General features: G+C 43.5%; 105 protein-coding genes, 2 pseudogenes, 1 riboswitch and 1 other annotated feature (1 of these 109 running past the window's edge). Of the genes and pseudogenes, 14 read left to right on the top strand and 93 right to left on the bottom strand.

Features of this window, described 5'->3' with window-relative positions:
- The 12 genes from ACOMA8_RS05945 to ACOMA8_RS05890 form a co-directional block, all read right to left on the bottom strand.
- Positions 1-814: the 5' portion of an NAD(P)-dependent oxidoreductase gene (locus tag ACOMA8_RS05945; RefSeq protein WP_161900730.1), read on the bottom strand. Its footprint begins 50 nt before the window's first position; the window shows 814 of its 864 coding nt (coding positions 1-814); its start codon is at positions 812-814; its stop codon lies beyond the left edge, outside the window.
- A gap of 172 nt (positions 815-986) precedes the next feature.
- Complete coding sequence (locus tag ACOMA8_RS05940; RefSeq protein WP_161900731.1) at positions 987-2246, bottom strand: glycosyltransferase family 4 protein; 1260 nt, start codon at positions 2244-2246, stop codon at positions 987-989.
- A gap of 281 nt (positions 2247-2527) precedes the next feature.
- Complete coding sequence (locus tag ACOMA8_RS05935) at positions 2528-3520, bottom strand: DUF916 domain-containing protein (RefSeq protein WP_421369306.1); 993 nt, start codon at positions 3518-3520, stop codon at positions 2528-2530.
- 58 nt (positions 3521-3578) lie between these two features.
- Positions 3579-4175, bottom strand: a complete 597-nt coding sequence (locus ACOMA8_RS05930) for a WxL domain-containing protein (protein ID WP_161900733.1) — start codon at positions 4173-4175, stop codon at positions 3579-3581.
- A complete protein-coding gene (locus ACOMA8_RS05925) occupies positions 4172-4438 on the bottom strand; it encodes a hypothetical protein (protein WP_421369304.1) in 267 nt (88 codons plus the stop codon). Before ACOMA8_RS05925 ends, ACOMA8_RS05930 begins: the two co-directional genes overlap by 4 nt.
- Before the next feature lie 13 nt (positions 4439-4451).
- Positions 4452-5798: an adhesive domain-containing protein gene (locus ACOMA8_RS05920; RefSeq protein ID WP_421369302.1), complete on the bottom strand. Its 1347-nt coding sequence runs from the start codon at positions 5796-5798 to the stop codon at positions 4452-4454.
- A gap of 55 nt (positions 5799-5853) precedes the next feature.
- On the bottom strand, positions 5854-6099 hold the full coding sequence (locus ACOMA8_RS05915; protein ID WP_161900736.1) for a hypothetical protein: 246 nt from the start codon (positions 6097-6099) through the stop codon (positions 5854-5856).
- Position 6100: 1 nt separating this feature from the next.
- Positions 6101-7771, bottom strand: coding sequence for a hypothetical protein (locus ACOMA8_RS05910; RefSeq protein ID WP_421369300.1), 1671 nt, complete (start codon positions 7769-7771; stop codon positions 6101-6103).
- A 128-nt stretch (positions 7772-7899) separates the two neighbouring features.
- The gene (locus tag ACOMA8_RS05905) at positions 7900-11622 is read right to left on the bottom strand and encodes an adhesive domain-containing protein (protein ID WP_421369298.1); all 3723 of its coding nucleotides are present in this window, start codon (positions 11620-11622) and stop codon (positions 7900-7902) included.
- A 156-nt stretch (positions 11623-11778) separates the two neighbouring features.
- The gene (locus tag ACOMA8_RS05900) at positions 11779-12495 is read right to left on the bottom strand and encodes a class A sortase (RefSeq protein ID WP_421369297.1); all 717 of its coding nucleotides are present in this window, start codon (positions 12493-12495) and stop codon (positions 11779-11781) included.
- A gap of 681 nt (positions 12496-13176) precedes the next feature.
- On the bottom strand, positions 13177-14910 hold the full coding sequence (gene ptsP, locus ACOMA8_RS05895) for a phosphoenolpyruvate--protein phosphotransferase (protein WP_161900556.1): 1734 nt from the start codon (positions 14908-14910) through the stop codon (positions 13177-13179).
- A gap of 1 nt (position 14911) precedes the next feature.
- Positions 14912-15178 (bottom strand): phosphocarrier protein HPr, encoded by a 267-nt coding sequence (locus ACOMA8_RS05890; RefSeq protein ID WP_161900555.1) that lies wholly within the window; start codon positions 15176-15178, stop codon positions 14912-14914.
- Between the two features lie 426 nt (positions 15179-15604).
- On the opposite strand from ACOMA8_RS05890, the gene ACOMA8_RS05885 reads away from it, so the two are divergent.
- Positions 15605-17872 (top strand): ATP-dependent Clp protease ATP-binding subunit, encoded by a 2268-nt coding sequence (locus ACOMA8_RS05885; protein WP_421369512.1) that lies wholly within the window; start codon positions 15605-15607, stop codon positions 17870-17872.
- A 215-nt stretch (positions 17873-18087) separates the two neighbouring features.
- A complete protein-coding gene (locus ACOMA8_RS05880; RefSeq protein WP_161900554.1) occupies positions 18088-18405 on the top strand; it encodes a DUF1827 family protein in 318 nt (105 codons plus the stop codon).
- A gap of 124 nt (positions 18406-18529) precedes the next feature.
- On the opposite strand, the gene ACOMA8_RS05875 is transcribed toward ACOMA8_RS05880, so the two are convergent.
- The 16 genes and pseudogenes from ACOMA8_RS05875 to ACOMA8_RS05800 all read right to left on the bottom strand — a co-directional run bounded on the left by ACOMA8_RS05875 (position 18530) and on the right by ACOMA8_RS05800 (position 39922).
- The gene (locus ACOMA8_RS05875; protein WP_421369294.1) at positions 18530-19960 is read right to left on the bottom strand and encodes a helix-turn-helix domain-containing protein; all 1431 of its coding nucleotides are present in this window, start codon (positions 19958-19960) and stop codon (positions 18530-18532) included.
- A 427-nt stretch (positions 19961-20387) separates the two neighbouring features.
- A pseudogene (locus ACOMA8_RS05870) lies at positions 20388-20687 on the bottom strand (peptide chain release factor 3); the annotation flags it as partial.
- 122 nt (positions 20688-20809) lie between these two features.
- Entirely contained in the window at positions 20810-21052 is a 243-nt protein-coding gene (locus ACOMA8_RS05865; protein WP_421369292.1) for an LPXTG cell wall anchor domain-containing protein, read from the bottom strand.
- A gap of 20 nt (positions 21053-21072) precedes the next feature.
- A complete protein-coding gene (locus tag ACOMA8_RS05860) occupies positions 21073-21687 on the bottom strand; it encodes a hypothetical protein (RefSeq protein WP_421369290.1) in 615 nt (204 codons plus the stop codon).
- Between the two features lie 21 nt (positions 21688-21708).
- Complete coding sequence (locus ACOMA8_RS05855; protein WP_421369288.1) at positions 21709-22239, bottom strand: hypothetical protein; 531 nt, start codon at positions 22237-22239, stop codon at positions 21709-21711.
- Positions 22240-22242: 3 nt separating this feature from the next.
- A complete protein-coding gene (locus ACOMA8_RS05850; RefSeq protein WP_421369286.1) occupies positions 22243-24495 on the bottom strand; it encodes a hypothetical protein in 2253 nt (750 codons plus the stop codon).
- A 453-nt stretch (positions 24496-24948) separates the two neighbouring features.
- Positions 24949-26529, bottom strand: a complete 1581-nt coding sequence (locus tag ACOMA8_RS05845) for a peptide chain release factor 3 (RefSeq protein ID WP_421369284.1) — start codon at positions 26527-26529, stop codon at positions 24949-24951.
- Between the two features lie 258 nt (positions 26530-26787).
- Complete coding sequence (gene lacD / locus ACOMA8_RS05840; protein ID WP_421369282.1) at positions 26788-27750, bottom strand: tagatose-bisphosphate aldolase; 963 nt, start codon at positions 27748-27750, stop codon at positions 26788-26790.
- A 577-nt stretch (positions 27751-28327) separates the two neighbouring features.
- Positions 28328-32677: a PolC-type DNA polymerase III gene (locus tag ACOMA8_RS05835; protein ID WP_421369280.1), complete on the bottom strand. Its 4350-nt coding sequence runs from the start codon at positions 32675-32677 to the stop codon at positions 28328-28330.
- Between the two features lie 159 nt (positions 32678-32836).
- Positions 32837-34552, bottom strand: a complete 1716-nt coding sequence (locus tag ACOMA8_RS05830; RefSeq protein ID WP_421369278.1) for a proline--tRNA ligase — start codon at positions 34550-34552, stop codon at positions 32837-32839.
- A gap of 43 nt (positions 34553-34595) precedes the next feature.
- Positions 34596-35867 carry an RIP metalloprotease RseP gene (rseP, locus tag ACOMA8_RS05825; protein ID WP_161900548.1) on the bottom strand — a complete coding sequence of 424 codons (1272 nt, stop codon included), beginning with the start codon at positions 35865-35867 and terminating at the stop codon, positions 34596-34598.
- A 334-nt stretch (positions 35868-36201) separates the two neighbouring features.
- Positions 36202-37002, bottom strand: a complete 801-nt coding sequence (locus ACOMA8_RS05820) for a phosphatidate cytidylyltransferase (protein ID WP_161900547.1) — start codon at positions 37000-37002, stop codon at positions 36202-36204.
- 83 nt (positions 37003-37085) lie between these two features.
- Positions 37086-37910: an isoprenyl transferase gene (locus tag ACOMA8_RS05815; protein WP_161900546.1), complete on the bottom strand. Its 825-nt coding sequence runs from the start codon at positions 37908-37910 to the stop codon at positions 37086-37088.
- Positions 37911-38132: 222 nt separating this feature from the next.
- A complete protein-coding gene (locus tag ACOMA8_RS05810) occupies positions 38133-38519 on the bottom strand; it encodes an MmcQ/YjbR family DNA-binding protein (protein WP_421369275.1) in 387 nt (128 codons plus the stop codon).
- A gap of 243 nt (positions 38520-38762) precedes the next feature.
- Complete coding sequence (yqeK, locus tag ACOMA8_RS05805) at positions 38763-39380, bottom strand: bis(5'-nucleosyl)-tetraphosphatase (symmetrical) YqeK (RefSeq protein ID WP_421369273.1); 618 nt, start codon at positions 39378-39380, stop codon at positions 38763-38765.
- A gap of 14 nt (positions 39381-39394) precedes the next feature.
- A complete protein-coding gene (locus ACOMA8_RS05800) occupies positions 39395-39922 on the bottom strand; it encodes a GNAT family N-acetyltransferase (RefSeq protein ID WP_161900543.1) in 528 nt (175 codons plus the stop codon).
- 257 nt (positions 39923-40179) lie between these two features.
- Here ACOMA8_RS05800 and ACOMA8_RS05795 point away from each other — a divergent pair, with 257 nt between their 5' ends.
- Entirely contained in the window at positions 40180-40866 is a 687-nt protein-coding gene (locus ACOMA8_RS05795) for a phosphoribosylaminoimidazolesuccinocarboxamide synthase (RefSeq protein WP_421369270.1), read from the top strand.
- A 203-nt stretch (positions 40867-41069) separates the two neighbouring features.
- On the opposite strand, the gene frr is transcribed toward ACOMA8_RS05795, so the two are convergent.
- The 6 genes from frr to ACOMA8_RS05765 all read right to left on the bottom strand — a co-directional run bounded on the left by frr (position 41070) and on the right by ACOMA8_RS05765 (position 45448).
- Entirely contained in the window at positions 41070-41627 is a 558-nt protein-coding gene (gene frr / locus ACOMA8_RS05790) for a ribosome recycling factor (protein ID WP_161900541.1), read from the bottom strand.
- 1 nt (position 41628) lies between these two features.
- Positions 41629-42351, bottom strand: a complete 723-nt coding sequence (gene pyrH / locus ACOMA8_RS05785) for a UMP kinase (protein WP_161900540.1) — start codon at positions 42349-42351, stop codon at positions 41629-41631.
- A 151-nt stretch (positions 42352-42502) separates the two neighbouring features.
- Entirely contained in the window at positions 42503-43387 is an 885-nt protein-coding gene (gene tsf / locus ACOMA8_RS05780) for a translation elongation factor Ts (protein WP_161900539.1), read from the bottom strand.
- A 180-nt stretch (positions 43388-43567) separates the two neighbouring features.
- Positions 43568-44365: a 30S ribosomal protein S2 gene (rpsB, locus tag ACOMA8_RS05775; protein WP_161900538.1), complete on the bottom strand. Its 798-nt coding sequence runs from the start codon at positions 44363-44365 to the stop codon at positions 43568-43570.
- Between the two features lie 373 nt (positions 44366-44738).
- Positions 44739-45170 (bottom strand): SgcJ/EcaC family oxidoreductase, encoded by a 432-nt coding sequence (locus tag ACOMA8_RS05770; RefSeq protein ID WP_161900537.1) that lies wholly within the window; start codon positions 45168-45170, stop codon positions 44739-44741.
- Between the two features lie 47 nt (positions 45171-45217).
- The gene (locus ACOMA8_RS05765) at positions 45218-45448 is read right to left on the bottom strand and encodes a hypothetical protein (protein ID WP_421369267.1); all 231 of its coding nucleotides are present in this window, start codon (positions 45446-45448) and stop codon (positions 45218-45220) included.
- 203 nt (positions 45449-45651) lie between these two features.
- On the opposite strand from ACOMA8_RS05765, the gene argR reads away from it, so the two are divergent.
- Positions 45652-46122: an arginine repressor gene (gene argR, locus ACOMA8_RS05760; RefSeq protein WP_421369265.1), complete on the top strand. Its 471-nt coding sequence runs from the start codon at positions 45652-45654 to the stop codon at positions 46120-46122.
- A gap of 61 nt (positions 46123-46183) precedes the next feature.
- Positions 46184-46465 carry a hypothetical protein gene (locus ACOMA8_RS05755; protein WP_237580470.1) on the top strand — a complete coding sequence of 94 codons (282 nt, stop codon included), beginning with the start codon at positions 46184-46186 and terminating at the stop codon, positions 46463-46465.
- 122 nt (positions 46466-46587) lie between these two features.
- Here ACOMA8_RS05755 and ACOMA8_RS05750 read toward each other — a convergent pair whose 3' ends face one another.
- The 4 genes from ACOMA8_RS05750 to arcA form a co-directional block, all read right to left on the bottom strand.
- Entirely contained in the window at positions 46588-47190 is a 603-nt protein-coding gene (locus ACOMA8_RS05750; RefSeq protein ID WP_161900534.1) for a TetR/AcrR family transcriptional regulator, read from the bottom strand.
- Between the two features lie 192 nt (positions 47191-47382).
- Complete coding sequence (argS, locus tag ACOMA8_RS05745; RefSeq protein WP_421369262.1) at positions 47383-49074, bottom strand: arginine--tRNA ligase; 1692 nt, start codon at positions 49072-49074, stop codon at positions 47383-47385.
- Positions 49075-49178: 104 nt separating this feature from the next.
- Positions 49179-49375, bottom strand: a binding site (T-box leader).
- A 96-nt stretch (positions 49376-49471) separates the two neighbouring features.
- A complete protein-coding gene (gene argF, locus ACOMA8_RS05740) occupies positions 49472-50488 on the bottom strand; it encodes an ornithine carbamoyltransferase (protein WP_421369260.1) in 1017 nt (338 codons plus the stop codon).
- Between the two features lie 65 nt (positions 50489-50553).
- A complete protein-coding gene (gene arcA, locus ACOMA8_RS05735; RefSeq protein ID WP_421369258.1) occupies positions 50554-51777 on the bottom strand; it encodes an arginine deiminase in 1224 nt (407 codons plus the stop codon).
- A gap of 492 nt (positions 51778-52269) precedes the next feature.
- Here arcA and ACOMA8_RS05730 point away from each other — a divergent pair, with 492 nt between their 5' ends.
- The 3 genes from ACOMA8_RS05730 (at position 52270) to ACOMA8_RS05720 (ending at position 54812) form a co-directional block, all read left to right on the top strand.
- Positions 52270-52944 (top strand): C39 family peptidase, encoded by a 675-nt coding sequence (locus ACOMA8_RS05730; RefSeq protein WP_421369256.1) that lies wholly within the window; start codon positions 52270-52272, stop codon positions 52942-52944.
- A gap of 61 nt (positions 52945-53005) precedes the next feature.
- A complete protein-coding gene (gene vanR, locus ACOMA8_RS05725) occupies positions 53006-53707 on the top strand; it encodes a VanR-ABDEGLN family response regulator transcription factor (RefSeq protein ID WP_421369254.1) in 702 nt (233 codons plus the stop codon).
- On the top strand, positions 53697-54812 hold the full coding sequence (locus ACOMA8_RS05720; RefSeq protein ID WP_421369252.1) for a sensor histidine kinase: 1116 nt from the start codon (positions 53697-53699) through the stop codon (positions 54810-54812). Before vanR ends, ACOMA8_RS05720 begins: the two co-directional genes overlap by 11 nt.
- 74 nt (positions 54813-54886) lie before the next feature.
- Here ACOMA8_RS05720 and tsaD read toward each other — a convergent pair whose 3' ends face one another.
- From tsaD to ACOMA8_RS05680, 8 genes are all read right to left on the bottom strand, one after another.
- A complete protein-coding gene (tsaD, locus tag ACOMA8_RS05715; protein ID WP_421369510.1) occupies positions 54887-55909 on the bottom strand; it encodes a tRNA (adenosine(37)-N6)-threonylcarbamoyltransferase complex transferase subunit TsaD in 1023 nt (340 codons plus the stop codon).
- Between the two features lie 14 nt (positions 55910-55923).
- Complete coding sequence (rimI, locus tag ACOMA8_RS05710) at positions 55924-56406, bottom strand: ribosomal protein S18-alanine N-acetyltransferase (protein WP_161900526.1); 483 nt, start codon at positions 56404-56406, stop codon at positions 55924-55926.
- Positions 56399-56941 carry a ribosomal protein S18-alanine N-acetyltransferase gene (gene rimI, locus ACOMA8_RS05705; protein WP_421369250.1) on the bottom strand — a complete coding sequence of 181 codons (543 nt, stop codon included), beginning with the start codon at positions 56939-56941 and terminating at the stop codon, positions 56399-56401. Before rimI (ACOMA8_RS05705) ends, rimI (ACOMA8_RS05710) begins: the two co-directional genes overlap by 8 nt.
- Positions 56925-57644 (bottom strand): tRNA (adenosine(37)-N6)-threonylcarbamoyltransferase complex dimerization subunit type 1 TsaB, encoded by a 720-nt coding sequence (tsaB, locus tag ACOMA8_RS05700; protein ID WP_421369248.1) that lies wholly within the window; start codon positions 57642-57644, stop codon positions 56925-56927. The genes rimI (ACOMA8_RS05705) and tsaB overlap by 17 nt, the downstream gene beginning before the upstream one ends.
- 257 nt (positions 57645-57901) lie before the next feature.
- Positions 57902-58885, bottom strand: coding sequence for a LacI family DNA-binding transcriptional regulator (locus ACOMA8_RS05695; protein ID WP_421369246.1), 984 nt, complete (start codon positions 58883-58885; stop codon positions 57902-57904).
- Positions 58886-58980: 95 nt separating this feature from the next.
- Positions 58981-60468 (bottom strand): UDP-glucose--hexose-1-phosphate uridylyltransferase, encoded by a 1488-nt coding sequence (galT, locus tag ACOMA8_RS05690; protein WP_421369244.1) that lies wholly within the window; start codon positions 60466-60468, stop codon positions 58981-58983.
- 159 nt (positions 60469-60627) lie between these two features.
- On the bottom strand, positions 60628-61623 hold the full coding sequence (galE, locus tag ACOMA8_RS05685) for a UDP-glucose 4-epimerase GalE (protein ID WP_161900521.1): 996 nt from the start codon (positions 61621-61623) through the stop codon (positions 60628-60630).
- A gap of 67 nt (positions 61624-61690) precedes the next feature.
- Positions 61691-62854, bottom strand: a complete 1164-nt coding sequence (locus ACOMA8_RS05680; protein WP_421369242.1) for a galactokinase — start codon at positions 62852-62854, stop codon at positions 61691-61693.
- 208 nt (positions 62855-63062) lie between these two features.
- Between ACOMA8_RS05680 and ACOMA8_RS05675 the strand changes: the two genes are divergently transcribed.
- Complete coding sequence (locus ACOMA8_RS05675) at positions 63063-63230, top strand: DUF3042 family protein (protein WP_161900563.1); 168 nt, start codon at positions 63063-63065, stop codon at positions 63228-63230.
- A 311-nt stretch (positions 63231-63541) separates the two neighbouring features.
- Here ACOMA8_RS05675 and ACOMA8_RS05670 read toward each other — a convergent pair whose 3' ends face one another.
- The 9 genes from ACOMA8_RS05670 to ACOMA8_RS05630 all read right to left on the bottom strand — a co-directional run bounded on the left by ACOMA8_RS05670 (position 63542) and on the right by ACOMA8_RS05630 (position 69835).
- Positions 63542-63892 (bottom strand): DUF488 domain-containing protein, encoded by a 351-nt coding sequence (locus ACOMA8_RS05670; protein ID WP_421369240.1) that lies wholly within the window; start codon positions 63890-63892, stop codon positions 63542-63544.
- A 107-nt stretch (positions 63893-63999) separates the two neighbouring features.
- Complete coding sequence (locus ACOMA8_RS05665; RefSeq protein WP_161900518.1) at positions 64000-64410, bottom strand: rhodanese-like domain-containing protein; 411 nt, start codon at positions 64408-64410, stop codon at positions 64000-64002.
- Positions 64411-64475: 65 nt separating this feature from the next.
- Entirely contained in the window at positions 64476-65441 is a 966-nt protein-coding gene (locus tag ACOMA8_RS05660) for an ROK family glucokinase (RefSeq protein WP_421369508.1), read from the bottom strand.
- A 48-nt stretch (positions 65442-65489) separates the two neighbouring features.
- Positions 65490-65705, bottom strand: a complete 216-nt coding sequence (locus tag ACOMA8_RS05655; RefSeq protein WP_161900517.1) for a YqgQ family protein — start codon at positions 65703-65705, stop codon at positions 65490-65492.
- A gap of 18 nt (positions 65706-65723) precedes the next feature.
- Positions 65724-66422 carry a rhomboid family intramembrane serine protease gene (locus tag ACOMA8_RS05650; protein WP_421369237.1) on the bottom strand — a complete coding sequence of 233 codons (699 nt, stop codon included), beginning with the start codon at positions 66420-66422 and terminating at the stop codon, positions 65724-65726.
- A complete protein-coding gene (locus ACOMA8_RS05645; RefSeq protein ID WP_161900515.1) occupies positions 66412-66981 on the bottom strand; it encodes a 5-formyltetrahydrofolate cyclo-ligase in 570 nt (189 codons plus the stop codon). The genes ACOMA8_RS05650 and ACOMA8_RS05645 overlap by 11 nt, the downstream gene beginning before the upstream one ends.
- 81 nt (positions 66982-67062) lie before the next feature.
- Complete coding sequence (locus ACOMA8_RS05640; protein WP_421369235.1) at positions 67063-68043, bottom strand: FecCD family ABC transporter permease; 981 nt, start codon at positions 68041-68043, stop codon at positions 67063-67065.
- Positions 68043-69032, bottom strand: coding sequence for a FecCD family ABC transporter permease (locus tag ACOMA8_RS05635; protein WP_161900513.1), 990 nt, complete (start codon positions 69030-69032; stop codon positions 68043-68045). Before ACOMA8_RS05635 ends, ACOMA8_RS05640 begins: the two co-directional genes overlap by 1 nt.
- Positions 69029-69835 carry an ABC transporter ATP-binding protein gene (locus ACOMA8_RS05630; RefSeq protein ID WP_421369233.1) on the bottom strand — a complete coding sequence of 269 codons (807 nt, stop codon included), beginning with the start codon at positions 69833-69835 and terminating at the stop codon, positions 69029-69031. The genes ACOMA8_RS05635 and ACOMA8_RS05630 overlap by 4 nt, the downstream gene beginning before the upstream one ends.
- A gap of 167 nt (positions 69836-70002) precedes the next feature.
- On the opposite strand from ACOMA8_RS05630, the gene ACOMA8_RS05625 reads away from it, so the two are divergent.
- Positions 70003-70956 carry an ABC transporter substrate-binding protein gene (locus tag ACOMA8_RS05625; RefSeq protein ID WP_421369231.1) on the top strand — a complete coding sequence of 318 codons (954 nt, stop codon included), beginning with the start codon at positions 70003-70005 and terminating at the stop codon, positions 70954-70956.
- A gap of 440 nt (positions 70957-71396) precedes the next feature.
- On the opposite strand, the gene rpmG is transcribed toward ACOMA8_RS05625, so the two are convergent.
- The 5 genes from rpmG to ACOMA8_RS05600 form a co-directional block, all read right to left on the bottom strand.
- Positions 71397-71546: a 50S ribosomal protein L33 gene (gene rpmG, locus ACOMA8_RS05620; RefSeq protein WP_010753318.1), complete on the bottom strand. Its 150-nt coding sequence runs from the start codon at positions 71544-71546 to the stop codon at positions 71397-71399.
- Between the two features lie 167 nt (positions 71547-71713).
- On the bottom strand, positions 71714-72172 hold the full coding sequence (locus ACOMA8_RS05615) for a hypothetical protein (protein WP_161900510.1): 459 nt from the start codon (positions 72170-72172) through the stop codon (positions 71714-71716).
- Positions 72173-72323: 151 nt separating this feature from the next.
- Entirely contained in the window at positions 72324-72692 is a 369-nt protein-coding gene (locus ACOMA8_RS05610) for a thioesterase family protein (protein ID WP_421369228.1), read from the bottom strand.
- 130 nt (positions 72693-72822) lie between these two features.
- Entirely contained in the window at positions 72823-74037 is a 1215-nt protein-coding gene (locus tag ACOMA8_RS05605) for a CCA tRNA nucleotidyltransferase (protein ID WP_421369226.1), read from the bottom strand.
- Positions 74034-74405: a nucleotide pyrophosphohydrolase gene (locus tag ACOMA8_RS05600; protein WP_421369224.1), complete on the bottom strand. Its 372-nt coding sequence runs from the start codon at positions 74403-74405 to the stop codon at positions 74034-74036. Before ACOMA8_RS05600 ends, ACOMA8_RS05605 begins: the two co-directional genes overlap by 4 nt.
- A gap of 307 nt (positions 74406-74712) precedes the next feature.
- On the opposite strand from ACOMA8_RS05600, the gene ACOMA8_RS05595 reads away from it, so the two are divergent.
- Positions 74713-75597, top strand: a complete 885-nt coding sequence (locus ACOMA8_RS05595) for a YitT family protein (protein WP_161900506.1) — start codon at positions 74713-74715, stop codon at positions 75595-75597.
- A gap of 206 nt (positions 75598-75803) precedes the next feature.
- Here the strand turns inward: ACOMA8_RS05595 and ACOMA8_RS05590 are convergent, their stop codons facing one another.
- The 15 genes from ACOMA8_RS05590 to ACOMA8_RS05520 all read right to left on the bottom strand — a co-directional run bounded on the left by ACOMA8_RS05590 (position 75804) and on the right by ACOMA8_RS05520 (position 93902).
- Positions 75804-76376: a ReoY family proteolytic degradation factor gene (locus ACOMA8_RS05590; RefSeq protein ID WP_161900561.1), complete on the bottom strand. Its 573-nt coding sequence runs from the start codon at positions 76374-76376 to the stop codon at positions 75804-75806.
- A 46-nt stretch (positions 76377-76422) separates the two neighbouring features.
- Positions 76423-77682 (bottom strand): tetratricopeptide repeat protein, encoded by a 1260-nt coding sequence (locus tag ACOMA8_RS05585; protein ID WP_421369222.1) that lies wholly within the window; start codon positions 77680-77682, stop codon positions 76423-76425.
- Positions 77683-77690: 8 nt separating this feature from the next.
- Entirely contained in the window at positions 77691-78731 is a 1041-nt protein-coding gene (locus ACOMA8_RS05580) for a hypothetical protein (RefSeq protein WP_421369220.1), read from the bottom strand.
- A 526-nt stretch (positions 78732-79257) separates the two neighbouring features.
- Entirely contained in the window at positions 79258-80514 is a 1257-nt protein-coding gene (gene ilvA, locus ACOMA8_RS05575) for a threonine ammonia-lyase IlvA (protein ID WP_421369218.1), read from the bottom strand.
- A 25-nt stretch (positions 80515-80539) separates the two neighbouring features.
- On the bottom strand, positions 80540-81535 hold the full coding sequence (ilvC, locus tag ACOMA8_RS05570) for a ketol-acid reductoisomerase (protein WP_161900502.1): 996 nt from the start codon (positions 81533-81535) through the stop codon (positions 80540-80542).
- 63 nt (positions 81536-81598) lie between these two features.
- On the bottom strand, positions 81599-82075 hold the full coding sequence (gene ilvN / locus ACOMA8_RS05565; RefSeq protein ID WP_161900501.1) for an acetolactate synthase small subunit: 477 nt from the start codon (positions 82073-82075) through the stop codon (positions 81599-81601).
- Positions 82076-83782 (bottom strand): biosynthetic-type acetolactate synthase large subunit, encoded by a 1707-nt coding sequence (gene ilvB / locus ACOMA8_RS05560; protein ID WP_421369215.1) that lies wholly within the window; start codon positions 83780-83782, stop codon positions 82076-82078.
- A 157-nt stretch (positions 83783-83939) separates the two neighbouring features.
- Complete coding sequence (gene ilvD / locus ACOMA8_RS05555; protein WP_421369505.1) at positions 83940-85619, bottom strand: dihydroxy-acid dehydratase; 1680 nt, start codon at positions 85617-85619, stop codon at positions 83940-83942.
- 536 nt (positions 85620-86155) lie between these two features.
- The gene (locus tag ACOMA8_RS05550; RefSeq protein ID WP_161900499.1) at positions 86156-86431 is read right to left on the bottom strand and encodes an HU family DNA-binding protein; all 276 of its coding nucleotides are present in this window, start codon (positions 86429-86431) and stop codon (positions 86156-86158) included.
- A 446-nt stretch (positions 86432-86877) separates the two neighbouring features.
- Positions 86878-88188 (bottom strand): ribosome biogenesis GTPase Der, encoded by a 1311-nt coding sequence (gene der / locus ACOMA8_RS05545; protein WP_161900498.1) that lies wholly within the window; start codon positions 88186-88188, stop codon positions 86878-86880.
- A 246-nt stretch (positions 88189-88434) separates the two neighbouring features.
- Positions 88435-89658, bottom strand: a complete 1224-nt coding sequence (gene rpsA, locus ACOMA8_RS05540) for a 30S ribosomal protein S1 (RefSeq protein WP_421369212.1) — start codon at positions 89656-89658, stop codon at positions 88435-88437.
- A 180-nt stretch (positions 89659-89838) separates the two neighbouring features.
- Positions 89839-90516 (bottom strand): (d)CMP kinase, encoded by a 678-nt coding sequence (cmk, locus tag ACOMA8_RS05535; RefSeq protein WP_421369210.1) that lies wholly within the window; start codon positions 90514-90516, stop codon positions 89839-89841.
- 185 nt (positions 90517-90701) lie between these two features.
- Positions 90702-91388 carry an SAG1386/EF1546 family surface-associated protein gene (locus ACOMA8_RS05530; protein WP_421369208.1) on the bottom strand — a complete coding sequence of 229 codons (687 nt, stop codon included), beginning with the start codon at positions 91386-91388 and terminating at the stop codon, positions 90702-90704.
- 67 nt (positions 91389-91455) lie between these two features.
- Positions 91456-92892: a RecQ family ATP-dependent DNA helicase gene (locus ACOMA8_RS05525; RefSeq protein WP_421369206.1), complete on the bottom strand. Its 1437-nt coding sequence runs from the start codon at positions 92890-92892 to the stop codon at positions 91456-91458.
- Positions 92883-93902 carry a helix-turn-helix domain-containing protein gene (locus ACOMA8_RS05520; RefSeq protein WP_421369204.1) on the bottom strand — a complete coding sequence of 340 codons (1020 nt, stop codon included), beginning with the start codon at positions 93900-93902 and terminating at the stop codon, positions 92883-92885. Before ACOMA8_RS05520 ends, ACOMA8_RS05525 begins: the two co-directional genes overlap by 10 nt.
- A 30-nt stretch (positions 93903-93932) precedes the next feature.
- Here ACOMA8_RS05520 and ACOMA8_RS05515 point away from each other — a divergent pair, with 30 nt between their 5' ends.
- The gene (locus ACOMA8_RS05515) at positions 93933-94151 is read left to right on the top strand and encodes a ferredoxin (RefSeq protein WP_161900492.1); all 219 of its coding nucleotides are present in this window, start codon (positions 93933-93935) and stop codon (positions 94149-94151) included.
- Between the two features lie 206 nt (positions 94152-94357).
- Here ACOMA8_RS05515 and ACOMA8_RS05510 read toward each other — a convergent pair whose 3' ends face one another.
- From ACOMA8_RS05510 to ACOMA8_RS05475, 8 genes and pseudogenes are all read right to left on the bottom strand, one after another.
- Complete coding sequence (locus ACOMA8_RS05510; protein ID WP_421369202.1) at positions 94358-95710, bottom strand: M20 family metallopeptidase; 1353 nt, start codon at positions 95708-95710, stop codon at positions 94358-94360.
- Between the two features lie 359 nt (positions 95711-96069).
- A complete protein-coding gene (locus tag ACOMA8_RS05505) occupies positions 96070-96669 on the bottom strand; it encodes an ECF transporter S component (protein WP_161900490.1) in 600 nt (199 codons plus the stop codon).
- A 217-nt stretch (positions 96670-96886) separates the two neighbouring features.
- A riboswitch (FMN riboswitch) is annotated at positions 96887-97009 on the bottom strand.
- A 64-nt stretch (positions 97010-97073) separates the two neighbouring features.
- Positions 97074-97790, bottom strand: coding sequence for a pseudouridine synthase (locus ACOMA8_RS05500; protein ID WP_421369200.1), 717 nt, complete (start codon positions 97788-97790; stop codon positions 97074-97076).
- Between the two features lie 192 nt (positions 97791-97982).
- A pseudogene (scpB, locus tag ACOMA8_RS05495) lies at positions 97983-98546 on the bottom strand (SMC-Scp complex subunit ScpB); the annotation flags it as partial.
- A complete protein-coding gene (locus tag ACOMA8_RS05490; protein WP_161900487.1) occupies positions 98530-99294 on the bottom strand; it encodes a segregation/condensation protein A in 765 nt (254 codons plus the stop codon). The gene ACOMA8_RS05490 and the pseudogene scpB, both read right to left, overlap by 17 nt.
- A gap of 30 nt (positions 99295-99324) precedes the next feature.
- A complete protein-coding gene (xerD, locus tag ACOMA8_RS05485; RefSeq protein ID WP_161900486.1) occupies positions 99325-100215 on the bottom strand; it encodes a site-specific tyrosine recombinase XerD in 891 nt (296 codons plus the stop codon).
- A 420-nt stretch (positions 100216-100635) separates the two neighbouring features.
- Positions 100636-102012, bottom strand: coding sequence for a hemolysin family protein (locus ACOMA8_RS05480; protein WP_161900485.1), 1377 nt, complete (start codon positions 102010-102012; stop codon positions 100636-100638).
- A gap of 107 nt (positions 102013-102119) precedes the next feature.
- Positions 102120-103256, bottom strand: a complete 1137-nt coding sequence (locus ACOMA8_RS05475; RefSeq protein ID WP_161900484.1) for an AI-2E family transporter — start codon at positions 103254-103256, stop codon at positions 102120-102122.
- Positions 103257-103543: 287 nt separating this feature from the next.
- Here ACOMA8_RS05475 and ACOMA8_RS05470 point away from each other — a divergent pair, with 287 nt between their 5' ends.
- Positions 103544-103975 carry a GNAT family N-acetyltransferase gene (locus ACOMA8_RS05470; RefSeq protein ID WP_161900483.1) on the top strand — a complete coding sequence of 144 codons (432 nt, stop codon included), beginning with the start codon at positions 103544-103546 and terminating at the stop codon, positions 103973-103975.
- 477 nt (positions 103976-104452) lie between these two features.
- Here ACOMA8_RS05470 and ACOMA8_RS05465 read toward each other — a convergent pair whose 3' ends face one another.
- The 4 genes from ACOMA8_RS05465 to recX form a co-directional block, all read right to left on the bottom strand.
- Complete coding sequence (locus ACOMA8_RS05465) at positions 104453-105445, bottom strand: N-acetylmuramoyl-L-alanine amidase (RefSeq protein ID WP_421369197.1); 993 nt, start codon at positions 105443-105445, stop codon at positions 104453-104455.
- 166 nt (positions 105446-105611) lie between these two features.
- Positions 105612-106145 carry a nucleoside tri-diphosphate phosphatase gene (gene ntdP / locus ACOMA8_RS05460; RefSeq protein ID WP_161900481.1) on the bottom strand — a complete coding sequence of 178 codons (534 nt, stop codon included), beginning with the start codon at positions 106143-106145 and terminating at the stop codon, positions 105612-105614.
- Positions 106146-106373: 228 nt separating this feature from the next.
- Positions 106374-107549, bottom strand: a complete 1176-nt coding sequence (gene mutY / locus ACOMA8_RS05455; RefSeq protein ID WP_421369194.1) for an A/G-specific adenine glycosylase — start codon at positions 107547-107549, stop codon at positions 106374-106376.
- Positions 107539-108345 (bottom strand): recombination regulator RecX, encoded by an 807-nt coding sequence (gene recX, locus ACOMA8_RS05450; protein ID WP_421369192.1) that lies wholly within the window; start codon positions 108343-108345, stop codon positions 107539-107541. Before recX ends, mutY begins: the two co-directional genes overlap by 11 nt.
- A gap of 118 nt (positions 108346-108463) precedes the next feature.
- Here recX and rlmD point away from each other — a divergent pair, with 118 nt between their 5' ends.
- Positions 108464-109843, top strand: coding sequence for a 23S rRNA (uracil(1939)-C(5))-methyltransferase RlmD (rlmD, locus tag ACOMA8_RS05445; RefSeq protein WP_421369190.1), 1380 nt, complete (start codon positions 108464-108466; stop codon positions 109841-109843).
- 259 nt (positions 109844-110102) lie between these two features.
- Here the strand turns inward: rlmD and fur are convergent, their stop codons facing one another.
- From fur to ACOMA8_RS05415, 6 genes are all read right to left on the bottom strand, one after another.
- Positions 110103-110564, bottom strand: a complete 462-nt coding sequence (gene fur, locus ACOMA8_RS05440) for a ferric iron uptake transcriptional regulator (RefSeq protein ID WP_161900477.1) — start codon at positions 110562-110564, stop codon at positions 110103-110105.
- A 110-nt stretch (positions 110565-110674) separates the two neighbouring features.
- Complete coding sequence (locus ACOMA8_RS05435; protein WP_421369188.1) at positions 110675-111532, bottom strand: CvfB family protein; 858 nt, start codon at positions 111530-111532, stop codon at positions 110675-110677.
- 41 nt (positions 111533-111573) lie between these two features.
- A complete protein-coding gene (locus tag ACOMA8_RS05430; RefSeq protein ID WP_421369186.1) occupies positions 111574-111900 on the bottom strand; it encodes an AzlD domain-containing protein in 327 nt (108 codons plus the stop codon).
- Positions 111897-112619, bottom strand: a complete 723-nt coding sequence (locus tag ACOMA8_RS05425) for an AzlC family ABC transporter permease (RefSeq protein ID WP_421369184.1) — start codon at positions 112617-112619, stop codon at positions 111897-111899. Before ACOMA8_RS05425 ends, ACOMA8_RS05430 begins: the two co-directional genes overlap by 4 nt.
- A gap of 96 nt (positions 112620-112715) precedes the next feature.
- Entirely contained in the window at positions 112716-114977 is a 2262-nt protein-coding gene (locus tag ACOMA8_RS05420; protein WP_421369182.1) for a cell division site-positioning protein MapZ family protein, read from the bottom strand.
- Positions 114978-115200: 223 nt separating this feature from the next.
- The coding region (locus tag ACOMA8_RS05415; protein WP_421369503.1) for a transposase at positions 115201-115343 on the bottom strand (143 nt) is incomplete at its 5' end.

Here is a 115343-nt window from a genome sequence, read left to right as displayed (position 1 = left end):
GGCCTTTTGCTGCCAATTGTTCATAAAGCTGGCAAGCTGCTTTGGTTGAAGGTAAATTCAGTTCAAGCTTTTCAGCCTCATCTAACGCGATTTTCAAATCTTTAATAAAATGCTTTACAAAAAAGCCTGGCGAATAATCTGATCTCAAAATTCGAGGACCGTAATTTTCCATCGACCAATTGCTGGCGCTTCCTCCAGCCAGCGTTTCGATAACCTTAGGCAGGTCCAAACCGGCAGCTTTAGCGTATACTAACATCTCTGTCATGCCTGTCATCGTACCAGCAATCATGATCTGATTGGCCATTTTCGTATGTTGCCCTTTGCCTGCTGGACCGTGAAGCGTATATGTTTTACCAATCACTTTGAACAGTGGGACCAATTTGTCAAACACTTCTTTGGTTCCGCCACACATGATGGTCAGTGTCGCATTTTTAGCTCCTAAATCTCCTCCAGAAACCGGCGCATCCATGCAGTCTGCGCCTCTTTGAGCAGCAGTTTCGGCAATTTTTTCTGCTAATGTCGGTGTACTGGTAGTCATATCTACTAGTATTTTTCCAGCCACATCAGCTTTAAAAATCCCATTTTCTCCATAATAAATTTCCTCGACATCTTGAGGATAACCCACCATGGAAAACACTACTTCACTTGCTTTTGTCAACTCTTGAGGGGTATCTTTCCACACCGCTCCCAGCGAAACGATAGCATCTGCTTTGCTTTTTGTTCGATTATAGACAAAAACTTCATGCCCAGCCGTCAGTAAGTGGTTGGCAATAGAATGGCCCATTACGCCAATTCCGATAAACCCGATTTTCATATAACTCCTACCTCCTGTATTTGAAAAGTACTTTTCAAGAATCAATAAAAAAATCTACTCAGCAATTTCAATCTTCTGGTGTTGCTACTGATTTTGTTTCGCCAATTACCCTTTGCAGCAAAAAAATCACACTCCCAGTATACGGGAAAAGTGTGATTTTTGCTTGCTGAAGCTATTCATTGTGCAACGTATCTTTTTTCCGAACCACACGTTTTAATGTCGGTTTCAACTTGCCTTTAATTTTTTGCATTGTTTGGCTGTTTTCTTTCGCTAGTGAATTCTCATAGTAGTAAGCTGTCATATCGAAATAAAAGGACAACATCACTTCACCAAAATGGTCGGCAGAAATGGCGTGCATTTTATTATCCAACACCTGATGATCTTTTTTGATACCAGATTGCACATAACTTTCGAAGCAGTCAGGAAAATCCTGATCCTTTTCAAAAGTAATGCCCAAGCTCTCATCATCGATTAGATTATTGAGATAATCATTGCCTTCTACGACTAATTGTGTGCCAGCTGCCATTGCCTCTGTATAGGTCAGACCTTGTGTTTCGGAAGTAGAAGCACTGACAAAATAATCTGCTGCTTGATAATAGATAGCCACCTGATCGTTAGGTACCTCCCCAACAAAAGTCACCTTTTCAGAAAGGCCGATTTCTACAACCAACTCTTCCAAATCCTCTTTATATGGTCCTTTTCCTACAATTACGAGTCTGGTTTCTGGCATGCGGGCAGCTATTTCTTTAAAGCCGTAAATGATGGCTTGAATATTTTTTTCATAAGAAATCCGACTCAATGACAACAGCAATAACTCATCTTGAGCAATCCCTAACGAATCTCGGAGCGCCGTGCGCATTTCCTGTGTGATATCGGGGCGCTTGAATTTTTCAATCTCGATACCGGTGGGAATCACCCGCATCGGCGCATCGACTCCATATTGTCGCAGTTTATCGATTACTCGCTCGCTGGGACAAACGACCCCCGTCGTATGGTTGGCAAATAATCTGGAGAAAAACTTCACATGGGCCGGCCGCAACACTTTACCATTTGCAATATAATGTAGATAATCCTCGTACATCGTATGGTAAGTGTGAATCACCGGAATGCCTAACTTTTTTCCTACCATCTTGCCTAAAATACCTGCACCAAACTCCGTATGCGTGTGAATCAAATCCAACTCCAACTCTTTGGCAATCAAGTACGCATACCACATACCGCGTACGACAATTCGCCGATCTTTAAAGGAAATAAACGGGACGCTGGGCATCCTGATAATGTCTTCTTCTGGCGCAGTGGCATTGGGGTCTGTTGTGGTAAAAATATAAACCTCATGCCCCCGCTTTTCCAACTGCTCTTTTAATGTTCGGATCGAAGTTGCTACTCCGCTGACTTGCGGAAAATAAGTATCCGAGAAAAACCCGATTTTCACGATTCGTTCCTCCAACTCTTTTGACCATAGCAGCTGCCGCTAAATCTTTGGCCTGCTTTCATGTACGATTATATCATACAGAATTGATCCGTCCTCATGCCAAAGACCGATTTCTATAGCTACTATTTGGAATAAAAGCTGCAAAAAAAGATATACAGTTGATTATCCTTTTTTGTTTACTCTTTTACAAATAAAAAGCGCAGCAACCACTGCGCTTTTTGTTAAGACCCTATTTATTACAAAGTCAGGGGAATGGCCTTACTATCAGCTTCCGGGGCTTGCTATTTTTTCGGCTCCCTTCTCTTCTTCATTAATATTGTGATGATCACCCCGATTAGGACAACGATGATTGCTCCCAGCACTACTATCAGTAAAGGCAGCTCTTCTTTTGTCTGATTGACTTGGTTGATAGCCCTGGAAGCAGCTGGCTCTATTTCAAAACTCAAGGTATTTTCCCACGTTTTTTGACTATTATGATCTGTTGCCGATAAGTCAAGTTCATAGATTCCAGCAGGGAAACTTTCTTCTCCTAATGGAATATGATAAACAAAAGCTGTGCTAGGACTAAGCCGGAGATTCACTGTCCCCACTGCCATTTCCTTTTTCTCTCTGCGAATACGGTAGTTTAATTCTCCACGGCTCAGATAAGCGGGTGCCAGGTTTTCCATGTCGACTTGTACATATTTTCGTCGAGCTTCGCCACCTATTTCAGCTTTTAAAAAACGCAGATCCGGCTTGATTGAAGCGATCTCATTTTGAAGAATCACAGCTATTTCACGAGAAAATGTATGACGAATATTTCCGGTTGTTTCGCCAGTGGGTACCTGCGACACTCGGATACCCCCGGCTAATTTTCCAGAGAATTTTTCATTTGGCATGGTGAGATGCAAAGTAATCACTTGGCTTTCACCAGCTGGAACTTTTATTTTCTCCTCTGAAAGCATCCCATACTCAGTGATGACAGGAGCACCTGCTATAATTTTACTTTCCGCAACACCGGAATAAGCAATTGAACCAGCACTGTTCGTTAAAGCAGGGTTAAAGGAAATATCAAATTCACTTTCTACAGAGCCACTGTTTTCAATCTTAAATGGTAGCACCAGTGCTTCTGATGGGGCCGCCGTAATATCATAGTAAGATTTAGTCTGCGGATCATGATTAAATTGAGGGGCAATGACAACTTGAAACGTATGATTTTCTTGTGCCAAAGTTTCATAAGGTCGGCATAATCCGACAACCATCAACAGCATCAAAGCGCTCACTATTTTTCTCATGATCCCATCTCCTTACTCTGATCTCAGCTTCGCTAGTTTGTTAATTGTATGAAGAGAACTACTCGCCAGCCTCAATTGTCCAATTTAATTCAGTCGTATATTGCTCTGGTACCTTTTGTGTGTCAGCCAAAATATCCAATACAAACTGATCAATTTCCAGAGACGTCTCTCCAATTCCTTCTCCTTCATCAGCTACGATCAGATCGATAGCTGTCGCAATAGGGACAGGTACATCCAACCCTTCCTGACTAAAGGTGAAATCGGAACCTAAGTTGTTGGTAATGGAACCAAATTGAATTAAGAGCATCGCATCATCTAACTCGATGGCATCGTCAGTTGCAAATTGTTCCATTTGAGCGAGTTTCACGATCCAGCCACTTTCATCGCCACGATTATCGCTAATTTCGATGGCTCCTGTAGTTACCGGCGAGGTTTGTACACCATCTGAGGTCGCCACCCACTGTTCCGCGCTTGCCGTTTGAATTGGATGTGATCCAAAGTTTAGATCATCTGGCAGTTGATTATCAGGATTTAATACCAAGAAACCAGCTTCATATTCAACGAGTGCTTCAGTATCTTTTTCTGCCGCGGTTCCTACCACCGGCCATGTCGCGCCCAGTAGTACCACCCCAGCAATAAGTCCTCTTTTTTTCATTTTCTCCGACTCCCTCCTAATTTTATTCGGATTGCTATTACACATATGACAATCCCTAAAACAACTAACACCAGGCCACTGTTTTCTCCAAACTTCCCAAAAGAAAGACGGGAATTCTCTACTGTACCATCAATGGTCTCACTACTTGTCATTACTTCCTCTGACTCTTCGGAAACAATGACTTCAGTTGATTCATGCGTCTTCTCTTCCGCGGGATAATAAAACTTGATTTTACCTGTTGTCTCTGCAGCAAATGCTTCCATCGTGGCACCTCCCTTATGGTGCATAAGTTAGGGTCCAATTCAACTCCGTCTGATATTGCCCTGTAACTTTCAAAGTATCGGCGGCAATATTCAAACGAAACTGCTGAATATCTAGTTCAACTGTTCCATTGGAAGGACTGGACATCTTTTCCAGTAGTGTTTGCTGTAGCCCTGCTTCTAAAAAAACTTCGTCATTACTCACCGATAAAACTTCACTGGGTAGCGTTGTTATCAAATTTCCAAAATGAAGGAATAACTGAGCCGGTAATAAGGATGTCCCATTTTGCCATTCACCCACCTGTTGGACGCTTAGTTGCCAACTATTTTCCCCCACAGTCGTATCTTCTACTAATATCTTGCCAGTTTGCCAGCTAGACTGTTGCTGACCATCTAACGTAGCAATCCATTCCTCTGCATCTTTAGTCTGCAGGAGGTGGCGTCCAAAATTTAATTGTTCAGGGAGTAATTGATCCTGCCACGTTACCTGTCCAAAATCAAAATAGATAGGAGAAAGCTTGAGCTTGGCTGCGACATCATTTTCTGGAAGTGCTGAGCTCCACAGGATTCCCGTACGAAACTCTGCGGTGTACGCTCCTTGAGAAATCGTTGGTGCGTGCATTCTCGTTGGGATCGTAGCGCTTGTACTTCCTAAAATCGCGGTCTCAGCCAACTCGCTCACTAGGCTGCCACTATCAATAGCCGTCAGCAGATTATCAATTGCATTAAGTGTTGGGGATAATAAAAGCGCCCCCAATGGAATCGAATTGACAACTGCTTTTAACGCATTCAATCGGCTCTTTAGATCATTTGCTAACAGCGGGCCCAGTTGCCCATCTATTTCACCCACTGCCAGTTGATCTGTTGACCATTGACCTGTCACCATAAAATTCGCAGCACCAAAGTTCTCAAATGACATCACATTCGCTAATGCCGTTGTCAAATTATTCCGAAACAGTATGCCCAAGAGCGGATTGTTGATTAAAGCTATTACTACCGTATTTAATCCTCCCAGAAGATTATTAACAGGCACCGAAACGATGGTTTGAACTTCGAAAGGTTCCAAAGCAACTTGGCCAATCATCTCTTCTGGCAGATATAAAAGCAGGTATTTTTTCCCTCCATCTGGTAGTATGGCGGCATTGATGGTGCTGGAAGCTGTAATTTGAAAAGTCACTGGTTGATCAACAATCTGTCCATAGGCTGTTGCTGGGGTAGTATTGCTATTGTTATCTACAACTGTATTTTCAAACAATTCAATGTAGATAAGTTCAGCAAACACTTGTCTAGTAACTCCAAGAAGAACCGTCAAAGTCAAAACTGCAGTGAGAATATTCAAAAAGGAACGCTTTGCTTTTCCCATTATCAGGCCCTCCTCTCAATCGGAGCTTACGATACCAAGCGACGCTTCCAACCCTTTACTTGCGCCAATGCCCCCTGCGAATACGATCTTTTTCAATAAATTTTGGTGTTTCTTTTGTAATTCTGTTTGGGGAATCATCAATGTCTACTTCCCAGGGATAACGTCCATCCTTATTTTTCTTATACTCGAAGGTTTCATCTTGTTGGCCCATGGTCTTATTCTTCTTATTCTTTTTGTGAGTTACGATGAGATACAAAGCTAGCAAAAGTAGTGAGAAAAATCGAATATACAATACCCACATCTCAAATGCCTCCTTCCATAAACTGTCGGTAGTTGATCAAACCGGAAAGAAAATGCTCAGCATCATCAATTCGCATTCGGAACCGATCATGTCTTGCAAAAAAACCGTATTCAATCGCTATAGGTTCTTTGAAAAACATGGCTAGTTCAGGAAACATTGTCCCCGTCACCAATTCATGATAAGCTCGATATTCCATCACATTTTCGATTTTATCTTGTCCTCTAAGAAATGCTTCGTCGGTCATGACTTGGTTACGATTTTCGTAAACTGCAAGTTTTTTCATCATCTTGGCTGCTGCAACTAGCAATTCCAGCATCGTAGGATACGCAGTGTCTCTTTGCTTCATAAAATCAATTTTATTCAGCGCGTTAGCCACTCCAAAGCGATAGTATTCCACCTTTTCTTCATACAGTAGAAATTCGTTGACTGCATAACTGAGCCAATGATCGTGATAGCGTTCGTAACGGTTTTCCACAAAATGATCCATCAACCGCTGACACAGGGCAAACATTTCCGGATCTTTCATCAGTCCATAAGCTCGTAGCATCGAAAAGAGTGCTTCACCGTCGTAGTAAACGATGCGAAATCGTTCCTTTATCGCCAAATCCTGATCCAATACATGAACTGTCTCATCTTCTGCTGTTAAAAATAAGTTTTCAATAGTTTGAGTCAAGGTTTTCATTTTAGAAAAGAAACGCTCGTCTCCAGTGATTTGCGTATACTTAGCCGCTGCTAAAATCGCCAACGCTTGTGCACCTAGTTTATACTCTACGACACCGTTAATTTCCTCTTTAATCAGAAAATGATCTGCTACGTTGATACCTAGATGATCAAAGCCCCATACGAGCCCTTGCAAAGCCTGCTGTATCATCTTCTGATTTTCCAACAGTTCGCCAGTTTCTAGTAAAGCGTAGATTGAGGAGAAATGACGGATTGCATTGTAATTAGGAATTATTTTGCCATAACACGGGAAGTACCCATAAGTAAAAGAGCCATCCGCTTGCAATTGGTTCAACAAATAGTTCCCACCTTTTTCAATCACTGAATCTAGTTGGGGTGAAAAATCCAGGAGGTCAATTTCTCGAAAATGATTGCCATTCCCATAATCCTTCAAAGGCAATAGCAAGTCATTTTCAAGCAAAAACGCTTTCGTTTTGAACGAAAAGATAGCTGCTGTCTCAATATATTTCAGGGAAGATTCTCGATCACCATATTTTTGTTGCATATAGTTCCGATAATTAGGAAAATCGATGTGTAGATTAGGCTTATTTTTACCCACCTTATGTTTGCTATCCGGAACAATTACAGCATTTGCCGTTAGCTCTTCTTTTAAAAGTAGGCGCTTTTTAAGGCCGACAAAACGAAGACCAAAATCGATATAATTATTTCGTTTAATTGACCCCAACAAATCGATTAACTCAAGATAGGACAGCCTATGCTCTTCGACGATAAGATCGATTCGCAGATAATCTGTTTCTGGAAGTCGGCGATAAAAACGTGACAGTTTTTGCCAGGTCTGCTGAAAGTCACGGCCATAGAACTCTTTGACAATACTGCGACCACTTTTCATGCCATAGCTCAGGATCAAAGTGGTTTGTGACAATTCCATATTGACTGATCCTGCCAAAATATCTTCCAACCGACTAATGGGATTAACCGCTGTTTGTATCATCCTTCTTCCTCCTCATATCTTTATAAATTCACCTTCACTATTACTTGACAATAGTCCTCCAGCTTCATTGCAATATTCATCTTAAGACTCGCAGTCAGTGATACTTTTTCACTAACTGCGAGAAAAAGCTATTTTTTATTTCGTTTGTTCTTTCTTGATTTCCATAGTCCCAATCCAGAGAAGAAGGAGATTAATCCACCCAAGATCGGCACGCCCGCACCGATTTCAGCACCGGATTTCGGCAAAGTGGTTACTGGTAACCGTGATTTCAACGATGAGGTACTAGTTGGTTTAGGCTGACTAATCGGAGTGATTCGATCATCATCATCCGCGTCGCCATCTGCATCGCCATCCGCGTCGCTGTCGGAATCACCATCAGAATCGCCGTCGGAATCGCCATCGGAATCACCGTCAGAGTCGCCGTCGGAATCACCGTCTGCGTCGCCATCGGAGTCGCCATCGGAATCACCGTCAGAGTCTCCGTCAGAATCACCATCAGAATCGCCATCCGCATCGCTGTCGGAATCGCTATCGGAATCACCGTCTGCGTCGCCATCGGAGTCACCATCAGAATCGCCATCAGAATCGCCATCTGCATCACCATCCGCATCGCTGTCGGAGTCGCTGTCGGAATCACCATCCGCATCGCCGTCAGAATCGCCGTCTGCGTCACCATCCGCGTCGCCATCGGAATCACCGTCAGAGTCTCCGTCGGAATCACCATCGGAGTCGCCATCTGCGTCTCCATCGGAATCACCGTCAGAGTCTCCGTCGGAATCACCATCGGAGTCGCCATCCGCGTCTCCATCAGAATCGCTGTCGGAATCACCATCGGAGTCACCATCCGCGTCTCCGTCAGAATCACCATCGGAGTCGCCATCGGAGTCTCCGTCAGAATCGCCGTCTGCGTCGCCATCCGCGTCGCCATCCGCATCGCTGTCGGAATCACCATCTGCGTCGCCATCAGAATCGCCGTCAGAATCGCCGTCTGCGTCGCCATCAGAATCGCCATCCGCATCGCCATCCGCATCGCCGTCAGAATCGCCATCCGCGTCTCCGTCGGAATCACCATCTGCGTCGCCATCAGAATCGCCATCCGCGTCTCCGTCGGAATCACCATCTGCGTCGCCATCAGAATCGCCATCCGCATCGCCGTCAGAATCGCCATCCGCATCGCCATCGGAGTCGCCATCGGAGTCTCCATCCGCATCGCCGTCTGCGTCTCCATCCGCGTCGCCATCTGCATCGCCATCCGCATCGCCGTCAGAATCGCCATCCGCATCTCCATCCGCATCGCCGTCAGAATCGCCATCCGCGTCTCCGTCGGAATCACCATCTGCGTCGCCATCAGAATCGCCATCCGCGTCTCCGTCGGAATCACCATCGGAGTCTCCATCCGCGTCTCCATCGGAATCGCCATCCGCATCTCCGTCAGAATCACTGTCGGAATCGCCATCCGCGTCTCCGTCAGAATCGCCATCCGCATCGCCGTCTGCGTCTCCATCCGCGTCTCCGTCAGAATCACCATCTGCGTCGCCATCGGAATCGCCGTCTGCGTCGCCATCAGAATCACCATCGGAATCACCGTCTGCGTCGCCATCCGCATCTCCGTCAGAATCACTGTCGGAATCGCCATCCGCGTCGCCGTCAGAATCGCCATCCGCGTCGCCGTCAGAATCGCCATCCGCATCGCCGTCAGAATCACTGTCGGAATCGCCATCCGCATCGCCGTCAGAATCTCCGTCTGCGTCGCCATCCGCATCTCCGTCTGCGTCGCCATCTGCGTCGCCATCCGCGTCTCCATCGGAATCGCCATCGGAATCGCCGTCTGCGTCGCCATCAGAATCGCTGTCGGAATCACCATCTGCGTCTCCATCGGAATCGCCATCTGCATCGCCATCGGAATCGCCGTCGGAATCACCATCGGAGTCTCCATCGGAATCGCCGTCTGCGTCGCCATCCGCATCTCCGTCTGCGTCACCATCCGCATCACCATCCGCGTCTCCGTCTGCGTCGCCGTCAGAATCACCATCTGCATCGCCATCGGAGTCGCCATCAGAATCGCCATCCGCATCTCCGTCGGAATCACCGTCTGCGTCTCCATCCGCGTCGCCGTCGGAATCACCGTCTGCGTCTCCATCCGCGTCGCCGTCGGAATCACCATCGGAGTCTCCATCCGCGTCGCCGTCGGAATCACCATCGGAGTCTCCATCCGCGTCTCCATCGGAATCGCCATCCGCATCACTATCCGAATCATCATCTTCAGGGACAATGATATCGGTACTAAGGCTTAGATAGTCAACATCATCTCGAGTTACTTTTGAATTTACAGTCAATACTTGACCTTCTTCTACTAATCCAGGCTCAATTTCCGCTGTATAATTCCCCTCACTATCTGTGAATCCTGTTGCAATAACTGTCCCTTCTGTATCTTTTATCTCAATCATCACACTAGGGTCAGCTTGCCCAGTAACCTGATAGCCAGATACTGAATTCCCAACGATCTCTGCTGTTGGTGTTACCAGTTCAGGAACTTGCACTGGGGTAGGTTCACTTTCAATTTCTTCCAAAATCGCAACTACATTTAAAGGTTGTCCTGGATATACTGCTTCGCCTTCAATTTCGATCACATAGTTGCCATCGTCATCCACTAATCCCGAACCAATTACGTTTCCAGATTCATCCCGAACTTCGATTGTGGCTCCTACCACGCCAGTTCCAGAAACCTGATATCCTGAGGGATTGCCCGTCATTTCAGCTGTGGGCGCTTCGGTCACATTCACACCCACATAGGAAACTGTCGCGTATCCTTCTGTATCACCCGTAATCGTAATACTGATCAAATCTGTCTGTGCAATTGTCCCAACAAAACCAAGATCATACTGTGGCAAATTGCCAAAACTTGCTTGTAGCTCACTTAATGCTGGCGGTGTAATTAAGGTCGGGATGGTTGCACTAGTTGATCCTAAAACGGAAGCGTCAGCTAACTCTCTCACCACTCCTCCCGCTAAGTTGACTGTCCCCTTCAGCAGAGTAACTGCTGCACTGATGGTCAATTTGAAAGGTGCGACGCCGGTATTGATTACCCCAGCTGCGATGGCTCCTGCGGGGTTAGTAAGTGCATTTCCTGGATATGTCGCTTCAAGTGACTGCACAGCTGCATTCAGATTATCCAAAATCTGAATCAGGTTTGTGCGAATAATTGTCTCTAAAACGTTATCAAAATTCCCTACCAAATACTGATTGCCAGCACCATCTGTATAGATTTCAAAAACTTGATCAATATTTGCTCCATTAAAGTTACCAAGGTTTTCCAATAACTGTAGTTGGTCGTATACTTCTTGAAAGTTCAAACTAGCCAGAGGATTAGCTGCTACCAACGTATCAATGACTCCTAACAAATCACTTACCAACGAACTAACCGGATTGATGATTGGATTTAATACATCATCAGCAAATGACAAAACTTCCAAATCCAACGATCCCATTCCATTAGGATCCACACGTCCAGTAAGATGTTCTGGAATCGCCAACAAAATATATTTGTCACCGGTTAAAAGGTCAGCTGAAACCCCTGACGTCCCAGTCACTGTAAATGTCACGGGTTGCACGCCATCACCGATTTCAAAAGGAGATGACTGATCATTACTTGTTGTAATTGAGCCAAATAACTGTCCGTGAACAACAGCTGCTTCAACGACTGTCGGAGACCACAAGAAAGTAGTGCCGGCGACCATTGCTCCTGTTAGCAGCATTCCGGATACAGCAACATTTGCTAGAAGTGATTTTCTCTTTTTCGTCTTACGATGGTTTTTTGAATTCATAAGCATTCTGTAATCGGGACGTTTCATAATTAACTCCTCCTCAAAATTTTCGCCTCTTTCTCTTCAACTTTTTAGTTCACAGGAAACTATTTACACCTCCTTAAGTCCTGCTTCACAAACTGACAGTCCTATTTCAAATGTCGAGTTGACATGAAATACTTACTTATTGAATTAGAATGGAATTTACAGATCGAAGACATTTAGAATCTCTTGCGATGTCTCCTCGATAGCAATCACATCTATCAAGTCTCCACGTACCACCAGACGTCCTTCGGCACCAAAATCAGTACAGGTGATCAATGTGACAATCTGGCGTTCAGAAATTTCCTCTAAAACCCAGATTTCTTCCGGAGTAATTTGAAATTTCTCTGTAGTCTGATAAATATAGACATAACTCAAATCTGTTAAATAGATTTCAGCACCTAAACGGATATTTGCTAGTGGTGAAAACAATGCATTTGGATCATAGGATAAATGACTAATCAATCCGTAATTACCAATCCCCATCTCTTGATCAGGCGTCAGCGTTCCAGCACCATACAGCAGCGCCTCATTAGAAACCCCTAGAAAAATCGGCAAGTTGACCATAATGCTAGGAATCGCAATCTCTGCAATGATTGGATAATCATTTTTTTGAAACTGTGCTTTAAACACTGCTTGGGGACTGATAGGCTGGACGCTTTCATAATCATAATGGATACGTTCTGGCGCTTCTTCTTGTGTTAATCGCTGGTTTTCCTTAACAGTCAGGGGATTCACACGATTGATTCGCATCGACTCAGTCCCTTGATGTATCCAAATATTTGTAATTGGCTTACTAAAGACAAAGACTAATCCGACAATTCCGGTGATAACCAGAGAAATTCTCAGCAAAAGGACCACCTTCCGTTTTCCCAGCATTTTCATCGCCTCCTCTGATTATTACGAATTGTGAATTTCACATGTTTTTTTATTATCAATATCCTTCATTTCACAAAAACCACCTTACTCCAAAATTTTCAAAATAAAATTATAAATTATTTTTTTTAGACATTTTTATATCGACTTATATCTACACGTAGATAATACCAACTAATTTTTAAAACAATAAATTATTTGCTTAAGAAAAATCGAACCATTAGATTCCTGTTGTTTTTTTAATGTATAAGCAGAAATAGATATTATTTTTCACAAACGAAATTTGGAATATGGTGCCAAAAACTGTTTCCGTTTTAAACATGTCAAGACACATTTTTCACTTTCAAATTTCTCATTCATCCGGATTGTGAATTTTTTACTATTAAAAATAAAATGGCAAAATTCCAATTTAAAATGATTTTTTTTGAATAATTTAGGCCTTATCTTTTTTTGAAGAGCCTGTTTCATCAAATATTTCTCTAGGCTCTTCTTTAAAGTGAACTAATAACAGCTGTTGCAAATTCCATTCAAAAAAAGATCAGGATAAGAAACGACGTTTATCAAAAAAAGCAGCAAAAAAACTCAGACATTTCTCAGCCTGAGTTCATCTATTGATTCAATTCGGTCTTCTCCCCTTAATCAAACGCAAAAAAGGCGGAGCATTTGCTCCGCCTAGAAAAAGACTTATTTACCTTCAGTATACTGGTGAACCAATTCAACAACTTCTTCCATTGTGTCGCAGTCTTGCAATGCGCGATCTGCCAATTCCTTCATTTCAGTAGTTGTCAGTTTTTTCATCAGACTACGGGTTTTAAGAATAGATGTCGCACTCATTGAGAACTCATCCAAGCCCATACCCATCAACAATGGTACCGCTGTTTGATCACCGGCCATCTCACCACACATGCCGGCCCATTTGCCTTCAGCGTGTGCTGCATCGATAACGTTTTTGATCAAGCGCAGGATAGACGGGTTGTATGGTTGATACAAGTATGAAACTTGTTCATTCATCCGGTCTGCTGCCATTGTGTATTGAATCAAGTCATTGGTACCAATACTGAAGAAGTCGACTTCTTTAGCAAACTTGTCAGCCAAAATAGCTGCTGCTGGAATCTCAATCATAATCCCGACTTGGATCTTATCAGAGATTGCAACACCTTCGTCTACTAATTTTTGACGTTCTTCTTCGTAAAGTTTTTTAGCTGCTCTAAATTCCTTCAGAGTCGCTACCATTGGGAACATGATCCGCAGATTGCCGAATGCCGATGCACGAAGCAATGCACGCAATTGCGTACGGAACATCCCGTCGCCAAGTTCAGACAAACTGATACGCAGCGCCCGGTAACCCAAAAACGGATTCATTTCATGAGGGAGTTTCAAGTAAGGAAGCTCTTTATCCCCACCGATGTCCATCGTCCGAACCACTACCGGTTTGTCGCCCATGCCTTCTAAAACAGCTTTGTAGGCTTCAAACTGGTCTTCTTCAGTTGGGAAGTCAGGTGAATCCATGTACAAAAATTCAGTCCGGTACAAACCAATTGCTTCTGCCCCGTTGTTGTGAACACCTTCCAAATCTTTTGGCGTACCAATATTGGCAGCCAACTCGAAATGAACGCCATCCGCAGTTTCGGTTTCAGCTTCTTTCAGTTTTTCCCACTCTGCTTTTTGTGCTGCATATGCTTCAGCAGCTTTATTGAATTCTGCTGTCTGGTCATCGTTAGGGTTGATGATCACATCCCCTTCAATGCCGTTGACTGCTAAAATGTCGCCTGCTTTTACCTTGCCGGTGATTTCTTTAGTCCCAACAATTGCTGGAATTTCAAGAGAACGTGCCATGATTGCTGAGTGAGAAGTACGTCCACCGATGTCAGTGACAAAGGCTTTGACGTAGGTACGGTCCAACTGAGCAGTGTCACTTGGTGTCAAATCGTGAGCAACTACTACGACTTCTTCGTTAATCATTGAAGGATTCGGTAAAGTAACTCCCAATAAATGAGCCAGAACACGTTTGGCAACGTCACGAATATCAGCAGCACGTTCTTGCATGTAGGCGTTGTCGTCCATCGCTTCGAACATGCCGATGTACATATCGGTAACTTCCTTCAATGCAGCTTCAGCATTGACTTTGTTATCGTTGATGTTTTGTTTGATCTGACCGATCATTTCCGGATCGCTCAAGACCATCAAATGTGCATCAAATACTTGTGCTTCTTCTTCGCCAAGGCTTTTTGCTGCTTTGTTACGGATCAGAGTCAATTCTTCGCTGGATTTTGCCAACGCATCATCCAAGCGCGTTTCTTCAGCAGCAGTATCTGCTACTGAAGTTTTGTTGAAAGACAAATCTGGTTGAACTAGCAGGTAAGCTTTTGCAACTGCGATTCCGTCGCTTGCGGCGATCCCTTTTAGCATTTCAACCATATTAGTCAGACAACCCTTCTTTTTTCATTGTTTCTACGATTGCTTCCATTGCTTCTGTTTCGTCAGCACCTTCAGCAGTGATAGTAACGTCTGAACCTTGGCCTACACCAAGAGACATCACGCCCATGATAGATTTCAAGTTTACAGATTTACCTTTGTACTCTAAGTTGATGTCAGAGCTGAATTTGCTTGCTGTTTGAACCAGCAAGGTAGCTGGACGTGCGTGAATCCCTGTTTCTGCTACTACGTGAAAGTCTTTCTTTTCCATATTGATCGGTCTCCTTTATAAAACAAAGTATTTTGTTAGGGTAGTGATCGCGCATACAGCACGAGCTTTTTGTCCCTTTCAATTCTTAAGATTACCATTTTTCCCCTGATTTCACAACCGTTTTCTCTTTTTCAACAGCAGAGTATCTACACTTTTCCCTCCTTAAAAAATATTTTTGAAGATAACATACCTATTTCCGATAATTGTCTCCTCTGATCGAAAACAAACGGATAAAAAACAAGATAGTTGCAGGAAACACGATCTTGAGTATAATTGGAATTGGTCAGAGATAGTCAAACCATTTTTGACCATGAGAAATAGCTTTCTTTTTACGGAAAACTCAAACCGCGTTACAATAGTTAAAGATTGATAACAAGCCCCTTTCTTTAAGGGATAGCTTGCATAGTAAAGAAAGGTCGTGAAATGATGCTTTGTCAAAATTGTGGTAAAAATGAAGCAACGATTCATTTGTATGCAAACGTCAATGGTCAACGAAAACAACTGGACTATTGTCAAAGCTGCTACCAAAAATTGAAAAATCAACAAGGAGGACAAACGATGATGGCACAAGATCCTTTTGGTTTCGGTTCATTGGATGATTTGTTCCGTCAAATGTCCCGACAGATGCAACAAGGACAATCTCCTTATGAACAAACGCCTCCAACACAGACCGGTGGAAATAATTTCAACGGTGGCCAACCTCCCCGTCGTCCAAGTGGGGGCGCAGAAGGACTGCTAGGTGAATATGGAATTAATATTACGCAACAAGCCAGAGACGGCGGGGTCGATCCGGTTGTCGGTCGTGACGAAGAGATTCAACGCGTGATTGAAATTTTGAATCGTCGGACAAAAAACAATCCGGTGCTGATCGGTGAACCAGGTGTTGGTAAAACAGCTGTTGTCGAAGGCCTGGCGCAAAAGATTGTCAATGGTGACGTTCCCCAAAAATTGCTTGAAAAAGAAGTCATTCGTTTAGATGTTGCTTCACTGGTACAAGGGACTGGCATTCGCGGACAATTTGAAGAACGGATGCAAAAACTAATCGATGAAATCAAACAGGCTGAAAATGTCATCTTGTTTATCGATGAAGTGCATGAAATCGTTGGGGCTGGCGCTGCTGGCGATGGCAACATGGATGCCGGCAATATCTTGAAACCGGCTTTGGCACGCGGCGAGCTGCAAATGGTGGGCGCAACAACGCTGAATGAGTATCGCATCATCGAAAAAGACGCAGCGCTGGAACGACGGATGCAGCCAGTTCGAGTGGATGAACCGACTGTTGAAGAAACGATTAGTATTTTGAAAGGCTTGCAACCTCGTTACGAAGATTATCATCATGTGAAATATACGGATGAGGCCATCGAAGCCGCAGCAACATTGTCTAATCGCTACATCCAAGATCGCTTCTTGCCAGACAAAGCGATTGATTTGTTGGACGAATCCGGTTCTAAGAAAAATCTAACCATCCAGTTTGTCGATCCGAAAACTATCGATAAAAAACTGCAAGATGCCGAAGCACAAAAGCAAAAAGCTTCTCAGGAAGAAGACTTTGAAAAAGCTGCCTACTATCGAGATCAGATCAACAAGCTGGAAGAAATGAAAAAGAACCAAATTTCCGATGAAGAAACACCTGTCATCACAGAAAAAGATATGGAGCAAATCGTCGAACAGAAAACCGGTATTCCAGTAGGCGAACTCAAGGAAAAAGAACAAACGCAGTTGAAAAACCTTGCCGATGACTTGAAAGCACATGTTATTGGACAGGATGAAGCAATTGATCGCGTTGCCAAAGCCATCCGCCGCAATCGGGTTGGGTTAGGTAAACAAAATCGACCAATTGGCTCTTTCCTCTTTATCGGACCAACCGGGGTCGGAAAAACAGAGTTGGCCAAACAATTAGCTTATGAGATGTTTGGTTCTGAAGATGCCATGATCCGCTTTGATATGTCGGAATACATGGAAAAACATAGTGTTTCAAAACTTATCGGTTCACCTCCAGGTTACGTCGGTTACGAAGAAGCAGGTCAATTGACGGAAAAAGTTCGCCGCAATCCTTATAGCCTGATTCTTTTAGACGAAATTGAAAAGGCGCATCCGGATGTCTTGCATATGTTCTTGCAAATTCTTGATGACGGGCGTTTGACAGATGCCCAAGGGCGGACAGTCAGCTTCAAGGATACTTTGATTATCATGACTTCCAATGCTGGTACCGGCAAAGTCGAAGCCAATGTCGGCTTTGGTGCAGCTAGAGACGGCGTGACCCGCTCTGTCTTAGGACAGTTGAATAATTACTTCACCCCTGAATTTTTGAACCGTTTCGACGGCATCATCGAATTCAGCGCCTTGTCAAAAGAAAATCTATTGAAGATTGTGGAATTGATGCTCAACGAAGTCAATGGCATGCTGAAAACGCAACACATTCACATTGATGTCACCAAAGAAGTCGAAGAAAAACTAGTCGATCTTGGGTATGATCCTTCGATGGGTGCGCGTCCTTTGCGCCGTACAATCCAAGATCAGATTGAAGACGGCATCGCTGAATTTTATCTCGATCATCCACAAGCAACTGAATTACAAGCTGTTTTGGAAGACGACAAGATTGTAGTCAAGGAAGCTGACGAACCACTTAAAAAAACGGCTGCTCCTGATGTTGCTGATGAAACAGACAACAAGACTGGCGATAGCGAAGTTTGATAGCATAACAAAAAGAAGGTATCGGTTTTTTAGCCGACACCTTCTTTTTTCTACCCCTTTCTTTTTGAAGGCCATACTGCCACATCATTTGCCTCTCTATTTTCTTCCAACATGACTCTTTTTGAAGAATTTAACATGGTGAGGTGATATTACTTTCAAAATCACCGTTAAAATTTTATAATGAAAATATGAACGAAACTTTGAGGTGAAGTCTTATGAAATTGATCAACGTAACCAACAGTCATTCAAGGCTGGTCCGTAACCAGTTGGAAAATACTGACGCGGAATTGGTGAAAGTCTATACCGCAGGCAATACGACTGTCATATATACTGTCGCACCGGCCCACAACGAAATCCTAATGATCAATAAAAAACGCAACATTCGGCAAAATGAAATCGATGAAATTAAAACTTATTTTCTCAGAAAAATGCCGCAGGAACCTAGTGTTGAAGACATCCATGTTATTCAAGAAAATGGCTTTGTGGAGATTTCAATCCAAAAATATCCAGAACCTGATACCACCGCTGTGTAATAACCAAAAATCAAAAAAGCCTCACGATAGTATCAAACAGTCAGCAGAATATATCTGACTTTTGACGATACTTCGTGAGGCTTTTTGCTATTTGTAAAGCTATCGCTGTCTAACCAGTATTAGGTTAAACCGTCTTTTCTTTGTACAACTGGAAGAGGTAATTATCCATATCATCAAAGGAAGCTTCTCCTTCAACAATCCAGTAATTTTTAGTATTCTTAGGCAAAAGCTCTTTGCTACAAGTAATCACCGCATCGTAGTTTTCTAAACTCGATGAATTCATCAGCGAGAATTCAACGAAAGGCAAGCGTTCGATGCGATTAATCATAGCATACAGCAAGAAATGATTTGGAAAACCAATAATCCCGATGTTGACCTTTTCTGCCGGGCCTTCATTATGAAAAGCGTTAATGCAGACAATCGTCAACAAGCTGACCAAATCCTCATCTGCTGGAACAATTTCTGATAAAGTGTCGCTTATACGACCAGCTAGCACTTCAAATTCTGGATGTTGTTTTTTCAAGCTTTCCATGATAAAGTCAAGATTTTTAGGGACATTGCCACCCAAAATCTGGCGCCGTAAAAAAATAGTTTGCAAATTCAGCAGTAACAGTTCTTGTTGCCCGCGTCCAATGATATTAAGCTCTTTTTTGATTCCTTCGAAAAAGGTTGCGGCATAGCCTTTCGATTCATCAAGTAATTTGTACTGACGCTTGATGATTGGCAAACGCGGATCATCTGTCGCAAAAATCTGCGGCCAGTAGAAAATCATATAGTTAACGAAGTTCGCTTCTCGTTCTTGATAAGTTTCAGGAACCTTCTCTGCTTCCAAGGCTTCTTTGAACTTCCGGTTAGTTGCAGGAAAAAGTAATTGGTTAATCTGCGGTTCGTCGACATAGTACCCTTGTCTCGTCCGCAAGAGACTGATGCCATGGTACATACTGAATTCGCGCTTTTCGACGTACTTTAAATAAACGAGATCATCTGCTGACAAAAAACTGTCCAGTGACTGTTGCAGCTCATTCTCAAAATACCCATAGAGTTTTGTGCCAAAATCCACACTCCACAAGAAATTAAAGTACATGATACGAATTGCAGACTCCCGACCGGTGACCTCCATTTGCAAACAGTTCAAGCGAATACCCTTGAATTTCAGGTATTCCACCAACGGCTTCAGGCGACGCATCAAAGAAGATTGACTGAGCCCAGACATTGTCCCGAAATCCTTCAGATCCTTGTCCGGATGCAACAATGATTCCAGCAAAACACCGTAGGGAACTCCTCGTGAAAACAAATATTGTTGATATTGTTGGTAGCTGGGGATTACTTTGGCTACAACTACTTTGTCTTTTTCATTCAGCAAGCGACTGCCACCAGACAGTTCCTGCAGTTCTTTATTCATTCCCTGCAACAGGTTGGCTGTTTTTATATGGGAGTAGCCAGTATACTTTTCAAAATAATGAATCGGATACTCTCCCGGATCGATTTCAAGAATATGCTTGTAGATTCCGAGCTTGGAACGGGCCGGATCATCTAAGAGGATTTCTTCTAACATGATACGCTTCCTTTCTCATTTTCTTTCAATATAATACCATAATTGTGAGAAAAAATATCGAAACAACGGCTGAATATATAATTTTTTCTTGCGAATAATTTTCTGAACATTCTATTTATTGAACGCCTAAAACATCACTACAATTTAAAATACGGATTATTTTTATTCTTATACCATTTTTTCATAAATTAAAATTCATATTGAACGACTTTTTTAATATAACAAAATTGAACAATGAAAAAGAGTAGAAAAAACTTATCCTAGTCAGTTATTTATTTTTCCGTATTTTCACCAATCTTAAGCATTTTCCTTAACCAACAGCGACTGATCCAAGAGCTGTTCCAATCAATCACTGACCTACAAGAAAACCGTTCCCTTTTCGCTAAACTAGCGATAGGAACGGTCTATTGTAGTGAAAAACATTGGTTTACATCAAGCTCTTCAATTGTACTTTCGGATACTTATCAGCAAACCAGCGTTCGGCAAATTGATTTTCAAATAAAAACAGCGGCTGGTCAAAACGGTCCCGCGCCAAGATGTTGCGGCTGGAGCTCATTTTTTCATCCAAGTCCGCTGGATCAATCCAGCGGGCGATTTTGTGCCCCATTGGTGTCATTACGACTTCGGCATTGTACTCGTTTTGCATCCGATATTGGAACACTTCGAACTGCAGCTGACCTACCGCACCGATGATGTATTCTTCAGTCAGATGGGTCTTGTACAATTGATAATCGCATTTTATGTCACAAAAAAAATGCAGCGTTTTTTTTCAACGCTGCATTCACAACTTATTAGTATTGTCTAACGTCACATACTACCATTATTCACGGAAATCGTTAATAGTAAATTTCATTTCTCAGTCTTTTTCATGCAACGAAAGGCAATCACTGTGATACTAAGGAGAATCATTAGTATTCCTATAGCAAGATAGCCCGTATCTATTTCATCCCCTGTTTGTGGGTAAAACTCTTTTTTTGTCGAAACATACACAACTTCATCGGGTGTCGAACTTGAAATAGTTTCCCCTGGCTCTGAAACAGACGACTCAACAGGCATGTTTAACACTCCCGTTACTTGAATATCTCCACTCATCTGCAAGCCCTCCTACAAAATTAAGGTGTTTCTGTTTCTTCTGACCAATCAACTGCTTTAAATTCAAGCGTCATGGTGTAACTTTCAGTAATTGTACTAGTTACTGCATCCGTAACCTCTCCAACGTATCTAAAAGTAACAGTATTAGCTGTTAATGGCGGAATATCATCTTCTCCAAGTTTTCCGTCAACACTAGCTAACGTGTGAATAAGCGTTGGAGAGCCTGGCGCAGCCGTTACTTCACCCGCATTAATAATTTTAGGATTTCCCTTACCAAACCCCTGCAACGAGACTGCGTATTTAGCACCTTTACTCGTACCAATCTTTGCTATTTCTTTAAAAGAAATATCTACTGGACGACCAGAATTATTCGTAATTGTATACTCAGGTGATGTGATAGGTGCACCAGCGTTTGGACTGGCACTATAGAAGATTGTCTCCGTCGGAAGTGTTACATTAATCCAAGCATCGTCACCTTCTACGATGGGTGCATCTTCATCTGTATTATCAATACCTAATGTGCCATTAATCGTAATCTCTCCAGAATTTTCTCCGATAATATCCGCTTCTGTATATGCCGGTAGGGCCATCAACATAATGCTTGATAGTGCAACTAAACCAAATATTTTTTTCATTTTTCCTCTTCCTTCCTTTTTTTATTTCACAACAAAATCAATCGCTGCGGCAACTTGTCCACGCTTTCCTTTGGTATTACCATCATAAATGCTAAAAAGCGCAGTTGCCGGATAACTCCCCTCCTCCAATTTTTTTTCCAGAGTAGCTCCTTTTATTTCATAACCCGGGTGAATAGCACCCGAGGTATAAACTAGTTCATTTGAATCTTTTAACCGAATTTCCACGTTGATTGGATTGGCGTTATGAGGTGGGTTTTGAATAAACAAATCACTCTTTGTACCTTGTTGCACATTGGCAGTGGGGGCGATAACCATGTTGAACTGGCTCGCATCTACTTTTTTTTGCGCCAATCGTTGCAATTCTTCACTTGAAATTTTAGCCGCATCTTTTCCATCCGGTAAAAACTCGCCACTAATTATCGTCACAGGTACATCAGGTTGATTAAAGTAACGATAAACAAAATATCCTCCAACACTTAACAATAAAAGCAATAATACGAGTAAAATCAATCTTTTATTTTTTTGATTGGATTGCGTTTCAGTTGTATTCATTCGTTAATCCCCCGTTCTAGTAAATTCTAAAATCATATTATATTTTGGTTTAATTTCTTTACCCGCGTTACCAAAATACTCGCCAGTAAACCGTAAATTTATTTGTTGATCGATTTCTAACGTTCCCATGCTAGCATCTTTTAAATCCTTTATTAAAGTAGTTGGTTCTTCGTTATCTTTTGCTAGCTGTAAAAATAAATGATCTTGTGTATCACCGTCTGTATTTTCTAACAAGATAATGCCAGAATCACTATTTTCACTAAATGTATCTATCTTTAATTCAATTGGATAAGCACTATTGTTTTTGACTCGATAACGTTGTGAGGTGACTATTAATCGTCTACCCTCTTCAGACATTTCGGTATTAAAGAACATTTCAGTTGGGAATGACACATTGAGTGTATCAGTCTTTGTAGTAAAAGGTACTTCATACCACTCACTATCACCTGATTCAAAGCCCGTTTTGATTTGGACATAGAGCCAATATTCTGTCTGTCCTGCTAAACCGGTAAATTCTACAGAACTTGTAATTTCTGCTTCAGTAAGCTCTGTTGCTTCTTCTGCTTCTTCTGCTTCTTCTGCTTTTGCTTCTATCTTTTGTTCAGCGATTTTATCAGTAACATTAAAGCTTTCAGTATCTTGCTGCTTACTAAATAGCAAATAATCTACGCCAGTAATAACATTATTATTGGTCAAATAATCAGTCAGATTAAAAGCAGCGCTAGTATCTTTAACCACTTGTTTGACATCTCGTATCACCGCTGGATTGGGCAGGCGTTGTAAGACAATACTTTTTGCTCCTCGAATCGTTGTTTTTTCGTCATCTGTAAAGTCAGGTAATGGACTTAACATGAAGTCTCCCTTATCTGAAGTAATGGTATCACCCTGGTTAATAATTGTGTTTATAGGCGTGTTGCCTGCCGTAATACCGTAACCGGTAATGTCGTCGACAAATTCAAAAAATGTGAACCCTGCATTAACTGGTTCACTATTTGTTGATTTAGAAACATTAAAAGATAAGCGATAAGCATTATCAATAATGAAATTTGCTGCAGAGATGGTATTACTAAAAACTTGGCTATCATCCGTTACAGCCATATTTAACGTTGAGTCCTTCGCAAAATTGAATGTGGAAGCATCAGAAAAATTAAACTTTCTCGCAAAAGTTAAGTCGAGTTTTCCACCCTTATCAACTTGAAGATTCATTGGTCGACTACTATTAACAAACGTTTCACCACCACTTATTTTCAGCGACGCTCCTTCACCAATTTTCATCGTTCCATTAGCTGAATAGTTATCAACAAACTGGCTACTCGTTGTGTTATAATCCACAACCGCTCCTGCTTCTAATTCAAAACTGAAATTACTACCAGACGTCTCAATCGAATTGGCCCACCCCGTAGCATGCTCAATCTTCGTATGGCTATTTTCTTTAAAAAGGAAATGATTACATTCCGCAAACTCTTGGGAGTAAGAGCCCGTTTGAACAGTAAAATAATTAGTACCGGAAAAAACAATTTTGCTACCAGTCCCACGATTATGAAAAGGTTGAGCAGCCGAAGTGGAATAATAATTAATATTCTCTACTTCAATCGTAACATTTGAATTACCATTACCTTGGCAAAAGCCAAAATAATCGTAAGCATCAACAGAATAATCTTCAGACCCAAATATCATATTTTGTAACTTTACTGAAACATTGGCTTTTGTAACTTGTAAAGCACGGTTACGCTTACTATCGTTATAAGAAAGCGTTCGGCCATTGCCATCAATAGTAACATCACTCGTGATATCAATATACGAGCTACCCTCTTCGAATCGAAAAACTTCATCAGAATCAGCTAGTTGAATGTAAGAAACTTTATCTATTTCAATTGCTGTTCTTAACTCAGCTGAGTTCTCAACGATCCGAGGATCAGCTTGGGAAGTACCGCTACCACTTGCCTGCACGCCTACAGCACGACTGGCACTTTCTTTTGTTGGCTGATTATTAGAGTCACTTTCTTTAACACTGCCATCTGTCACTTGTCCATCATCGATTACTTGTTCTCTAGAATCAGCGCTTATTTGATTCTCATGAATTTCGTTTTCTGTATCATTAATTTCTAATTTTTCAGTGGATTCATTAGTTGTTTCATATGTTCCTTCACTTGAGCTTTCATCATAGCTTTCCGTCACTGAAAGTGAGGAAGAGCTCGTTGCAAAAAAAAACTGAGTAACTAAAATCAAAATGCTTAGTTTTTTTATACCGATCATTTTACATAATCTCCTTTCTTCAATAATTGAAACCAATTATTTAAATTAAAAAATTTATAATTTATTAATCTAATATTAATTTATAATTTGATAATTTTCAAATAAAATGAATATTATTCAAATCATTTCATTAGAAAATAGCTGATTGCTTGAACTATTGACTTTTAGAAAGCACAATAAAGAGCTACAATATAAACAAATTTTGCGTGGTTACACTAAAACAAGAATCTCTCGGAAAACAGTGCATTTTTCCGAGAGATTCTTGTTTTTTTCGATATATGGAAAATTCTAGATTACCCTCTAATCTGTAGCCTGCGTCGGCTCCTACATTTATTTTATCAAAAAATTCCATGAAGCGAACGTAATCACGCCATTTCACAGGATTTTTGTAAGTAACTTATGTTACGGCTTCTATACCAACAGTGTAATCTATTACAGAATGAAAAAACATTCTTACATCAAGCTCTTCAATTGTACTTTCGGATACTTATCAGCAAACCAGCGTTCGGCAAATTGATTTTCAAATAAAAACAGTGGTTGGTCAAAACGGTCCCGCGCCAAGATGTTGCGGCTGGAGCTCATTTTTTCATCCAAGTCCGCTGGATCAATCCAGCGGGCGATTTTGTGCCCCATTGGTGTCATTACGACTTCGGCATTGTACTCGTTTTGCATCCGATATTGGAACACTTCAAACTGCAACTGACCTACCGCACCGATGATGTATTCTTCAGTCAGATAAGTCTTGTACAATTGAATGGCACCTTCTTGGACCAGCTGATAGATTCCTTTATGGAAGGATTTTTGTTTCATCACATTTTTAGCTTGCACTTTCATGAACAGTTCCGGTGTAAAGGAAGGGAGTTCTTCATAAGCGACTTTCAGCTTTCCTTCGTACAAGGTATCACCGATTTGATAGTTGCCGGTATCATAGACCCCAATGATATCCCCGGCAACCGCTTCTTGAATATTCTCACGGGTATCCGCCATAAACTGGGTGACATTGGCCAGCTTCATTTTCTTGCCGGTTCTTTCCAAAAAGATATCCATGCCTCGCTCAAAAGTACCTGAACAGATTCGTACAAAGGCAATCCGATCTCGGTGAGCCGGATTCATATTGGCTTGAATTTTGAAGACAAATCCGGAAAATTCTGGCTCATACGGACTGATTTCTTTTCCGTCAACCGTCTTATGACCATATGGCGATGGGGCAAATTCCAAGAATGTTTCTAAGAAGGTCTGCACGCCAAATTTCGTCAGCGCAGAGCCAAAGAATACCGGCGTCTGATCGCCCCGTGCAATTTTTTTACGGTCAAAGCTATCCCCGGCTTCTTTCAACAATTCCACTTCTTCTTGGACCTGTCCAAAAAGGCTGTTGCCGTTTAATGGGTGGTCTGCAGGAATACCGCCCGCTTCATCCAAGGAAACAAAGCGTTCACCACCGTAATTGTCGGGACGATAAAGTTCAACTCGATTGTTATAGATGTCGTACAGCCCTTCCAAGCCTTTTCCCATCCCAATCGGCCAGTTCATCGGATAAGACTCGATATCCAAGAGCTCTTCTAATTCTTCCAGCAAATCCAGCGGTTCTCGCCCATCACGGTCCAATTTATTGATGAAAGTAAAAATTGGGATGCCCCGTTTTTTGACTACTTGAAACAGCTTTTTGGTTTGTGCTTCGATACCTTTGGCGCTATCGATGACCATAACCGCACTATCAACTGCCATCAGCGTACGATAAGTATCTTCAGAAAAATCTTCGTGCCCAGGGGTATCCAAAATGTTTACCCGCTTGTCATCATAATCAAACTGCATCACCGAACTGGTAACGGAGATTCCCCGTTGTTTCTCGATTTCCATCCAGTCAGATTTGGCAAAATTGCCGGTCTTTTTCCCTTTTACCGTCCCAGCCTGGCGAATCGCACCACCAAATAAAAGCAGCTGCTCGGTGATCGTCGTTTTCCCGGCGTCCGGGTGACTAATGATAGCAAATGTACGGCGCATATCGACTTCTTGTCGTAAATTCGGATTATTCATAGTTTTGGTAACTCCGTTTCTTAAATTCTCTACCTGAAGACTGATTACTTGCTGAGGATGATCCTCTTAAACTCAAGTTGTGGCTACATTGGCACAAGTCTCCTTTGCATTTTTTCAACTAGCCTAGTATAGCATGAAAGTCTTCTCTCTGTGAACTTTCAGAAAAAATGTTCCTAAAAAAGCTGTCAAGTGAAGATCACTTGGCAGCTTTTGACTATCTTTATCTAAAACACGCATCCTTTTTAAGCAACTTAAAGATCAAAAAGGTTTGGCATTTTCTTTTAGAATTGCATTCAAGGCTTCAATGTCTTTTCGCCCTTGCGTCTGCATCCAGTGACGACAAGCTTCCTCGCCTTCTTTGACAAATGGCGGTAGCCCGGCAGCCCAAGTTGCTCGGCCGCACAAAACACCGCGGAATGTTGCACCGGCTTCACCGGCAAACTTCAGTGTTTCTTGAAACAGCTCAGTTGTCACACCGGCACTCAAAAAAATGTATGGCTTGTCAGTGACTTCCCCTTGTTCCTTGAAGTAAGCGAGGGCTTCTTCACGAGTATAGGCAATGTCGCCGTCAGTAAAGCCTTCAACAAAGGTCATATTTACCGGTACTTCCATTTTCAAAACGTCAATGCCGTAACGATCTTTGGCAAATTCTTTCATCATTTCCAGCACTTTACGGGGTTTCTTTTTAGCAAAGGCTAAATCATTTGTCGGTTGATTGGCATCATAAGCGATTAATTCCACAAAAAGCGGAATGTCTTCAGCCGCACATTCTGAACCAATTCGTTCCACGAATGCTTGTTTCTGATCATTGATGGCTTTGTCTTCATCAACGTCATAGTAAAGCAAAAATTTCACTGCATCTGAGCCCATTTCTTTAATCCGTTTCACCGACATATGGTCCAAAAGATCAGGAAACCGTTGATCTCCACTACCATCATATCCGGTTTTTTCATAAGAAGTCAGCAGCCCCGCATCTTTTGACCGTGCTTTACCAGCGGGGATCCCATATTCTGGGTCCAATAAAATCGCTGATGCATACTTTGTAAGTTCCTCTGAAGCGATTTTTTTGAATTCGATCACTTCTTCATCAGTAGCTGGTACCCCTTTGTCTTTTTCAATCATCTTTTTCAAGGAGCCCCGCTGATCAATGGCCAAGGCATTGATAAAGCCATCTTCGTTGCATAACGCTTTCAAATATGCTTTTTTCTTTTCTGATAACATGTCGCATCCTCCTTCAAGAGCTTTGATTCCTACACATTCATGCTACGCGCTTTACAATTTTTTTTCAAACGATAGCCATCACTGTAGACTCATCGCAAATACATTGTCAAAAGTTTGTCAGCCGTTGAAAGGTTAATGACGAAAAAACAAAGAAATGTCACGACTTATTTCCAAGTACTAAGCGAGCGGATGTTTAACCACAATTAATAGAACTATACAGATGAGGAAAATTTGTGACCCTCTTGATGTCTTTGTCCGAAAAGAGAACATCCCCATACGTGTCAAGAGAAGGGAATGATGCTGACTTCCATTGATGAAATCAAGGAAAGTCTGTGTTTGAAATTTTTAGCAATGAAAAGCCGACGATCGTCCAATGATTTTAGTGGAAGATCGTCGGCTTTTGGCTCTCACGTTTGGTATTGTTTGCTTCAGAGGACGGTGACTCAACTATTGGCACAGCCCCTTGTCTTTTACTTGTATTCCATATCTGGAATTGCTCGAATTGCTTGCTTCAAAGAAGGGTGATCCCAATTTTCGGGGCAGTTTGACTAGATTCAACAGGAAAAGCAGCTCTTAATCAAAACATGTCAAATAGTGAAAGCTGATTCTCGTCCGGCAGACCCTTCAAAACGCCATTTTCATTCATATAATCGATTAAGGTTTGTGAGACTTTGCCTCGTTTCGCCAGGTCCTCTTTTGAAAGAAACGGACCATCTTTACGGGCTTCTACGATCTGCTTAGCGACGTTGTCTCCCAAGCTCGGTACTGCTCTGAAAGGTGCAATCAGCTTGTTGCCGTCAATTACAAAGTTTACAGCGTCGGATTTGTAGAGGTCGATCATCCCAAATTCAAAACCACGTTCCAGCATTTCATTGGCTAATTCCAAGACGGTCAACAGGTTTTTTTCTTTGGTAGAAGCATCAAGCCCTTTGTCATTGATCTCTTTCATAAGGTCTTTGACGGCATCTTTTCCTCGCGACATGGCAACTAAATCGAAATCATTGGCTCGGACTGAGAAGTAGGCACAATAATACAAAATCGGATGGTACACTTTAAAGTAGGCTACCCGCAGCGCCATCAACACGTAGGCCGCCGCATGGGCTTTTGGAAACATATATTTGATCTTGGAACAAGAATCAATGTACCAATCCGGCACACTGTTTTCTTTCATAGCCGTCAAAAATTTGTTTCGTTTCTCATCATCAATCTTGCTCCATTGCCCTTTACGTACTGTTTCCATAATCGTAAATGCCGTACCAGGATCAAGTCCGGCGTGCATCAAGTAAACCATGATGTCATCCCGACAGCCGATTACCACTGCCAAGGTAGCTTTCCCCTGCTTAATTAATTCTTCAGCATTCCCTAACCAAACATCTGTACCATGAGACAAGCCGGAGATCTGCAGCAGTTCAGCAAAGGTCGAAGGATGGGTCTCTTCCAACATGCCTCGGACAAACCGCGTCCCAAATTCCGGGATACCCAGCGTCCCTGTCTCTGAGCCAATCTGTTGTGGGGTTACCCCTAAAACTTCAGGGGATTCAAAAATTCGCATCACTTCCGGATCGTCTGTCGGAATTGTCTTCGGATCAATTCCCGAAAGGTCTTGCAACATCCGGATTACAGTAGGATCATCGTGTCCCAGAATATCCAGCTTTAAGATATTGTCATGAATGGAATGGAAATCAAAGTGCGTGGTGCGCCATTCAGAATTCAGATCATCTGCCGGGTATTGGATCGGAGTAAAATCATAGACATCCATATAATCCGGGATTACGATAATCCCCCCCGGATGCTGTCCAGTCGTTCGCTTAACTCCGGTAGCACCGGCAGCCAAACGATCTATCTCAGCGCCTCGCAACCGCAGATTATTGTCTCGCTCGTAACCCTTTACGTACCCATAGGCGGTTTTGTCAGCAACGGTACCGATTGTTCCCGCACGATAAACATAATCTTCACCGAAAAGAACCTTCGTGTAGTTATGAGCTCGTGGTTGATATTCTCCTGAAAAGTTCAAATCAATATCGGGGACTTTATCCCCATGGAATCCCAGAAAGGTTTCAAAGGGAATATCGTGCCCGTCTTTTTTCAATCGTGTGCCACATTTTGGACAGGCCTTTTCCGGCATATCAAAACCAGAACCATAAGAGCCGTCTTCATAAAACTCGGAATATTGGCATTCGGGGCAATAATAATGAGGGGCTAAAGGATTAACCTCAGTGATCCCAGTCATTGTCGCGACAAAGCTGGACCCGACTGATCCACGGGAACCTACCAGATACCCGTCTTCATTACTTTTATGCACCAGTTTTTGGGAAATCAAGTAAATCACTGAAAACCCATTACCAATGATTGAGTTCAATTCTTTTTCCAAACGTTTTTCAACAATGTCAGGCAGTGGGTCACCATAGAGTTCCCGTGCTCGATTGTATGACAAATCGGTGATTTCCTGCTCAGAACCAGGAATTTTCGGCGTGTAAAGTTCATCTTTTACAGGAATAATGGTCTCACACATATCAGCGATTTTATTCGGATTGGTGACTACCAGTTCTTTGGCCTTTTCTTCTCCCAGAAACTGGAAGGCAGTCAGCATCTCATCTGTGGTACGGAAATGAACATCCGGCAGCGGCTGGCGGCTTAAAGGATTCCCACTTTGAGATTTGATCAAAATCTCCCGATAGATAGCATCTTCTTTTTCCATGTAGTGGGCATTTCCCGTCGCACAAACCGGCTTATTTAATTCTTCCCCGATTTTCACCAAGTTTCGCATAATCTCTTCTAAAGAAGATTCATTTTTGATATTCTCCATCAAAATCAATGGTTCATAGACAGCTTTGGGCATGATTTCAATATAGTCGTAAAATTCGGCTAACTTTTTGGCTTCATCATACCCTTTTTGCATCAGAGTCATAAAGACTTCGCCTTTGTCGCAAGCCGTTCCTACAATCAATCCCTCCCGCAATTTCACCAATTCGGAACGGGGAATCCGGGGAACACCGCCATAAAAATACTTTACATTTCCCAAAGAAATCAACTTGAAGAGATTTTTCAGCCCCGCTTGTGTGGTTGCCATAACGGTTGCATGAAAAGGACGGGCAGCTTTATAGGCATTTTCTCCTGCCATGTGTCGATTTAAATCAGCATGTAAAAACATCTCATGATTTTCCATCGCTTCTTTGATGAAGATCCATGCCAAGTGACCCGTAGCCTCCGCATCAAAAATCGCCCGGTGAGCATTTTCCAGAGAAACTCCGAATTTTTTCGTCAATGTTCCCAAATTGAGCCGTTTCAACTCTGGATGTAAAAAGCGTGCCAACTCCAGTGTGTCAATCACCGGATTGTCCGCTTCAGGGATACCCAGTCGTTTGTATGTGTGGTTAATAAAGCCCATATCAAAAGAAGCATTGTGGGCAACTAAGATAGCCCCTTCAGAAAACTCTTTGAAAGCCTGCATAACTTCTTGCTCGGGAGTGGAGCCTCGCAGCATTTCATCAGTGATTCCTGTCAGATTGACAATGGTTTGTGACAAAGGATGTCCGGGATTGATAAACTCATCAAAGGTCCCGATGACATTTCCTTTATGCATCTTGACGCCAGCTAACTCGATGATCGTATCGTAAACCGCAGACAACCCAGTGGTTTCCACGTCAAAAACGACATAGGTGGCATCTGTCAAAGGAACTTCCGCTGAGTTATAAGCGATAGGAACACCATCGTCTACAACATACGCTTCCATGCCATAAAGAATTTTTACACCGTTTTTCTTACCTGCACTATGGGCATCTGGGAAAGACTGGGCACCCCCATGGTCAGTGATAGCAATGGCTTTGTGTCCCCATTTAGCCGCTTGAGAAACAAAGTCCCCGATACTGTTTGTGGCATCCATGGTACTCATATTGGAATGCAGATGAAGTTCTACGCGTTTTTCATCTTCAGGAGCGTAGTCTTTACGACTCTCATGCTTGACTTCCACTAAGTCTTGGGCAAACATTACCAAATCCCTTTGGAAGGTATCTTCTTGGATGCTCCCGCGGATTTTCATCCAACAGCCTTTACTGATATTGTCAAAGACCTGCTCGTCTTTTTCTCCATTGGAAAACTTCTTGACAATAAAAGATGAGGTATAATCGGTAATCTTTAATGTCAAAATTTTGCGTTTTGTCCGCAATTCCCGCACTTCGACATCAAAGACATAGCCTTCAATTGTGACACGGCGCTCTTCTTCAATGATATTGATCATTGGCATAATCGGTTCATCTGCAGGAATATTGCGTCCTAATTGCAACGGGCCACTCATTTGAGCCGGCGCCTTCTTCTCTTTTTTCTGTTGCTCATGAGCAGCCAGATTTTCCATTGCTTGTTGCATCATGGCCTCAGCCTGCACTTGTTTTTTGGCTTCAAGTTCTTTTACCGCAGCTTCAGCCTGCTCTTCATCAAAGCGAGCTTCCAGACGAAATTTTGGAAAACCCATTCGTTGATACCGCGCTTCGATTAATGGAAAGTAGTTGTCTACCAGATGAGGAATGATGGCCTGATTGTAAATAGGCAAAATAACCTTTTTTTCTTCCAGTAGCGGCAATTGATTTTTAATTGTCTGGGCGACTACTTTCGTATTGCATTCTTGATCAGACATCACCAAAGGCCAATAGGTTTGTAGCAACTCTTCGTCAAGTTGCGGATTGTCGGCTTGAATATTCAATTTTACTTCGGCAATTTCGCGAAATGCCAGCATCAAGTGGTGAGACAAATCTTGGTAAAGGATCACTGGCAAGGTCTGCTTAAAGCCCAATGTAAACTCCCAGATTCGTGACTGTCTATGGACTGTCACCTTTTCAATTCGACCATCTGCTGCCAATAGCGCTTGTGCCGCGTCATCAGTCAGTTGCATCTGATCCAGCAGGACAATAAATTTCTCATTTTTTTCTGACATTCTTTGGCCTCCTGATTTTGTTTCAGCATCATCCAGTATACCTTTTTTTGACGGTTCTTTCATTAAGAATCACTTGGAGAATTTTTCATGAGCTTAACAAAAAAGCTTTGAAGAAAGCAACTGGGTCTACTTCCAGCGCTTTCTTCAAAGGTTCTTTTTTTAAACTTCTTCTGCCGATGCCAGTAAAATTGGAATCGTATCGAGCAGCTCTTCTTTACGAACTTCCACCATCGCTCCGGTGCGTTTCAGTTTAATTTCTACAATGTTCTCCATTGCCTTTTTACCGACTGTGATCCGCAACGGGCAACCGATCAAATCTGCGTCAGCAAACTTAACTCCGGCCCGCTCATTGCGATCATCCACCAGTACTTGATAACCGTGTTCGGACAGACTAGTTTCCAGTTCGTCTGTCAAACGACTTTGAAAATCATCCGTCATGTTCATCTGCACGATATGCAAATCAAAAGGTGCGATTGCCCGCGGCCAACTGATGCCTTCTTCGTCGGCATATTGCTCTACCACTGTCGCTAAAAGACGGGTGATTCCGATGCCATAACTACCTGCTAAGACCGGTACATATTGTCCGGTCTCGTCCAACACCTCGGCATCCAGAGCTTCACTATAACGGGTCCCTAGTTTGAAAATATGACCAATCTCGATGCCCCGCGTGAACTGCAATACCCCTTTTCCATCAGGTGAAGGTTCCCCTTCTTTGACGTAACGCAGATCGCTAAAGGAAAGTGGTTTAAAATCACGTCCGGGATTCACATTTCGGTAGTGCTGGCCGGTTTGATTTGCACCGACGATTCCGTTACTGATGTCTTGCACTTGTAGATCGGCATAAAGCGCAATTTCCGGAGGCAATGCCACCGGTCCCAATGATCCAAATTCCGCTCCCAACAAAGCTTCTGCTTCTTCCGGTGCGGCTTCTCTCAAAAATAAGACTCCCAGCATCCGTTTGACTTTGGCTTCATTGACTTCTTGATCCCCCCGAACCAATATCATCACTGGACGTTCATCAGCCAAATACAGCATCGACTTGATGATTTTTGTCAGTGGGACTTGTAGATAGTCCGCTACCTGCTCGATCGTTTTGATTTCTGGGGTCGCCACTTTCTCCAACTCTTGATAAGACTCCTGCGCCCGCTTTTTTGAATAGAGGCTCGTCGCCATTTCAAGACTTGCCGCATAGTCACTTTCTGTTGAATAGCAAACCACATCTTCGCCAATGGCTGAGGTAGCCAAAAACTCTTTTGACTCGCTGCCCCCCATCAAGCCGTTGTCCCCAATAACTGTGCGGAAAGCAACGCCACAGCGGGTAAATATCTTCCGATAGGCCCGCTCATAATTACGATAAGTTTCTTCTAAGCTCGTTTCTGAACTGTGAAAAGAATAGCCGTCTTGCATCAAAAACTCGCGGCTTTTCAACAAACCATGGCGCGGCCTTTGTTCGTCTCGAAACTTCGCTTGAATCTGAAACAAACTAATTGGCAAGCGTTTATAGGAGTTGACTTCATCTGCAATCAACTTCGTAAAAAGCTCTTCGTGAGTAGGTGCCAATAGCTGGACCCGCTCGTTGCGATCAATCACTTTATACAGACTTTGACCATAAGCCTGTAAACGTTCAGTGGCTTCCCAAAGATCAATCGGCAACAGATGAGACATTGCCATCTCATCTGCCCCAATTGCTGCCAATTCTTCACGAATAATCCCTTTAATTTTTTCCAACACCCGCCATGCCAGCGGTAAATACGCATACACCCCGGAGGAAATCTGGCGAATAAATCCGCCGCGCAGAAGCATTTGTGAACTCAACGCACCAACCTCACTGCCCAACTCCCTCAAGGTAGGTATCAACATTTTCGATTGTCTCATCGTAACCCTCTCTTTATCCCTTCTCTTACCTGTTCACGGACTATCAGCGAAAGAAGAAGCGCTGGATATCATTCCAAGTGACTAAGATCATCAACAACATCAATGCTGCAAAGCCGATTAAGTTCAACAACCCCTCTTTTTCAACGCTAAGAGGCTTGCCACGAATCCCTTCAATCACGTTTAATACGAGCTTACCACCATCCAATGCTGGAAATGGAAACAGATTTAGGATCCCCAGATTCATTGATAAAATCGCAACAAATCCTAAGATAGTGATAAATCCTTGCTGAGCTGCTTGTGAAGACATCTGGAAAATCGCAACTGGGCCGCCCAATTTATCTAGATCCGGTTTTACGATTAAGTCTCCCAATGCTTTGAAAATGTTCAAAGAGTTAGCCACTGCCAGTTGCATCCCACCGACGATTTTATCGACGAATCCGGTCTTGATCGGTGCTTGAATGCCAATACGCACGGACTTTTGCTCTCCTTCTGTCACTGTTTCAGGAGTTACTTTAGTTTCAAAAGTCTCACTTCCTCGTTTAACCGATAACGTCAGTGTTTTATCAGGATTTGCCAAAATCGTTGCTGAAAGATCATCCCAATTGCTAATCTTTTTCTCGTTGATAGACTCAATCTGGTCACCAGCTTTCAAGCCAGCTGCCTGAGCGGGACTGTCTGGTTGGATTTCACCAATACGATTGGTATTAGTAACTGCCACACCGCCTTGCATGAAGGCGATGACGATAAACAATAAAATAGCCAAAATAAAATTATTCATTGGACCGGCAAAATTGGTCAGCATTCGGCGACTCAGTTTTGCTGATTGAAACTGGACATCTTTCGGTGCGATTCGCACTTCGACTCCGTCTTGTTCAATAATCGTGGCATCGTGCAACACTTCATAGCGGATCAGTTGTGACTCATCATTGTTGACATACCCTGAGTAATACAGCTGATTTTCCAAATCAAAAGCCTCTGTTACCACAGGAATGCCATTAGTCAGCTGAACCTTGGAAGAGGTATTTATTTTGGCAACGCGCCCTTGCTCATCTAACTGCAATGTCACCGGCATTCCCCGAGTAATCTCCGTTTCGTCTTCACCGACTCCGGCCATACGGACATAGCCACCAATTGGTAACAAACGCAGCGTATAAGCCGTCCCATCTTTGCCTTGGTGTCCAAAAATCTTTGGCCCCATGCCAATCGAAAATTCTCTTACCAGTATCCCGGCGCGGCGAGCAAAAAAGAAATGCCCGAACTCGTGGAAAATTACCACCACGCTGAAGACGATTAAAAATGTCAAAAGACCTTTCATCGTGTTTCCTCACTTTCATGATATTCAATCAAAGTTTTAAGCAGGCATTTCGCCCTTTTCAAAAAACGCTCAGCCTTAGCTGAACTCCTTCTCATTTTATCATACTCATCGGCAAAGGTGGGACCACTGTAAAAAACGTAAAGTGTTTGTCATATAAAGCCAACTCCTCTATCTTTAAGCTCCTTACTATTTATGAGAACGTTTTAGTAAGTTCATACCCACAAGATAAGCTTGACCATCAATTCCTACTATCAATGGCTGCCACGGAGCTGTCCCAACCACGACGACAATAAAAAAACCGAGACAGCCCGTGTCCCGGTTTAAAGTTTTCTTATTAAAATACGCCTAAAAGGTGCATGATAGGAAACACAAACAACATGCTGTCGAAACGATCCAATATGCCGCCGTGTCCCGGTAAGATATTCCCGGAATCTTTGACATCAAAGTGCCGTTTGATTGCTGATTCCACCAAATCGCCGAACTGGCCAACAATCGAAAATACAACGGTTAATAAGAGTAGGATTGGCAGGCTGTGACCAAAATTTTGCTTGCTGGAGAAAGCTAAAACATAGATCAACGCAACCACCACTGCACTGAGAATACCACCGAGGGCTCCTTCTACCGTCTTATTCGGAGAAATCTCAGGCCAGAGTTTTCGTTTGCCGATCTGTCGGCCAATCATATAAGCCCCGATATCTGTCGCCCATACAATAAATAGTCCAAATAAAAGCATAATCAAGCTTTCGCTGCGGGCGTTAACAAATTCCCGGAAACCAACACCAACATACAAACTGACTAAAACAGGAAACCCCGCTTCATCGACAGTGTACATATTTTTAGATACCACAGATGCTCCCAAAAGCAACATCACGGTTAAATAAAACAGCATCGTGCTGTCGGTTTCAGTCGGTAGCCAGAAAAACCAGCGCTCCTTTGGCAGTACTAAGAAAATTGCACCCAATGCCGCTAAAATTCCTTCAAAGCTGACGACATTTAAGCCTTTCATACGGAACATTTCATACACACCGACAACCGCCAGGACAGCTGCCGTGATTTCTACTGCGATGCCGCCAACCATCAAGATTGGAATGAACAATGCCAGCGCCACAACAGCAGTGATTACTCGTTGTCTCATTCTATTACCTCCAATATCAAAAAATGATTCATTTTGGAGCCGTCTTATATAGAAGATACAGCGGCCCCACTTATTCAAACATGTTAGGAGTCAGAATCTACAGCTTTTTTATCCGACTTCAAACCGCCAAAGCGACGATCACGATTTTGGAAGGAAGCAATAGCCATCTCCAAAAGCTCGCCATTAAAATCCGGCCATAAAGCATCCGTGAAGAAAAATTCACTATAGGCAATCTGCCACAAAAGAAAATTGCTGATTCGCTCTTCCCCACTAGTCCGGATCAAAAGCTCAGGATCTCGCAACTCTTTAGGTAAAAAGCCTGTCATCAGGTGATTGGCAATCATTTCTTCATCCACGACTGTCGCTACCTCTTCCACAGGCAGTCCTTGTGCCAATGCGTCTTTCACAATTGCTTGCGTAGCTGTCACAATCTCTGCGCGACTTCCGTAGTTCAAGGCAAAATTCAACACCATCCCGGTATTGTCCTTCGTTTGCTCTATTGCTCGCTTCACAGCATCCTGCGTATGGGCCGGCAGAAAGTCGGTATACCCCATCACATGGACTCTAACATTTTCTTTGATCAATTCTGGTACAAAAGTATCAAAAAAATCTACCGGAAGTTGCATCAGAAAATTCACTTCATCAGTGGGACGTTTCCAGTTTTCTGTTGAGAAGGCATACAACGTCAACACCTTAACCCCTAGTTTGGAGGCGTGTTTTGTCACCGTCTTAACCGTCTCCATCCCTTCTTGATGGCCTGCCACTCTTGGCAGACGACGATTTTGAGCCCAACGTCCATTGCCGTCCATGATCACTGCGATATGCTTTGGAATAGTGCCTTTGGGATCAAAAGCAAACTCTGCTTCTTCCTGTACATACTTGTTCTTTTGCGGAAATAACCGCCACATAGGGATTCCCTCATTTCTACAAAGAATTGCCAGAAACTATTATACCATTAATCAATTAAAAGCCCGTAAAAAATCACAAGACTGCAAGAAAACTTTAACTCAGCACTGCTGCGAAATTCAAGTTTTCCCGCAAAACACATTCTTTTCAAAAAAAGAGACCAATCACCTATGATCTCTTCGCTTTTATCATTCACAAGAACTTTTCCGTAAATTTGCTACTTTTTAGTCATCAGTCAGTTCTTCACGAATTTTTTTAGGCAGTTTTAATACGACCAAATCATAGGAGACTTTGATTAATCTGCAGATTTCTTCGTCGGTAAAAGCTGTGTTCGCCAGATAAACAGAATTCCAATGAGTCTTGTTGGTGTAGTAACCGGCAATCACCACTCCCGGATAGAGCTCTCGCAGTTCTTCGTTTTTTTCCGGCCGATTTTTTAACGTGATAATCGCTTTGGAATCACCAACCAGACTCATCATTCCAAACATCTTCCCGGCAATCTCAAAGTAGTTTGTGTCCCAGTCTTTTCGGTGATAACTCCGAGCATTTGGTAAACTTCCAGCGTAGGCCATAAATTTCTCTATTCTTGATGAAACAGTGCGTTCATCCACAGTGATTCCACCTTTCATTTACTAACACAACTTTATCACAAAAAATAAGAAAGCGTTTGTTCACAGCTAACCGAAATGATCAGCGAAAAGCTTTTAATCGCAGTCGCAGTTTTTTTCCTGGCATGTCGTTAACAAAAAACGAATCTCGCATACCATAAAACGCCAAATCACGCAGTTGTTATAATCTAGGCGGATACATAGGTTGTTGACAAAAAGGATTCGAATCTTTGATAGTCTATCACGTCAAGACTTTATCGTTTTCAATGGGATTGCCAATTGCCTTTTTGCGGCCAGTGCCCAAGGATGGATGACCTGGATGTCGTGATGAAACAGCCAGTCCAAATAAACTAACGAGGCTTTGTGCAACTCACCTTCCTCTAACACAGCAAGGACATCCTTCAGATAAGGCGGGGTTTGTCTCCGATCCCATTTGATTTTGTCAGCGATAAACAGACAATGATCAAAATCAGAGGCCCCTTTTTTAAGGGTCGTGTGACAAGCAATCGCCGACAAAATCGCTGAATCAGTAATACCAAAGCAGTTTTGTGCAATTATTGCCGACTGTTGTTGATGCAACAACAATGGCAAGTGCCGCTCGGCTGATAACACGTCTTTTCCCAACTCATTTTGAAAAGCCACTCGCTCTTCATTTGGGATCACCACTGAGATATCATGGAGCAAGCCTGCTTGATACGCTGCCTGTGGGTCTAAGCCAAAGTGCATTGCCGTCAAGCGTGCTTCGTCTGCGACTTCAGTTAAATGGTTAAGGAGATACTCTTTATTGAAGAGGGACAGGTAATTTGTGACCTGCTCTTCTAAAGTCTTCCCCACCGGTAGTATTAAATAGGTTTCTTTCAGCATGTCCAATTCCCCCATTAAGTCAGAACCCAATAGCGTCTTACCAGGTGTTTCGTCTCAGGATTGATTCGTTTGTCTTCCAAGCGGCCACCACAAGCTTCAATAACCGCTGCCGATGCCTGATTTTGATCATCACAAGTAATCAAGACTCGCTTTAGCCCTTCTGCTTGGGCAAACACCAGACCTAGTTTTAACATTTTACGGCCATAGCCTCTGTTTTGAACATCAGGACGTATCGCATAACCGATATGCCCACCGAAGTTTTCCAAGTAATCATTCAAAGCCGTTCGCAGATTCAACATTCCGACAATTTCGCTACCATCGATCAGAATAAACTGCAAGCCCCGCACCAAACCCGCCGGAACCCTTGAAGTAGCAGCCATTTCATTTAAAGATTCTAACCAGTCCGTAACTGACGCTGCTTGACTAAGACCAGAAGTCCCAGGAATTCCGTCTGGTGCTGGATAGAATGCCTCTCGAAATAGTAAAATCTGTTCTTCCCACCTGCTGTCAGGCAAAATCAAGCGCAACGTGCTTATTGACATTACATCCAACTCCTTTTAGTCGCTGCCATTATTTCTCAAATGGATGGCAGCGTGACTACATAGATTAGCTACTGAATAAGTATAACAGAATCAGAACTTCCACAACGGCTAAAAACAGAATCCATTTTGTTTTTATCCAAAATACCTGCTTTATTTCGCAAAGTTTATGAAACTTTCGTAATATTTGTCGACAGATCTTATAACAGGTGTTACATTTTGACTAAACTAACACAAAACACGAACAAAGGAGTGCACTAATGAACAAATTGTACGATGGTAAAACGAAAACAGTCTTTAAAGATGAAACAACTGGGGAGGTTTGGCTTCTTTTTAAAGACAGTGCGACTGGTGAAGATGGCGTATTCGATCCCGGCTCTAATACTGTCGGCGGTAGCGTCGAAGGCAAAGGAAAAATCGGTCTTGCTGTCTCACGTTACTATTTTGAATTGATGGAATCAAAGGGGGTTCCTACTCATTATCTTGGAGCTGAGCTGGAAACCGGTATGATGAAGGTTCGCCAATTGACAGTGCCACCATTGGAGTTTGTCCTGCGTTACGAAACTGCCGGCAGCATGTGTCGCCGATTCGATCTTGCGGAGAAGATCCCTTTTGAGCCAGTTTACACAGAAGTTACTTTAAAATCAGATGCACAAGGAGATCCGCTGATTACAGATCGTCTCTGTCAGATGAAAAACCTGTTACTGCCAGGACAATATGACCAAGCCTTAGCGATACTGGAAAAAGTAGGCGCGGTTTTAAAAGAAGATTTAGCTAAAATGGATTTGACGCTCATTGATTTAAAAATAGAAGTGGGTTACGACGAAGACGGAACTTTGTATGTTGTCGATGAAATCACACCGGATATTTGGCGGGTACGGGACAAAGCGGGTAATATTCCCAACCAGATTGATTGTTCTCAACTAATCTTAGACATGATTGGTTGATCCAAAACCAGTAACAATCGTCTAGTCACCGACCTGCTAAACGTGAGCCGCAAGTAAAAGAGAAGCCCCTTCCATTAGAAAACAGTGGAAGGGGCTTCTCTTTTACTTGTTAAAAATTGCTAACAGGCCTTTTCTTGTCTAGTTGTTGAAATAGCTACCAGCTAGAAAAGATTTGTGTTACAGCCCCGAAAGAGCTGATTTTATTATACTTCCAGCAATTCTTTTTCTTTTTCAGCAGCAATAGCATCCAATTGCTTGATTGCATCGTCTGTCAAAGCTTGAACATCTTTTTCAGCTGTACGGAGATCATCTTCTGTGATATCCCCCGCTTTTTCTTGCTTCTTATAGCCATCTAAGGCGTCCCGACGAATATTGCGGATAGCAATTTTTGCATTTTCTGCTTCTTTTTTCACTTCTTTGGCCAACTCTTTACGGCGTTCTTCCGTCAATTGCGGAATCACCAAACGGATCACAGTACCGTCAGTTTGTGGTGTGATCCCTACATCACTGGTTTGGATGGCTTTTTCGATTTCTTTGATCATTGTTTTGTCAAATGGTGTAATCACCAACAAACGAGCTTCGGGAATACCAATTGAAGCCATTTGGTTGATCGGCGTTGGTACACCATAGTATGAAACCATCACTCGATCCAAGATGCTGGCGTTGGCACGACCGGCACGAATCAAACCCAGTTCCCGTTGCAGCGCTTCTGCTGCTTTTTTCATCTTGTCTTTTGCTTCTTGCATAACTGTGTCTGCCATATTATTTCCCCCTCACTGTAGTTCCGATATTTTCACCCATTACTGCCCGACGGATATTACCGACTTCGTTCAAGTTGAAAACTACTAGTGGAATATCGTTATCCATCGACAGCGAACTTGCGGTTGAATCCATTACTTGTAACCCTTTTGCGATGACATCCAAGTGCGTCAACGTATCGAATTTCACAGCATTGTGATCGAGTTTTGGATCAGCTGAATAAACACCATCGACATTGTTTTTCGCCATTAAGATAACATCGGCATTGATCTCTGCTGCACGTAATGCAGCTGTGGTATCTGTAGAAAAGTAAGGGTTCCCGGTTCCGCCAGCGAAAATTACGATTCGTCCTTTTTCCAAGTGACGTTCTGCCCGACGACGGATATAAGGCTCAGCAATTTGGCGCATTTCGATAGAAGTCTGCACCCGAGTCGGTACTCCTTCATTTTCCAATGTGTCTTGCAATGCCAAAGCATTCATGACTGTTGCCAGCATTCCCATGTAGTCTGCTTGGGCCCGCTCCATTCCCATTTGCGCACCGATTTGTCCTCGCCAGATATTGCCACCACCGACAACGATAGCCATTTCTACGCCCAAATCATGGACCTCTTTGATTTCTTTGACGATTTCTTTGATCGTTGGAGGCTTGATGCCGAAGCCTTCGTCACCTGCCAAAGCTTCACCGCTCAATTTCAGTACCACGCGTTGATATTTAGGTTTTACCATAATGAATTCCTCCGTGTCTTAATGCTATTGTAGCATATCAAAAAAGTTATGCCAGTTGCAAAGAAGGTCCGAAAAATCTTTCGGGACGCTTATTTGCAAAAAAAGGGAGCGCATTTTCATGCGTTCCCAGCTATTCAATTAGCGAATAGTCTTATTTTTTAACTTGGCTCATTACTTCTTCAACAAAGTTATCAACTTTTTTCTCGATACCTTCGCCGACTTCAAAGCGCACGAATGATTTCACTGTGCCACCTTTAGAGGAAACATATTCTTCTACGGTCATGTCAGGATCTTTAACGAAAGGTTGGTCAACCAAGGCGATTTCCGCTTTGAATTTCTTCAGACGGCCTTCAACCATTTTTTCAACGATATTCGCTGGTTTGCCTTCGTTCAATGCTTGTTCAGTCAAGACTGATTTTTCATGTTCCAATTCTGAATCAGGAATTTGGCTTTCGTTGACATAACGAGGATTGATTGCTGCGACGTGCATGGCAACATCTTTAGCAACTGTTTCATCAGTTGTTCCTTCAACTACTGTCAATACAGCGATACGTCCGCCCATGTGCAAGTAGCCACCAAATGCGGCATTGTCATCTTTATCAACAGCTTCAAAACGACGGAAGCTGATTTTTTCACCGATGACTTGAGTAGCTTCGATCAATGCTGCTTCGATCGTTTCGCCTTTAGCATTTTTCATTGCCATTGCTGCGTCCATGTCAGCTGGTTTGTTGGCAGCAACCAATTCAGCGATTTCTTTCACCAAGTCTTGGAACATTTCGTTTTTAGAAACGAAGTCTGTTTCAGAGTTAACTTCAACGATAGCCGCTGTATTGCCGTTGACTGCAACTGCAGCCAAACCTTCAGCAGCGATGCGATCATTTTTCTTGGCAGCTTTCGCCATTCCTTTTTCACGCAACAAATCAACTGCTTTGTCGATATCGCCTTCTACTTCTACCAAGGCGCGTTTTGCGTCCATCATGCCGACACCCGTCATGTCTCGCAGTTCTTTAACTAATTTTGCTGTTACTTCAGCCATTTTAAGTTCCTCCTAAGAAAGATTAATGCGACCTATTTCCTATCTGCCTTTCCCACATCCCTCTATCAAAAGAGACGCACCAGCTAAGACGGAAGAGCCGTTTTATTGCTTTAAAAAAGCTGCTTCAAAGGGAGTGCGGCTTGTTAGCCCAGCCTTTGAAACAGCTCCTCAATTTATTGATTATTCAGCTGAACCTTCAGAAGCGTTGTCGCCTTCAACGACATCAACGATTTCTTCGATTGAAGTTGCATTGCCGGCTTCAGGTGCGAAGTCTTCTGCAACGACAGCTTGATCTTCACCTTGGTTGCCTTCGATGAAAGCATCTGCCATTTTACCAGTGATCAATTTAACCGCGCGGATCGCATCGTCATTTGATGGGATCACAACATCGATTTCATCAGGGTCACAGTTGGTATCAACCATTGCAACGATTGGAATGTTCAATTTACGAGCTTCTTGAACAGCGATACGTTCTTTGCGAGGGTCAACAACATACATTACATCTGGGATGCGAGGCATATCAGCGATACCGCCCAAGAATTTTTCAAGACGTTCGCGTTCTTTGTTCAAGCCCACGACTTCTTTTTTAGGCAATACTTCGAAAGTACCGTCTTCTTCCATTTTGTTGATTTGTTTCAAGCGAGCCACACGTTTTTGGATTGTTTCCCAGTTGGTCAATGTTCCGCCCAACCAACGATGGTTTACGTAAAATTGACCAGCGCGAGTTGCTTCGTCTTTAATTGCTTCTTGTGCTTGTTTTTTAGTACCGACGAACAATGCCACACCGCCGTCTTCGGCAACAGCTTTCATGTAGTCATAAGCTGCATCAACCAATTTAACGGTTTTTTGCAAGTCGATGATGTAGATACCGTTACGTTCTGTGAAGATGTACTTCTTCATTTTAGGATTCCAGCGACGTGTTTGGTGACCAAAGTGTACGCCGGCTTCCAGCAATTGTTTCATGCTGATTACTGCCATTTTGTGTTTCCTCCAATTGGTTTTTTTGTTTTCCTCTCCAATCTTTTAGCTCTTTGAAGAACCAACGATACGTCGGCACCCCTTCGCAGATGAGATAGGATGTGGATTTTAGTGTGATCTGTCACACCTCGAATAGTATACAGTAGCTCCTTAAGAAATGCAACTGCTTTTCATGATAACCACGAAAGTAGCCCCTAAGATTTTCTCGTAACGCTAGATTAGACTTCTCTTCTTCCACTAACCGGTAGTCACTCTATCTGATCGTTATTCCTTCTTTAACATCATTTTGGCTGTAACCGACAAAAAGTCGGCAAGAAGCAACCGGTTAAAACCGTTTTTTACCGACTTTTTCAACCTGTTTTATATAGAAACATCAGTCAGTAGACTTCCCCAGCCCGTTTTGAAAAGCGTGGCGGATCTTAGCGTAGGTTTCAAACGGAGCCGGTGTATACTGCATCAAAACGATTTCCCAGACGGCCTTTTTTTGCAGTAACAACGTGAGGTGGGCCATTCGCTCATCAACAATGTGATCGGTTTGCCGTCTGGTTTTTCCTGTATGGCACCGAAACAGCACGATCGTAGGAGTCAAACGCTTCAGCTCAACTGGTACGGATTGATACAATAGGTCTTGTTCGACTTGAAAAAGATCTTGGACATACTGATAGATTTCATTTTTTCCTTTGACATATGTGCCGTCAAAGGCGATTAACGTACCGTCATTTGCGAAACAAGCCGCGAAATCTCTTGGATTTCGCTGAATCCAGGAGCGCTGCAATTCATTAAATAGCAGTTCTTCTTCCTTCATTTTGATGCACCTCTTTTCCGTAGTTAACTGGTGATTACAAAAAACTTTTATGGCAATTGTGCTGCAAAGTGTGCCATAGCCTCAGTAACTTCGGATACATTTTCAGGCTTCAATAAGGGGATTAATTGTTCTTTTAAAGCGACAAAATCTTCCTTTTTAAAATTACCTGTAGCCTGATCGGCAAAAGACTGAAGTAACAATTTTTCAGCTGTTTCCGTGTCTTCATCGCGGGTACGTTCTTTAAAAAAGTTCAAAAAAAGTTCTTGTTCCTTCAACATAAAAAAGCCTCCTTTTATTTTTTTATTATAGCATCTTCTCCATTTGCAACAAAAATATCCACCTCGGATTTCTTCTGTTCTTTTTAAACCTTTTTTGCTATGATTACGATGAATATCTATGCAGGTTTGGATAGCTCCCTTTTTAGCTCAAGGGTGTTTTCTCAAAATAGTCGTTTAACTACCTGCATGAAAGGAGCAAAATTATGCGCAAAGCCGAGCGTCATGCTATCATCCGGCAAATCATTGCAGCTGAGACAGTGCGTACGCAAGAAGAATTATTGAATTTATTGGAAAAACGTGGTGTCATTGCCACTCAAGCAACCATCTCACGAGACATCCGTGATTTGAAAATCGTAAAGGTGCAAGACAAAGATGGCCAGATTCATTTCGAACTCTTCAATGAATACGAAACAGAGCCTGACAATCACGAAGAAGAAAAACGTTTGATTCGTATGATTGAAGATGTGGTGACCAACGTTGATCGCGTGCAGTTCATCACCATCATCAACACGATGCCAGATAACGCTCAACTAATGGCAGCAGTGATGGATGAGGTCAAAATGCCAGAAAAAGTCACGACGCTGGCAGGGTTTGATACCGTCATCACCATCTGCCGCACAGAAGAGGATGCCGAAAAATTAGCTGATTACTTCCGCAGCCATATGCTCAGTTAAATCCATATTTGACGTCTCTGTTGTGTTATCCCATTGCTGCTGGTAAAGGAGCTGAGAACGGATGAATGGAATGTTCACCGGATTAGACTTGATCTCTGGATTGATTTTTTTCGGATTTAGTGCCACCGCATTACTGCTGATTTTAGGAACACTTCTGAAAATCAGTGGCGGCTTGTTCTGGTCTCGCCCACCGCAACGATTCAAAGACGATCAAAACGCCCCTGAATTTGAAACCGAAGAACGACTAGGCAAGGCGTTCTACCACGTTGTTTTCAAATACGTGCCACCTTTTTTTCTGGGGTTTGTGCTGCTTTTATTCTGGCAACTTTTCTTGCGTAAGTAGCTGTGGTGGTAAGACCTTTTTTATATTACTCTTGGCTTTATATCCATAAAAAAATCCGAACTTGACGAAGGTTGTCGCTATCCTTCACAAGTTCGGATTTTTTCATTTTGGACAGTCAGCACTCAAAGAGACAGCCCATTTTTTAACCACTTCTCTCGAAAACGGTAGTCGGTTTTCAGCGTTTGAACATCCCAGTTGTTAACCACAGCAGCGGTCAACTCGTTCATTACCAGATCCATCATCAGATACAAAAAAGCTAATGACTCAGCTTTATCTGCCATCACGATACGATTTTTTTCCAATAATCCTGTCCAGGCTGTCAGTACATGCTCCTCAAGGGCATCGGCAGGAGCCAATCGCTTGGCAAACACATCGCTGCTTTGAGTCAAAAGTTTGATCATCTTCCATTCGTTGTCCTTTCGTTCCAGTTGCATGACACCAATCAAATAAGCTTCAATCCCCCGAAAGAAATCCTCCTGCTCTTCGCTGATTGCCGTGAGAATAGCCTGATGGACTTGGGCCGAAGCTCTTTTAATCATATACAGATGCGCATCTTCCAAATCCTCGAAGTACTTGTAAAAAGACCCTCTGGCCATGCCCATCCCTGTCACAATCTCTGAAACTTTTACCTGTGCCACATGGCGGTTGTAAAACACTTCTAATAAAACATCTTCAACGGCTTTTTTCTTAGCTGGAGGTAAATTCAGAAAAGTTGATTTTGGCACATTTATCACCTGGTTTCTTTTGAATGTAGAAGCCTTCGATACAAAAAACATCAAAACCTCTCATCATGTAATCTAAGCAACTGATTTTGACCACTCTTTACTCTCATTATAGAACAAAAGATTGCGGCTGTCCCCTGTCATTGGAGAGGGGCACCGCAATCTTTGTCCAACAATCTTTCTTTGAATGAAAGACTACATCTTATCTGGCGCAGCAAGTCCCAGTATGCGCAGGTCTTCTTTAAGAACTACAGTCACCGCGTAAACCAGTGCCAGACGTGCGTCTTTTTGATCATCGTCTGCCAATACTTTAACATTGGCATAAAACTTGTTGAAGACTTGGGCCAATTTGATCGCATGTTTAGCAATCACAGACGGTTCATATTTTTCAGCCGCATTCAAAACTGTGTCCGGGTATTGTTGCAAAAGCTTGATAACTTCCCAGCTATTTTCATCCGACAAGCTGTAAACTACTGAGGCATCTGGTGTGAAATCAGCTTTGGCAAGAATGCTCATCCCCCGTGCATGAGTGTATTGAACATAAGGACCCGTCTCGCCTTCAAAGCGCACGACTTCTTCCAAATTGAAATCAAAGTTGTTCATCCGATCGTTTTTCAAGTCATGGAAAATGACTGCTCCCACGCCGACTTGTTTAGCGACTTCATCTTGATTTTCCAGCGTTGGATTCTTTTCAGCAATCTGGCCTTTTGCCAAAGCAGTGGCCTCCATTAATACTTCTTCCAACAAGACGATCTTCCCTTTACGAGTGGATAGCTTTTTGCCGTCTTTTGTGATCAGCCCAAAAGCGACGTGATAGATTTCATCTGCCCAGTCAAAGCCCATTTCTTTCAAGACTGCTTTTAACTGTTTAAAGTGATAGCTTTGTTCATTCCCCACGACATAGACGGATTTGGCAAAATCGTATGTCCGTTTGCGGTAAAGTGCCGCAGCCAGATCCCGGGTGATATAAAGTGTGGCACCATCGGATTTGCGAATCAAAGCTGGATTCAAATCATAGGCGGACAAGTCCACAATTTCAGCCCCCTGGTCTTCTTTTAACAGGTGCTTTTCTTCCAGCATTTCCACGATTTCTGCCATTTTGTCGTTGTAAAAAGCTTCCCCATTCATGGAGTCGAATTTGACATCCAACAAATCATAAATCTTATTGAATTCTTTCATGGATTCATCACGGAACCATTGCCACAAAGAAATAGCCTCTTCATCGCCATCTTCCAGCTTTTTAAACCACGCCCTTGCTTCATCTTCCAATGCGGGTTCTGTTTCCGCTTTTTCATGAAAGTCGACATATAAGCGCAACAGTTCTTGAATCGGCTGTGCTTTGACTGCTGATTCTGAACCCCATTTTTTATAGGCCACAATCAGCTTACCAAACTGTGTTCCCCAATCGCCTAAATGGTTGATTCGAATTGGGCGGTAACCGATTTTTTCCAAGATAAATCCGATAGCATTGCCAATTACTGTAGAGCGCAAGTGTCCCATTGAGATAGGTTTCGCAATATTTGGTGAAGACATGTCGATTGGGACAGTCTGGTCCATACCTACAGAAGCATCTCCGTAATGATTTTTTTCAGTAATGACTTGCTTCAAAACAGTTTCAGACACACTACTTTTACTCATGAAAAAGTTCAAATACGGTCCTACAACTTCGATTTTTTCAAAGGCATCGGGTTCGATTTTTTCTGCCAATTCCGCGGCAATTTGTTGAGGTGCTTTGCGATAAGCTTTTGCCAAGGCAAATGCCGGAAATGCGACGTCCCCGTGATCTGCCGACTTAGGGTTTTCTAAGAGTGCTTGGACTTGCTCCAATGGAAGGTCGTCTTTCACCACATCAAAGACAGCTTTTGCTACGATTTCTTTGTTATTCATGTCATCTTCTCCTTTTTACGATTGACTGACGGTTTACTACACCTGAGAAATAAGCTGGCACAAGCAGTAATTGGGCAAACAAAAAACGTCCCTGATGTCTACACATCAGAGACGAGAATTCCCGCGGTACCACTCTTCTTGTCCGAACTTATCGGACCACCTCACCTCTAACGGTAGGCTGCCGTCTGCCAGTGCAGAAAACTCACAAGTGCGTTTCACGATGCGACAAATACCCGGCTTCCACCTCCCCGGATTCGCTTTAATCAGACTGCAGCGCTACTTTCTTGCTCAACGTTTCGTATTAAACTGAGACAAGTATAGCAAAAATGCAGCCCGTTGACTAGTTAAAAAATCAGCCATGCTTTTGTCAGCAAATGCAGGGCTACCCCACTTTGCTTCAAACTTTAGGAATAAACAGATTGCCCAGTGTGGCTGCCATCACAGCTTTGATGGTATGCATCCGGTTTTCAGCTTGTTGAAATTGCTTGGCAAAAGGCGCGTTGAATACCTCATCTGTCACTTCCATTTCCGTAACACCAAAAGAGGCCGCAATGTTTTTTGCATATTGAGTTTTGGTGTCATGAAATGCCGGTAAACAATGTAAAAAGATGACTTCTTCATTGCCTGTAGCAGCAACCATCTTCCTATTGACTTGATAGGGCAGTAAAAGTTCCACTCGTTCAGAAAATTTCTCTTCTTCTCCCATGGAAACCCAGACATCCGTATACAGCACATCTGCCCCTTTGACTCCTTTTGAAACATCAGTGGTAACCAACAGCTGAGCGCCAGATATATTGGCATATTTTTGCGCCAAAGCCACGACCTCCTCTTTTGGAAACAGGGATTCCGGTGCCACGATATGCACGTTAACTCCTAACAGCGCACCGGTCACTAATAATGAATTGGCGACATTGTTTCGACCATCGCCGGCATACACCAGAGTCAAGCCCTCCAGCTTGCCAAAATGCTCTTTAATCGTCAAAAAATCAGCCAACATCTGGGTTGGATGCCATTCGTCTGTTAGTCCATTCCATACTGGCACACCGGAAAAGGTCGCCAAGTCCTCCACCGCAGTTTGACTGAACCCGCGATACTCGATTCCGTCAAACATGCTTCCCAATACTTTAGCCGTATCTGCTACAGACTCTTTTTTCCCCAGCTGAATATCATTGGCCCCGAGAAATTCCGGATGTGCTCCCAGATCATTGGCGGCCACAGTAAAAGCGGCTCTAGTCCGAGTAGAGGTCTTTTCAAACAGCAACGCGATATTTTTTCCCTCCAGATATTTATGCGAGATTCCGGATTTTTTCAATTGCTTTAAATGCGCGGAAAAGTCGATCAAATACAGCAGCTCTTCTTTCGTAAAATCCTTTTCCTTCAAAAAACTCTTCCCTTGAAACACTGAATATTCCATCTTCGATCAACCTCCAAAATGTATAATTATTCATTTTGTTCAGTGTATCATAAAAACGGGAAAGTTCAAAGACTTTCCCGCCAAAAAGGTTGACTCATGCATCGGGGACCGCCTCTGCCTCGAGACAGCTCGCCAGAAGGGATCTCAAATACCGTAATTCCAGCTTCTCTCAGCAATTCATTGGAAACGTAGTTGCGATCATAAGTAACCACTTTTCCCGGTGCAATCGCTAACGTGTTGGAGCCATCATTCCACTGCTCTCTCGGTGCGGCAATGGCATCACCGCCACCGGTAGGAATCAAAATCAGCTCGCTAAGTCCCAACAGTTTTTTCAGCACTTGCTGCAAATCCCGCTGGGCTGTGATTTTCAAGTTTTCAGCTGCTGCTTCAATCACATAAATATCCAGCATGCCTTCTGCTGAGAGGATCATTGGATGAATCGTAAACTTGTCTTTGTCTACCATGGTAAAAACCGTATCCAAATGCATCATCGCCCGCTCTTTAGGTATTTTAATTGCCAGGATCTTCTGAAAGCCGCCTGATTTACCCAAAATATTACGTGCCAGCTGCTCAATTGCTTTGGCACTAGTTCGTTGGCTGATGCCTACTGCCAACACCTCGTTACTCAATACTAAAACATCTCCACCCTCAATCGGGGCATCATAGTCCCGATCCAGCCAGATAGGAGTTTCTTCTTTGGCAAAATCTGGATGATGTCGATAGATGTATTCTACAAAAAGTGATTCTCGCTTACGGGCTTCAAAAGCAAGGGGGTTGATCAACAAGCCCCGTCCGACACAAGCCAATGAGTCCCTAGTAAAATAGAGGCTGGGCATTGGCATCAGATAAAAAGGTTTACCGTCGTCTCGAGAAAAGTCCAGTAGCGATCTGCCGCTCACCTTGATTTCATTGGTACGAACACCTGCCATCAGCTTTTCCACCAGCGCTTGGGTATCAAGGGCCATCAAATATTCAAAAAGCTCTTGCCTCAAAAAAGGCGATTGAATTTTTGACTCATTTAAAAAATCAACGACAAAGGGAACTTTGACCCCGCCGGCAGCAATCGCTTCTGCTGCCATCTTTTCCAAATAGCAAACCTCAATTTCCTGTGATCGTAGCAAATCAGCAAAAACATCGTGCTCTCTTTGAATCATCTTCAAAAATGGAATATCATCAAACAGCAACTCTTCCATGCTGTCAGGAGTCAAATTCTCAACTTCTTGTCCCGGACGTTTCAACAAGACTTTTTTCAATTTACCAATCTCGGAAAATACTTCAATGGTACTCACTTTTCCAGCCTCCCGCCACACGTTTTTTGTCAAGAAGCCGCCGTAATTTCCTAACCGACCTCCTTTTGTCTTTCTCAATTATAACTTACTTTGCTATTTTTCTTCATGCAGCACCTCTTCACCGTCTATAAAAAAGATTTGCCAGTTTAGCAATTTACTGTTAGCGATCCCTGACTGTCTGTTCAAAAGCTATCCAAAACATAACAAGTCCATACAAAAAAAGAACAGCCTCCAGCGCTTATTTGAAATGTCATAAAATCGTAAGAACTTCATCAGAAAGAAGTGATACTTGAAACTGCCACTCACGATATGCTGAACCTACAAAATGACTGCATTGCTTTGAAGTACATCGTTTAGATCCTATAAGCAATCAACAAACAGTCGCTATTGGAGGAATCGATTATGACACACAATAAAACAATTTCTGTCAGACGTTCTTTGACACAAAAAAGTAATAGGCGGCAAAAAAATGTCCTCAAGAGGCGTCTTTCATTGTTTCTGACAGGAACCTTACTACTAATTATTGGCTACAGCTTAATAGGACGTGGCTATCAACTGCCTTTCAGACTCCCTTGGGATTTTTCCAGCAGCCCAGGAGTCCAAATTTTACCTGAGAGCTTCAGTCAAAAAGCCAAACAGTTTCTGAACAAAGATAAAAAAAACGGAGATTTGCCTTTGCTGTTACAAACAGACGAACGCTGGGGGGAAGTCACTTACGGTCTGGAAAGCTCAAAAAACGACTTGGCTCATAATGGTTGTGCTTTGGCGTCGTTAGCTATGATTAATTCTTACTGGAAACAACACACGACTACTCCTACTGATGTTCTTTCTTGGGCCAAAAACACCTATTACGTCAAAGGGCAAGGAACCTCGTGGCAGATTTTTTCCGACTTTGCAGCTGCCAACAATCTTCAATTTGAAAATCTCGGAAACCACTTCAATCGCGCCAAGGAGTTTATGAACAACGGCATACCAGTGATTGTCTCCGTGAAACCAGGAACTTTTACTACAGTAGGACACATCATGGTCTTGGCTACCGACAGTCAAGGGCGCCTCAAAGTCTACGACCCCAATGACAGTCCTACAAAACAACATTATCGTGAAACCTACGACAGTGAGACTTTTATTGAAGAAGGCATCAATTATTGGGCACTGTGGAAAAGATGACAGCTTACTCTCCTTACCTTATACTAAGAATAAATTACTGGTATAAAAGGAGCTCCTCCCCATGACTGAGATTCTGATTGTTGATGACGAAAAAGAAATTGCTGATATGTTGGCGGCATTTTTAGAAAATGAAGGCTATCGTGTTCAAGTCGCTTATACCGGTAAAGAAGCATTGAGTCATTTGGATCAAGCCCCACCTTCCCTGGCACTGTTGGACGTCATGCTTCCAGACATTGACGGTTTTTCATTGTTGCGAAAGATCCGAGAGACTGCTTTTTTTCCAGTCCTGATGCTGACTGCTAAAAGTGAGGACCTAGATAAGATTACGGGACTTTCCCTGGGGGCAGACGATTATATCACCAAGCCCTTCAATCCTCTAGAAGTGGTGGCCAGAGTCAAGACGCAACTGCGCCGCTACCAAACTTATAATCAAGGAGCTGCCGTATTGAATTTACAGCAATTAGACGAATATGATTACAACGGACTATTCGTTTCAAAAAGCAGCCATAAAGTCGCGCTTTACGGAAAAGAGATTAAACTGACACCATTGGAATTCAAAATTCTTTGGTATCTCTGCAGTCATGCCGGTAAAGTCGTTTCCTCTGAAACACTCTTTGAAACCGTCTGGGGCGAAAAATACCTGGACAATAACAATACCGTGATGGCCCATATCGCTCGACTAAGAGAAAAGCTCCATGAGCCACCACGAAATCCCAAATTTATCAAAACCGTCTGGGGGGTGGGCTATACCATTGAAAAATAAGAGCCGTTTGGCGGGCAAACTGATGCGCCGCTACCTACTACTAACCGGTGGCATGATCCTCATCTTCATTATTTTTCCACTGATTTTGAAGATGGTTTTGAGTTCACGAACCTGGTATTACTCTGATCCGCTATATCCTTTGCTCAACTTTGTCAATCGTATGCTGGTACCCATCTTAGCATTGGTCGCAGTTGTCATTTGGGTAAGTGGCACCTTTCTTTTTATTCGCAGAGCTGCCAATTATTTGAACGAAACACTAGCAGCAGCCAAACAGCTGGTCCAAGAGCCGGAAAAAGAGATTGAGCTGTCTGATGATTTGGCCGACTTTGCCGTGGAGATGAACCGCCTGCGGGTCAGAAGCCTGCTTCATCAACAAGCAGCCCATGATGCCGAGCAGAAAAAAAACGACTTGATCGTCTATCTCGCACATGATCTCAGAACGCCTTTGACTAGCATTATCGGCTACCTGACTTTGCTGGAGGAAAGCCCAGAACTCCCACCCGAAATTCGTGGAAAATACACTGGCATAACCTTGGACAAAGCTTATCGCTTAGAAAATCTGATCAATGAGTTTTTTGAGATCACCCGCTTCAATTTGGCCTCAGTCAGTTTAACGACGCACCCCACAGAGTTATCTGTCATGCTTCAACAGCTCAGTTATGAATTTTTGCCGCTGATGTCAGAAAAGAATCTTTCCTGGGAACAAGAGCTGGCTAGCGACATTTGGGTAGACATTGATACCGAAAAATTCGAAAGAGTGTTGGACAATCTCATCAAAAATGCCATCAACTATGCAGATCCCGGTACTTCTTTAAACTTACATTTGACACAAAAAAACAACCAAGGCCTCCTGACATTGGAAAATCAAGGAGCAACAATACCAGAAGATAAATTGGCGCGAATCTTTGAACCTTTTTATCGTGGCGATAGCGCCCGGGGAACCCAATCTGGTGGTACCGGGCTGGGCCTGCCTATTGCTAAAGAGCTCGTGGAAAGCCATCATGGAACACTGCAGGCAAAAAGCTCAGAAGGAACCTTCACGATGATTTTGACTTTGCCGCTTTCCAGTACCCATCAAGCTACGTACACCATCACTCACAGCTGACAATCCTCTGTCACAGAGAAAACACAAAAAAAGCGCTCTGCTCACCAGATTTGGTGGAGCAAAGCGCTTTTTAGTTAGACAGCTTGAAAACTAAGACTGGGATTGGCATTTAGCGCAAGGTCAGCAAAATGTCCTTTTTGCAACTCAATATGCGCTGCTGCCCCAATCATCGCAGCGTTGTCCCCACATAAACGCAGTGGGGGAATCAAAAGCTGCAGCTCCGGCAATTCAACTGCCGTTTTTTGCGCCAAGCCCTCCCGCAAACCTTGATTTGCCGCGACACCGCCGGCCACAATCAGTTGTTTGACGGGATATTCTTTACAAGCGCGAATGGTCTTTTCAATCAACACTTCGCAAACACTTGCCTGGAAACTCGCCGCTAAATCAGCTTTGTCAAATGTTTCTCCCCGTTGTTCTCCATTGTGAACCAAATTGATAAACGCACTTTTCAAGCCACTGAAGCTAAAATCGAAGTTATCCTCGTGAAGCATGGCCCGAGGAAATCCGTAAGCATCTTGTCCGGTATGAGCTAAGCGATCAATTTCTTTGCCACTAGGATAAGGCAGACCCAAAACACGCCCTACTTTATCATAGGCTTCACCCGCGGCATCGTCTCGTGTCTCGCCGATGATTTCAAAAGAGCCGTCTTCTGCCATGTAAACAAGTTCCGTGTGTCCTCCGCTAACTAACAAAGCCATCAAAGGAAATTCAAGGGGCGCCACAAAACGGGCGGCATAGATGTGTCCTGCCATATGATTCACCGGAATCAAAGGCAGCCCATGAGCCCAAGCAAAGGCTTTGGCCGCAGAGATACCAATCAATAGCGAACCCACTAAACCGGGGCCATATGTCACTGCCACAGCTGTCAAATCTGCTGGCGTTACTTGGGCTTCAGATAAGGCGTCTTCTAAACAGATCGTGATTTGCTCCACATGATGGCGACTTGCTACTTCAGGAACCACACCACCAAAGCGCTGGTGACTCTTGATCTGAGAAGCAACGATATTACTTAAAATCTCGCAGCCGTCTTTGATGACGGCCACACTAGTTTCATCACAACTTGATTCGATTGCCAAAATCAATTCTGTTGGTTTCAACTCTTCCAAAGGTTTCACTCTTTCTTTTCCACCGACAAAAGCTTGCGCATAATCAACGCATCTTCAAAGGGGTGTTGGTAGTATTGTTTTCGTTTGCCTATCACTTCAAAATGCTGGCTGCGATAGAGACGTTGGGCATGACTATTACTACTCCGAACTTCTAAAAAAACAGTCAAAACCGCTTCTTCCTGCACCAGCTTCGCAAATAAAGTTTCCAAAAGTCGTTGGCCCAACTGGTGTCCGCGATATGCTGGAAGTACCGCCAGATTTGTGATTTCCCCTTCGTCAAACAGATGATGACAGCTGACGAAAGCGATGGTTTTCTGCCCTGCTTTCGCTATGAAGTACAACGTTCGGGGATTTTTCAGGTCATCTTCAAATTGTTGAATAGACCACGGGCTGCCGGCTGGATAGGCAGCAGTGGCCAATTGAAATAGCTTATCAGCCACAGAAGCATCCGTCTTATCCAATAATTCAATCATTATTTTATTAGTCATTGAGAAATTTCACCATATCCAATGCATCTTCGTTGGACTCGTCATAGTAGCCTTTTTTGATTGCACGGGAAACAAATCCCAGCTTCCGATACAATCGCTGCGCATCCCGATTGCTAAGACGCACTTCCAAAGACATGGTCTCACAACCACTTGCTGCCGAAAACTCTTCCATCTCCGTCAGCAGCCGACTGCCAATTCCTTGTCCTTGGTAGTCAGGTAACACCGCCACATTGGTGATATGACCGTCAGTTCCTTGGATGCGGCAGCCGCTAAAAGCGATGATTTCATCTTCATACATTGCACAAAGGTACAAATGTCGCAGCGGGGAAACAAACTCGGATAAAAAAGCAGAACGACTCCACGGTAAGGTTCCCGCATAGACTTTTTTTTGCAATAAAATCAGTGACTTGATGTCCTCGTCTGTCAGCTCCCGCAACAGGTAATGCCGATTTCCGATAGTGACGACTTGACGCTCATATTGCGGTACTCTTTTTTGCCGCCAAATGGAAGTGAGCGCCTTAAATCTTTTCAACATAATTCTCGTCCCCCGGAGAATGAGTGGTCAACCATTTTTCCTCCGCCTCTACCCGTTTTAGATAAGCGGGCAAAAAGCTGTCGATATCTTCAATGGGCGCGGCTTTACTTCCCAGTTCTGCCAAAATACTGCCACGGGGAAAATCCCATTGAGAAAAGTCGTTGACAGCCGCATTTGGTGCAGCTTCTCTAAGTACATCCAAAAATTTCACCGTATCGGCGCCTAAAAACAGCACTTCTTTTTCTGAAGAGAGTTCATCTGCAAGCTGCGCTACTGGCAGATGTCGATCCGGCACCACATTTACCAACTCATGGTTTTGCCAACGATAGACACCGGCATAGACATTTTGGCGGCGGGCATCAAACAGTGGCACCAATAACCCTGTTTTGTGCCGAGCGTTGGCTGCGATCACTGCCAGACTGGAAATACCTACTAACTCTTTTCTCAAGGTATATGCCAAAGTTTTTGCTGTCGTCACCCCAATTCGCAACCCGGTATAAGAACCAGGTCCTTGAGCCGTCACAATCCGATCCAAGTCCGCCGGCTGCCAACCAGCTTCTATCATCAATTGTTCAATAGCGGGCATCAATGTGACGCTATGGTTTTTATTATTTGTGGTGATTAACTCGTTCACGATTCTATTGTCTTCCGTCAACGCTACCGTCAACGTCTGATTTGAGGTATCAAAGGCCAATACTTTCATTTTCGTCCATCCTTCTTACTGAAACAACCGTCTCCACGTTTGAAAAACAATCTTTTTTCACTCACGCTTACAAACGATATATTTTAGCATATTGTAACACAATTTAAAAGAGCCGCCATTCGACCTTAATCCAATACAAAATATCCGAAGATAATCCCTGTGTTCTTCTCAACCAACTCATCAAGAAGTGATTGCAGCAGGTGCCTATCATCGGATCATTTTTGTATGTTAGTTTTTACGCTTCAGCTTCAAGCTACTTATTTTGCAGAGTCGCGCAAGACCAATTGCGTACCTATGGTGATCTTTCTAGGCACTGGAGCTTTCTCACGAGCAACATCCACCATGGTAGCCAATGCCAATTCTCCCATCCACTCCGTTGGTACATGGACAGTCGAAAGGGCTGGCGAAATATATTTCGCGACGGAGACATCATTAAAACCAATCACGGAAATATCTTCCGGAACCTTTAACCCGGCTTCTTGGATGGCTCGTAAGGCACCGACTGCCAATGCATCACTGGAAGCAAACAAGGCGGTAGGCAGCTCGTGGGCCGTTTCCACAAAGTGTTTCATTCCTTGGTAACCGCCATTTACAGTAAATTCACCGGCAATCATAAATTCAGGTTGAAACATGCGCAAACGGGTCAACCGCTGTTGGAAAAACTGCTTGCGGGGATCAGCAATCTCGTTGCGGCTTTCTTTTGTATACTCAATTCCCGACAAGATGCCGATTTTCTCGTGACCGGTCTTGATAAAATGATCAATCACAAGATCCACTGCTTGCTGAAAGTCCACCACAAGGGAGTCCTGTCCATAAAGCATGCCGTCAAAATCGACGAATAGCAGTGGCTCGTTTAATTTTTGCAGCCGCTTCACCTGTTTGGCATCAAATTTTCCCAACGCAATGATGCCATCTGCCTTGTCTTCGGAAAGCTCATCCAGGTTCTCTTTGATCAAGCGAACCTTCAATTCTTCTGCCTTCTGTTCAATTCCTAGGCGAATAGCCAAATAATACAAGTCAGCCAACTCTTCCTCGGAATCATACCATTGGATCAGACGAAAGAGTTGATTTTCACTTTTTTGCTTATTCTTATGCTTTGTATAATTGAGCGCCTCGGCTACCTCAAAAATTCGTTTTTTTGTCTCTTGACCCACCGACAATTCCGGATCATAGTTCAATACCCGGGAAACAGTCGCCGGTGATACCCCGGCTTTTTCAGCGATATCCTTGATGGTGGCCATGGGTCATTCCTCCTTGCTTCTAAATTGCAGGTGACATATTACTCACAAAATGACAGTCTGGCTCAAAAAGTTCCAGAAAAATCACTTCTATATCTTTAGTCTTTCAATGTGTCAATAAATCGTTGGAAGGCGGCTTGTCCGGCTTCATCACGCTTGAATACACCGGCATGCTCCAAAACTTTCGCAAAAACCAATCCGACTTCTTTTTGTACAATAGCTTCTACATTTTCAGCTGTCAAAGAGTAGTTGCTCTTCATTTCATCAGCCCATGGAATATGCATAGGTGCAATTTCATTTGGTTGATCTAAAAGATAGTTGGCTACTTCTTTGAGCTCCGTTGCTAGTCGTGGCGGCAAAACTGCCAGCCCCATCACCTCAATCAAACCAATGTTTTCCTTTTTAATGTGTTGGACTTCCGGATGCGGATGGAAAATACCGTCTGGAAATTTTTCTGAAACATTGTTATCCCGCAAGACCAAATCAATTTCAAACTGATCGCCATTTCGTCGGGCAATCGGTGTGATGGTATGGTGCAAAGTGCCATCTTCAGAAACAGCTCGGACTGAAACCGACTCGTCGGAATAGCCTTGCCATTTTTTCAGGATAAAATCGGCACAAGCCACCAGTTGATCTTGGCTGTCTGATTGCAAACGAATCACCGACATGGGCCATTTGACGATACCGGCGTTAACCTTTGGATAAGCAGGCAGCGTAAAGCTTTTTTCGATTTTAGCTCCTGCCATCGCAAAGGTGTGGCGGCCGCCTTGGTAGTGGTCATGACTCAAAATTGAGCCGCCAACGATTGGCAGATCAGCATTGGAGCCGACAAAATAGTGAGGCAACACTTCAATGACTTTCAACAGGCGTTCGAAAGTTTTGCGAGAGATTTTCATCGGTACGTGTTCATCCCGTAAAACGATACAGTGCTCATTGTAATAAGCATAAGGTGAATATTGAAACCCCCATCCCTCACCATCTAAATTCATACGGATAATTCGATGATTGGTACGGGCTGGATAATTCATCCGTCCTTTATACCCTTCATTTTCCATGCACAACATACATTTTGGATAATCCACAGCTACTGCATTGCGTTGAGCCGCGATTTCTTTGGGATCTTTTTCCGGTTTGGAAAGGTTGATGGTAATCTCTAGCTTGCCGTACTCAGTCTCCGCAAAAAAGACGATGTTTTTGGCGATTGCCCGCGTCTTGATATAGTCATTATTTTTACATAATTCAAAGAAATAATCAGTCGCCGCTTGGGGATCTTTGGAGTACTGCTGGGCAAATAACGCATTGACCACAGAAGGCGGCGGTGTCATCAAGTCCATTAGTTGTGCTTCAAAGATTTCTTGTTCAGCCAAAGTAGCTCCGATTACACCGTTTGCTTTGGCTTTGGCCACCAGCTCATCCATCAACTGGATAGAGGTCCGCTCTGGCATCTTGATTTCATATTCTCCCAGTGCATCTTCCCCAATCATTCCTAAGATCCGGTTTTGCAAATAGATGCGGTCCATGTCCATCCAACCGCCAGCTTTAATAGCCAGCGTAGTAAAATCAAAAATCGTCTGACTGAGAGTCATTTTTGTTTCTCCCTTCAAAACAGCGAGGTGCTGTTTTCTCCTAATCAGCTGTCTTTTGAAGACAACTTTTTTCAATTGACAAAATAGACCGGTGACCTTGTGAGACTTCCACGATCAGCCACCGGCCCGCTGTCAAAAATTCAGAGCTGATTTACCAGCTTATTTTTTATCGTCATACCCTTTTGGATGGCTCACATGCCAATTCCAAGCGGTGCGGATAATCTCTTTGACATCCGTGTAAGCTGGTTGCCAGCCTAAAACTGTTTTAGCTTTTTCGCTGGCTGCTACCAATTTTGCCGGATCTCCCGCCCGACGCGGTGCAATTTCAGCCGGAATTTCTTTGCCAGTTACTTCTCGAGCTGCTTCCAACATTTCTTTTACGGAATAGCCATTGTTTGATCCCAGATTGAAAACATTCGAATCATTGCCCGCTTTCAAATACTCCAAAGCCAAGATATGTGCCGCAATCAGATCTTCTACTTGCACATAATCCCGCACACAAGTACCGTCTGGTGTCGCATAGTCGTCCCCAAAAATCTTCAGTGCCCCCCGTTGTCCCAGCGCCACTTGCAAAATGATGGGTACCAGATGAGTTTCCGGATCATGGTCTTCACCAATAGATGCATCGGCTTTGGCTCCGGCAACATTAAAGTAACGCAAAGCAACGTATTTCATCCCATAAGCATCATCACACCACTTCATCATTTTTTCCATGATCAGTTTGCTTTCGCCGTAAGGGTTTTTCGGATTAGTAGGCATTTCTTCTGAGATTGGTACAACTTCTGGTTCGCCATACGTTGCAGCAGTTGAAGAAAAGACAATGTGTTTCACATCGTGTTCTTGCATCACTTCCAATAAGACCTGCATCCCGTATACGTTATTGTTAAAGTATTTTAATGGCTTTTCAACAGATTCTCCCACAAGTGAAAAGGCGGCAAAATGCATCACACCTTCGATTGCTTCTCTTTCAAAGACCCCTGACAAAAATGCTTTGTCGCGAATGTCCCCTTCGTAAAATTTGGCTGCTGGGTGAACGGCAGCCCGGTGACCAGTAAACAAGCTATCCACCACGACAACTTCATACCCTTTATTGATTAGTTGATCCACTGCATGAGAACCAATATAACCGGCTCCCCCCAATACTAAAATTGACATTTACTTTCCTCCTCAAGTGATTTTCAGCTTATTTAACTGAAACCTGCTCGTCATAGATTATACCCCATTAATTCAATTTGCGGGCCCCGTCATCAATTGATGCTTTATAAATATCTGTACCATACCCGATTTTATCAACATAGGCTTGTTTAACGTTATTTACAAAATTGTCCCATTCACTGTCCTTCACCAATGCAATCGCGCAGCCGCCAAACCCGGCACCGGTCATGCGAGCTCCTAAGACACCCTCTTGTGCTTGCGCTGCGGCAACTAATGTATCCAATTCAATTCCAGTCACTTCGTAATCGTCTTTCAAAGAGGCGTGGGAGGCATTTAACAGTTGCCCAAAGGTTGCCAAATCACCGGCCACCAGTGCTTCTTTCGCTCTCATTGTCCGTTCGTTTTCCAAAACAGCATGTTTGGCGCGCTTAATCAGCGTTTCGTCTTCAATCAACTCTGTGTTAGCAAAGAAAGTTGCCCCATCCAATTCTCCCAGTGACTTGATATCAAGCTTCGTTTGCAACAAGCTCAGTGCTTTTTCACATTCCGAGCGGCGTTCATTGTATTTTGAATCTGCCAGTTCCCGACGCTTGTTGGTGTTCATGATTGCCACGACATATTCACCAAACTCGGCCGGCACCAATTCATATTCCAGAGTATTGGTGTCCAATAAAATGGCGTGATCCTTTTTGCCCATTCCGATAGCAAACTGATCCATGATGCCTGAATTAACGCCGATGAATTTGTTTTCTACCCGCTTACCGATTTCTACTAGGTCGATCATTTTTACCTTCAGATCAAACAGATCATTCAGAACTACCCCTGTCAGCAACTCGATGGAAGCTGAAGATGATAACCCGGCGCCATTTGGAATTGTTCCGTAAAAAATCATATCCAAACCACTGTCGATTGTATAACCATCCGCTTTTAGAAATTTAATCATCCCTTTAGGGTAGTTGGTCCAATCATCCTCTTTACGAAATTCCAGATCATTGACCGAAAACTCAATCACACCTTTACCGGGGAAATTTTCAGAATACAGCCGTACCCGATCATCTTCGCGTTTTCTAGCCAAACCGAATGTCCCAATAGTGATTGATGCTGGAAAAACATGGCCACCGTTATAATCGGTATGCTCACCAATCAAATTGATGCGTCCCGGCGCGAAGTATTCTCCTGCTGCTTCTGTCCCAAATTTTTCTTTAAAAATACCACGAAGATCTTTATCCATGCTGTGCACCTCTGCTTTTTAATTTAGTAAATTTATTATAAAATATTTACTAAATCTTTTCAAGTAGCACTTTGCAGTTTCTTGAGAAATACTTAAATCGTTGCTCATTTTTTCACGTAGATTGATCTATAAGAGTTATTCCTTTTCATTTATTGGGGCTTCCTTCATAATAGAACTATAAAATCTATTACATTTGAGGTGAAGGATGATGAAAAAATTTGTATCTGGCTTGTTAGTGGGCACAGTCGCTACTGCTGCTGCTGTAGCTGGTTTTGCTGTAGCAGTCAAAAAGCAAATCATCGATCCCATCGATGAAAAAGAAGCGATGATCGAAGAAAACCGCAAAAAAGCGGCCCGCAAACGTATCGCCCGCTAATAATAGTTATTCCTAAAACAGGGCTTAGACAATCTTCTTGTCACTGCTCTGCAAATCGAATACTACCAACGTAAGCCAAAAAAGACGGCGAACTTCCATTAATTGATCGGAAGTTCGCCGTTTTTTCATTGGTAAACCTTTCATAAGCGGCAATAATCACAACTATTTTCTAACTAGGTTGAAGTGCTGACCAGCTTCCCCTAGGCAAGTGATTGCTGCCAAAGCCCCTTTCTTTACAATTGCGACAGCTTTTTTTGCACTCAGCTACAACTATTTTTGTCTCATGAAATTTACTGCAAGCCCTCTTTTGATTAGCTTTCCAATAATTCTTTCAAAACAACTGCCTGATTATGCACTTCATTTTTCGCTCCATATAAAAGCGTGACTGTCTTGTGGTCTTTTACGATTGCCTTCAGTTTTTCAAAAGCTTCCGCCTGTGGACCTGATTTAAGCTCCTCCTCATACTTTTTCTTGAACTCGGGGTATTTTTCATCCTCATGATTGAACCACTGCCGCAATTCTTTGCTGGGACTGATGTCTCTTAGCCATTCATTCAATTTTGCGTCAACTTTCTTTTCCCCTCGGGGCCAAACACGGTCGACTAATACTCGATAGCCATCAGTTTCTGATGGCGCTTCATATACTCTTTTCAACTGAACCATTAAAACCACCTCCAATCAAAGTGTAGCACCTGGTCATTTTACCGGCAAAAGAAAAGACAGCCCAGGATGCTTAAGTTTCAGATCCCAGACTGTCATTAACATTTATGTTATTTGCTTTTTGTTTTCCCGCTCCACTCTTGGTAGCCGGTCTTCAAAATATAGATATCTTTAAACCCTTGTTTTTTCAGCTTGATTGCCGCCCGAACAGCCAAGGATTTTTTACGTTCATACAAGTAGATTGGCTGATCTTTACGGAAACTGCCGTAAGAATTAGCCAGTGTGGAAAAAGCGATATTGCGGGCGCCTAAAATGTGCCCCGCATTGAAGTCTTCCCGTTCCCGAATGTCTACTACTTGCGCTTTACGCATGCCTTCTTTGAACTCTTCTTCTGTCAGTTGCGTTGCTGAACGACGGCCTTGAATAAAAATATACAATTCGTGGATAGCAATTGCCAAAACAACAAGTCCTAAAATGATGTTGAGCATGCCAAATCCACTCAGTGCTAAAAACAGTTTCATATGTTCCAAACCTTTCTTTACAAACCTTCGCTGGAAAACCAGATACAGGTTGTAGCTTCATAGTATTATTCTGCGATCTGCAATGCCAATGATCCGGCACCAATCACGCCGGCCTCATTACCTAATTGTGCCAGTTTAATTTTCGTAGAGTTGGTCACTTGCGGGAAAGTGAATTCACGGAAGTAGTTTTCTACGCGACTGCGCAAAAACTCACCGGCTGCTGATACCCCACCGCCGATCACGATGCTATCTGGATTCAGGGTATTTCCCAGGTTGCCACAAGCCAGTCCCAAGTAGAAGCAAACTTTATCCACTACCATCAAAGCAAAAGGATCGTCTGCTTGAGCTGCTTCAAACACGTCTTTAGATGAGATGTCTTGCCCGTCATCCAATTGTTTTTTCAAATCAGAATCGCCGGCATATTCTTCGGCCATTGTTCGGGCTACTCGCACAACCCCAGTCGCACTGGAAACTGTTTCCAGACACCCCCGTTTGCCGCAAGTACACATAAACCCTTCAGGATCTACCGTCACATGCCCGATTTCACCCGCACAGCCAGCAACACCATGGAGCAGATTGCCTGCTGCGATAATACCGCCGCCAACACCAGTGCCAAGTGTCATGAAGACCACATCAGGATTGTTCTCCCCGGCACCTTTCCAACGCTCGCCCAATGCCGCAACATTAGCATCATTGTCGATTGCAAATTTGATTCCGGTACCGGTTTCAATCTGCTCTTTTACCGGTTGTAGTGTTGTCCAGTTCAGATTGTAGGCACCAATAACCGTTCCCGCCTGAATATCAACACTGCCTGGTGTCCCCATACCGATTCCGATAAAATCTTCCGGCTTCATTCCATACAAGTTCAGATGGTGGTTAATGGATTCGATAATATCCGGCACAATATGACTGCCGTCGTCCAAAATATTGGTTTCGATACTCCATTTTTGTTGGATTTCGCCATCTGCTGTCATAATAGCAAATTTGGCAGTAGTACCGCCCAGGTCGATTCCGATGATTTTTTTGTCCATGTTCACGTTTTTCTCTCCTATCACAGTTACTGCTCCTGAAGCAATAAGCTAGGGCAGTTGTTGATTTTCGCGATTTTCTTCGATGCGGTGCTCCCGTCTAAGAATATGCCAAGCGGTCATGTAGGTATCATGATCCACCAGATGCCCATCGTACAACTTACGCAGTTCGATTTGCATCAATTCAATATCCCAAATTCGCTTTCCCACATACACGATAATCCCGAAACCTTTCAATAATTGCTGTACATCATAAAGACTTTCCATTTTCAACACACCTAACTATTATACAAGCATTCCGTATTTTTTTAAACCGTATATAAGGCAAATTCCGAAAAGAAACACATAGAGAACTCCAGTAATGATTCGCGTGTGGATGGAATAGTTTCCGGGATTTTTCGGCAGTGCGATCGTATTTCCCAATAACAGACCACCAATAATCCCGCCAACATGCCCCCAGATATCAATGGATTGGTCAAAAATACCAAATACCAGACTCAGTAAAACAAACAGCGCAAACTGCCGAACCATCCCTTGAATCGCTGGATTGTGACGAAAATAAATCCCCAGAATCAAAAAGGCACCGAAGATACCAAAAATGGCAGTACTGGAGCCAGCTGACTGAATCCCTGCTGTATTAAACGCAAAGCTGAAGGCATTTCCCAAAATACCACTCAACAGATACAGGGCTAAAAAGCGAACGTGGCCATACAGTGCTTCCACCTGCTGACCGATAAAATACAAGACAAGGGAGTTAATTGCATAATGCGCCAAACCAAAGTGCAAAAAGATTGGCGTGACAAAGCGCCAATACTGATGGAAGAAGGCCACATAAGGACCGTACATCACTCCTTTGGGCTGCAATTGTAAGCTGGGAGCCAGATAAACCAGTAAAAAGACCACTGTTTGAATGGCAATCAAGGTATAAGTAATATATGGGCCGTTTTTCCATTGATTGAGGGTGCGTTTCAAATCAAAATTCATGATGTTCCTCTTTTCTATAAGTGTCGGTAATCAGTTTGTCTACCGGTAGATCAAAGGACTCAGGCTGCCAATCTGAGCGCAGCTGTTCACTAAAGACCAAGCTGATGGTTTTCCCCGGAAAATCCGCTAAAAAGCGATCATAATAACCACCACCAAAGCCGATACGATACCCCTGGGGCGAAAAGATGACACCAGGAACCAGCAACAAGTCGATGGCTTCTTTTAAAATCGGCGCATGGTGTCCTGGTTCCTCCACACCAAAAGTACTTTTGACATACTTACTTGCGTCAGTTACTTCATGAAAGACCAACTGACGATTGGGAGCAGTCTTTGGTACGACCAACCGCTTTTTTTCGGCAAAGCCTCGAATGAACAAAGGAAGATTGTCAAATTCAATTGCTGTTGAGCGGACCAATCCGATTGTTTTGGCCTCTTGCCAACTGCGAGAAGCAAAGAGAAGCCCAGCGATTCTTGCTTCTTTTTCCTGCTTTTTCTTCGATTGCTGACTGAGTGTCGTCAATTTTTTGATGCCTTCTTGCCGAAGTTGTATTTTATCCATCTTGTCTCCTATCGTGATTGTCCTATAAAAGAAATAGTAACGAAAAAAGCCGAAAATGGCAAACTCTGACAGTCTTTCTTGTCAGAGTTTCCTTTTCAGCATCAGATATAAGAAATAAGGAGCACCAATCAAGGCAATTAAAATTCCCGCCGGCACTTCGCCACTAACCATGAGTAAGCGACCTAACGTGTCTGCTACCAACAAGATGATACCGCCACAGACAGCTGACAGCCAATAAGACTGAGTACCTTGACGACCTGTCAACGTCTTAGCAATATGCGGAGCCAACAGACCTAAAAAGGCTAGACTCCCACAAAAAGCTACGCTGACAGAAGCTAATAATGCCGCGATCACAAGTAGCAGTGACTGTTCTTTATTTACCTTTACCCCAAGACTCAGAGCACTTTCCCGCCCCAAAGCGAGTAAATTGAGGATTGGTTGTCGGAACCAGCCCACCAAACTCAAAGCAGCAATCCAGACAATCAAAAGCAGTGCATGTTGCCAAGTAACTCCCCAAATCGATCCCGCCAGCCACCCGGTCACAAATTGATAGCTTTCTTTTGACAGTTTGATGGTCACTAATAAGGTCAGCGCAGAAACGCCGGCGTTGACTGCGATTCCTGACAACAATAATTTATTCATGGATAAGCCAAAGCGACCGGCTGAAAAAGCAATCCCATACACAAGTGCGGCACAGAGTAGTCCACCCACAGCTGCAGTGACTGGCAGCAAAAAGACAGACCCATTGGCAAAAAAGCCCAAATACAGCATCACCAACAAGCCGGCTCCGCCATTAATCCCCAGAACACCAGCATCAGCCAGCGGATTTTTTGTTAGCCCTTGCAGCAGATAGCCGCTCAATGCCAACCCCGCTCCGCCAAAAAGTGCAACCAGGCTACGGGGCAACCGAAAATTCCAGAAAGTCAACTGCACAGCTCGACTTGCTTCCCCTTTAGCAATTGCAAGCAGATCTGTCATGCTTAACATCCTTTGACCAATCATGAGGCTGCCGATGAAGACCGCCAATAAAAGCAGTAGTAGAAATACCTTTTTTGATTTCATCAGTCGGCCACCTGCCAAACTTTATATAGTAAGAAGGGAACGCCGATCACCGCTAACAGAATGCCAAAGGGCGTTTCAAAAGGCGGGTTCACCATGCGAGCTGCCAAATCGGCAATCAGCACCAACCAGGCCCCGCCTAAAAAACACAAAGGCAACAGCAAACGCTGATCGGTTCCCACAAAATGACGCATGACGTGAGGAACCAGCAACCCGACAAAGCCCACCGGACCAACTAAAGAAACGCTGGCACCCACTAGAATCATCACCAAAAACAAGACAATCCCTCTGATCAATGATGGGTTACGCCCTAGACTAACTGCTGTTTCTTCACCCAAAAGCAGCACATTCACTTCTCGGGTCAATCCGAAGCACAGCAACAGTGTCAATAACAATATCGGAGCCACTGCGGTCAGTTGCCCCCAAGTTACATTAGCCGTCCCACCAATAAACCAAAAAGCCAAATCTTGCTGCAAATTGAAAAACAGACCAATGCCTTGACTCAGCGCCTGAAAAAAGCTGCTAATAGCCACACCAGCTAATACTAATCCGACTTCACTGCGGCCGGTTCGAGAAAATTGGGTAATGCAAAAAATCAGCAATGTCGCCACAAAAGCGCCAATAAATGAGCATAAAGCTACTTGCATTGGTCGTGCTTGTGGCAAGAATACAAAACTCAACGCCAGGCCTAAAGAGGCACCACCATTGATCCCTAACAAACCTGAATCCGCCAAGGGATTGCGAGTGACGCCTTGAATCAAACAGCCCCCAACCGCAAATGCGCCGCCAATCAAAAGATCTGTCAACAAGCGGGGCAAACGAATGTTCCGTAAGATCTGCTGTTGTTGATCACTAGCATCAAATTGGAACAGCGACCTGCGAATCGTTTCAAAATCAATATTCACCGCACCCCAAAATAACGATAGCCCAAACGTCAAGCACAGCAAAATAAGTAACAGGACAAAGACCAGCGAGAAACGCCGCAACTTCATTTGAAATCACCCGCTTTCCCTTTGATCATGTCGTAGGTCAAAAGTAGCGGTTTATCGCTATTGGGAAAATGACTAATGACTGCAGCGATGGCAAAAAGTTCTGCTAATCCTGCCTCGGTCAGAACTTCTGCCGGTGTACCTTGTAAAAGCAGTTCTCCATCCTTCATTCCATATAAATAATCACAAAATCGTGAGGCCAAATTCAAATCGTGAATGGATAAAAGAATCGTTTTGCCGTGCTCGCGATTGATTGTTGTCAATAAGTTCAAAATCTCCAACTGATGGGCCGGGTCTAAATAAGTCGTGGGCTCATCCAAAATCAAAATATCGGTATCTTGTGCCAGTGCCATTGCAATCCAAACCCGCTGTCTTTGCCCTCCCGACAAAGAATTGACGTTGACTTCTGCTAATTCTGTCAATCCGGTAGCCGCAAGCGCCCAAGCAACTATCTCATGATCCTCTTTACTCAACTGGCGAAAGCCTTTGACATAAGGAAACCGACCATAGCTGACCACTTCTTTTACCGGCAAACTGATGCTCGCATCTGCGGATTGCGCCAACAAGGCAATTTTTTGCGCAATTTCTTTTGTCGGATAACTGGCGAGTGGCAATTCATCCAAAATGACCTGCCCGCTCTCTGGGATCAAAATCCGCGCCAACGCTTTCAAAAATGTTGATTTACCGCTACCATTGGGCCCAATCAATCCTACAATCCGTCCTTCAGGAATCACGACTGTCACATCATGAAGGATTACTTTTTTATCGTACCCCGCCGATACTCCCTCGGCTTGAAGTCTACTCATATTATTCCCTCGAATCCATTGATAATCATTATCAATTATCGCCGTGAAACTACTCTTCGTCAACCGAAATTCGCGTGGCTTCAATAAATTATTAGATTGACAATCCAAGGATTTCTGATAGACTCATTAATTGATAATCATTCTCAGTTACAAGAAAGGATCATCCTATGAAATCATATCGTAAATTACTTACACTCGGCACTGCTTTAGCCGCAACCGTATTGTTGGCTGCCTGCCAGACAAACGGATCAAAGACAGCTGCCAGCAGCACCAGTGACTCCCAAGCAAAACAAGAACTTGTTAAAAAAGACCATTTGGGCCACGAAGTCACAATCCCCGGACAACCCAAAAGAATTATCGGTAGTTATTTGGAAGACTACCTGGTGGCACTTGATGAAAAGCCTGTCGCACAATGGACAGTCGGCGGCGGCTCTTTGCAAAATTATTTGCAAGATAAATTGAAAGATGTCCCTACCATCAACTATGACCTTCCTTATGAAAAAGTTCTGGAATACGAACCAGATCTGCTTTTGATTGGGGATGACTCCGCTGTCGAAGGCGGAAAATACGAAGAATACAGCAAGATTGCTCCGACCTATGTCGTGAAAAACGGTGCTGATGTGACTTGGCAGGACAAGCTAAAAGATATCGCGAGCGTCTTGCAAAAAGACGACAAAGCCACTGAAGTCTTGAAAACGTATGATTCATTGGTTGATGACACCAAAAGTCAATTACAAGACAAGATTAAGGGCAAATCAGTTGCTGTTTTGTGGGTCAGCAACAATTCGGCTTTCATGGTGGCAGATAACCGTTCTAGTGGCGACTTATTGTACAACCAGCTTGGTTTCTCAGTTCCCAACTTAACAAAAGAAATCAGTGCATCGGCAACCTCCGATTGGTCAGCGGTTTCTCTGGAAAAATTAGCGCAACTCGATGCTGATTACCTGATTTTAGTAAATTCCGATACCGGTGCTGCCATGTTTAACGATCAAATCTGGCAAAATATCCCAGCTGTAAAAAATGGAAATCTGTGGGAATTCAGTCCAGAACACAGTTGGCTGTACAACGGACCAATTGCCTATACCAAGATGATTGAAGATGTTTCTGCCAAACTGAAATAGTCTCAAGCCGAAACCCTCAAAAAAAATATTCTAATTCCATTTGATTAATGGGCTGTGACAATAGTTGAGTCCCCGTCCTACGAAGCGAACAATACCAAACGTGAGCCACAAGCCAAAGAGAAGTCACTTCCATTAAAAGTAGTGGAAGTGACTTCTCTTTTCATTGCTAAAAATTTCAAACCCAGACTTTCCTTGACTTCATCAAGGGAAGTCAGCGTCATCCACTTCTCTCGACACGTATGGTCAGGTTCTCTCTTTGGACTAAGACATAAAAATGATCACAAATTTTCCTCGTCCATATACTTTTCATTTATTGTGGTTAAACATCCGCTGTTTAGCACTTGGAAATTACTTATGTCCCATTTCCTTTGCTTGGAAAACGTCATCGAAAATCAAAGAAAACCCTTTGAAACCGTAGTCTCAAAGGGTTAAAACAAAGCTTATTTTGTTTCACGGTGCAAAGTAACTTTACGTTCGCGTGGGCAATATTTTTTCTTTTCCAAGCGATCAGGATTGTTACGTTTGTTTTTGCTTGTCAAGTAGTTACGTTCTTTACAAGAAGTACACTCTAAAGTGATGTTTACGCGCATGTTATTCCCCCCTATGCAACTGGATTCCTACTAAGATTTCTCTCAGACTTGAATATAATAGCATGATTTTGAAGGCTTGACCAGTGGTTTTGCTGATTTTCGTTAAGTAGTTTTACTTGACGACAAAAAAAGGGATCCTTTTGCAGGATCCCACGCTTTAGACTCGCTTATGCCTCGAATTTGTCACCGTAAACTTCATCCACCGTTTGTTCTGGATTGATTACGATGTACAAGCTCTTCGTTTTTTCAGAAACACGGGTAGATTGGTATTCGTTGTCCAATCCTTCAGTGTCCAAATCTTTGTATGGGAAGTACACCATATCTGGTTTGCCAGACTGGAACAAAATTTCCATTTTTTCGATGTCTTGGTATTTCAAGGCACGGTTGAACATTCCTAACTCCAAACCACCTAAGTTGATGTCTTGTGTCGCTACATGATCGCCTTCTTGATAGACTTCAATTTTGAAGCCGGCACAAGGATGGATTTCCACAAATTCACTACCGTTGATACGGCCATAACTAGTTGTGATCTGTTTGATCCACAAATCACCGATATAGCGACGTTCGATCGTCCAAGTCTCTCCGTTTCGGAAATAGAATTTCAACGCTTTCATTTCTCTTGACATGTTCTTCTCTCCTTATCTGAATGTCGTCTGAGGAGCACCTCAAACAGAAATCAGGATCTGATTCTTACAGCTTCAGTTTAGCACAACTACGATTTAGAAGATAAAACTTTGCTTAGTGCAAGGCTCGTAAAAGCAGGCAGTCATTGTAAACTTAGGACATTTTCGCTAAAAATTGGTCTTTGTCCACGATGAATCGCTCGTGATTGCCTTTGCCGACTTTCTTTTCCCCTTCATAAGCGGAGAAGGAAAAGACGACCTTATTGCCATCTCTTTCATAGAGGTTGGCTTTGATTGTAATCGTTGCCCCTACTGGTGATGGTGCAACGTGTTCTAAAGAGATAAAGCCGCCAACCGTTGTTTTTTCCTTGGCGATTTCGCTTTCTAAGTGCTGGTAGCAGGTATTTTCTACCATAGCTACCAATTCTGGGGTCGCTAACACGTCAAGACCACCGGATCCCATCGCTTTAGCCGTACGATCCTCGGTGACCAGATAATCCTTTTCGAAATTTTCTTCTGCCATTTTTATTTCCTCCTTGAGGGATCTGAAAAAGATCCTATATAATCGTGGTTCTACCAGAACTGGATTAGTTATTGACTGCTGAAGGTTTTGTCCTCTTTGCGAAAATGGTTTGCTGAAGCCCTCTGACAATTTATTTTGCGTCCTGCTTTAAGAATTTCTCGGCCTCTGCCAACAAGATTGGGCCATCGTTTACAAAGCGGCTTTCTACGACACCTTGTTCCAAATAATGTAGCGTGTCTTTAAGCCACGGTCCAGCTTTTTGATTAAACTGTTGTTTCAAATCATTGCCATTTACTGCCAGCTGCCGCAATGAACGAATTGGCAGCTGCGCCAATGCCAGCGCGGTGCGCCCTGCTTCTCCAGGTCGACCGTAATAGGTCAAGAGCGTCTCTACTGTCAGTGCCCGCTCTCCTAAACGATAAAGTGCCATTGGGGTATAATAGCCCATTTTCCGCTGCCGTAAGCCCCAGACCAGTTCCCGGCATTCTCGAAGAAAATCATTGGAAACCTTCCAGGCTTTCAAAAAAGTGGTGACTTTTTCGGTGGGAATCTCCAAATGATCCAGCAAAACGCTCCAGGCTGCCTCCTCCTTCGTAAAAGGCGTCGGAACCAATTGAGCAAATGCGGTCAATCCATCTTTTGCGTTTTCCATGCCAGGACAGTAGCGATAGCATTTTGTTGCGACAAATTGTCGAATTGCTTCATTGCGATGACCACCCAAAAGCAATTTGGTAAACTCGATAAAAATCCGTTCCACCGAAATTTTTTCCAGCAGCGAGTGATTTTCCAAGATAGCAGCAAAGGTTTCGTCATCAAAGGAAAAGCCCAATTGGCTGACAAAGCGCAGTCCTCGCATCATCCGCAGCGCATCTTCATGAAAGCGTTCGTGAGGATTTCCTACCGCTCGCAGGACATGTTGTTCCAGATCCTTCAATCCGCCAAACAGATCAATCACCTCGCCGTCATCCTGAACGGCAAACGCATTGATAGTAAAATCCCGGCGCTTCAAATCTTCTGCCAATGACCGCACAAAAGAGACTTGATCCGGTCTGCGAAAATCCTGATAAGTTGATTCCGTTCGAAAAGTGGTAATCTCATATTGATCATCACCAAACAAAACCAAGACCGTCCCATGTTCAATCCCAATATCGACTGTTCTTGAAAAAATCGCTTTGATCTCGGCAGGAAAAGCACTGGTTGCGATGTCCACATCATGGATGGGTTGGCCCAAAAGAACATCTCGGACACTGCCTCCGACAAAATACGCCTCAAAGCCTTCCTTTTCAATCTCTTCCATTACCGGCAGCGCCCGGCGAAACTCTTCCGGTAAAACTGTCAATTTCATGACTGTTGTTCCTCATTTCTCTGATCTTCTGACACCCTTCCGTCTTTACGTTCAAAACGGTAGCGGTCTCGTTGATTGAATTTAGCCATATTTGTTTCAAAGACTTCAGTTAAGTCGATGTTTAGTGAATTTGCCATAATCATCGTCACAAATAGCACATCACCTAACTCCTCAGCCACGGTCTTTTCGACTTCTGTTGTTTTTTTCGGCTTTTCTCCGTAATAGTGATTCACTTCCCTGGCCAATTCACCTACTTCTTCTGTCAGGCGGGCCATCTGGGAAAGTGGGCTGAAATAACCAGCCTTGAATTGTTGAATATAGGCATCGACTTCAGCCTGCATTGATTTCAGCGAACGCTCTTCTATCAAAAAATCGACTCCCTTGTATTGGAATTTCTGTTGTTGCTCTCATTCTTTTTACAGGCATTGTCTGCTTTCTTTGAAAAATTAAAACAGCTACCGTTTCACCAAATAGTTTTACAGCTTCCTATGTCCTTATCTTATCAAAAGAAACAGGCAATTCCTAGCAGAACCGACAGACAGCAGTGCCTATGATTGTCGGATTTTGCATTTCATGATACATTACATTTTGTGTGGAACTTCCGCTCTTTTAAACAGTCGGACACCCCTTAGAGCTGAGAATGCCAGATCATTTGTCCAAACAGGAGGAATTGTTATGAAATTAGATAAAATCGGCCGGGATATCTTCGTGATCCTGCTGGGAACTTGTATTTATGCTTTTGGACTGGTCTTCGTGAATATTCCTAATCACCTGGCTGAAGGTGGTGTTACCGGGATCACATTGATTTTTCGTGCGCTTTTTGGAATTAACCCTGCCCTGAGCACATTGGTTCTCAATATCCCGATAATCGCTTTAGGCGGTCGAATTCTGGGGCGCCGTTCCTTTTTTTATACCATTATTGGAACCTTGGCTTTGTCAGCCTGGCTATTTATTTGGCAAAAAGTAAACTTTTCTATTGATTTGGATCACGACCTCTTGATTGCGGCTTTGGTAGCCGGACTTTTTGGGGGAGTCGGCAGCGGAATTATTTACCGTGTCGGTGGAACTACTGGCGGCAGCGATGTTATTGCTCGAATCTTAGAGCAGAAAATTGGCGTCTCTGTAGGTCGAACCTTGTTTATTTTGGATATTTTGATTCTAACCGCTTCATTGACCTATATCGACTTGAAACGCATGATGTATACACTGATTTTTTCTTATGTATTTGCCCATATCGTGGATGCAATCTTAGACGGCGGTTACTCCGCCCGAGGGATTTTGGTAATCTCCAATGAGTCAGATGCCATTGCACCTCGTTTAATGGAAGAACTAGAACGGGGTGTGACCTTTTTGAATGGCTCCGGGGCTTACTCTGGTGTCGATAAAAAGATCATCTACATGGTAGTCAGTACCCGGGAAATTTCCGAAGTCAAACGGATCATTCATGAATTTGATGAGCAGGCCTTCGTTTCAGTTATCAACGTTCATGAAGTCGAAGGTGAAGGCTTTACCTACCTGCGTCCTAAGAAAAAACTTTTCAGCAAGAAAAAAACGGCTTAATCTTTGGCGGCTCCGTCTCTGGTGCGGAGCGGCCTTTTTTGTCCTTGCAACTGCTAATAATTGGTAATTAGTACCAAATTTGAAAACCATTTTTTACTCCTCTAGCGCACAGCACCACAACTAAAATAAGATTTTAACTATGAAAAAACTGTACCGACAAAAGTCGATACAGTTTTTCATGTGACAACTAAGCAACAGACTCCTTTTTATTCAACAGATTCCTCAGTTTCTTGTAGGTCCTGTTGTGCCAGAGCAGCATTTACTTCATCAGAAAGGGCTAAAAATGTGGCCTTATCGCCTTTTTCCAAAGCCTCATCAATCTTCAGATACAGCTTTTCAATTTTTGATTTCAATTCCTCTTCTTCAATAAACTGATCGACAGCTTCTAAGATTACCGGATCAATTGACTCGTTCCATTTCATGTAAGGATTGTCTTCTAGAATCGACAAGTAGGACGGATTGTCCCAGGCATCCGTAAAAAGACATTCGATATACAACGGATCTTTCCAATTCAAGCGAATTTCATGGAAAATCTGATCGCTGTCGGTGAAAAAGCTGCCGTTAAGTTGTAAACGCAACGGTTCTCCTTCCACCGAAATATCTCGGATCTGCAGTCCTCGCTCTGCCGCTTCGGCATGTTCGACAAAATGGACGTTGGCTAAAATCGCTTCGTGGTTGGCCAAATAGTTTAAGATCCAACAAACTTCACGTCGGCTGAATGTTCCATTGGTTACAAACCAATTCAAAAAGTTTTTCTTTTCGCGAACATCTACATACATCTTTCTCACCTGTCCTTTCTCACCGCCAGAGTTTATCTTTGCTGTTTTATTGCTGCAACGCTTCAATGATCGATTGTACTTCCAAATCCCCCGGCTCATGTTCCAAATAATGCGTCAAAATATGCAACGCTTCGTCTCTGCGCCCTTCATCTCGCAAAAAGATTCCGTATTCCTTCATAAACTCCGGCTCATGGTTTAATTCAATATTAGCCTGCTGATAGTGAACCGCCGCCTCTGCAAATTCTTCCAACTGGTTGTAGGCGTGGGCCAGATTCCATTGTGCGAAAGCATCATCAGGATTTTCCATCTGCTGAATGGTGTCAATGACAGCCTCATAATCAGCTTCTTTTAAATACAGATTGGAAAGCATAAAGAGGGTTTCGTCAATTTTTTCACCAGTCTCTAATGCTTTTTGCAAGAATTCTTCCGCTTTTTTTACATCGTGTAGGCGATAGGCATTTTCAGAGGCGAATTGGTAGAAATCCACTTGGTAAGGGTTCTCGTTGATTCCGGCTTCGATAGTCTCTTGGGCTTCCTCCAGCAATTCTTCTTCCTGCAATGCTTCTGCCAAATACAGGTAGACAGATTGATAATGGGGATTTAACGCCTGCAGCTGCTGCAGATAATTGATTGCCTGCTGGTTTTCTTTCAATTGCAGATAAACAAAAGCCGTATGGAACAAGAGATCGTCGCTATCACTGTTTTTCAAGGCTGTTTCCAGATGGGGAATCGCTTCTTCAAACTTGCCTTCCATGCTCAAGGCCATGCCCAAACGCTCTTCCATCGAAATGCCACCTAGCTGGTCAATATTGGAATTTAGCAAGATCTGATAGATCGTCGCTGCTTCACTGAATCGATCCGTGGTGTAATACAGTTCACCTAATGCAAATTGGATCAAAGGCTCATCAGGTAGTATTTTAGCCGCCTCTTCCAGTTTTGCTTCACTGACCTCGGGAATCTGTAACATTTGATACAAATCAGCTGATAAAAGTAACGCCTGAGGGTAATAATCACTGTCTTTTGGAACCCCTTCAATGAATTCAAAGGCATCATCAATCCGATTGTCTTCCATCGCAATCTCTGCTAAACCCAAAAGCAGCTCTTCATTGCCAGGATACTTTTCTAGTAAGCGAGTAAAGATTTCTTGCGGTTCTTCTAAAAATCCCATCTGAAACAATTGATTTGCCAATTGGGCCAAGGTATCATCGTCATCTTTGGTAAGCGCCTCATTAAATGCCAACTGTGCTTGAACTAGGTCTTCTTTTTCCAATGCTTCCAGCATTTGGTAACTGTATGAATTTTCCATCTGTCTTTTCATTCTCCTGTCAATTGCTGATAAACGGTAGTCATGTGTACCAGCTCTTCGCTATTGGGGTAAAGCACTGCTTGTTTTATACCAATCTTTTGATACAAATCCAGAGGCGGTAAATCCTTCATCAGTTTCATAACCTGCAAGCTGTATTCTGTCATCGAGAGTTGCTTTGGCAGCGTGATTGGGAAACCCAGTGTTGCCAACCAACGGAAAAACTTTGGCAGATCCAGATTCAGCGGTTGCTTTTGATCATTCCAAAGCAAGTGGAATAAAATCCCTAACATCCGTTTCATATTCGCTGACAATAGATGCCCGTTTGACAACTCATAAAAGGCCAATTCAAATAGTTTTCCATAACCTTCAATCTCTACTTGCTTTTCCTGGTAGAAGCTTGCCAGCTGTTGGATATATGTTACAAAAGAACGGCTGAAAATATTTTGACGTGTTGTAAAACTGCGGTACAAGTCCCGTAAGAACCCATTATCTGAAACTAACCCCGCCCGCAACAATATCAGAAAATCGACTAATTTACCATCCCCTTGTTCTTCTGTGATGGTCTGGTCATAAAAAATATCTTGCGGCAAGTTAGCTACTGACAACAGTGGCCGCAGCTCTTTTCCCACCAGCTGACAATTATCGGTCAATCCTTTAGCCAACGAACGGATGGATACGGGCAGACAACAAAAGCGACTATCTAAAACCGTAGTCTTTTGGATAAAACCGGTCAGCTCGGTTACCCCTTCATTGCCAAAACTTATCAGCAGGTACTTGCGGTCTCTGGGGAAATGTTCTAGAAAATCCAGCAATTCTGCTAACTCTGATAGGTTATTGCAATACATCTGATTACGACAAATGTACCAATCCACATCTAGGGCTTGGTCAAACAGCTGACTGATCTTTTCAAAGGAACAATCGTAATACTTTTGATTCGTTATGATGATAACGTGCCTATCTACTGCGAAATCTTTGGGAATTCCTTGATTCAGCGTTTCACCATAGACCAATCTTGCTTGTTGCTGGTCCGTTTGATAAAGCAATTCCATAGGCAGCCCTCCACGTAAAATTTTTGGAGTTTTGAATTACAGCAGGTTCACTGGCAGCTAATTGTTCCTCAACTGTTGCCGGCACCTGATTTCAACAAATTATTCTTACTTTAATTTTATCACTATCCGAATGGAATCCCAAAGATTAACCTTACAAAAGACTGTCAATTCCGGAAATATTTCTTTTCAGATTCAGCTTTACTCACAATTGACCTGCTCACAGTTAGAAAATGTTCGATTTTTTAGTTTCATTTTTTACTCACAGAAGGGTTCCACAATCAAGCAAAGAATTTTTAGTTAGAAGGAGCTTTTTAATGGAAACTCTCGGAAATTCCAAGCCAACCCACAAGAAAAAACTCTCAGTAATTGTGCTCTTATCCCTGTTTACAAAGAAAAACAGTTGGTACTGACTATTTATTTAACGGCAAAAAAACAAGTACCTTCCACCATTTTAATGGAAGGTACTTGTTTTTTACTTGCGTCTCACCCTTAGTATTTAGTTTACAGGATGATAGTCCGCTTTTTGTTATACCAGTAATGTATAAAGAGAAGGATTGTCCTGCAAATTGATATAGTTCGAATCAAACTCAGCGAGATTATCCAACAACTGCAGCAGCTCCTCTTTCTTTTTCAACAAGATGCCGATTACCACCGGGCCAGTCCCCCGATTGACCTTTTTGGTGTACTCAAAACGGGTGATGTCGTCATTTGGTCCTAACACTTCTGATACAAATTCTTTCAATGCACCGGGGCGCTGAGGAAAGTTCACCACAAAATAGTGTTGCAATCCTTGGTAAACCAGCGAACGTTCTTCAATCTCTGCCATGCGACTAATGTCATTATTGCCACCAGAAATGACACAGATGACTGTCTTGCCTTTGATTTCATCAGCTACCACTTCCAACGCTGCAACACTGAGGGCCCCGGCTGGTTCACAAACAATAGCCTGCTTTGTGTAAAGCTCCAAAATGGTGGAACAAACGAGCCCTTCATCCACAGAAACCAGCTCATCCACATAGGCTTGAGCGTGGGCATAGGTTAATTCGCCGACTTCTTTTACAGCAGCACCGTCTACAAATTTTTCAACCTGCTCCAACATCACAGGTCCCTGATTATCAAATGCTGCCCGCATAGACATTGCACCGGTGGGTTCGACACCAACTACTTTGGTCGCCGGGCTGATGCCCTTGACATAGGCGCCAACCCCACTGATTAGACCGCCACCACCAATTGCAGCCAAAACGTACTCCGGTTGATAGCCTTCTGCCTGTGCATCTGCCATCATCTCCAAGGCCAGTGTTCCTTGACCGGCGATGATGTCCGGATCGTTGAAAGGATCGATGAAACTCATATCCTTTTTTTTGGCAAATTCGCGAGCAGCTTCAGCCGAACGATCGAAGGTATCACCAACCAATTGGATTTCAACTTGCTTGCCACCAAAAAAACGAACTTGCGAAATTTTCTGTTGGGGTGTTGTTGTCGGCATAAAAATCACCGCAGGGACACCAATTTCTTGGCAAGTATAAGCCACTCCCTGAGCATGGTTTCCCGCACTGGCACAAACCACCCCTTGCGTCAGTTTTTCTTTCGGTAGCTGGCGAATTGCATAATAGGCCCCTCGTAGCTTAAACGATCGCACCGTCTGAAGATCTTCTCGCTTTAAAAGGATTGTTGCCCCATATTTTTCCGATAAATAGCGGTCATATTGCAGTGGTGTGCGGCTGACTGCATTTTTCAACAGCTGGTAAGCCTGTCGCACCTCATGGTCGGTTACTAACGCCACTTTCATCGCCCCCGATTACTTAAAATTAGTCTTTCTTGTTTACAAATGGCATCATTTTACGCAGCTCATCGCCGACTTGTTCAATCTGATGACCGGCAGCTTCAGCCCGCATCTTTTTGAATTCCGGGAAGCCAGCTTTGTTGTCGTTAATGAAGCCTTCTGCAAATTTTCCATTTTGGATATCCGTCAAAACATCCTTCATCCCGGCTTTGGCAACATCTGTAATTACCCGTGGGCCAGATACATAATCACCATACTCCGCCGTATTGGAGATGGAGTTACGCATTTTTCCAAAGCCGCCTTCGTAGATCAGGTCGATGATCAACTTCAACTCATGACAAACTTCAAAGTAAGCCAACTCCGGCTGATAGCCGGCTTCTACCAACGTTTCAAACCCAGCTTCAATCATGGAAGTCAGCCCACCACACAGTACTGCTTGTTCACCAAACAGATCGGTTTCAGTTTCTTCTTTAAAAGTAGTTTCCAATACCCCAACTCGTGTTGCCCCTATTCCTTTTGCGTAGGACAACGCAATATCAGTGGCATTGCCCGTCGCATCTTGATGGACGGCAAACAATGCCGGTACTGCAAACCCTTCAGTAAACGTCCGGCGAACCAAGTGTCCTGGTCCTTTTGGTGCTGCCAGGAAGACATCCACGTCTTTTGGTGGGGTGATAACACTATAATGGATATTGAAACCATGACCGAATGCCAACGCATTGCCGGCCTCTAGATTTGCCGCAATTTCATTTTTATAAAGATCTCCTTGAACCTCATCTGGAGCCAAAATCATGACAACATCTGCTTCTTTGGCAGCTTCTGAAACAGGTTTCACATCAAAGCCGTCTTCTTTAGCAGCAGCTGCTGATTTTCCTTCACGGATCCCGATGATCACATTATGGCCGGTATCACGCAAATTCTGTGCATGAGCATGACCTTGTGAGCCGTAACCGATGATTGCGATTGTTTTTCCTGCCAGTGCATCTTCTTGAACTGAATCTTCATAATATACTTTTACCATGTATGTTTCCCTCCAAATATTTGTTTTCATCTATCAACAGCCGGACGACGTATCGCCGGTCTATCAACCCCTAGTAAATCCGGTTACCCCGGTACGACTCAATTGTTTAATGCCGTATGGTTTCAAAATATCAATACACGCGTCGATTTTATCTTGCGTTCCCGCCACTTGGATCACAATATTTTTGATACCTACATCCACGATATCCGCTCGAAAGGGATCGATTACTGCCTTGATCTCAGAACGAATGGCTACCGGAGCGTTGACCTTTACTAAAGCCAGTTCACGTTCCAGATGAGGCTCATCGGTAATATCCCTGACCTTCAAAACAGCCACCTGTTTGTTTAACTGCTTAGTCACTTGTTCTACGTCAGCCGGCGTTTCGGCATTGATCATGATGGTCATCCGAGAGAGGCCCTCTGTTTCTGTGGGCCCGACTGAAATACTATCAATATTCACTTGTCGTCTATTCATAACCGCGGTAATCCGACTCAACACTCCCACATGGTCTTGTACTACCATAGAAATCATCCGTTTCATCTAATCCACCCCAATCATCTGATTATTCGGCTGGCCAGCCGGAACCATTGGCAGCACATGTTCGGTTTTGGAAACTGCCACTTCGATTAGAACTGAGCCAGAAATTGAGAAAGCTTCTTGGAGTTGTTCTTCTAGAAGTCCCGGTTCTTGGATGCGTACACCTTTGATTCCATAGGCTTCTGCCATCTTCATGAAATCCGGTTGGGTGTGAAACACAGATTTGGAACGGCGATTATTGAAAAACTGTTCTTGCCATTGCCGTACCATCCCCAAAGAACTATTGTTTAAAAGAATAAATTTGATAGCCAATCCATGTTCATTCAAAATTGCCAGTTCTTGATTGGTCATCTGAAATCCGCCATCGCCGACAAAACAAACGACCTCTTTATCCGGATTGCCAAATTTTGCACCGATAGCAGCCGGTATACCGTATCCCATCGTCCCTAAACCACCGGAAGTAATCAGCTGTTTTGCAAAACGAAAAGGATAAAATTGTGCCGCCCACATTTGATGCTGACCCACATCTGTCACGACGATTGCGTTGCCATTGGTCAGTTTCCCGATAATTTCAATAACCTTTTGTGGTTTGATCTCTTCTTGTGTCTCACGATCATAGGAAAAAGGCTTATCTACCTTTCGTTGCTTACACAGTTCTCGCCATGCTTTTCCATTAGGGATTCCCGTCTTGATCTCCAACATTTTTTCCAAGCAGATTTTCGCATCAGCGACGATAGGAATGTCCGTACCGATGATTTTCCCGATTTCTGCTGGATCAATGTCGATGTGGGCAATGATTGCTTCGGGTGCAAAATCTTGTGGCGAAGTTGCCAGTCGATCATCGAAACGACAGCCGACATTGATCAAAAGATCACATTCAGTCAGAGCCATGTTAGCAGCATAGGAGCCATGCATCCCCCCCATTCCCAAAAACAACGGATGATCCACCGGAATAATTCCTAGACCTAATAGACTGCAAACCACCGGAATTTCGTATTTTTCTGCAAATGTCTTCGCTTCTTGCTGAGCTTTTGCCCCAATCACCCCGCCCCCTAGAAGCAACACGGGTTTGCGACTTTGCTCCAACACATTCATCAGTTTTTGAATTTGCAAGACAGACGGCATTATATTTGGCTGATAGCTGGGAATGTGGAGCTCACAGGCAACCTCGACAGTCGTCTGTTGAATCGTCATATCTTTTGGCAGATCAATCACCACCGGCCCAGGCCGTCCTGTTGTGGCGATATGAAAAGCTTCTTGCACAATTCGTGGCAAGTCGTTGATATCTCGGACCTGATAACTATTTTTTGTAATCGGAACAGTGATTCCTAAAATATCTGCTTCTTGAAACGCATCTTTACCGATTCCGTCAGTGGTGACTTGCCCTGTAAACACAATCAGTGGCGTTGAGTCACTGTTGGCATCGGCAATCCCTGTTACCGCATTGGTTGCTCCAGGACCACTAGTTACGATTACCACACCGGGTTTTCCAGTTGATTTGGCATAACCCTGTGCAGCATGTACTGCGCCTTGTTCATGTCGAGTCAGGATATTTGGGATCTCTTCTTCATAAAGTTCATCATACAAGGGGAGCACCGCGCCTCCCGGATAGCCGAAAACCAACTCGACCTCTTGTGCCAACAAACATTCCAATAACAAGCGGGCACCTGATACCTGCTGCTTTTGATGGTCAACCTTCAAATTTTCCATACGCTCCCTCCTTACAAAACTGCGAACAGCTCTTGCCGGCTAAATCCCTTGCTGAGACTTTTGGTGGTCTTCCTTTAACACCTTATTCACAGTTTCACTTTTTACACTGCTTATTTAAACCACTTATTTAGGCTACTCCTTTAAACGACTTCATTGTCTATTCTGGTAAACGCATCACACCACCAGTATGGGCGGAGGTAACCAGTGCTGAATAACGGGCCAACCAGCCTTTTTTGACTTTCGTCTCAAATTTTGGCAATTGCTCACGCCGTTGGGCCATGACTGCTTCTGTCAGATCAACATTCAGACTTCGTTCATTCAAATCAATGGTGATGGTATCCCCATCTTTGACTAAAGCCAACGGTCCACCGGCGGCAGCTTCCGGTGAGATATGCCCAATTGCAATCCCCCGCGTAGCTCCGGAAAAACGTCCATCAGTAATCAAGGCGACATCTTTTCCTAAGCCACGGCCAACAATACTGGAAGTGGGCGCCAGCATTTCCGGCATCCCAGGGCCCCCTTTAGGCCCTTCGTAACGAATTACCACCACATGCCCTGCCCGTACCCTATGATCATCAATCGCTCCAACAGCCTCGTCATGAGAACTAAAACAAATCGCTTCACCGGTAAAGACTTTGACGCTTGGATCGACACCGCCGACTTTAATCACGCTGCCTTCTGGTGCAATATTTCCATATAAGATTGACAGACCACCTACTGGACTATAAGGCGTCTCTTTTGGATGAATGACTTCCGGATTTACGATTGCAGCTTCTGCAACATTTTCTCTGATGGATTTTCCTGTAACAGTGATACGGTCTGGATGAATCGCGCCTTTTATAGAAACCAGTTCATTGATGATGGCTGAAACCCCTCCAGCTTCGTGAACATCATGCATCGAGTAGGCTGAAGACGGTGCGATTTTCGACAGGTAAGGGACTCGTTTGGCGATTTCATTGATATCTTCCAAACGGTAATCAATTTCTGCTTCATTTGCGATTGCCAAGGTGTGTAAGACCGTATTGGTGGAGCCCCCCATGGCCATATCCAGTGCAAAGGCGTCGTCAATTGCTTCTTTTGTAACAATGTCTCTTGGCTTGATATCTTTAGCAACCATTTCCATCACCTGTTTGGCTGCTTGGCGAACCAAGTCCCGTCTCTCTGATGAAGTAGCCAAAATTGTTCCATTCCCAGGTAAAGCCAAACCCAACATCTCCATCAAACAATTCATCGAATTGGCCGTGAACATCCCCGCACATGACCCACAGGATGGACAAGCGTTTTGTTCCATAAATCGAAACTCTTCTTCGGTCATGTTACCTTCTTTGTATGTTCCCACCACTTCAAACATCGTAGACAATGTCGTTTGATGCCCTCGCAAATCGACACCGGCTTTCATAGGACCACCGGAGACAAAAACTGCCGGGACATTGGTACGTACGGCACTCATGATCATTCCCGGTGTGATTTTGTCACAGTTGGGAATATACAATACGCCGTCAAAACAATGGGCATTGATGACAGTTTCCGCTGAATCAGCGATGAGTTCTCGGCTAGGCAGTGAATAACGCATTCCCAAATGCCCCATGGCAATCCCATCATCTACACCAATCGTATTGAACTCGAAAGGAATCCCCCCGGCTTCCCTGATTGCCTCTTTTGCGACATCCGCCAACTCCCGCAAATGAACATGCCCCGGTACAATATCGATGTATGAATTGCAAATCGCAATAAAGGGTTTGTTCATATCTTCGATGTTTTTAACCTGACCGGTTGCATATAACAAGCTACGAGCCGGTGCCGCATCGATTCCTTTTTTGATCTGATCACTTCTCATTTCCATTACTCCCCTCATTCGCTTACAAACGCCTAATAAAAAAAGTATCCCCGAATGAACTGGGATACTTGCCAGAATCCCATTCATAACGCAAATAGGACTCAAACATCGGGTTGTTGCCAGCCGTGTTTCAAGTCCTCTGATAAATGACTAAAATGACGATTTCTTGTCGTTTGTCATGTTTGCGCATCTGAATCGTCTCCTTTACTTTTTTGTAAGATTCGTTGTAAAACAATGATTTTTTTTACTATATCTTGATTCTTTGTGAATGTCAACGAATTTTCAGAATTTTTTATATCTTTTTGCAAATCAATCCAATTCTTTTCATCCCTGAATTTAGTATAGCACGAACGACACTTATGTAAAAATATAATGAGAATAATTAAAATTAAATGTTATATACCTGTTTTCGATATCATTTAATACGTCTCCTACACCTCCTTATATCATCTCTGAATGCTCCAGAAAAGTAGTCCCGATACTTTCAGAGCAAAAAAAAAGAACCCTTCAAGGAACAAGGGTCCTTCAACACTGTCTTATTTAACAGCATCTTTGAGCGCTTTACCTGGTTTGAACGCAGGAATTTTGCTTGCAGGGATTTTGATTTCTTCGCCAGTTTGTGGGTTACGACCTTTACGTTCTGCACGAGAGCGTACTTCGAAGTTACCGAAACCGATCAATTGAACTTTTTCACCTTTAGCTAAAGCGTCTTGGATTGTTGAAAATACTGCTTCAACAGCTGCTGTCGCGTCTTTCTTAGTCAAGTCAGTCGCTTTTGCAACTTGTTCGATCAATTCTGCTTTGTTTGCCATGGATGATTCACCTCCTCAACACGGGTTTTGATGTTTGACCATCAAGTGCGAAAATTTGAGTGGTCCAAATTTTCGCCGAAAATATTGATTCCCATCAATATTCTGTTAATACGTTATCATAAGAATCGCGTAATATCAAGGATAACACCGATTTTGAAGGCTTAAATTCACGGTTTTCTCGTATTTTTTCAATTTATTCTGAGATCCTTCTGCTTTTCGACAAAAAAACGGTTTAAGGCAACTGCGTTCCTTTGACTAAAGTAATAAGCCCCGCTGTAATAGCCTCTACACGAGTTTTTAAGTTGCTGAGATAGAAATTGCTGAGCCCTTGTGAAAGAGCCTTTCCATCTTGGAGAGATGAATTTGCTCTCATAGGACTTGGTGTTCCTAAAATCAAAAATCGAGCCAACTACTGCTGACTCGACTCTTTAAAATTTATCTGCTAGTTATTTACGTCTTCGTGGAATAATTCGAATCGGTGTTCCCTCAAAGGTGAAGGCTTTACGAATCTGATTCTCAAGAAAGCGAGCGTAAGAGAAGTGCATCAGCTGCTCTTCATTGACGAAGATTACAAAAGTTGGTGGTTTAACCGCAACCTGGGTCGCATAAAAAATCTTCAGACGCTTGCCTTTGTCTGTTGGTGTCGGATTGATGGCTACCGCATCCATAATGACATCATTCAAAAGTGCTGATGGTACCCGCATATTTTGATTCATGCTGACCTCTTCAATCAAATCAGGCAGCTTATTTAAGCGCTGTTTGGTCACTGCAGAAACAAAGATGATGGGTGCATAATCCAGATATTGGAACTCATCTCGAATTTCAACTTCGAAGTCTCGCAGCGTATTGGTTTCTTTTTTCACTAGATCCCATTTATTCACAACGATAATAATCCCTTTACCAGCTTCGTGGGCATATCCAGCCACTCGCTTATCTTGCTCACGAATTCCTTCTTCGCCATTTAGAACCATTAAGACGACATCTGAGCGTTCAATCGCCCGCATTGCCCGCATCACACTGTATTTTTCAGTGGATTCGTAGACCTTGCCTCGCTTACGCATTCCCGCTGTATCAATCATGGTGAATTCTTGTCCAGAATCTGAAACAAAATGTGTGTCAATAGCATCCCGCGTGGTACCTTCTACCTCAGAAACAATGACTCGATCTTCACCTAAAATTGCATTGATTAATGACGACTTCCCGACATTTGGACGACCAATCAGGCTAAACTTGATCACATTGTCGTCTTCATCTTCCACCTCAGTGGTAAAATGCTTGACTGCTTCATCGAGGACATCCCCAATTCCCAGACCATGACTGCCGGAAACTGGAAAAGGTTCCCCAAGACCTAAGGAATAAAACTCATAGATGTCCCCACGCATTTCTGGATTGTCGACTTTATTGACTGCTAAAATAACTGGCTTATTGCTCCGATACAGAATTCGGGCAACCATCTCATCTGCATCCGTTACGCCTTCACGACCACTGACGACAAAGACGATCACATCAGCTTCATCGATTGCAATCTCAGCTTGGTGTTTGATCTGATCCATAAAAGGCTCGTCACCTAGATCAATCCCCCCTGTATCGATAACGGAAAACTCTCTTCCTAGCCATTCTCCGGTTGCGTAGATTCGATCCCGAGTAACCCCTGGAGTATCCTCAACGATGGAGATACGTTCGCCGGCGATCCGGTTAAAAATCGTGGACTTACCGACATTTGGGCGTCCGACGATCGCAATTGTTGGATTTGCCATAGCGATCCCACCTTTCTTTTTTTGATTAAATAAAAATAAGAGACGCATCGTCTCTTGGCTTAGCGACAACTATTTCCGACCTCTGTCAGTTTACCCAATCCAGAAGAAAGTTGCAAGCTAAACCGGCGTTTGTTTCAAAAGACTTAAAAAGGTGCGGCTTTCCTTGTAAAATTTATATCCCTCCTCTTTAGGATGCACAAAAAAAGCCGAGACATCATTTTACGTCTCGGCTTTTCAAATAGTCGCTTATTTATCTTCTTCAGTTGTTTCTGAATCGTTTTGCAAAGCAGCACCCAAAATATCTCCCATAGAAAAGCCGGTAGATTCTTCAGGCATCACATACTCTTCAACTTCTTCGACCTCTTCTTTAGCATCTGCTGGCTTTTCTTCCAAAGCTTTGATACTCAATGCGATTCGATGGTCTTGTGGATTCACTTCCAAAACCTTCACTTTCACTTCGTCCCCTTCATGTAGTACTTCATGAGGAGTCGCAATGTGTTTGTGGGAGATTTGCGAAATATGCACCAGACCTTCAACGCCTGGGAAAACTTCCACAAAGGCACCGAAGCTTGTCAAACGTTTCACAGTTCCTTCCAGAACTGTGCCAGGAGCAGCAACTTCTTCGATATTGTCCCAAGGTCCAGGCAGTGTATCTTTGATGGACAAGGAAATACGTTCACGATCTGCATCCACAGATAAAACAGCGACTTGCACTTTATCGCCGACTTTCAGCGCATCACTTGGTTTTGCAATGTGGCTGTGAGAAATTTCAGAAACATGGACCAAACCATCGATGCCCCCAAGATCTACAAAGGCGCCAAAATCAGTTAAGCGAGCCACAGTTCCTTCAATGATATCGCCTTCTTGGATAGAAGACAGCAATTCTTGTTTTTTGCCAGCTTTTTCAGCTTCGACTACCGCTTTGTGAGACAAGATCAGGCGATTTTCTGAAGGTTCAATTTCAACGATCTTGAACGCCAGTGTTTGCCCTTTGTAAGTTGAGAAATCAGCTACAAAATGATCTTCCACCATAGAAGCAGGGACGAATCCACGCACGCCCACATCTACTACCAAGCCGCCCTTCACCACATCGGTTACAGGGGCTTCAATGATATTGCCTGCTTGGAATTCTTTTTCGATGTCTTCCCAAACTTTCTTCGCGTCCAGACGACGTTTTGAAAGCAGGTAGCTACCGTTTTCTTTGTCTTTACCGATGGACGAGATGACGACCAGATCCAAGACATCCCCTATTTTAATAATTTCGTTGATGTCTTCGACGGGTAAAGTAGAAAGTTCTTTTGCAGGAACTACCCCTTCAACACCGGCCCCTTCGATACCGACGATGGCCTGTTTGTCTTCAACAGCCAATACTTCTCCTTTGACAACATCGCCGATTTTCACTTCACCGAAGCTTTCCAGAGCGTCTGCCATTGATTCAGTACCGTCTACTTGATTGTTCAATTCTGTCATGACTCATGTCCTCCTAACCAACACAATAATAGATAAAGCATATCTAGACTTCACTCTTAAGTTTAAAATAAAATTTGCGAAAAATAAAGCGATTTCTCTTATTTCTCTGTAATATTCTTGTTTTCATCGGGATATGCCCAACAAAATCTCTCATTAAATAATCTTTCAACGAAATTTTCTTCACCCTTGAGAGATTTTCTCAGCAACCACATTTTTAATTGCTTGGACGACATCTGGGATACTCATTCCGGTCGTATCAATTCTAACCGCATCCTCGGCTTGTTTCAAAGGTGAAACGTCGCGGTTTGAATCCAGGAAATCCCGTTGCTGAATCTCTTCTTTGAGCGTCTCCAAATCTGTGGGAATCCCTTTTTCAAGATTTTCCTTATACCGACGTTCAGCCCGCTCTTTAACACTTGCAACCAAAAAGATTTTCACACGCGCATCCGGTAGAACAGCCGTTCCAATGTCACGTCCGTCCATCACGACTCCGCCATCAGCCGCAATCTTCTGCTGCTGATAAACCAGCTCTTCACGAACTTTTCCATGAGCAGAGACTTCAGAGACGTTATTAGTCACTTCGGTGGAACGAACAGCTGCGGTGACATCTTCGCCATCACAAAATACCAGTTGTCCATCCGGTGTTTGGCTGAAGGTAATCGGATACTTTTCGATCAACGCGACCAAACCCGCCTCGTCATCAAAAGCTACGCCGTGTTTGAGGGCCAAGTAAGTCACGCTGCGATACATGGCTCCTGTATCAGTATAAATAAAGCCGTAATCTTTGGCTAAGATTTTAGCCACCGTGCTTTTCCCCGATGATGCCGGACCATCGATTGCAATGTTGAATTTTTCCAATGCCTCTACTCCTCTTTTTGCCTGGGGATTTTTATCACGGCTTAACGTGAAAAAGCCCCTTTATTCTCAGGCTTGATCGTAGCAAATCCGCCCTCAAATCCAACTGCCGCTGGCTGCGGTAATTTAGAAATGACTGCGATTTGCATAAGAAAAGGCCCACCGCTTTCACGATGAACCTCCAATTCTTAGCGAATGCGGAGTTCTTGCCCCGGATGCAACATGAAGTTGTTGGGGTCGATTCCGTTCAATTGATACAATGTTTCAACTGAGATACCTGCACGAGCGGCCACTTGATTAGGCCCTTCACCATCTCGTACTGTCACGGTATCACCTGCTTGGGTTTGCTGATCGGTTTGGTTTTGATTCGTTTGGCCTTGCCCAGTTTGTCCTTGCTGAGCGGCGTTTTGATCTGCCGCGTTTTGCGTAGTGCCACCCTGGTTGTCGCCTGCTTGATTTTCCTCAGGGCTCACACTCGGCTCAGTGCTTTGAGGGGGATTTTGCTCTGCCACTTGTGACTCACTCGGTGCACTGCTACTTTCTACAGTGGAACTTTCTGTCGTAAAAGACTCTGATGTTGAGCTTTCTGCAGTTGAGCTTTCTGCTGTCGTACTGGAGATAGTCGTTGTTTCAGTCGTCGTACTTTCTGGAACAGCCGCCCGTTTATTGTCGTGGGTCACCAGCATATAAAAACCTACAAGCATGGCGATACACACGGCCAATAGTGCAACTAGAATAATCAAAAACATCTTGTTGCCGTTTTTACTGCGACGTTGTTGGGCCCGTGACCCTAAATCATCGCTGTCGGTGTCATAAATTGGCTGTTCCCATGGCTCTTGTGTGTCATTGTTTTGGTAATCATCTTTTTTACTCAATAGTCTGTCCTCCTGCAATCATTCGTTCGCTATTATACCACAGGATATCAGCAGGTGTCTTATAAAATCACAAGGGAATCTCTTCTTTAAATAATTTTAGTAAAATGCTCTGCCAACCTTCGACTGTATCTTGGTTGACACTGGTTTCCGAATTTTCAGAAGCAATTGTATCTGCCGGCAGATACAATTTTCCCTCATGAAAATCACAGCAACGCGCCGGAATCGCTATATTCGTTTCACCAAAATACCTCACCAAATACTCCCGCCGACAGCTAGTCGAGGCGACATAATCTAACATCGCTTGTAACCGCTGCTCTTTTTGAACTTCATTTGTCAGTAACTGTGCAGCAAGCTGACCAGAATCCGCTTGTTTTTCCAGATGAAGCCATTTTTCCTGCAGCGGACTCAAGACTTGCTGCCTTCTTCCCGACGTCTCTTGTACTGCTAGAATACGTTCAAAGCCTTGCCGTTCTTCTTGTAATTTTTGTCGAAAATAGCGATGAACCTGTTCATCCCCGGGTTGATACAATAAAATAGCCGTCGCCGGTGCACCGTCTCTTCCGGCACGACCACTTTCTTGCAAATAGTTTTCCGGACTGTCCGGTAGCTGATAATGAACGACAAAGCGCAGATTTTGTTTGTTGATTCCCATTCCAAAAGCATTGGTAGCGATCATGATTCGCAGTTTCCCCTTTAGAAACTGGTCTTGCAGCAACCGTCTTTGATCGCTGGCCAGACCGCCGTGATAATAACCAACAGAAAACTGCTCTTTTAGTATCTCATACAAATGCTCCACTTCAGTTCTGGTGACACAATAAATCAAACCGATGCCCGACTGCTCACCTAAATAACTTTTTAACCACGCTTCTTTTTCTGCTGGCTGTTCAACAAAATAAGCGATATTCGGGCGATCCGCAGAATATTGAAAGACATTCGCCTCTTCTCCCAACAGTTGGCTGGCAATATCTTTGACCACCTCTTTTGTGGCAGTGGCCGTTAACGCTAAAACCGGCGGCTGTTGAAGTTCCCGAATAGTGTCTGGCAACAGACGATATTCAGGTCGAAAATCGATGCCCCACTGAGACAAACAATGGGCTTCATCCACAACCAAAAATGCAATTTGTTGTCGTTTCAAGGCCTGAATTACCACTGTATTCTGCAACATTTCAGGACTGAGAAATAAAAATTTGTATTGCGGCAATCGTGCCAGCAAAAAGTTTTTTTCTTCCCGTGAAAGTTGTGAATTCAATGCGATTGCCCGCTTTTCGCCACTTCTTTGCAACGAAGCCACCTGGTCTTCCATCAGGGCAATTAGTGGCGAAACAATTACCACCAGTCCCTCTGATAAATAGCCCGGCAATTGGTAACAGAGGCTTTTGCCGGTTCCGGTGGGCAGAATCCCTAACGTATTTTTTCCTGACAGCAGGCTTTCGATGATCTCTCGTTGCCCCGGTCTGAACTCGTCATAGCCGAAATATTTTTTCAGTGCTAGATTCAAGAGCATAAGGATACCTCCTGCTTTGCTGCAATCTGATACAAAGCAAATGTCCGGTAATCAATCGCTTCTTTTTGAGCGATGTCCCCATAACGCCACGCCACCGGCTCGCCAGAAAGCTGCTGCAATATGTCCAGCGTGTGGTTATCAAAAAAACGAGAATAAGGAAACTCAGAATCTGACAGCGCCCACTCAATCAAATGATCGTTGATCGTGCCGGCTTTCAAATGCCGCTGAGCCATGACGTCTTCCATACTGGCTCCTGCTTGAAAAAGACGACGGCTGATTAAGGCACTTTGATTGGCGTCAGAAAAAGCAACCTGCTGATAAAGCTTATAGCTGATAGTTTCAGGATGTGCTGCAACAGTCTTAATAAATAGCTGCTGTCGTGCCTTTATCGCTAACTCTTGCCACGGCTTTTCCAGTAAGCTCTGAGGCAGCAGTTGGTAATCGGCTTTTCCATCCATCTGATATCCGGTCAAACTTTGCGCCAATTCGTCAGCGATTCTCTCTGGCAATTCAGAAAAAAAGCAACTGAGTTCGTCATAAAATGTTGCTCTTGCCGCAACCCCCTGACTGCGGATCAATTGCCTAACCGGTTCAGTGTATTTGGGAGCTGTTTCCAGGGGAACAAAATTTTTCGAGCGCCGGTACTCAGAGACTGCTTGGATCGCAAAACGAATTAAACGCCAGCCCTGTTCACCACTTTTATTGAAACGAAAATTGTCCAACGCATCTAAAACCGCCGCCTTTTCAAGTGACAAAGATGATTCGTCGGCTATTTTATGATAAAATCCCGTTGAGTCCTGTTCCAGACTACCGGTAGCCTCCAGCTGTTTCAAAATACCCTGGTAGGCTTCTTCTGAAAGTCTGGGGAACAGGCCCCAAAACGGTAAAAGATCGTTTAAACACCCGTACACCAACACCGAACTGGTACGTCTACCAGTCAAAAGTTGATAAAGAGTGCTGCCTTTTAAAACAGATCTTTTTTCGAATATTCCTAAAATGAACTCATCCATCCGATATTACCTCCGAAAGCAGTGATCATAATGGAACCAATTTGCAAAATAAAACCGGAACTTTGTATCGCCTGCGGCCTTTGTGCTGTGTATGCTCCTGATATCTTTGACTATGATGAAGATGGGATCATTCTTTTTAAAGAAGAGCCCGAAGCTTCACAACAGTTTGTCCGTCCGTTAGAAGAAGCCGCCGTCAAACGGGCCGCGCAAAAATGTCCGGTGCGCGCCATCCTCATAGAAAATCTCTAGTGGCTATCAGTCAAGGCGCCCTTCATTTTAAGATACGCTGTTTTTTTAAGTGGCAGCTTGAAGCCTGGACACTTTCATAATTTTCCAGACTACATTTTATAAACTTTATAAAAAAATCCGGTACTGTGCTCAGCCACCTCGCCATCATTAGTTTCAATGGGTGTGCGGCTGTTGCTTTAGAACCGGATTTTTTAGTAATTTTGTGCTTATTTTTCTACTTGAGGTTCACAGCACATGCGGTACACGGTTTCACTGTAAATTTCCATCACTTTGTACAAACTGCTAAGCGCCCACTGTTCATTTGCTTGATGAACATAGTCTGGCGTATCACTGAACATAGCGCCAAACGCGACACAGTTGTTCATCGCCCGTGCAAAAGTTGCGCCGCCATTTACAAAGGGTTCCGTCATATCACCGGTTAACTCTCGATATGTCGCTAGTAAAGTCTGGATCAAGGGACTGTCCAATGGAACATACAGCGGTGCCAAATAATCGTGTTCAGTATACGTAAAACCATACTCGGCAGCTGTTTTGGTTAGAGCTGCAACCAGGACATCTTTTTCCAAAGTCACTGGATAACGCAGATCCAATCCGATTTTCGACTGAGCTTCAGTGATCTCTAGCGTGGCAACATTCATTGTCATCATTCCCGACACATCATCTGAAAACTTCCCGACAAAGCTGGTTCCGGTGGCATCTTCTCCGATGACGTCTCCGACTAATTTGATGGCAGTAGAGGTGTCTACTGCCGCCAGCGCTTTTGCCAAACGAACGATGGCATTGGTGCCTTTTGGAGCCTCTTTGGAGTGGACACTTTTACCTAAAACGGTGAGCTGACCCTCCTTTTGCTCAAAAGAATAACCCAATCTTGTAAGCTCTTGCGCAGTTTTTTCTGCTAATATTCCCTGATATTCAGCGTGATCTGGAACAACATTCATCGCCCCACCAGCCGAAAGCTGAACCGTATCTGAGCCAGGACCGGTCAGGTAAACCTGCAACAGTCCTTTTTCAGCAAAGATTAGCGGAAATTTTGAATCTGGAGCAAAGCCGGCAGTAATCATTTCTTCTTTTTCGTTGTAGCGGTTGATACAGCGCCACAAGTTCTCTTCGTCCGTGCCAAAGATAAAGCGGACCCGTTGATTAAATGTCACACCGGCATCCATCAATGCTTTAACAGCGAACAATGCGGCGATTGTCGGCCCTTTGTCATCTTGTGTCCCGCGAGCAATGATTGCGCCATTTTTGATTTCAGGTGTAAATGGTTCTGTCAGCCAGCCATCTTGTCCGACTGCCGGCACAACATCCAAGTGGCACAAAATTCCAAACAACTCCGACCCTTCACCGATTTCTGCGTAACCATAATACCCTTCTGGATCTTGAAACGTTCGTAACCCCAAGGCCTCACACAATGCCAGTGTAGTAGTTAATGCTTCTAAACAACCACGACCAAAGGGCTGCCCCGGTGCTGTGTCTGTCTCGTCTAATACCGAGGGAATCGCAGCGATTTCCAACAAAGCAGCTACCGCTTGTTCCTGATGTTCTTTTTTAATAAATGTCATAAGTCTTATCTCCGTCATATTTAATTTTCAGTCAGCTTTTATTACAGACAATAAAAGCGCAACTCGCACCATTATGTTAGCTGAGTTTTCTTTTTTTGTCCACCTCACCCCCACCCTCCAACCGGGAATATTATTTCAGAAAATCGTTATCTATTTGTTTCTTTGATAGCTGATGGTGAAACTCAAAGAAGGTCATTCCTAGTAGTGAATGAGTCAGCATTTGAAATTTTTAACACTAAAAAGACAAGCCACCTCCCCTTTTTTTGATGGAAGTGACTTGTCTTTTCGTGTGACTCAGATTTGCTATTGTTCGCATTTAAGCCGGTAATGCCGCGATTATTCCGACTCTTGGCGTGCAATTAGATTGCCCGTTGTTGACGTTCCCGTTGTTTTTTGGAAAGCCATGGCAATAATTTCGTGTAGATAACTAGAAAGACACCACTGACGATGATTCCTTTGATTAAGTTAAAAGGAACGACTCCAACTGCGATGTAGCGGCCCAGCGTTGTTTTCAACATCATATCGGCTGTTACGCCGTAAAAACTCAAGTAAAGCGGTGTAATCACAAAATAGTTGGCAATACTCATAAAGAGTGTCATGGCCCCGATACCCGTAGCAATTCCCAATACTTTATTTTTAAGATTGGCAGCGCCGTTTTTGAAGAAGTAATACATCGGCAGGGTAAAGATAGTGGTAGCCATGAAGCTGGCCACATCCCCAACGATATTGGTCGGCTCCAATCCGCTGGTTAGCAGATGAATCGCTGAGCGGATAAAAGCAGTCATAATTCCAGCACCGGGACCAAAGATAAACATACTCATCAGTACAGGCGTATCACTGAAATCTACTTTCATAAAGGCGAAAGCTGGGATCAGTGGAAATGACAAGTACTGTAATACGACCCCGATTGCGGCAAACATTGCGACTCCGATCATTTTTTGAACTTTGGTATTCTTCATTTTGAAATCCTCTCCTCTGGTGTCAGGAAACAGTTGTCTATTTCCTCGTTAGTGGTAAAGGATCCATCTTCAAACGAACCTCTTTGCTGCCTTAGTCAGATTCCGCGGAACTCTGTCACCATTTGCTGTCGCAATAAAAAATCGACGGCAAAAGAAAAACCCTGCTTTCCAGGGGAAAACAGAGTTAGAGTCATCTGGCATAGTGCGCACAAATAAGCCCTATCTTCTTTATCCAGACTGTACTGTCGGTATCGGAATTGCACCGATTCAGCCGCCGCAGTGCGACGGTTCGTGGACTATACCACCGGTCGGGAATTTCACCCTGCCCCTGAAGACGAACCTTTATTAAGTTTTACAGGTTCATTATACAGGAACTGGCATCTATTGCAAGTCTTTGATTCTTATTACTTGGATTGACTTAATAAAGACGCCACTTCTTTTTTATTCAGCTGCCGGAATTCTCCCGGGCGCAAGTCTGCTAACGTCAAGTCACCATATTTTTCCCGTTTCAATTTCTGAACTGGCAAGCCCACCGCCTGAAACATATTTTTAACTTGATGATTACGTCCTTCGTGAATCGTCAAAGCAACAATACTGGTTTGTGCTTTCAAGTCAGTTGACAGAATTTCATAACGAGCCGGTGCTACGCGATGGCCTTCGATGCGCATACCTTTTGTCAGTGGATACAGGTTTTTCTGATCCGCCACACCTTTGAGCTTAGCAACATAAACCTTATCTACCTCATGCTTCGGATGAGTCAATCGTTGGGCGAACTCACCATCATTTGTCAACAACAATAAGCCAGAGGTGTCATAGTCCAACCGTCCTACTGGATAGATTCGTTCCGGCACATCAGTGAAATAATCCACTACGACTTTGCGGCCCTTGTCATCAGAAACTGCCGAAATCACACCGCGGGGTTTGTAAAATACGAAATACACCGGTTCTTCTTGATAGATTGGCACATCATCCACTTCAACACGGTCCTTGCTGCTGACTTTGACACCTAATTCTCTAATCAGCTCGCCATTGACCTTGACCCGCCCATTTAAAATCAGCTCCTCTGCTTTTCGTCTTGAAGCGATGCCGGCATGAGCAATCACCTTTTGTAATCTTTCCATCTATTTTTCCTCATTTCCTGACAAAGAAGTAAATCCTGTCAATTCGTCGTCTTCTATTTCTGCTAAAGATTCCGTTAGAATTGCTTCATCGTTTCGCGACGGATCATCCCTTTTTAATTCCTCATTTTCACTTTTCTTTTGTGCCTGCTGCTCCTGATAAACGTTTGAAGCAACCTGAGCATCGGCCAACTCCTCTTGGTAGCGATCAAAAAACAGATCCAACGGCAATTCTTCCTCGAGCTCGCTTTCCATCGATTGAATATCCGGCAGCTCCTCTAATCCCTTTAACCCGAAATAATCCATAAAATACGTGGTAGTCCCATACAAAATGGCTCGCCCTGGTCCATCCACACGGCCTTTTTCTTCAACCAGCTGTCGTGCGACTAACTTTTGGACAGAACCCGAAGACTGAACTCCTCGTATTTCATCGACCTCGATTCTTGTGATAGGCTGTTTATAAGCAATGATTGCCAATGTTTCCAAAGCCGCCTGAGAAAGCCGATTAGCTAGTGGCGATTGGGCATATTTTTTCAATAGTGGCGCAAACTCTCGCTTAGTGGTCAGTACAAAATGGTTTCCAACTTCCAATATATTTAGAGCAGAGGCCGTGTTTTCCTGATAATCCTTTTGCAGTTCCTGAATCAAATCATAAACTGCCACTGTTTTCGTGCTCAAAAGAAAACTCAGCTCGTCTAAACCGATTCCTTCATCACCCACGACGAACAGCAGTGCTTCCAATTCACTCTTTTTGTTCATTTGCCTCGTCCTCTTTCACTGCATAAAGCATGATTTCCGAATAATTCTCTTCTTGTGTCACACGAACTTGGCGATTTTTCATCAACTCTAGCATCGCCATAAATGTAGTCACAATCTCAGCCTTGGAATAGCTGGTCAAAAATGTCGCTAAGCTGCGTCCTACATTTGGAGAAAGTGATGACAAAGAGTTCTTAATGTCCGTCATCTTATCTTCAATTGAAGTCTCATCTGCGGCAATCGTAGTCTCAACTACCCGCCGTTTTTTCCGTTTTTCCAACATGGCATGAAAGGCCAAGAACAAGTCGATAGTCGTCAACTGGTTTTCTGGTAGTGCCGGATCCTCATCTTTATATTCATCAACATCCATCGGTTCTTTAGTATAAAACTGGCTGCGCTCTTCTTCTTTTTCAGACAATAACTCAGCAGCATATTTAAACTTCCGATACTCTAAAAGTTGAGTCACTAATGCTTCACGGGGATCTTCTTCATACTCTTCGGTTTCTAGCTCCAGCTCAGGCTTTGGTAGTAGCATTTGGGATTTAATCGCCATCAATGTCGCGGCCATTACCAAATATTCTCCTGCCAATTCCAGCTCCAGTGTCTTCATCGCATGAATGTAACCCATGTACTGTTCTGTCACATCAGAAATTGGGATATCGTAAATATCAATTTCCAACTTTTGAATCAGATGCAACAACAGATCTAACGGTCCTTCAAAAACATCCAATTTGATTTTGATCTCTTCCAACTGCCGATTCCTCTCACTTCGCGGGGCGATTTAAGCCCGCGGAAAATATTCTTTGTACACATCGGTCATGCGTTTTTTAGTAATATGCGTATAGATTTGTGTCGTCGAAATGTCCGCGTGCCCTAACAACTCCTGTACAGTTCTAAGATCCGCCCCATTTTCCAAAAGATGGGTGGCAAAGCTGTGACGCAGCGTATGAGGTGTAACGGTTTTTGTGATTCCTGCTTGGCGCACGATCTGTTTGAGATTTTTCCAAATTCCTTGCCGCGACAGTCCTGTTCCGTGGTGATTGACAAATAAATGATCTTCTTCAGGATGTTTAGTTGTCAATAGTGGTCGGGATTCATCCAAATAACGACCAAGCCATTCAATTGCATAGTCTCCTAAAGGTACGATGCGTTCTTTGTCTCCTTTACCCAACGTCTGCAACAGACCGATACTCAAATGCAAATCCTTCAATTTCAAGCCAATCAATTCGCTGACTCGCAAACCAGTGGCATACATAACCTCTAATATCGCCCGGTCTCGCAGCCCCAACAGCTCTTTTGTATCTGGTGTTTCAATAAGCTGCTCCACTTCTTCCAGACTCAGCGTATCCGGTAAGCGTTGTTGCTTTTTCGGTGATTCGATGTGTTGCATCGGATCGTGATCGGTATAACGTTCCTGCCGCAAAAATTGATGGAAGCGGCGCAAACTTGAAATCATGCGGGCGATTGTTGCCGAAGATTTCCCTTCAGTCTGTAACTGCTGCAGTAATCCTAAAATTAAAAAGCGATCAACATTTTGCCAAGAAGTAATATTATTTTTTTTCAAATAATCCAGGTATTGATTCAGATCCCGCTCATAGCTTTCACGGGTATTTTTTGACAAGCCTCTTTCGATCAGCAAATAATGAAGGTAATCAACAATTTGCTCTTCCATAGTCTTCCCCTCAACTTTCGCTTTTCTATCATAGCAAATAACCGTCGATTTCGATAGTAGAAATCCACAGCCGCAAGAATTATCCGACAGGAAAGCCTGTTTTCATTAGGTATAAATAAAAGGGGCTGACACGGACTTAACCAGTGTTTGATGAAATTAAGGTAAGCCAGCAGTTGAAATTTTTAGCAATGAAAAGCCGACTATCTTCCAATGATTCCAAGGAAAATAGTCGGCTTTTGGAGTCTCACGTTTGGTATTATTCGTTTCAGAAGACGGTGACTCAACTATTGTCACAGCTCCGTCTTCCTTTCAGCTCACGTTTGAGAGCGCTTCTTCCAAAGGCGCAGACAGGACGTTTGTCCATCCACCTTAAAGCTATGATACCACTTGTTTACGGCGTTTTTTTCCACCGCCGGCAGTTCATCTGCGAGGCTCATCGTCTTCGAATTCTTTACGAAAATGGCGTCGCTCTTCTTCCGGTTCAACCTCATGTTCTTCTGGATCATGGAAAAGAACACGAATTTTCAACACTCGGGAGCCTTCCATTTCTTCTGATATCAAGGTTACATTGTCCACATCAAAGGAAAGTGCATCATCAGCATCTGGGATTGTCCCTAATGCAGTAATCAAATAGCCTGCCATCGTATCCACGTCACTCATATGCAAGTCAGTCCCGAATGCTTCATTGAACTCATCAATCAACATCCGTCCTTGAATCACGTATTCATTATCGGCAATTTTTTCATACAGGGTTTCCACTTCATCCGATTCGTCATCAATTTCACCGACGATTTCTTCCAATAAATCTTCTAATGTAACTAAGCCGACGACACCACCATATTCATCCAAAAGAATCGCCATTTGATTTTGCGTCTTTTTCAATTCATACAGCAAGTCATCAATAAACACTGTTTCAGGAACAAACAGCGGCTCTTGCATAATCTCTTTGATCTGCAACTTGTCGAAACCATCTTTGAAAGAAGCTTTCAACAAATTCTTAGTATGGAGAATCCCGACGACCTTATCCTTGTCGTCATTATAGACTGGGATTCGTGAGTAGTTTTCAGCTAGAATGCCGGTCAAAATTTCTCTTACCGGATCATTGATATCCACCATAAAGGCATCCGTACGAGGCACCATGACTTCACGGGCAACCTTAGTATCCAAAGAAAAAATTCCTTGAAGCATCTCCAGCTCATCTTCTTCAAAAACACCTTCTGTTTCCAACATATAACGCATTTCATCTCTGGTCATCTTGGAATCTTCATCATCGAAGTCCATCGGTGTAATCCGTGCCAATAAGCTGGTAGAAGCCGACAACAGCCAGACAAAAGGTTTTGCAATTGCGCCGATTACTCGAATGATGCCAGAAGTAAACTTCGCAACTTCTTCGGATTTGTTCATCGCGATTCGTTTAGGATACAACTCACCGAAGACGATAGAAACATACGTCAAAATAGCCAACACGATGATATTTGCAATACTTTTTGCAGCAGCACCGCCACCTAATACAGGGGCTAAGCGGGAAGAAAGCGTATCAGCCAAGGATGCACCGGACAAAATATTGACCAAGGTGATCCCCACTTGGATTGTAGACAGAAAGTTGGTAGGATTTTGCAATACCTTCAACAGTTTCTGGGATTTGACATCTCCTTCTTCAGCTTTTTGTTCGATCCGATTTTTATTGACGGATACAACAGCGATTTCTGAGGCAGCTAAAAAGGCATTGATCAACGTCAAAACGATCAATAACAATATCTGCGCAAAAAGCGACTGACTCTCGGGGTCAGCATTCATAATGGCACTCTCTCTCTTTCATCTTCAAAATTAGTTTTGGGTAGAAAAAAACGTGGATAAATCCACGTTAAAATCGTATCATAAAGCGTTTTTCTTTGCAATAAAAATCATTTCTCAAGACTGGTGGTTTTATCGGTCAAAAGGGAATGATTTTGCTTGATTTTATCATCTTTTATCATGCGAATCACGAAAATTACTATGGTCCGGCAAATAGCATAGAAAGGAACTCCCAAGAAAATGCCTAAAAGTCCAGCAATATTTCCTGCTACCAACAATACCAGAATAATCGTCAATGGGTGGATCTGAAGTGACTTGCCGATAACATTTGGGTAAATCACATTTCCGTCAAGCTGCTGAACAATCAAAACCACTACACAACACAGCAGCGCTTGCAGTGGCGAGCTGAAAACAGTCACTGCCACAGCTGGCAGCAAGCCCAAATACGGTCCCAAGTATGGAATCAAGTTGGTGATCCCGGCGACCATCCCAAATAAGAAGGCATAATCGACGCCTATAATCAGATACCCGATAAAAGTGAACGTCCCAACAAAAATACATTCGATTGCTTGGCCGCTGATGTAACTAGAAAGTGTCTTGTTCATCTGCCCTAACAATTCTACAATCTGCTCCCGCCGCTTTTCAGGGAAAAAGCGTTGAATATTTGGCACTAGGCGTTCCCCATCCTTCAACATATAAAACAAAATGAAGGGCGCTGTCACGACAGTCATCGTCGTGGAAGCAATACCACCGACAATCGAGCCTAAACTATTTGACAAACCACTAAGAAACTTTTGAATGATGCTGCCATAAGAAATATCCAGTTTGTCAATTTGAGCTTCGATATCAACACCATTAAAAATTGGATTTTTAGCAATTTCTGTCAGCCATTTTTGGACGGAACTGATGAAGTAAGGCGTATTTTCTGCCAATGAAGCCAACTGTTTGACCAGATTTGGAATCACCGCTAACACAGTCCAAACAATTACCCCTAGCAACAATAAGAGCACTATCACGATTGCGAGGATTCTTTTCATCTTGGTCAGCTTTGTCAGCAAACCTACGATTGGATTTAGCAAATAGTAAAGAAACCCGGCAACCAGCACTGGTGCAAACAACGTGGTGAAGAAAGTTCCAATAGGTTGAAAAATAAAATTGATCTTGGTGGAAACTAAAATCAGTGTGGCTACAATCAAAAGTTCCAAAGACCAGAACATCAGCTTGGAGTTCTTCAATTTATCCAGCATATATTTATTCCTTTCCGTACTTTCTTTAAACTAACTATCAGAACAGAAAACTAGGCCTCTGCACTGCTAACTGAGATTTTGCATACTGACAATTTTTAAAAGAAAATACAGCCATTTTTATCAGTCAGTTAAAAAGTATCTGTGTCCATCTTACCAAAAACCTTACAGAATACATACTGGAAAGAACAAACTTTTCGATTCATCTCGTTATTCCAAATCTGTGCTTTTCAGTTATACTAAAGAAAAGCTAATTTATGGCTTTTAGCAAATGAACAGGAGGTCAAGAAATGGTGATCGTTCATACCAAAGATACCATGAGCGGAATCTATTTAGATGCCGTCAAAATCCGACATAAAGTATTCGTTCAAGAACAACAGGTGCCTTTGTCGCGAGAGATCGACAAAGACGAAGCCTATGCGATCCATTTTGTACTCTACGATCAAGGTGAGCCTCTTGCAACTGCCCGACTATTGCCCATTGATGAAAATCAGGTCAAATTACAACGAATGGCCGTTCTTAAACAAGCACGAGGGCGAGGTCTCGGAGAAAAGGTTTTAGAAGAAGCTGAACGTTTCGCAAAAGAACAAGGCTTTAGGGAAATCACACTCGGCGCCCAATTAACTGCACGTTTATTTTACGAAAATTCAGGATTCACCGCCTATGGTCCTGTTTTCCAGGATGCTGGAATCGATCATATCGCAATGACAAAAGACCTCTGACTCTAGCGCTAGGCAACTTATAACACAGGACAAACGTCACTAAAACTATGGCAATCCGCCTGTTAATGTCTTGTAAAATCAAGACTACCCAAGGTGAGAAACAAATTACTTTTATGTAGTAAATGGCGAACCTTTCATCAATAGAGATAAAAAAGGGTATGCCAGCAAATAATTGCGACAATCCTTGGGTCAAGTCCGTAGCAGGAACACGATCATACCTATAGAAGCAAAAGTGAACGACACAGACTTTCCTTGATGAAAGCAAGGAAAGTCTGTGTTTGAATTTTTTCGCAATAAAAAGCCGACGAACTTCCAATGTTTTTAATGGAAGTTCGTCGGCTTTTGGGGTCTTGCGTTTGGTAGTGTTCGTTTCGAAAGTCACTGACAAGAGAATTGTCACAACCTTTTTTATTGCTAACTAGTCATGACTGCATTAGGCAAAGTTGCAAGTAAAAAAATTGCGCTGTTCTTTGACAGCTATTGGATATAAGTTTTTAGTGCTGCTAATATCCCTTGGGCAACTTTGTCCGGGTAATCCGCCTTTGTAATCTCAGCTAAATCGTGATCACTGTTTACGTAGCCCAGCTCAATCAACAGGCTGACTGGAACATAGGTTTCCCGAATGACATAATAGTTGCCAAAGCGAACCTCATTATTCGTTAATGGTAAACTCTGACCCAATGCTTTTGAGACAGTATCCCCAAACTTTTGTCCTTCGTTGTAATAATAATAAGTGGTAAAACCCTGCATGCCATTGGCGTAATCGAAATTATCGTAGTGAAAACTGATAAAAATATCCGGATTTTCTTTTTGGGCGGCTGCCGTCACATCTTTTAGTGCCAACAGCTTATCTTCTGTGCGGGTATAAGTGACATGCACCCCATTGTCAGAAAGCAGTTTTCCTACCGTTTCAGCCGTTTTTAAGGTTAGTGTTTTTTCATTCACACTGCCATCCGGACTTTCTGCACCAGTGTCGATTCCCCCATGTCCAGCATCCAAGACGACGGAGAGCTGGCTAAGATTTGTTGCTTTTTCTCTACGCTCGACTTCAACTATTGTCCCGGCATTTGCTTTAGGGATATAGCCTTCTTTTCCGGAATCGGCTCGGACTTTGACGTATTCGCCCTCTGTTTCCAAATAAGCCGCCCACTCTCCACGATGAAGCTTAGTAAGAACTTCACTTTCAGGATCAACCGTTTTTTTCACTTGAACGTAGTCATTGGCCGTTTCCTCAGTGGCATCGGTATCGTATAAGGACGGATCCACATAGGCGGCTACCATTTTTTCTGTCGTAATCCCTCGTTCCGGCAATTCAGATGACGAGGAGGCAGCTGTCGTTTGACTGCTACTCGAATCAGTCGGTGCTGCGACTGCATCTTCTTCCTGATTAAAATAGTATAAACTTCCTAGTAAACCTGCTGCAATGACTGCTGTGGCAGCAATCAGGATCAGCCCACTCTTTTTTTTCATTCTCGTCACAGCTCCTGTTTTTGTCATCTTTAATCTTACCCTATCTGCCTTAATTTTGGCTTAAAAAACACCTTGATTAAAAAGACGATTTTCAACGTCCATTTCAAAAAGAGCTACCAAAAAAGCGCCCAAAAAAACTGCCACAGACTTTCTGCAGCAGTTTTCGTCATTTTTGTGACAATTGCTTGTAGCGGTTATACCAGATATCGATGTAGCCTTCTGAAAACGGGCCTTTCCCATTATTAATCCAATCTACCAAGATTTTGACATTTTCCTTTAAAATAAAGTCAATGTCTTTAGGATAGTGCATAATCTTAGAGTGCAGTTCATACTCATCCACATCCAACAAGCGCTTTTCACCATCTGGAAATACTTTGATATCCAGATCATAATCGATGTACTTCAACGCTTCTTCATCCAGTAAATAGGGTGAAGCCAGATTGCAATAATAGGAAACTCCTTTCTCTCTGATCATCGCGATTACATTGAACCAGCATTCCTTATGGAAATAAACAATCGCCGGTTCTCGTGTCACCCAGCGCCGACCATCTGATTCGGTGACCAAGGTATGGTCGTTGACGCCGATCATTGAATATTCACTGGTTTTCAATACCATAGTATCACGCCACGTACGGTGCAAATTGCCATCGTGTTTGTAACTTTGAATGGTTACAAACTCGCCTTCTTTCGGAATTCGCATAGTTACCCTTCCCTCGCAAGCATGATTGCTTATCGTTTAGGATTTGTGAGCCAAATCAACCCGTTTTGCAGCTTGAAATCAGCTTTCATGAAACACACGTACTTCTTGGATTTGCAACGGACCTGCGCAAAAAGCAGGAATCATTCTTGAGCGGATGTCACATTATCCTGGTTACGAGCGTCACAAACCCGGCATCGGGAACATTATATCAATAAAAGCAGATATTGACTAGAAAACTTTGTTATCCCTCCGATTTTTATCAAGCTGTTCCACCAATTTTTGCTGTGGCTTTGGAAAAACAAGCTTTGAAAATTCGTCTTTTGCAACCCATTGTCCCGGCATTTTCTCTGGTGCTTCGCCGCCGACCATTCGCCCATAAAAAAGCAACAGGTGCCACTTCAAATGGCTGAATACGTGCGTCACTTCACCCAAATGCCGTTTCTGCCAAATAACATGAGCTTCTTCAAAAGGAAGCACCTGCTCCGCTTTATCCTCTTCTGCCACCAAAAGCTCCATTTGCAGCGACTCTTCTTTATTAAAACCTGTCTTTAGCTGTTGGTAATGCGTTTCGTCGATTTCCAGCAGCGGAAAGGTCCACATTTTTGCCAAAAGCCCGTTTTCCGGACGTTGCACTAACCAAAACTTCCCCTGACTATTTTCTATAGCAGCAGCCACATAATAAACCGGTTTTGGAGGCTGCTTTTTGGTCTTGACGGGGAAATCAGTCATCTTATCGTCTTTATAAGCCAAACAAAAGTCTTTTAAAGGACAGACGGGACACTCTGGCTTTTTGGGGGTACAAACGCTTGATCCGAGATCCATCAACGCCTGATTAAAATCACCTGGTGCAGCTTTTGGTATAATTTTTCGCATGGCTTCATCAAAAATTTTGCGGGAAGAAGCTTTTGCAATATCTGCCTCGATTTCAAATAAGCGACTGACTACTCGCATAACATTGCCGTCAATAGCCGGTTCTGGCAGGCCAAATGAGATACTGGCAATGGCACCCGTCGTATAAGGACCAATCCCTTTGAGAGAAGCAATCTCTTCCACCGTATCGGGCATTTTTCCAGCAAAGTCTGCTACCATTTGTTTTGCAGCCGCTTGTAGATTACGCGCCCGGGAATAATAGCCCAACCCTTCCCAGACTTTTAAAAGTTTTTCTTCATCTGCTGTGGCTAAGGCGTGAATCGTGGGAAATTCTTCCATAAAGCGATAATAGTAGTCGATTACCGTGTCTACACGGGTTTGCTGCAACATAATTTCTGAGATCCAGACACGATAAGGATCGGTATTCATCCGCCAAGGCAGGTGACGCTTCTTTTCGTCATACCAATCTAAAAAGTTCTCCTGCAGTTGTTTGATCTCTTCTTTGGAAAGGGTGTCCCATGGTCTATTCGTCATCTTCAGTTTCCTTGTTTTCAATATAAATTTGTATAGCATCTAAATCAAAACCTTTTTGGTACAGGCTTTGCTTGACTTTTTGCCTGCGCTCTCGTGGCGGTTTTCGTTGATGTCTGCGCCACAATTTGTCTCCTTCTTTGGCCAAAGCTGCGGCTTCAGAATCAGCTTCTTTTTCAATCCGCAACTCAGCGAAGGCAGCATCGATTACTTCCCCATCAAAGCCTTTTTGCATCAGGGTCTGCCGAATCTTCTGTTGGGTTTCTTTAAAGCTTTTCCCATGAATTTTTTTTTGGGCTTTCATTGCTGTTTTTAACGCAACTTCCTGCTGATCTTCTTGACTGTATAGTCCTAGTGCCTGTTGGATCAGATCTTCAGAAACGCCTTTTTGCAGCAATTGTTGTTTCAAATTTCTTGGGCCCTTGTCAGAAAGACGCATCTGGGTTCGGACATAGCTTTCTGCAAAAACCAGATCATCCATCAAATGTAATTCTTTCAGGTGTTGCAAAATTCTCCGAACATCTTCTGGCGATATCTCCTTGTCTTTAAGAAAGCGGCGCAGCTCCTTTTCCGTGCGTAATTGATAGCTGACATAGCGGTACGCTTCTTGCAGGCCAAGATCATAGGTACTGCTCTTTTTTAGTTCTTCAAGCTCAGTTTCGGTTAATTCCAGTCCCTTCAAAAGCCGATACTTTACCAGCTGGTCTTCAGAAACCCGCAGCCGCTCCTGATTGGAAAACTTCACCACAAAAAGGCCGCCCTTGTCTTTGGCAATTCCAGTCACTGTTATCCTATCCATTCACCTGCACCTGCTTTCTTCTCATCGGGGAACATACATTCCAGTTTAACATAAAAAAACTTTTTCAACGGCCGTGATGTGTTAAAATAATGTAGAATTTCAGAAATGAGGGAATCTTATGTCGCAAACCGTCGTTAAAAACGGCCAGAAACTCAAATTAAAGATCAAGCGCCTGGGAATCAACGGTGAGGGGATTGCCTACTATCGCCGCCTGGCAATTTTCGTTCCCGGTGCCTTACCCGGCGAAGAAGTCCAAGCGACTATTCTTCGCGGAGAAACAAAATATGCCGAAGCACGCTTAGATGACATTCTAAAGAAGAGTCGGGATCGGATTACGCCTCCTTGCCCTTTTTATGAGCGTTGCGGCGGCTGCCAACTTCAACATTTGTCTTATCCGGCTCAGCTAGCCTTCAAGAAAGATCTTTTGCAACAAGCACTGACTAAGTTCAAGCCAAAAAACTGGCAGGAATATCAGCTGCTCCCTACATTGGGTATGGATGAACCTTGGCACTATCGTAATAAAGCGCAATTTCAATTACGCTACGATCCGGTTGTAAAAAAAGCGGTGGCTGGCCTTTATGAGCGAGATAGCCATCGACTTGTCGCAATCAATGATTGTCCAGTCCAACTGCCGGATACCCAAGAAGCTATCAATACTGTTTTACAATTACTGAATAAATACGAGCTGCCAATTTATGATGAAAAGAAAAACAGCGGCATTGTCAAAACGATCGTAGTTCGTACCGGCAAACAAACGGGTGAACTGCAAGTCGTTCTCGTGACCGCTACGACTAAACTGCCTCAGAAGAACCCACTAATTAGAGAAATTACTCAACGGCTGCCTAAAGTCGTCTCAATCATGCAAAACGTTCAAAGTAAAAAAACATCCTTGGTGATGGGAGACGAGACGCGGCACCTTTGGGGAAAAGAAGCCATTCGTGAAGAGCTTTTAGGAATGTCCTTTGACCTTTCTGCCCGTGCGTTTTTTCAACTAAACCCGGCACAAACTGAAGTCCTTTATCGCGAAGCAGCGAAAGCACTTGATTTACAAGAAAATGAAACGCTTGTGGATGCTTATTGCGGTGTGGGTACCATCGGATTGAGTATGGCAGACAAAGCCAAAGAAATTCGCGGAATGGATATCATCGAAGCTGCCATTAGTGATGCCCGCAAGAACGCTGAGCAAATGGGCTTGAAAAATACTCGTTACGAAACCGGTACTGCGGAAGAGCTGCTACCACAGTGGCTTTCTGAAGGTTTTCGACCTGACGCTATCGTCGTAGATCCTCCTCGAACCGGTCTCGATCAGAAGCTGCGCCAAGCACTAAAGCGCTACCCCGCGAAAAAATTAGTCTATATTTCTTGCAATGTTTCCACGCTAGCTCGCGATCTGGTGCAGCTTTCAGAAGTCTATGACGTAGTTTATTTACAATCCGTGGATATGTTTCCCCAGACTGCCCGTTGTGAAGTCGTCGTTAAACTGACCCTGAAAAAATGATTCGCAGCTGTCTCTTTATTTTCTATCTTAAGCGGATAACATCCTGTCAGTTTCACTTCAAAAGCGGACGACTACTTTCCCATACGAAAAGCTGTGACAATCACCTTATCCTTTCTCTAAAGCAAACATGAGCCAATAAAAAGAGAAGCAACTTCTGTGAAGAAAAACCAGAAGTTGCTTCTCTTTTCATTGTTAAACCTGTCAAACGATTCGCTAGTTATCCTTCAGAAATGATCGCTGTCACAGGGTTCTTGTCGCGTTATAAAACTTTTTCTTGTTTATTTTGACATTGGCGACAGATTCCATGAAAAGTCAGCCGATGATCTTTGACAGCAAAATGATAGCGACTCTCCACTACCTCTTCCACTTCACCTAACAAATCTTCTTCAATTTCTTCAATATTTCCGCATTCAAGGCACAGCAGGTGATGGTGAAAATGCTTAGCTCCTTCTTTGCGAAGATCATAGCGGGCAACACCGTCATTAAAGCTGACTTTATCTACCACATGAAGATCCGTCAAAATTTCCAACGTGCGGTAGACCGTTGCTAAACCGATATCGGGACTTTTTCGTTTTACAAAAAAGAAAACTTCTTCAGCGGAAAGGTGATCCTTTTCGTTTTCCAGCAAAACCAGCAAAGTGGCCTCACGTTGCGGAGTTAATTTGAAGCCGGCTTCGTGAAGTTGCTTCTTGACTTTCATCAATGCGCTGTTTGTGTTCATTTCCCAGATCTCCTTGCTGTTACATTATAATCATTACAATCTAGATGACGAATCATCTCTATCAAATTAAACTTATTATAAAGAATAATCGGGAATAAAACAAGTCATTCTCATTTAGGAAGTAAGATTGTATAGCCGTCTTCTTGCTTGATGCGCTTTTCCTTCAACAGATGACCAATAGCTCGCTTAAACTGGCCTTTGCTGATTCCAAACATCTTCTTGATGGCTTCTGGATCAGATTTGTCTGTATAAGGCATTTTTTTATCTGCTGATCGGTCCAAATACACCAACAGCATTTCTGCATCATCGTTGATAACTTCATGGGCCCGTGGTTTCAATGAAGCATTTAATACACCATCTGGCCGAACACCGATGACTCGTCCTTTGACTTGTTCACCAAGACGTGGCTCCATGTAGCGTTCAGAAGGATGGACAAATGCAATATAAAAATCATCGGTTAACAGATATGTTCCTGCTAACTTTAAGCGGAATACCGTTCCAGCGATGTCTTTATTTTTTTGTTCTTCAATCCCATGTCGGCTCAATGAGCGGAAAATTTTTTCATCCGCCAATGTGCCCCAAATACGATCTTTGTGATCTACCCGCAAAGAAACCATCAGTCGATCGCCTTTTTTGGGCCACAGCTCCCGCATCGTAGGCAACTCATCAAGAGAAACTGCAATATCTTTATCTGGCAAGCCGATATCCACAAATGCCCCAAGATCCCGGCGAGTTTCAGTTACTTCTGCAAAGGCATAATGTCCTTTACGACTTTTGGGAATCACAGTTGTAAATGACGGCTCTTGCTTTTGATTGAGATAGCCGAATCCTTCGACTGCTTCTCCTAATTGATGTTCCCCCTCCGTTTTGCGCAAGCGAAAAGTAAAACCATTTTTTTGGATGAAATAATGTGTTTCATTTTCATCCGTCACCAAGCCGCTGAAGACAGTTGCTAGTAATTCATTCATATTCGTTCCTCCATGGGGATAGCCCCGTTAAAATTAGACACTTAGCCCAAAAGCAAACGTAGCAAGGCAATACCAGCGATGCCGACAATGACAATCTTCATAAGGTCTTTTGTATAATAGCCTACCACTAAAGCAGGCAAACACGCTACTAATTCGGATACCTTAACAGTCGGCCACTGACCAGTCCGGAAATTCAACAGACTCTGTACTAGCAACGCTGTCAGAATACACAGTGGCAGAAAACTCAAAAAACGATTCACAGGCTCAGGAAAAACTAATTTGTCAGCAATAGTAAAGGGCAAAATGCGGGGAATCCAAGTTACAACTGCACACCCTAAAACCAATACCAAAAATTCAGTAGAGATCATTGAATCACCTCTTTTCTTTCACTAAAAGCGCCTACCAGACAGCCACACAATGTCGCTCCGATAACAGCAATCTCAGCAGTTGAAACTCGCATTAAGATCACCAACGAAACAACAACAGTAAGCAGAACAAGCACTGTCTGACGGGTTCTTTTTTTCAATGGCAGTTCGGCTTGAAACAGCCATAGCCCTAGAAACATAGCCGTTAGTGCAAAGTCCAGCCCGAAACGCTCCGGGCTGGGAATAAACTGGCCCAGCAGTCCACCAGTGAGGTTGGCAACAAGCCATGTAAGATAAGCAGCAACATTCAATCCGTGCATCCACGAGGAAGTCACGGAATGACCTTCTTGTAACGCCGTCGTCAAAACACCATATGATTCATCAGTCAGTAGTGTTCCAACACCGATATTACTAAGCAGACTTCGCCCACGAAAATGATAGGTCACCGATAGACTCATCAGAAAATGTCGTAGATTAACTAAAAATACGGTAGCAATAATAGACGAAACAGGTGCTCCGATAGCCAATAAGCCGCAAATGATAAACTGCCCGCTGCCGGCATACACCAATAACGACAACAACGCGATTTCTAAAATCGACAATCCTACGCCTTTTTCAACGACTCCAGCGGCGAAACCAATCCCCAAGTATCCAAGTATTGTTGGAACACAAGCTTTTACTCCGTCGCGGAACGTCAAATAACCCTTTTGTCCTGCTTCCATGACAACGTCCCCCTTTTTATTCGATTGAAAACATCATATCGAAAAAAAGGAGGACGAACAAGGATTTTCAGAATTTTTCGGAAAATTACAGTTGCATCAACGAATGGTATGATCGTTACCATTACCACGGAAATAGCCCGTTTTACAATTGATTGTGACTAAATACAAAGGCAATTGATCATCAGCCATTCCTTGGGTTAGCGCTGACTGGTTATTGGTAGCAAAAAGATTGTAATACCCCTCTCCATTTTCAATACGCACTGGTTCTAGTTTATAGCCACCCTCAACGATGTATCCCCGCTCTTTACAGATAGCTAAGACTTGTTCTTTAATGCCTGGTGCCCAGGTCCATGCTGGGTTACTGCTGTCAGCAATGTCAGATGCTACTGATCCTAATATCGGTGCATTGTCCGTGTTTGGTACCATGTTAGGTGAAGCTTCTGCTGGCAACGAGCTGCCTTGGTTGTCAGTTACCGCTCCACTAGTTGAGCCGCTTGCCGTTGAATCTGAAGCGTTATTTTCAACAGGTGTGCCAGCATCATCTGCCGTAGTTTGTGCGGCTTGATTAGCAGCAGCTTCGGCGGCTTGTTCTGCAGCTGCCTTGTTAGCAGTGATCTTTGCTTGCACCGTCTTCAATTGCGCTTGCAGCTGTTCTTTTTGCTCACTTGTTAGTAAGGCCGCTACCAACTTTTGTGCCTTTTGATAATCAGCTTCAGCTGGATTGGCGACAGCTTTCCCTTCTTTTATCAAGGGATCAAGCGCTGTCTTGGCGGCAGCTAAATCCTTTTGTTGCTGCTTGAACTCTGCTACGGCTTCTTCCAATAGTTTACTAAAAGGTGTCTCTTGTGTGGGCAATTCAAAATCAAGCGCACTATCCGGTTGGATGGGAACATCTTTTTTCAGTTCAGAGCCGGCAATGACTGGCGCTTGAAATAACTTATTGACGTCTTCTTGCAGTTGAAATTTTGTCTTGATTTCAGCAAATTCTTTTTCCAAATCGGCTTTATCAACAGAAGCTTTGACTAGCTTGCTGTTTAATGAGGCCAACTCTTCTTGGGTGATACCCGCTTTTAGAAATTGGTGATCCTCATCAAGATACAAAGCAGAAATGGCTTGTTGCAAGGACTTGGCTTCTGCCTGGGCTCTTTCTGCCGCTTGTTCTTGTGCCTGCGCCTTTTGCTGTTCTTGTTGCTGGTGGTAGGCATAGCCGCCGCCCCCCGCTGCCAAAACAACAGCTGCCGCCAACAAGAATGGCCACTTCTTGCGACCGCCTTTTGATGGCTCATCAAGAGTCGACTTCGTCACGGCAGGTGCTGTTTGTCCAGAAACATTCGATGACACGGATGCGCTGGGTTCATTTCCTGAGGCTTTCACTGTTTTTGCTGCTGTCGATACTGCAGCAGCTTTGTCTCTGCGGGGTGTTTCAGGGTTAGAATCGACAGTCGAAACACCATTGTGCTGGGCTTTTTGTTCATTTTCCTGCTGGTTTTCTTGTTCATCTTCGAGATTCGCTACTACTTCAGTCTCTACCGGCACTGTCTTTTCAGTAGCATTCTCTTCCTGCTCAGCATCTAGTTGCTCATCAGCCCTTTCTTTTAGCGGCAAATCATCTGACTCTTCTGTCACAGGAATGGACGATGCATCGGTAACCGGCGAAACAGTATCTCCATCAGCACTTTCAGTCAGTTCAGACACATTTTGAGCAGCTGCTTCAGCGGTTTCCTTTAGTAAAGGCGCCTCAGCTTCTTCCGTACTTCTTGAAGCTTGGGAGGCTTTTACTTCCGCGTGCACTTCTGCCGACTCTGAAATTGGCTGATCTGCTGATTGCACAGGAGCTTTTGTCAGGTTACGCTCCTGTGGCTCGATTGCTGTATCCTTTTCTGGATCAGTCTCAGGTAGTTCACCAGATTCTTTTGATATTTCTGAAGCAGCCGAGGCCGATTCCTTTTCAGAATGCTCCTGCTTGGGTTCAAGGGCTTCGTTACTTTGTGCATCAGCAGGTTCCTTGCGGTTAGCTGCGATCAGCTCCTCCAATGTTGGCCCCTCATCTTCGACACCCATTCGATGTCGCTTGATATACGCAGCCAAGATCGGATTTTCGGAATCCTCTTCCTCTTCGTCTTTTGTTTCCGGTGAAGATAAATTTGGTTCTTGTTGTTCATTCATTTGGGACATCAATGCCCCCAGGGAAACATCTTCAAAATCAGACCAAGAAACGGAATCATTGCTTTTCCGATTTTTTTCATCAATTTCATGTAGTTTTTGTGCGATATTTTCTTTTATTTCATGGCCGCACCGTGGACAAACCAGTTTGCCATCCAACGGTTCAAAGCCGCAATGTGGACACTTATCAATCAAAATAGCTTGCTCCTTACTTTGCTCAAGACTAATTGAGCTAGAATACGATTGCCTAACAGTAAATTTATCATATTATCCCGGCCGCGCCAATATTGTGAAGGTTACGATTTCCTTAAATTACGGCTCTTCGTCAAATAGTGTTGGTGAGTTCAAATTGAATGAGTGAATGAGCTCAGGCAGGAAAAAATTCTTGCCTGAGCGCTTTTTTATTTTTCGCTCTTTCTTAAACAAAAATCAGTCCTTGGATGATGTAGATTCTTGAGCGAAAATTCAGGAAGTTGCGATATCCATAAGCGACACGCTTGATTATTTTTATCTTGTTATTCGTTCCTTCTACGAAGCCATTACTGTAAGTAAGTTCAAATG

This window comes from Enterococcus infantis, assembly GCF_049166715.1.
GTDB lineage: Bacteria > Bacillota > Bacilli > Lactobacillales > Enterococcaceae > Enterococcus_C > Enterococcus_C leclercqii.
Note: the sequence above shows the minus strand (reverse complement) of the source record. Positions and strands in the feature narration are given on the sequence as shown.

Excerpts from the sequence above, each read along its gene's own strand:
- ACOMA8_RS05920 (WP_421369302.1), bottom strand. The coding sequence starts at position 5,798 with ATGGGAAAAGCAAAGCGTTCCTTTTTGAATATTCTCACTGCAGTTTTG.
- ACOMA8_RS05590 (WP_161900561.1), bottom strand. The coding sequence starts at position 76,376 with ATGTATGTAGATGTTCGCGAAAAGAAAAACTTTTTGAATTGGTTTGTA.
- ACOMA8_RS05905 (WP_421369298.1), bottom strand. The coding sequence starts at position 11,622 with ATGAAACGTCCCGATTACAGAATGCTTATGAATTCAAAAAACCATCGT.
- ACOMA8_RS05515 (WP_161900492.1), top strand. The coding sequence starts at position 93,933 with ATGGAACCAATTTGCAAAATAAAACCGGAACTTTGTATCGCCTGCGGC.
- rpmG (WP_010753318.1), bottom strand. The coding sequence starts at position 71,546 with ATGCGCGTAAACATCACTTTAGAGTGTACTTCTTGTAAAGAACGTAAC.
- ACOMA8_RS05935 (WP_421369306.1), bottom strand. The coding sequence starts at position 3,520 with ATGAGAAAAATAGTGAGCGCTTTGATGCTGTTGATGGTTGTCGGATTA.
- der (WP_161900498.1), bottom strand. The coding sequence starts at position 88,188 with ATGGCAAATCCAACAATTGCGATCGTCGGACGCCCAAATGTCGGTAAG.
- ACOMA8_RS05795 (WP_421369270.1), top strand. The coding sequence starts at position 40,180 with ATGAACAAATTGTACGATGGTAAAACGAAAACAGTCTTTAAAGATGAA.
- ACOMA8_RS05520 (WP_421369204.1), bottom strand. The coding sequence starts at position 93,902 with ATGGATGAGTTCATTTTAGGAATATTCGAAAAAAGATCTGTTTTAAAA.
- galE (WP_161900521.1), bottom strand. The coding sequence starts at position 61,623 with ATGTCAATTTTAGTATTGGGGGGAGCCGGTTATATTGGTTCTCATGCA.
- ilvB (WP_421369215.1), bottom strand. The coding sequence starts at position 83,782 with ATGGAAAATTTGAAGGTTGACCATCAAAAGCAGCAGGTATCAGGTGCC.
- mutY (WP_421369194.1), bottom strand. The coding sequence starts at position 107,549 with ATGACGAATAGACCATGGGACACCCTTTCCAAAGAAGAGATCAAACAA.
- ACOMA8_RS05500 (WP_421369200.1), bottom strand. The coding sequence starts at position 97,790 with ATGGAAAGATTACAAAAGGTGATTGCTCATGCCGGCATCGCTTCAAGA.
- argR (WP_421369265.1), top strand. The coding sequence starts at position 45,652 with ATGCGCAAAGCCGAGCGTCATGCTATCATCCGGCAAATCATTGCAGCT.
- ACOMA8_RS05925 (WP_421369304.1), bottom strand. The coding sequence starts at position 4,438 with ATGGAAGCATTTGCTGCAGAGACAACAGGTAAAATCAAGTTTTATTAT.
- ACOMA8_RS05475 (WP_161900484.1), bottom strand. The coding sequence starts at position 103,256 with ATGCTGGATAAATTGAAGAACTCCAAGCTGATGTTCTGGTCTTTGGAA.
- ACOMA8_RS05525 (WP_421369206.1), bottom strand. The coding sequence starts at position 92,892 with ATGCTCTTGAATCTAGCACTGAAAAAATATTTCGGCTATGACGAGTTC.
- ilvC (WP_161900502.1), bottom strand. The coding sequence starts at position 81,535 with ATGGTAAAAGTATATTATGAAGATTCAGTTCAAGAAGATGCACTGGCA.
- xerD (WP_161900486.1), bottom strand. The coding sequence starts at position 100,215 with ATGGAAGAGCAAATTGTTGATTACCTTCATTATTTGCTGATCGAAAGA.
- rimI (WP_421369250.1), bottom strand. The coding sequence starts at position 56,941 with ATGTTGAAAAGATTTAAGGCGCTCACTTCCATTTGGCGGCAAAAAAGA.
- ACOMA8_RS05640 (WP_421369235.1), bottom strand. The coding sequence starts at position 68,043 with ATGAAATCAAAAAAGGTATTTCTACTACTGCTTTTATTGGCGGTCTTC.
- ilvD (WP_421369505.1), bottom strand. The coding sequence starts at position 85,619 with ATGAGAAGTGATCAGATCAAAAAAGGAATCGATGCGGCACCGGCTCGT.
- rlmD (WP_421369190.1), top strand. The coding sequence starts at position 108,464 with ATGTCGCAAACCGTCGTTAAAAACGGCCAGAAACTCAAATTAAAGATC.
- ACOMA8_RS05435 (WP_421369188.1), bottom strand. The coding sequence starts at position 111,532 with ATGAATGAATTACTAGCAACTGTCTTCAGCGGCTTGGTGACGGATGAA.
- ACOMA8_RS05615 (WP_161900510.1), bottom strand. The coding sequence starts at position 72,172 with ATGTCAAGAGAAATGAAAGCGTTGAAATTCTATTTCCGAAACGGAGAG.
- ACOMA8_RS05845 (WP_421369284.1), bottom strand. The coding sequence starts at position 26,529 with ATGAATAATCCGAATTTACGACAAGAAGTCGATATGCGCCGTACATTT.
- ACOMA8_RS05830 (WP_421369278.1), bottom strand. The coding sequence starts at position 34,552 with ATGAGACAATCGAAAATGTTGATACCTACCTTGAGGGAGTTGGGCAGT.
- recX (WP_421369192.1), bottom strand. The coding sequence starts at position 108,345 with ATGGATAGGATAACAGTGACTGGAATTGCCAAAGACAAGGGCGGCCTT.
- ACOMA8_RS05605 (WP_421369226.1), bottom strand. The coding sequence starts at position 74,037 with ATGAAATTGACAGTTTTACCGGAAGAGTTTCGCCGGGCGCTGCCGGTA.
- ACOMA8_RS05670 (WP_421369240.1), bottom strand. The coding sequence starts at position 63,892 with ATGGTTCAGTTGAAAAGAGTATATGAAGCGCCATCAGAAACTGATGGC.
- ACOMA8_RS05885 (WP_421369512.1), top strand. The coding sequence starts at position 15,605 with ATGCTTTGTCAAAATTGTGGTAAAAATGAAGCAACGATTCATTTGTAT.
- ACOMA8_RS05610 (WP_421369228.1), bottom strand. The coding sequence starts at position 72,692 with ATGGCAGAAGAAAATTTCGAAAAGGATTATCTGGTCACCGAGGATCGT.
- ACOMA8_RS05510 (WP_421369202.1), bottom strand. The coding sequence starts at position 95,710 with ATGACATTTATTAAAAAAGAACATCAGGAACAAGCGGTAGCTGCTTTG.
- rpsA (WP_421369212.1), bottom strand. The coding sequence starts at position 89,658 with ATGACAGAATTGAACAATCAAGTAGACGGTACTGAATCAATGGCAGAC.
- ACOMA8_RS05820 (WP_161900547.1), bottom strand. The coding sequence starts at position 37,002 with ATGAGACAACGAGTAATCACTGCTGTTGTGGCGCTGGCATTGTTCATT.
- ACOMA8_RS05650 (WP_421369237.1), bottom strand. The coding sequence starts at position 66,422 with ATGAATTTTGATTTGAAACGCACCCTCAATCAATGGAAAAACGGCCCA.
- ACOMA8_RS05430 (WP_421369186.1), bottom strand. The coding sequence starts at position 111,900 with ATGATCTCTACTGAATTTTTGGTATTGGTTTTAGGGTGTGCAGTTGTA.
- ACOMA8_RS05550 (WP_161900499.1), bottom strand. The coding sequence starts at position 86,431 with ATGGCAAACAAAGCAGAATTGATCGAACAAGTTGCAAAAGCGACTGAC.
- vanR (WP_421369254.1), top strand. The coding sequence starts at position 53,006 with ATGACTGAGATTCTGATTGTTGATGACGAAAAAGAAATTGCTGATATG.
- ptsP (WP_161900556.1), bottom strand. The coding sequence starts at position 14,910 with ATGGTTGAAATGCTAAAAGGGATCGCCGCAAGCGACGGAATCGCAGTT.
- ACOMA8_RS05695 (WP_421369246.1), bottom strand. The coding sequence starts at position 58,885 with ATGGCCACCATCAAGGATATCGCTGAAAAAGCCGGGGTATCACCGGCG.
- ACOMA8_RS05860 (WP_421369290.1), bottom strand. The coding sequence starts at position 21,687 with ATGAAAAAAATATTTGGTTTAGTTGCACTATCAAGCATTATGTTGATG.
- ilvN (WP_161900501.1), bottom strand. The coding sequence starts at position 82,075 with ATGAAACGGATGATTTCTATGGTAGTACAAGACCATGTGGGAGTGTTG.
- ACOMA8_RS05645 (WP_161900515.1), bottom strand. The coding sequence starts at position 66,981 with ATGGATAAAATACAACTTCGGCAAGAAGGCATCAAAAAATTGACGACA.
- ACOMA8_RS05875 (WP_421369294.1), bottom strand. The coding sequence starts at position 19,960 with ATGTTAGAAGAAATCCTCTTAGATGATCCGGCCCGTTCCAAGCTCGGA.
- ACOMA8_RS05465 (WP_421369197.1), bottom strand. The coding sequence starts at position 105,445 with ATGAAAAAAAAGAGTGGGCTGATCCTGATTGCTGCCACAGCAGTCATT.
- ACOMA8_RS05855 (WP_421369288.1), bottom strand. The coding sequence starts at position 22,239 with ATGAATACAACTGAAACGCAATCCAATCAAAAAAATAAAAGATTGATT.
- ACOMA8_RS05770 (WP_161900537.1), bottom strand. The coding sequence starts at position 45,170 with ATGAAGGAAGAAGAACTGCTATTTAATGAATTGCAGCGCTCCTGGATT.
- rseP (WP_161900548.1), bottom strand. The coding sequence starts at position 35,867 with ATGAAAGGTCTTTTGACATTTTTAATCGTCTTCAGCGTGGTGGTAATT.
- ACOMA8_RS05625 (WP_421369231.1), top strand. The coding sequence starts at position 70,003 with ATGAAATCATATCGTAAATTACTTACACTCGGCACTGCTTTAGCCGCA.
- ACOMA8_RS05835 (WP_421369280.1), bottom strand. The coding sequence starts at position 32,677 with ATGTCAGAAAAAAATGAGAAATTTATTGTCCTGCTGGATCAGATGCAA.
- ACOMA8_RS05660 (WP_421369508.1), bottom strand. The coding sequence starts at position 65,441 with ATGGACAAAAAAATCATCGGAATCGACCTGGGCGGTACTACTGCCAAA.
- ACOMA8_RS05915 (WP_161900736.1), bottom strand. The coding sequence starts at position 6,099 with ATGTGGGTATTGTATATTCGATTTTTCTCACTACTTTTGCTAGCTTTG.
- ACOMA8_RS05680 (WP_421369242.1), bottom strand. The coding sequence starts at position 62,854 with ATGGATAAAGATCTTCGTGGTATTTTTAAAGAAAAATTTGGGACAGAA.
- rpsB (WP_161900538.1), bottom strand. The coding sequence starts at position 44,365 with ATGGCAGTAATCAGCATGAAACAATTGCTGGAAGCCGGCGTACACTTT.
- ACOMA8_RS05755 (WP_237580470.1), top strand. The coding sequence starts at position 46,184 with ATGAATGGAATGTTCACCGGATTAGACTTGATCTCTGGATTGATTTTT.
- ACOMA8_RS05900 (WP_421369297.1), bottom strand. The coding sequence starts at position 12,495 with ATGCTGGGAAAACGGAAGGTGGTCCTTTTGCTGAGAATTTCTCTGGTT.
- ACOMA8_RS05470 (WP_161900483.1), top strand. The coding sequence starts at position 103,544 with ATGGTGATCGTTCATACCAAAGATACCATGAGCGGAATCTATTTAGAT.
- ACOMA8_RS05595 (WP_161900506.1), top strand. The coding sequence starts at position 74,713 with ATGAAATTAGATAAAATCGGCCGGGATATCTTCGTGATCCTGCTGGGA.
- ACOMA8_RS05890 (WP_161900555.1), bottom strand. The coding sequence starts at position 15,178 with ATGGAAAAGAAAGACTTTCACGTAGTAGCAGAAACAGGGATTCACGCA.
- ACOMA8_RS05930 (WP_161900733.1), bottom strand. The coding sequence starts at position 4,175 with ATGAAAAAAAGAGGACTTATTGCTGGGGTGGTACTACTGGGCGCGACA.
- ACOMA8_RS05505 (WP_161900490.1), bottom strand. The coding sequence starts at position 96,669 with ATGAAGAATACCAAAGTTCAAAAAATGATCGGAGTCGCAATGTTTGCC.
- rimI (WP_161900526.1), bottom strand. The coding sequence starts at position 56,406 with ATGACTAATAAAATAATGATTGAATTATTGGATAAGACGGATGCTTCT.
- ACOMA8_RS05765 (WP_421369267.1), bottom strand. The coding sequence starts at position 45,448 with ATGTTGAAGGAACAAGAACTTTTTTTGAACTTTTTTAAAGAACGTACC.
- pyrH (WP_161900540.1), bottom strand. The coding sequence starts at position 42,351 with ATGGTAAAACCTAAATATCAACGCGTGGTACTGAAATTGAGCGGTGAA.
- ACOMA8_RS05665 (WP_161900518.1), bottom strand. The coding sequence starts at position 64,410 with ATGAAACTGTTTTTAGCACTGAGTGGATTTGGCATGCTCAACATCATT.
- ACOMA8_RS05480 (WP_161900485.1), bottom strand. The coding sequence starts at position 102,012 with ATGAATGCTGACCCCGAGAGTCAGTCGCTTTTTGCGCAGATATTGTTA.
- ACOMA8_RS05850 (WP_421369286.1), bottom strand. The coding sequence starts at position 24,495 with ATGATCGGTATAAAAAAACTAAGCATTTTGATTTTAGTTACTCAGTTT.
- tsf (WP_161900539.1), bottom strand. The coding sequence starts at position 43,387 with ATGGCTGAAGTAACAGCAAAATTAGTTAAAGAACTGCGAGACATGACG.
- yqeK (WP_421369273.1), bottom strand. The coding sequence starts at position 39,380 with ATGCTGAAAGAAACCTATTTAATACTACCGGTGGGGAAGACTTTAGAA.
- lacD (WP_421369282.1), bottom strand. The coding sequence starts at position 27,750 with ATGTTATCAGAAAAGAAAAAAGCATATTTGAAAGCGTTATGCAACGAA.
- ACOMA8_RS05800 (WP_161900543.1), bottom strand. The coding sequence starts at position 39,922 with ATGTCAATAAGCACGTTGCGCTTGATTTTGCCTGACAGCAGGTGGGAA.
- galT (WP_421369244.1), bottom strand. The coding sequence starts at position 60,468 with ATGACTCTCAGTCAGACGATTTTTGATTTTACTACGCTGGCTATTAAA.
- ACOMA8_RS05425 (WP_421369184.1), bottom strand. The coding sequence starts at position 112,619 with ATGGAAGCAGGACAAAAGGGTTATTTGACGTTCCGCGACGGAGTAAAA.
- ACOMA8_RS05675 (WP_161900563.1), top strand. The coding sequence starts at position 63,063 with ATGAAAAAATTTGTATCTGGCTTGTTAGTGGGCACAGTCGCTACTGCT.
- ACOMA8_RS05580 (WP_421369220.1), bottom strand. The coding sequence starts at position 78,731 with ATGGAATTGCTTTATCAAACGGACCAGCAACAAGCAAGATTGGTCTAT.
- ACOMA8_RS05585 (WP_421369222.1), bottom strand. The coding sequence starts at position 77,682 with ATGGAAAATTCATACAGTTACCAAATGCTGGAAGCATTGGAAAAAGAA.
- tsaB (WP_421369248.1), bottom strand. The coding sequence starts at position 57,644 with ATGAAAGTATTGGCCTTTGATACCTCAAATCAGACGTTGACGGTAGCG.
- ACOMA8_RS05910 (WP_421369300.1), bottom strand. The coding sequence starts at position 7,771 with ATGATACAAACAGCGGTTAATCCCATTAGTCGGTTGGAAGATATTTTG.
- ACOMA8_RS05630 (WP_421369233.1), bottom strand. The coding sequence starts at position 69,835 with ATGAGTAGACTTCAAGCCGAGGGAGTATCGGCGGGGTACGATAAAAAA.
- argS (WP_421369262.1), bottom strand. The coding sequence starts at position 49,074 with ATGAATAACAAAGAAATCGTAGCAAAAGCTGTCTTTGATGTGGTGAAA.
- ACOMA8_RS05865 (WP_421369292.1), bottom strand. The coding sequence starts at position 21,052 with ATGAGTGGAGATATTCAAGTAACGGGAGTGTTAAACATGCCTGTTGAG.
- argF (WP_421369260.1), bottom strand. The coding sequence starts at position 50,488 with ATGGAATATTCAGTGTTTCAAGGGAAGAGTTTTTTGAAGGAAAAGGAT.
- ACOMA8_RS05880 (WP_161900554.1), top strand. The coding sequence starts at position 18,088 with ATGAAATTGATCAACGTAACCAACAGTCATTCAAGGCTGGTCCGTAAC.
- ntdP (WP_161900481.1), bottom strand. The coding sequence starts at position 106,145 with ATGCGAATTCCGAAAGAAGGCGAGTTTGTAACCATTCAAAGTTACAAA.
- ACOMA8_RS05655 (WP_161900517.1), bottom strand. The coding sequence starts at position 65,705 with ATGGAAAGTCTTTATGATGTACAGCAATTATTGAAAGGTTTCGGGATT.
- fur (WP_161900477.1), bottom strand. The coding sequence starts at position 110,564 with ATGAACACAAACAGCGCATTGATGAAAGTCAAGAAGCAACTTCACGAA.
- ACOMA8_RS05635 (WP_161900513.1), bottom strand. The coding sequence starts at position 69,032 with ATGAAGTTGCGGCGTTTCTCGCTGGTCTTTGTCCTGTTACTTATTTTG.
- ACOMA8_RS05815 (WP_161900546.1), bottom strand. The coding sequence starts at position 37,910 with ATGTGGCGGTTATTTCCGCAAAAGAACAAGTATGTACAGGAAGAAGCA.
- frr (WP_161900541.1), bottom strand. The coding sequence starts at position 41,627 with ATGGCAGACACAGTTATGCAAGAAGCAAAAGACAAGATGAAAAAAGCA.